This window comes from Paracoccus sp. J39, from assembly GCF_000518925.1.
In the GTDB taxonomy this organism is placed as follows: Bacteria; Pseudomonadota; Alphaproteobacteria; order Rhodobacterales; family Rhodobacteraceae; genus Paracoccus.
Window position 1 is genome coordinate 1 of record NZ_JAEN01000012.1, and the last position, 110586, is coordinate 110586.

Genomic DNA, 110586 nt, shown 5'->3' on the forward strand with positions numbered 1-110586 from the left:
TGGGTCTCGCGGTTCAGGCGGCCGCCTCTCTCCTCCTCCCGGAGGCGCCGCCAAACCGATACGGCGAAGCCCCTCCTCCTCCCTGGGCTTCCCGGCTCAGGCGGCACCCTCCCTCCTCCTCCCTGAGGGTGCCGCCAAGAAATACCGCCGAAGGGCGGGACGAATGCGACGGTCCTCTCCTCCTCCCTGGGATCGTCGGCACGCGGTGATGGCCTCCTCCTCCCTGCCATTGCCGCACCCCATACGCGGCCCCTCCTCCTCCCTGGGCCAGCGTTGCGCGGCGGTGCCCCCTCCTCCTCCCTGGGCGCCGCCGCTTTTCATTTCCGGACCATCGGGTTAATCGCGGGACATGTTGTCCTATCAGCACGCCTATCACGCCGGGAACCTGGCCGACCTGCACAAGCACGCGCTGCTGGCTTGGGTGCTGGCCTATCTGACCGCCAAGCCCAAACCGCTGTCCTATCTGGAAACCCATGCCGGGCGCGGCCTCTACGACCTGGCGGCGCCCGAAGCGGAAAAGACCGGCGAGGCCGAGGCCGGCATCACCCGCGCGCTTTCCGAAAACTGGCTGTCCGAGGATCACCCGCTGCGGCTGGCGCTGGACGCGGTGCGCGCCCGCCATGGCGCGACCGCCTATCCCGGCTCGCCGCTGATCGCGCGGCATTTCCTGCGTCCGGGCGACGTGGCGCATCTGGCCGAGCTGCACCCGGCCGAGCACGAGGCGCTGGCGCAGGTCGCCGGCTTCGCGCATCTGCACCGGCAGGACGGCTTCCAGATGGCGCAGGCCCTCTGCCCGCCCATGCCGCGCCGCGGGTTGCTGCTGATCGACCCCAGCTATGAGGTCAAGGCGGATTACGACGCCATCCCGCGCCATATCGGCAAGCTGGTGCGCAAGTGGAACGTGGGCGTCATCGCGCTGTGGTATCCGATCCTGGCCGACGACCGCCATGCGCCGATGGTCGAGGCGCTGCGCCGGGACCATCCCGGGGCGCTGATCTCGGAGGTGCAGTTCCCGCCGGCGCGGCCCGGCCATGGCATGGTCGGCTCGGGCATGGTCGTGCTGAACCCGCCCTACGGGCTGGCCGAGGAAGCCCGGCGGATCGAGGCGCTTTTCTAGGGCCGCTTGTCTAGGCGTGCTGCGGGGGGACTTCGCGTCCCCCGTCCGCCGCTGGCGCGGCGGCCTCCCCCTGCGGGATATTTGCGCAAGAAAGAAACCGGCCATCGGCAAGGGCGGCGGCGAGGCGGCGGTCGGTAGCGTCTTCGGGACCGCTGGCCCAGGGGCGGAAGCGCAGGCGAAAGGCGGCGAGGCGGTCGGGGTGCTCGGGATAGCCGATGCGGGTCAGGCTTGCGGCCAGCGGCCGGTCCTCGCCCGCGCCGTCCGGCCAGAGCGCCAGCCCCTGCAAGGCCAGCCGCCGCCAGTCGAAACGCGGGCCTGGGTCGATCTTGCGCCCCGGCGCCATGTCGGAATGCGCGATCACGCCCGCGGGGCCGATGGACCAGCGCGTCATGATGTCGTGCAGCAGCGCCTCCAGCGCCGCCATCTGCGGCTCGGGGAAGGGCCGGTCGCCGGGATTGGCCAGCTCGATGCCGATGCTGCGGGAATTGATGTCCTCGCGCCCCTGCCAGGAGCCGGCGCCGGCATGCCAGGCGCGGCGGTCCTCGGGGACCAGCGCCTCGGCCGCGCCGTCCTCATGGATCAGCCAATGGGCGCTGACCTCGGCCGCGGGATCGCAGAGCCGGGCGCGGGCGGAAGGTCCGTCCGCCATGCCTGTGTAATGGATCACCACCAGCGAGGGGAGCTGCCCGCGCCGGTCGCCGTGATTGGGCGAAGGGCTCAAAGCCGGGGCCGGCGGAAGGGGCGCGGATCCCAGCCGCAGACGAATCCGTCGCCGTCGGGGTCCAGCCCGCGCGGGTCGATCACCGGCCCGCCCGCCGCGATGAAGGCGGTCTGCGCCGCATCGGCGCTGGCATAGCCGCGGCAGGCCCGCGCCGCCGCCGATTCGGAACCGCCGCTGCGCTGATACTTCCGCGTGCCCGGCGCCTGCGCTTCCTGATGCGCGTAACGCACCAGCACCGGGGTCGAGCCGGGATAGGGACCGGTGGCGGCGACCTGGGCATTGGCCGGAACCGCTGGGGCGCGCGCCGTCGTCGTCCCCGCCGGTTTCGCCGGCGTGCCGGCGATATCGGCGGCGGTCGGCGCCTGCACCGGCAACTGCACCGGGATCGCTGTCGGCACCGGGCCCCTGCCCTGCAGCGCGACTTCGCGCGCCTGCAGGTATTCGGCATAGCGCGAGCCGTTGTGCATGGCGCTGTAATTCGGGTTCCAGCCGGTATTCTCGCCGCAGCTGGCCAGCGCCAGCAGCGGGGCAAAGCCCAGGATCGCCAGGTTCCGCATCGGTCTCTCCCGTTTGAAGCCGGTCACCACCAGCGCGAGGGTTTCGCCGTGAAGCCTGCCGCAGATTCGAGGGCCTGCGCAAGGTTCATCAGGTTGCCCTCGTCCCAGGGCCGGCCGATCAGCTGCATGCCCAGCGGCAGGCCCTGCCTGTCCAGGCCCACCGGCACCGAGATTCCCGGCAGCCCGGCCAGGTTCACCGTGACGGTAAAGACGTCGTTCAGATACATCTCGACCGGGTCCTTGCCCGCCATCTCGCCCAGGCCGAAGGCGGCGCTGGGGGTGGCCGGGGTCAGGATCGCGTCGATGCCGTCGGCATAGACCTGATCGAAGTCGCGCTTGATGAGCGCGCGCACCTTGCGGGCGCGGTTGTAATAGGCGTCGTAGAAGCCCGCCGACAGCACATAGGTGCCGATCATCACCCGGCGCTGCACCTCGGGGCCGAAGCCCTCGGCGCGGGTCTTCTCATACATCTCGACCACGCCGTCGCCGGCGCCCAGCTTCGCGCGGCGGCCGTAGCGCACCCCGTCATAGCGCGCGAGATTCGAGGACGCCTCGGCCGGGGCGATCACGTAATAGGCCGGCAGCGCGTATTTGGTATGCGGAAGGGTGATGTCCACCACTTCGGCGCCGGCATCGCGCAGCATCTCGGCCGCCTTGTGCCAGAGCGCATCGATCTCGTCCGACATGCCTTCCATGCGGTATTCGCGCGGAATGCCGATCCGCTTGCCGCGGATGTCGCCGGTCAGCGCCGCCTCGTAGTCGGGCACCGCGCGCTCGGCGCTGGTCGAATCCTTGGGATCGACCGAGGCCATGGCGCCCAGCATGATCGCCGCGTCGCGCACCGATTTCGTCATCGGCCCGGCCTGGTCCAGCGAGCTGGCGAAGGCGATCACCCCCCAGCGGCTGACCCGGCCATAGGTCGGCTTCAGCCCGACCGTGCCGGTGAAGGCCGCCGGCTGGCGGATCGAGCCGCCGGTATCGGTGCCGGTCGCGGCCAGGCACAGGTCGGCCGCCACCGCAGCGGCCGAACCGCCCGAGGAGCCGCCCGGCGTCAGCTGCCGGTCGTCCACCTTCCAAGGGTTGACCACCGGGCCATAACAGGCGCTTTCGTTCGAAGAGCCCATGGCGAATTCGTCCATGCTGAGCTTGCCCAGCATGACCGCGCCGGCATCCCACAGGTTCTGCGTCACCGTCGATTCATATTGCGGCAGGAAGCCGTCAAGGATCCGGCTGGCCGCCTGCGAGGGCACGTCCCTGGTGCAGAACAGATCCTTGATGCCCAGCGGGATGCCGCACATGGCGGGCGCGTCGCCCGCGGCGATGCGGCTGTCGGCGGCGGCGGCCATCTGCCGCGCGCGTTCGGGGGTGTTGTGGACAAAGGCGTTCAGCGCGCCGGCACCCGCGATGGCCGAAAGGCAGGCCTCGGTCAGCTCAAGGCTGGTGAAATCGCCCTTGCGCAGCCCGTCCCGGGCCTCGGCGATGGTCAGTCTGTTCAGATCGCTCATTCCACCACCTTCGGCACGGCAAAGAAGCCCTCGCGCGCATCGGGCGCGTTCTTCAGGATCAGCTCCTGCATCTCGCCATCGGTGACGATGTCCTCGCGCCGCTTGAGCCGCATCGGCTCGACGCCGGTCATCGGCTCGACGCCCTCGACATCGACCTCGTTCAGCTGTTCCATGAAATGCAGGATGCCGTTCAGCTCCTGCGCCAGCGCGGGCAGGTCGGCGTCCTTGACCGCAATCCGCGCCAGATGCGCGACCTTGCGGGCTTCGTCCTCGGTGATCGCCATGGGAGGCTCCTTTCGCTTGCGCCGGGTTTTACCGGGGCGGCCGGGGCGGGGCAAGCACCCGCGCAGGCGGAACTTTACGCCCGCCGCCCGGCTTGGCAGGATGCGGCGACGCAAGCAAAGGAGCCTTCCGATGAAACTGACCTGGCTTGGCCATTCCGGCTTCCGGCTGGAGATCGAACAGGCGGTGATCCTGATCGACCCCTGGCTGTCCGGCAATCCGATGTTCCCCGAGGACAGCCGCGACGAGGCGATCCGGGACGCCACCCATGTCCTGCTGACCCATGGCCATGGCGACCATACCGGCGACGCGCTGTCGATCGCCCGCGAGCTGAAGATCCCGGTGGTCGGCATCTACGACCTGATCAACACCTGGCAGACGCATCAGGACATCGAGGGGCTGGGCTTCAACAAGGGCGGCACCATCGATCTGGGCGGCGCCAAGGTGACGATGGTCAATGCCAGCCATTCCTCGTCCTTCGACGGCAACGAGGGGCCGGTCTATGCGGGCCACGAATCCGGCTACATGATCGCCGGCGAAGGCCATGTGATCTATGTCTCGGGCGACACCGACATCATGGCCGACATGGCCTGGATGGGCGAATATCACCGGCCCGACATCGGCATCCTCTGCGCCGGCGGGCATTTCACCATGGACATGGAACGCGCGGCCTGGGCGGCGCGGAAATATTTCGACTTCAGGACCGTGATCCCCTGCCATTACAGGACCTTCCCGCTGCTGGCGCAGGATGCCGAGGCGCTGAAGGCCGGGCTGCCCGGCGTGCAGGTGATCGAGCCCGAGGTGATGCAGCCGATCGCGCTCTGAGGCATTTCCGGCAAAAGCGGGCGCCGGCTTTGCGCTGGCGGAAATGCGCAAGGACAAGGCCCTGGCGCATTTCCGGCAGACCGGCGGACTGGCGGCGGAATGGTTCAGGGCCAACGATAGGCGCTGGGCCCGGGCTGCGCCCGCGCCGCGGGCCGGGCCGGCGCGAAGATCTCGACCAGCAGCGGATGGCAGGCGGCGGCGTCGCTGGAATGCTCGCTGCCGCAATCGCCGCCCGGACAAGCTGACAGGCCGCCGATCAGGTCGATCTCGGCGAAGAATTCTATGTGGTCGCCGGGGCGCACGGGGCTTGCCTTCATGAAATACTGCCCGGTGTCGCGGGTGAAGCCGGTGCACATGAAGACGTTCAGCACGTCATGCACCAGCGGCTCGGCCTCCTCGCGCGCAAGGCCCAGTTCGGCCATCAGGGCGTTGACGAGGTTGGAGTGGCAGCAATGATGATAGTCCTGCCCGTTCAGCAGACGATGGGTATAGGGATCGCAACGCGTGCCGATCACGTCATGGACCGAGCCGCCATATTCGTCGATGCCATACCATTCCAGCGTGTCCTCGGTCACCGTGGCCATCGGGCGCAGGTTGGGAAAATTCGACCACATCCGGTCGCCGCGCGTCAGATGCGTGCCGTGCAGCGCCCGGGTCTTGCCGGAATAGAACCGCTCATGCGGATCGGCCGCGGACCACAGGTTCAGATCGCCGACCTGCGGTCCCTCGATACTGGTGATGCGGAAGAAATGCCCGGCCGGGACGTGAAAGCAGCGCGCCTCGCGCGGCGGGACCAGGCATTCGCCGGATTTGCGCGCCGTCAGGCGGATCTCCTGCAAACCGGGCAGGTCCGGATCGGGAAGCGTGTGGTTCGGATAGCAGATGACCGGGGGGATGGCCCGGCGCTCGGCGGCGTCTTGCGGAATGGTGCGGATCATGCAGGCGATGCTATGCGGGCGTCCGCGATATCGCAAGCGCGTGCTGCCCCATGGGTATTTGGAAAACAGAGAAGCATACGCCGCCCCGACGGCTTCTCTGTTTTCCAAATACCCAAAAACAAGAGCGCGGCCGGTCGGCCGCGCTGGAAGGCCCGCAAGAACGGGCGAGCGGCCGCGCCTCAGGCGGCGCGGCGCATATCCGCTTCGAGCGGCATCGGATCGAAGCTGAAATAGCCGTACATCTGCTCCAGCACCGCCAGGGCGGCGCGGTTCTCGGCCTTGGCCGGTTTCAGCACGGACAGGTTGGCGGTCGGTTTCCGGGTTTCGGCTTGGGATTTCATCTTGGAATCTCCGGGTCGAATGGTGCTCTCCCCGCCGAAAAAGATAACGCCGCACCGCAGAAAAATCCAGCTCTGCGACGCGGCGTCAAACGGTATGGCACGGCATACCGGCCATGCCCCCCATGCAGATCAGACGATCCGGTCCACCATCATGTGCTTGATCGAGGCGATCGCCCGGGCCGGGTTCAACCCCTTGGGGCAGGTGTTGGTGCAGTTCATGATCGTGTGGCAGCGATACAGCTTGAACGGATCCTCAAGCGCGTCCAGACGCTCGCCCGTGGCCTCGTCGCGCGAGTCGATGATCCAGCGATAGGCATGCAGCAGGGCCGCCGGGCCCAGGTAGCGGTCGCCGTTCCACCAATAGCTCGGGCAGGCGGTCGAGCAGCTGGCGCACATCACGCATTCATAGAGGCCGTCCAGCTTCTTGCGGTCCTCGATCGACTGGCGCCATTCCTTGTCGGGGGTCGGCGTCTCGGTGATCAGGTAGGGCTGGACCGAGGCGTGCTGGGCGTAGAAATGCGTCAGGTCCGGCACCAGGTCCTTGACCACAGGCATATGCGGCAGCGGATAGATGTTCACGTCCCCCTTGACCTCGTCCATGCCGAAGATGCAGGCCAGATGGTTGCCGCCGTCGATGTTCATCGCGCAGGAGCCGCAGATCCCCTCGCGGCAGGAACGGCGGAAGGTCAGGGTCGGGTCGATCTCGTTCTTGATCTTGATCAGCGCGTCGAGGACCATCGGACCGCATTTGTCCATGTCCAGGAAATAGCTGTCGATGCGCGGGTTTTCCCCGGTATCGGGATCCCAGCGGTAGATGTTGAAGCGGCGGATGTTGGTGGCGCCCTCGGGTTTCGGCCAGGTCTTGCCGACCCGCATGCGGCTGTTCTTGGGAAGGGTAAGTTGGACCATTGGGTAACTCCTGGTGGTCAGACCGCCGTCATGCGGTGGCTTGGGCGAAAGGCGTCAACTCGCCCTCCAGCCCGGTTGTTCGTAAAGCGGCCGGACAGGCATCTGCCCCGAGCGGCGCAGGACGCATTGGTTGAAGATCTCGGCCGGGTCGCGGCCCATGATATAGTCCGAGGACAGGTCGACGCTGACAAAGCCGCCGCGATAGCCGTGCGAGCCGACGCCGAAGCCGACCTCGGTGCGCGGCCCGCGGGCGTCCAGCGCCTTCACCATGCAGACGCGCTCGGCCTGTTCGACCGGAATCTGCGCCGGCGCGCAGGCCGCCAGCCCCAGCAAGGCCGGGGCAAGCAGGAAAGGCGCGCGGCGCGCGGCCATCAGGCCGCCCGCTTGGCCGCGGCAGCGGCCCCCGCGATGCATTGCGTGGTCGCCGGACGGCCGACGATGGCGGCCACCGCATCCCCGGCCCCCGCCGCGCCGGCATCGGCGATGCTGGCCAGTTCCGCAGTGGTGGCGTTCTGCATCACGCAATCCGTATAGGGCGCGACATTGGCGCCCGGCAGGCGCCGCGCCATCTCGCGGTTCACGATCACGCGCGCCGAGGAGCGGATCGCCGCATCCGGCGCGGGCGCCGCGACCGGCGGCAACGGGCCGGGGGCCGGCGCCATGCCGGGGTTCTGTACCACGCAGCCCGAAAGGGCCAGCGCAGCGGCGGTCAGGATCAGGGGAAGACGCATCAGTAAACCCTCGCTTTGGGTGCGATCTTTTTCAGGTCGATCCCGCCTTCCTCTTGCGTGGTCAGAGGCTCGAGGTGCACGGGCCGATAGGCCAGTTTAACATCGTTGCCTTCGATCCAGGCAAGCGAGTGCTTGCGCCAGTTGGCATCATCCCGCTCGGGCCAGTCTTCATGGGCATGGGCGCCGCGGCTTTCCTTGCGCGCCTCGGCGCCGACGATGGTGGCCAGCGCGTTGGGCATCAGGTTGGTCAGCTCCAGCGTTTCCATCAGGTCGCTGTTCCAGATCAGGCTGCGGTCGGTGACCTTCAGGTCGTTCATCTTGGCGGCGATCACCTTCATCTTCTCGACGCCCTCGGCCAGGGTCTTGTCGGTGCGGAACACCGCGGCATCGGCCTGCATGGTGCGCTGCATCTCCAGCCGCAGCTCGGCGGTCGGCACCGAGCCGTTGGCGTTGCGGATGCGGTCGAAGCGGTCCAGCGCCTTGTCCACCTGTTCCTTGTTGGTCGAGGGAATCGCCGCCTTGCGGTCGATCACCTGGCCGGCGCGGATCGCCGCGGCACGGCCGAAGACCACCAGGTCGATCAGCGAGTTCGAGCCCAGCCGGTTCGCGCCATGGACCGAGGCGCAGCCGGCCTCGCCCACCGCCATCAGGCCGGGGAAGACCGCGTCGGGGCTGTCCTCGGTCGGGTTCAGCACCTCGCCCCAATAGTTGGTGGGGATGCCGCCCATGTTGTAATGCACGGTCGGCAGGATCGGGATCGGCTCGCGCGTGACATCGACGCCGGCGAAGATCTTCGCCGATTCCGAGATGCCCGGCAGCCGCTCGGCTAGGCTTTCCGGCGGCAGGTGCATCAGGTTCAGATACATGTGATCCTTTTGCGGGCCGACGCCGCGGCCCTCGCGGATCTCGATGGTGATGCAGCGGCTGACCACGTCGCGGGACGCCAGGTCCTTGTAGGTCGGGGCATAGCGTTCCATGAACCGCTCGCCTTCCGAGTTGGTCAGATAGCCGCCCTCGCCGCGCGCGCCCTCGGTGATCAGGCAGCCCGAGCCGTAGATGCCGGTCGGGTGGAACTGCACGAATTCCATGTCCTGCAGGGGCAGGCCGGCGCGGGCCACCATGCCGCCGCCGTCACCGGTGCAGGTATGGGCCGAGGTGGCGCTGAAATAGGCGCGGCCATAGCCGCCGGTCGCCAGCACCACCATCTTGGCGTTGAAGACATGAATGGTGCCGTCGTCCAGCTTCCAGCACACCACGCCGGTGCAGGCGCCGTCGGTGATGATCAGGTCCAGCGCGAAATATTCGATGAAGAACTCGGCCTTTTCCTTCAGCGACTGGCCATAGAGCGTGTGCAGGATGGCGTGGCCGGTGCGGTCGGCGGCGGCGCAGGTGCGCTGCACCGGCGGGCCCTCGCCAAATTCGGTCGTGTGGCCGCCGAAGGGGCGCTGGTAGATCTTGCCTTCCTCGGTGCGCGAGAAGGGCACGCCGTAATGCTCCAGCTCGTAGACCGCCTTCGGGGCCTCGCGCGCCAGATATTCCATGGCGTCGGTATCGCCCAGCCAGTCCGAGCCCTTGACGGTGTCATACATGTGCCACTGCCAGTTGTCGGGGCCCATGTTCGACAGGCTGGCGGCGATGCCGCCCTGCGCCGCGACCGTGTGCGAGCGGGTCGGAAAGACCTTGGTCACGCAGGCGGTGCGCAGCCCCTGTTCGGCCATGCCCAGCGTCGCGCGCAGGCCCGCGCCACCGGCACCGACGACCACGACATCATATTCGTGCGTTTCGTATTTGTAAGCAGCCATGGCGGAACCTCAGACGACGACGATCGCGCCCAGACCCATCCGGGCCAGCGCATAGACGGCGGCGGCGATCACCGCCCAGCCGAAGATGACGGAAAAGATGATGGCCGCCTTGCGCGTGCCACCCTGGAAATAGTCGTCGATCATGATCCGCGTGCCCTTGATGAAGTGGACCATGCCCACGATCACGAACAGCGCGGTGATGAGCGCCGGGAAGGGCCGGCCGAAATAGGCCAGGAACTGCTCGTGCGGCAGGCCGATGGCGCGGGCGATCACGATCATGAACAGCGGCGTCAGCACGGTCAGCGCCACGGCGCTGACGGTCATGGCCCAATGGTGCTGGGTGCCTTCATGGGCCGAGCCCAGGCCTTCGGCAGCTTTGCGGGGGGTGATGTAACGCATGATCCCTGCCCTTTCCTCAGAACGCGAAGAACACGATCAGCGTCAGCACGGCCAAGACGACCGAACCGGCGATCAGCGCCTGACTGGATTTCTCGGCCTGCCGGATCTCGAGCCCGTAGCCGGCGTCGTAGGCCAGGTGGCGCAGCCCGGCGAGCAGGTGATACCACAGCGCCCACATCGAGCCGGTCAGGATGATGAAGCCCAGCCAGGACCGCACCACCCAGTCGGCACAGGCGAAGGCGCCGGGCGAGGTCACGGCGGCGACCAGCCACCAGGCGATCAGCACGATCCCGGCGACCAGGGCGTGGCCGGTGATACGGGTCATGATCGAAGTGATTGCGGCAAGTGGCAGGCGATAGACCTGCAGATGCGGTGACAGTGGCCGGTTGCCCCGGTTGACGTCAGCCATGATGCGCTCTCCTGCGTTCAGGCCCCGCACGCTACGGCTGGCGGCGAGGGCTGGCCGAAATTGGGTTTGCTTTTAGCCGTCTTGTCGCATCTGTCACGGGCGGATGCCAGACGTAAGGCGGATAAGGGCAGATTTTCCGTTTTTGTGATCACGCAAATGCCGGCTGTGATCACAGGCGCCCCGTCAAGCGCGAGATGATTGCGGTATCATGCCGGACTCGGCCCATTCGCCCGAATAGCCGAGGGTTTCCGTCATGTTGGCCGGGGCGTCGCTCCGATTCGCCGCTCCTCCTTGCCGGCCGTCATTTCGGCATCAGCGCCCAGTAATCCAGGTCCAGCAGCACCTGCGGGGCGTATTTGCCCTCGCCGGTCTTCAGGGCGTGATCACCGGCGGCACCCTTGTGGGCGACCAGCCGCAGCCGGATCGCGCCGATGCCCGGCGCATGGGTGTCGGCCTTGTCCAGCACCTCGGACCAGGCGCGGATCGTGTCGCCGGAAAAGCAGGGATTGGCATGCGCGCCGCCGTTCAGCGCCACGATCATCTGCGCATTGGCCAGCCCGTTGAAGCTGAGCGCGCGGGCCATGCTGATGACATGGCCGCCATAGATCAGCCGCCTGCCGTCCTCGCGCGCCGTCACGTCGAAATGCACCTTGGCGGTGTTCTGCCACAGCCGGGTGGCCAGCATGTGCTCGGCCTCCTCGACGGTGACGCCGTCGACATGGTCGATCACCTCGCCGATCTGGTAATCGCCCCAGCGATGCGGCTCGCCCGCCAGGTCGAAATCGTATTGGGCGAAATCCATCCCCTCGGGCACCACCAGATCGCCGGGCGCCACCGCCTTCGCCAGCTCCGGCACCACCGGCTCGGGCGCCGGGGCCGAGGCGTCGCGCTTGCGCACCATGACCCAGCGGACATATTCCAGCACCGCCTCGTCCAGCTGGTTCAGCCCGCGCGTGCGCACCCAGACCACGCCGGACTTGCCGTTGGAGTTCTCGCGCAGCCCGATCACCTCGGATTCCGAGCGCAGCGTATCGCCGGGCCAGACCGGCTTCAGCCAGCGCCCCTCGGCATAGCCCAGGTTGGCGATGGCGTTCAGGCTGATATCCGGGACCGTCTTGCCGAAGACGACGTGAAAGGCGATCAGGTCGTCCATCGGGCTGCCTTCCAGCCCCGAGGCCGCCGCGAATTCGTCCGAGGAATAAAGCGCATGCCGCGCCGGATAAAGCGCGTGGTAAAGCGCGCGCTCGCCCTCGGCCACGGTGCGGGGGACGGCGTGGCGGATCACCTGGCCGACGCGGTAATCCTCGAAGAAGCGGCCCGGATTGGTCTTGCTCATCATGGTCCCTTACTGTTGGCCCAGTTTCATCTCGGGGTGGTAATCGGCCTCGATCTCCTTGGTGACGGCCTGGGCGCAGCGCATCACGCCGCGCGCCGCGTCGAAGGCATAGGCCGGGGCGCCATGCAGCTCCCAGCCTTTCGACAGCGCCTCGCTGACCTTGTGGCAGAAGGCCGAGGTGTCGTCCTCGGTCAGCAGGCGATAGATCTTCGGCATGTCAGCCTCCAAACGGATTATAGCCCAGCCAGGCGTGGATCAGCCCCACGACCAGCATGACGACGATGGCACCGACCGCGGCCATCGCCTCCTTGCGGGCCGGGAACGGGCCGGCGGGCGGGGTCCAGCGCGGCTCGGCGCGGTTGATGACCGCCATCTCGACCAGCGCCCAGACCAGCAGCCCGCCGAACAGCACGAAGCTGGGCAGATCGCCGTTCGGCAGCAGATGCGCAAAGGCCCAGAGCGCGAAGCCGGTCAGCTGCGGGTGGCGCATGTGCCGGGTGACGCGCGTTTTCATCCCGGCAGCGGCGAAGAGATAGAAGGCCAGCAGCACCAGCAGGTTGTTGATGCCCTTCAGCGGCGCCGAGGCGCCCCACCAAGAGGGCCCGTCGGCCATGCGATAGCCGACCACCATCAGCACCACCGACAGAAGCAGCAGTCCCGCGACGCCGCCACGGCCCAGCCGGGCGCGGGATTGCGGCGCAAGGCGCTTGAGCAGATGCGCGCCCCACCACAGGGCGAGGCCAAGGATCAGGATCAACATCTGGCTATTCCTTTCCGCTGGATGTTAATGGCCCTTACTTTGCCATCACCCCGCCAGTTCGGCAATCGCCGCTGCCTTGGCCAGCGTGGCCCGCGCGGTCTCGACATGCAGGTTCTCGACGATCCGGCCATCCACGACCGCGACGCCCCTGCCCTGCGCATTGGCCTCATCGAAAGCTTCGATCTGGCGGCGGGCCAGCTCGACCTCCGAGGCCGAGGGCGCGAAAACCTCGTTGGCGATGGCCAGCTGCGCCGGGTGGATCAGGGTCTTGCCGTCGAAGCCCATGTCGCGGCCCTGCTCGCATTCGGCGCGCAGGCCCTCGTCGTCCTTGAAGGCGTTGAAGACGCCGTCGACGATCACCCGGCCATGCGCCCGCGCCGCCAGCAGGCACAGGCCCAGCCCCGGCATCATCGGCAGCCGGTCGGCGCGAAAGCGGCTGTTCAACTCCTTGGCCAGGTCGTTGGTGCCCATGACCATGCCCTGCAGGCGCGGATGCGCGGCGATCTCGGCGGCGTTCAGCATGCCCTCCGCCGTCTCCATCATCGCCCAGAGCGGCGTGTCGGGCACCAGCGCCGCCACGCGGTCCAGATCGGCACCGCGGCTGACCTTGGGCACCAGCACCGCATCGGCGCCGGTGGCAAAGGCGCGGGCATCGCCCTCGCCCCATTCGGTGTCCAGCCCGTTGATGCGCACGATCCGCGCCCGGCCGGCGTAATCGGCCAGCAGCGCCTTGGCCAGAAGCTCGCGCGCGGCAGCCTTCTCGGACGGGGCCACCGCGTCCTCAAGGTCGAAGATGATCGCGTCGGCAGCCAGCGTCCGGGCCTTTTCCATGGCCCGCTGATTGGCGGCCGGAATGTAGAGAACAGAACGATAGGGACGGGTCATCGGGGCCTCGCGTAATAATCTTGCGCGAACCTGCCCGGAAAGGAAGCGAATCGCAAGCACCGATTTGCCGCACTGCGGCGTCAGATCCCGTCCCAGATCAGCTTGGCCGAAACCAGGATCAGCGCCCAGGTGATGAAGCGATAGAAAAACGCCGGCGACATGCGCCGCACCAGCCACAGCCCGGCAAGCACGCCCAGCACGCCCGGCACCATCAGCACGGCGGCCACCGACAGGTTATGCGCGGAAAGCTGGCCCAGCAGGGCATAGGGAATCAGCTTCACCGCATTGCAGATGGCAAAGAAGATCGTCGTGGTGCCGGCATAGGTCATCGGCGTCATGCGCAGCGGCTGGGCATAGACCTGATAGGGCGCCGCCCCGGAATGGGACACGAAGCTGGTATAGCCCGAGACCGTGCCCCAGAAACTGCCCGCGCCCCAGCGCGGCGGCCGGGCGCCGGCGCTGATGCGGCTGCGCAGCAATGCGTTCAGCGCGAAGGCCAGGCCGATCAGCCCGACGATCAGCCCGACCTGCGCGTCGTCGACATGATGCGCGGTCGCCCAGCCCAGGCCGATGCCGGCGATCGCCCCGGGCACCAGCGTCCGCAGCACCCGGCGGTCGAAATCGCGGCGAAAGGCGATCAGCCCGCCGATATCCGAGACGATATAGACCGGCAGCAGGATGCCCGCCGCCTGCACCGGCGACATGACCAGCGCCAGCAGCGGCACCGAGATGGTGCCGACCATCGACAGCCCGCCCTTGGCTAGCCCGATCGAAAAGGCGGCGATCACCGCCAGCACCCAGCCCAGCATCTCCATTCCGGCACGCCCTCCGCTTTGCCGGCCATGGAGTAATCCAGCCGCCCGGCCGCGGCAATGCACGGGCAGGCTTGTCCTGTTAGCGGTTGACAACGGCCGATTTCGCGCCGGTCCGACAGGCAAGGCTTGCGATTCTCATCCCGAGGGACTAGGCCACCGCGCGAACCCATCATGGAAATCGGAGGTTAACATGGCCCGACCCAAGATCGCACTCATCGGTGCGGGACAGATCGGCGGCACGCTGGCGCATCTGGCCGCGATGAAGGAACTGGGCGACGTCGTCCTGTTCGACATCGCCGAGGGCACCCCTCAGGGCAAGGCGCTGGACATCGCGCAATCGGGCCCGTCCGAGGGCTTCGACGCCAGCATGAAGGGCGCCAACGACTATGCCGACATCGCCGGCGCCGACGTCTGCATCGTCACCGCCGGCGTGCCGCGCAAGCCCGGCATGAGCCGCGACGACCTTCTGGGCATCAACCTCAAGGTCATGAAATCGGTGGGCGAGGGCATCAAGCAGCACGCCCCGAACGCCTTCGTGATCTGCATCACCAACCCGCTGGACGCGATGGTCTGGGCGCTGCGCGAATTCAGCGGCCTGCCGCATGAAAAGGTCGTCGGCATGGCCGGCGTGCTTGATTCGGCGCGCTTCCGTCACTTCCTGTCGCTGGAATTCGGCGTCTCGATGCGCGACGTCACCGCCTTCGTGCTGGGCGGCCATGGCGACACCATGGTGCCGCTGACCCGCTATTCGACCGTCGCCGGCATTCCGCTGCCCGACCTGGTCAAGATGGGCTGGACCACGCAGGAGAAGCTGGACGCCATCGTGCAGCGCACCCGCGACGGCGGCGCCGAGATCGTCGGCCTGCTGAAGACCGGCTCGGCCTTCTATGCGCCCGCCACCTCGGCCATCGAGATGGCGGAAGCCTATCTCAAGGACCAGAAGCGCGTGCTGCCCTGCGCCGCCTACGTGAAAGGCGCCTACGGGCTGGACGGGCTTTATGTCGGCGTGCCGACCGTGATCGGCGCCGGCGGCATCGAGAAGGTCGTCGACATCACGCTGAACGCCGAGGAACAGGCGATGTTCGACAAGTCGGTCGATGCGGTGAAGGGCCTTGTCCAGGCCTGCAAGGGCATCGAAAGCGCGCTGGCCTGATCGCCGCATCCGCGCCGTGAACGACCCCGCCGGCGACGGCGGGGTTTTTTCATGGCCGTCTTTCCACGGCCGGGACGCGAGGGGAAAAGGCGCCAGCGACCGGGCTTGCAGCGGCTCGCGCGCCCGGCGAGCCTCCGCGCAACCAGGGACCTTGGGATCTGTCAGGCCCCAAGGCAGAGGCCGCCCGCATCCCCTTGCAGGCGGCGGATTCCCGGGATGCTTGCGCGGCAAGGCGGCATTTGTGATCACAGCCTTGAAAACTGTGATCGCAAAACGCGAATTCCCGCCTGTTTTACGGATTTCGCCGATCATAGTGCTTTGGGGCGTGCGCGGAATGTGCCACAAGCCCGGCCAACCGACAACTGCGGGGAAGCACCATGAATATCCATGAATACCAGGCCAAGGCGTTGCTGCGCCATTATGGCGCGCCGGTCTCCGACGGGCGGGTGGTGATGAAGGCCGACGAGGCCAAGGCGGCGGCGGGGGAACTCGACGGTCCGCTCTGGGTCGTCAAGGCCCAGATCCATGCCGGCGGCCGTGGCAAGGGTCATTTCAAGGAGAAGGAAGCCGGCGAGAAGGGCGGCGTCCGGCTGGCGAAATCGGTCGAGGAGGCCGAGGAACTGACCCGCCAGATGCTGGGCCGCACCCTGGTCACCCACCAGACGGGCGAGATCGGCAAGCAGGTCAACCGCATCTATATCGAGGACGGCTCGGATATCGAGCGCGAGCTGTATCTGGCGCTGCTGGTCGATCGCGGCACCTCGCGCGTCAGCTTCGTCGCCTCGACCGAGGGCGGCATGGACATCGAGGAAGTCGCGGCCTCGACCCCGGAGAAGATCGTCAGCTTCAGCGTCGATCCGGCCTCGGGGCTTTCGGATTTCCACGGCCGCCGCGTGGCCTTCGCCCTGGGCCTCTCGGGCCCGCAGGTCAAGCAATGCGTCCAGCTGGTCAAGAACCTGTATCGCATGTTCATCGAGAAGGACATGGAGATGCTGGAGATCAACCCGCTGATCGTGATGAAGGACGGCAACCTCAAATGCCTCGACGCGAAGATGGGCTTCGACAACAACGCCCTCTATCGCCAGCCCGACGTGCTGGCGCTGCGCGACGAGACCGAGGAGGACCCGAAGGAACTGGCGGCCTCGAAGTTCGACCTGAACTACATCGCGCTGGACGGCGAGATCGGCTGCATGGTGAACGGCGCCGGCCTGGCGATGGCCACCATGGACATCATCAAGCTCTACGGTGCCGAGCCGGCGAACTTCCTTGACGTGGGCGGCGGCGCCTCCAAGGAAAAGGTCACCGAGGCGTTCAAGATCATCACCTCGGACCCGAACGTCAAAGGCATCCTGGTCAACATCTTCGGCGGCATCATGCGCTGCAACATCATCGCCGAGGGCATCATCGCCGCGGTGAAGGAAGTCGGGCTGCAGGTTCCGCTGGTCGTGCGTCTGGAAGGCACCAATGTCGAGCTGGGCAAGCAGATCGTCCGCGACTCGGGCCTGAACGTGATCCCGGCCGACGACCTGTCGGATGCGGCGCAGAAGATCGTGAAAGCGGTGAAAGGATAAGAAGATGGCCGTTCTCGTCAACAAAGACACCAAAGTCATCTGCCAGGGCATCACCGGCTCGCAAGGCACCTTCCACACCGAACAGGCGATCGCCTACGGCACGCAGATGGTCGGCGGCGTGACGCCCGGCAAGGGCGGCAGCGAACACCTGGGCCTGCCCGTGTTCAACAGCGTCCACGAGGCCGTGGCAAAGACCGGCGCCAATGCGACCGCGATCTATGTCCCGCCGCCCTTCGCGGCCGATTCGATCCTGGAAGCCATCGACGCCGAGATCCCGCTGATCGTCGCCATCACCGAGGGCATTCCGGTGCTCGACATGATGAAGGTCAAGCGCGCGCTGCAAGGCTCGAAATCGCTGCTGATCGGGCCGAACTGCCCCGGCATCATGACGCCCGACGAATGCAAGATCGGCATCATGCCGGGCAGCATCTTCAAGCGCGGCTCGGTCGGCGTCGTGTCGCGTTCCGGCACGCTGACCTATGAGGCGGTGAAACAGACCTCGGACGTCGGCCTCGGCCAGTCCTCGGCCGTCGGCATCGGCGGCGACCCGATCAAGGGCATGGAGCATATCGACGTGCTGCGCATGTTCCTGGACGACCCCGAGACCGAGTCGATCATCATGATCGGCGAGATCGGCGGTTCCGCCGAGGAAGAGGCCGCCGAATTCCTGGCCGAGCAGAAGCGCAAGGGCAAGTGGAAGCCGACCGCCGGCTTCATCGCCGGGCGCACCGCGCCGAAGGGCCGCCGCATGGGCCATGCCGGCGCCATCGTCTCGGGCGGCAAGGGCGACGCGGAATCGAAGATCGAGGCCATGAAATCGGCCGGGATCGTCGTTGCCGACAGCCCGGCGGGCCTGGGCGAGGCGGTGCTGAAGGCTCTCGGCCGGTAACGTCTTTGCAAGCTTTTTGACTTAGGCGTGGCCCCTGCCTACCTTCAGGGGGCCGCGCCAGACTTTACCAGCAGGTGCCAGATTGGACGTCCGCCGTCGCCAGATCGTCGCCAGAACCGCCGGGGCAGTGCCCTGCCCGGCCGACGGCCCTGCCCTGACCGTGCGGGGCGCGGCATGACCACGCAGCCCCCTCCGGCCGGCAAGCCCGCCCCCTCGCCCGATCCTTCGCCGGTCGCGGCGCGGAACTGGGCGCTCTGCGTCTCGACCTACAATCGCCGGCGGATGCTCTGCGACTGCGTTCGCGCCGCGCTGGCCTCGGACCAGCGGCCGGCGGAAATCGTCATCGTCGATGCCAGCGCCGACTGGCCGCTGAATCGCCGGAGCGTCGAGGCGGTGGTCGCCGAGGCCGGCGGCTGTCCCCTGACCTATGTGCCCGCCCTGCGCAAGTCGCTGACGGTGCAGCGCAACCAGGCCGTCGCGCTGGCCCGGGCCGACATCCTGTTCATGATCGACGACGACGCGCTGCTGCATCCCGACTGCGCCGGGCGGATCATGGCGCATTACCGCGCCGACAGCCGGGGCCGGATCGTCGCCATCTCGGCCCGCAACGCGCCCCGGACCCGCGACGCGGCCGGCGCGGCCGAGCTGAAGCGGACCAACCCCGCCGGCGGGCTGCTCGCGGACCGGGGGGGACCGGCGCGGCGCGGCATCGACTTCGTCCTGCGGCATCTGCTGATGATCCCCGCCGAGCAGCGTTTCCTGGCCTATGACCGCCCCGAACGGCGCTGGCAGGGCGATGCCACCCTGCCCGAGGGGCTGCTGCGCGTCGATTTCATCGTCGGCTTCGCGCTGACCCTGCGCCGCCACCTGGCGCTGCGCGAACCATTCGACGAGGGGCTGGTCGGCAGCTCGATCGCCGAGGATCTGGACGCCAGCTACCGCTTTGGCCGGCACGGCATCCTGGCCATCGCGCCGGATGCGCTGATCCACCATCTCGAAGCGGCGGCCGGCCGCGACCGGCGGCGGATCAACAGCGCGCTGGCGGTGCTGAACATCGCCTATTTCGTCCGCCGCAATTCCGAGCGGCAGGCCCGCGACCTGGCCCGCTACGCGCTGTGGTATCTGCGCATGGTGCTGGCCGAACTGCCCAAGGACATCGCCGGGGGCCGCTGGGACCTGCCGCAGCTGCGCGGCGCCCTGCTGGCCGGGCGCCACCTGCCCGCGCTGCTGCGCCAGCCGCGCGCCGGGCTGCCGGCATGGTATCAGACCCTTCAGACACGGCTGATGACCGGGGCTTCGCCCGGTCCTGGCCAGAACAATGCGACCGCCCCCGACCCGGGCGCGAACGGATAGGATTTCCCGGAGGCAAGCCAATGAACGATCAATCCCCCAATTCGGCCTTCCACGATTCAAGCTTCCTGCAGGGCCATAACGCGGCCTATGTAGAGCAACTTTACGGCCAGTGGGCCCAGAACCCGGCGGCGGTCGATCAGGCCTGGGACGCCTTCTTCCGCAGCCTGGGCGACGAAGAGGCCGTGGTCACCCGCGAGGCCAAGGGCGCCAGCTGGCGCCGCGCCGACTGGCCGCCGGTGCCCTCGGACGACACCACCGCGGCGCTGACCGGCGAATGGCCGATGCTGCCCAAGGCCGAGGCCAAGGCGGCGCTGGACAAGATCGCCGCCAAGGCCGGGGAAAAGGGCGTCAGCCTGTCGGACGACCAGCTGAAGCGCGCGGTTCTGGACAGCGTCCGCGCCATCATGCTGATCCGCGCCTTCCGCATCCGCGGCCATCTCTATGCCGATCTGGACCCGCTGGGGATGCGCGACATCCCCGACCATGGCGAGCTGAAGCCCGAAACCTACGGCTTCACCGAGGCCGACCTGGACCGGCCGATCTTCATCGACAACGTGCTCGGCCTGCAGATCGCCACGATCCGCCAGATCGTGGATCTGATGAAGCGCACCTATTGCGGCACCTTCGCGCTGCAGTTCATGCATATCTCGAACCCCGAGGAAGCCGCCTGGCTGAAGGAGCGCATCGAGGGCTACGGCAAAGAGATCGCCTTCACCCGCGAAGGCCGCCGCGCCATCCTCAACAAGCTGGTCGAGGCCGAGGGCTTTGAAAAGTTCCTGCATGTCAAATACATGGGCACCAAGCGCTTTGGCCTTGACGGCGGCGAGGCGCTGATCCCGGCCATGGAGCAGATCATCAAGCGCGGCGGCGCGCTTGGGGTCAAGGACGTGGTGATCGGCATGCCGCATCGCGGCCGCCTGTCGGTGCTGGCCAATGTCATGGGCAAGCCCTACCGCGCCATTTTCCACGAATTCCAGGGCGGCAGCTACAAGCCCGACGACGTGGACGGCTCGGGCGACGTGAAATACCACCTCGGCGCCTCTTCGGACCGCACCTTCGACGACAATACCGTGCACCTGTCGCTGACCGCGAACCCCTCGCACCTGGAAGCCGTGAACCCGGTGGTGCTGGGCAAGGTCCGCGCCAAGCAGGACCAGCTTTCCGACCAGACCCACCGCACGGCGGTGCTGCCGATCCTGCTGCATGGCGACGCGGCCTTCGCCGGCCAGGGCATCGTGGCGGAATGCTTCCAGCTGTCCGGCATTCGCGGCCACCGCACCGGCGGCACCATCCATATCGTGGTGAACAACCAGATCGGCTTCACCACGGCGCCGCATTTCAGCCGCACCTCGCCCTATCCGACCGACATCGCGCTGATGGTCGAGGCGCCGATCTTCCACGTCAACGGCGACGACCCCGAGGCGGTGGTGCATGCCGCCCGCGTGGCGACCGAGTTCCGGCAGAAGTTCCACAAGGACGTGGTCATCGACATCTTCTGCTATCGCCGCTTCGGCCATAACGAGGGCGACGAGCCCATGTTCACCAACCCGGCGATGTACAAGGCGATCAAGGGCCACAAGACCACGCTGCAGCTCTATACCGACCGCCTGGTCGCCGACGGCCTGGTGCCCGAGGGCGAGATCGAGGAGATGAAGGCCGCCTTCCAGTCGCATCTGAACGAGGAGTTCGAGATCGGCAAGAACTTCAAGCCGAACAAGGCGGACTGGCTGGACGGCAAATGGTCGGGCATCGAGGCCGAACATGCCGAGGAAAACCTGGGCCAGACCGGCATTTCGGCCGAGACCATGGCCGAGATCGGCGGCGCGCTGACCCGGGTGCCCGAGGGCTTCGACCTGCACAAGACCGTGGGCCGGCTGCTGGAATCCAAGAAGCAGATGTTCGAGACCGGCAAGGGCTTCGACTGGGCCACGGGCGAAGCGCTGGCCTTCGGCTCGCTGCTGGTGGAGGGGCATCCGGTGCGCCTGGCCGGCCAGGACTCGACCCGCGGCACCTTCTCGCAGCGCCATTCCGCCTTCGTGGATCAGGCCACCGAAGAGCGCCACTACCCGCTGAACCATATCCGCGGCGGGCAGGCGCGCTACGAGGTCATCGATTCGATGCTGTCGGAATATGCGGTGCTGGGCTTCGAATACGGCTATTCGCTGGCCGAGCCGAACAGCCTGGTCATGTGGGAGGCCCAGTTCGGCGATTTCGCCAACGGCGCCCAGATCATGTTCGACCAGTTCATCACCTCGGGCGAGAAGAAATGGCTGCGCATGTCCGGCCTGGTGATGCTGATGCCGCACGGCTATGAGGGCCAGGGCCCCGAGCACAGCTCGGCGCGGCTGGAACGCTGGCTGCAGATGTGCGCCGAGGACAACTGGATCGTGGCCAACTGCACGACTCCGGCGAACTATTTCCATATCCTGCGCCGGCAGCTGAAGCGCCCCTTCCGCAAGCCGCTGGTGCTGATGACGCCGAAATCGCTGCTGCGCCACCCGCTGGCGGTCTCGACGGCGGACGAGTTCCAGACCGGCTCGACCTTCAACCGGGTGCTGGCGGACGATGCCGACCGCGGCAAGTCCGAGTTCAGGCTGGTGCCGGACGACAAGATCCGCCGCGTGGTGATCTGCTCGGGCAAGGTCTATTACGACCTCGCGCAGGCCCGCGACGCGGCCGGCGCCGAGGATGTCTATATCCTGCGGCTGGAGCAGTTCTATCCCTTCCCGGCCCAGACCATGTCCAAGGAGCTGGAACGCTTCAAGGACGCCGAGATCGTCTGGTGCCAGGAGGAACCCAAGAACCAGGGCGGCTGGACCTTCGTCGAGCCCAATATCGAATGGGTGCTGTCGCGCATCGGCGCCAAGCATGGCCGTCCGCGCTATGTCGGCCGCCATGCCGCGGCCTCGCCGGCCACCGGGCTTGCCTCGCGCCACAAGGCCGAGCAAGAGGCCCTGGTCCACGAAGCCATCACCATCGGGTCCTGACATGGCAGTGGAACTGCGCGTCCCCACGCTTGGGGAATCGGTATCCGAGGCGACGGTGGCCACCTGGTTCAAGAAACCGGGCGACCGCGTCGCCGTGGATGAAATGCTGTGCGAGCTGGAAACCGACAAGGTGACGGTCGAGGTGCCCTCGCCCGTTGCCGGAAAACTGGCCGAGATCGTCGCCCCCGAGGGCACGGTGGTCGCGCCCAATGCGCTGCTCGCGCAGATCATGGAACAGGGCGATGCCGGCCCGGAAGAAATGTTGCCCAAGGCTGATGCGGGCACGAAGGCTCAGGAAGGACAGAGGAAGATGAGCGGAAAATCCGTCGATGTGATGGTGCCCACCCTGGGCGAAAGCGTGACCGAAGCCACGGTGGCGACCTGGTTCAAGAAGGTCGGCGACAGCGTCGCGCAGGACGAGATGCTGTGCGAGCTCGAGACCGACAAGGTCTCGGTCGAGGTTCCCGCCCCGGCGGCGGGCGTCCTGGCCGAGATCCTGGCCCCCGAGGGCGCGACGGTCGAGGCCAGCGCCCGGCTGGCGATCATCACCGAGGGCGCGGCCGGCGCCGCATCGGCACCCAAGGCCGAAGCGCCTGCCGCGGCCGCGGCCGCCGTGCAGTCGCCGGGCGCCGGTCCGGAAACGCCCGCCGCCCGCAAGGATGTCGAGGACGCGCCCTCGGCCAAGAAGGCCATGGCCGAGGCCGGCGTCAGCCGCGACGCCGTGACCGGCACCGGCCGCGACGGAAGGGTGATGAAAGAGGACGTGGCCCGCGCCGCCGCGGCCCCGGCGCCTGCCGCCTCGCCCGCCCCTGCCCCGGCCCAGGCCCCGCGCGCGCCCAGCTCGGCCGACGACGCGGCGCGCGAGGAGCGGGTCAAGATGACCCGCCTGCGCGCCACCATCGCCCGCCGCCTGAAGGATGCGCAGAACACCGCCGCGATGCTGACCACCTATAACGAGGTGGACATGAAGGGCATCATGGACCTGCGCAACACCTACAAGGACCAGTTCGAGAAGAAGCACAAGGTCAAGCTGGGCTTCATGTCCTTCTTCGTGAAGGCCTGCTGCCACGCGCTGAAGGAGGTGCCCGAGGTCAATGCCGAGATCGACGGCGGCGACATCGTCTACAAGAACTTCGTCCACATGGGCGTGGCGGTCGGCACCCCGACCGGCCTGGTGGTCCCGGTGGTGCGCGACGCCGACCAGAAGAGCTTCGCCCAGATCGAGAAGGAGATCGCCGAGCTGGGGCTGCGCGCCCGCGACGGCAAGCTGACCATGGCCGAGATGCAGGGCGGCACCTTCACCATCTCGAACGGCGGCGTCTACGGCTCGCTGATGTCCTCGCCGATCCTGAACCCGCCGCAATCGGGGATCCTCGGCATGCACAAGATCCAGGAGCGGCCGGTCGTCGTCGATGGCCAGATCACCATCCGCCCGATGATGTATCTGGCGCTGAGCTACGACCACCGCATCGTGGACGGCAAGGGCGCCGTGACCTTCCTCGTGCGCGTCAAGGAGGCGCTGGAGGATCCGCGCCGCCTGCTGATGGATCTTTGATCGCTTTGGGGCGCGGCTTCGGCCGCCCCCTTCCTCATTGCCGGGTTCCATGTCGCCGTCCCCTGCCATCGCCACCCCGATCCGCCGCGTCGCGCCGGTCCCGCCTCCCGCGCGGAGTGCGGCGCATGGCTGAGGACGCGGCGACCCTCCCGGCCGGATCGGTCTTCCTTGGCCCGGCGCTGCCCCCCGGTCCCGCCACCGCGCAGGCCGAGGCCATGCGGCGCACCCATCCGCAGGACTTTCCCACCGCCGATGCGGCGGCGCAGTTCCTGCGCAGCATCCACATGCCCGCCAGCCTGCGCTGGGCCTTCCTGAACAACGGCAAATCCGGCACCAGCTCGGCCCGGCGCCTGTTGTTCCGGCTGGAATTCGGGGCTCCCCTGACCGCGGAATGGGACGTGCCCGGCGACATCAATTCCGACGCGGTCGTGCATCACCTGCAGGGGCCGGCCGGCATCCTGCGCCCGGCCCTCGCCATTCCCGAAGCCGCCGCGCGGCTGGCGGCGGCGCTGCGGATCACCACGGTCCGCCATCCGCTGGACCGCGCGCTTTCGGCCTTCGACCATCTCTGCCGCTCGCATGAGCTGCGCCATGGCTGGTTCGCGGCGGACCGGCTGCGCATGAACGCCCTGGTCGGCTTCGACTGGTCCCGGCATCCCCGCACGGAACAGGGCTTCGCGCGGTTTCTGGACTATGTGGCCTGCATCCGCGCCCAGGCCGGCGCCGCCGCGGTCGACCCGCATTGGCGCCCGCAGATCGAGAACGTCCGGCCCGCGCTGTTCCGCCCCGACCTAGTCGGGCGGGTCGAGGACATGCCGGGCTTTTTCGCCGCACTCGCCGCGCGGCTGGATCGCCCGCTGCCGGGGGATGCCGCCGACACCGCCTCGAACCGGCAGCATCATCGCAGCGACCGCGCCGCCCTGCTGAGCGCCGGGAACCGGGCGGCCATCCGGGCGCTCTATGCCGCCGATTTCGATTGGCTGGGCTATGATCCGGGGGATCGCTGATGCGTCTTTTCCCCCTTCCCGGCCGGCGCGGCGCGGCTCAAGGCAACCCAGGCAGCGGCCGTTCCGTTGAACGGCAGGTCGAAACTTGTCCCCGGCAGGGCGGCAAAAAGCTGAAAGGACTGAAGCCATGCAGATGATCGCGCATTACACCGTCGCGGGTTACGCCGCCTTCAAGACCGCTTTCGACGCCGATGCCGAGGATCGCGGCAATAACGGCCTGTCGCTGCTGCAGCTCTGGCGCGAAAGCGACCAGAGCGCTTGGGCGCTGTTCCAGGTGCAGGACGCCGCGGCCGCCAAGGCCTATCTGGAGGGCGCGGCGGGGGTCTTCAACAGCCAGGCCGGCGTCTCGGCCTCCGCGTTCCATTTCGTCGAGACCGCCTGATGGCGGCCGAGACCACCGCGCTGGCGCTGGCGGCCTTGCTGCAGGCCGTGCAGATCGGCCTGGCCGCCGCCTCGATGAACCGCGACGTCGGCGCGAAATGGAACGCCAGCCCGCGCGACCGGCAGCCGGAATTCTCGGCCCTGACCGGGCGGCTGCGCCGCGCGGTGGACAACCATTTCGAGGGGCTGATCCTGTTCACCATCGCCGTGCTTCTGGTGGTGCTGGGCGATGCCGGCTCGCCCCTGACCGTGCTTTGCGCCTGGACCTATCTGCTGGCCCGGCTGCTCTACATCCCCGCCTATGCCTTTGGCTGGTCGCCCTGGCGCTCGGTCATCTGGGCGGCGGGGTTCGTCGCCACGCTGGCGATGATCCTGACCGCTTTGTTCACCTGACTCGAATGGCGGCGCCGAAGGCGCGCCGCGAACTGCAAGGAGACCCGAATGTCCACCTATGACCTGATCGTGATCGGCGCCGGACCCGGCGGCTATGTCTGCGCGATCCGCGCCGCCCAGCTGGGGCTGAAGGTCGCCTGCGTCGAGGGGCGCGAGACCCTGGGCGGCACCTGCCTGAACGTCGGCTGCATCCCCTCGAAGGCGCTTTTGCATGCCAGCCACATGCTGCACGAGACGCATGAGAATTTCGAGAAGATGGGCCTGGTCGGCGCCGCGCCGAAGGTCGACTGGCAGAAGATGCAGGGCTACAAGGCCGAGACGGTCGGCGGCAACACCAAGGGCATCGAGTTCCTGTTCAAGAAGAACAAGATCGACTGGCTGAAGGGCTGGGCAAGCATCGAGGCGCCCGGCAAGGTCAAGGTCGGCGACACCGTCCACGAGACGAAGAACATCGTCATCGCCACCGGCTCGGAACCGGCCAGCCTGAAGGGGGTCGAGGTCGACAACGCGGCCGGCATCGTCGTCGATTCGACCGGCGCCCTGTCGCTGCCGAAGATCCCCAAGTCGATGGTGGTGATCGGCGCCGGGGTGATCGGGCTGGAGCTGGGCTCGGTCTATGCCCGGCTGGGCGCCGAGGTGACGGTGGTCGAGTTCCTGGACGCCATCACCCCCGGCATGGACGGCGAGGTGCAAAAGCAGTTCCAGCGCATCCTGGCGAAACAGGGGCTGAAATTCGTCCTGGGCGCCGCCGTGTCCGAGGTCGAGGTCGAGAAGGGCAAGGCCGAGGTCAAATACAAGCTGCGCAAGGACGACAGCGAGCATGAGATCAAGGCCGAATGCGTGCTGGTCGCCACCGGCCGCCGCCCCTATCTCGCCGGGCTGGGCCTCGACAAGCTCGGCGTCGCGCTGACCGATCGCGGCTTCGTCCAGATCGATCAGCATTGGCAGACCAGCGTCAAGGGCATCTACGCCATCGGCGACGCGGTGCCCGGCCCGATGCTGGCCCACAAGGCCGAGGACGAGGGCATGGCGGTGGCCGAAGTCATCGCCGGCAAGCATGGCCATGTGAACTATGACGTCATCCCCGGCGTGATCTATACCACGCCGGAGGTCGCCTCGGTCGGCCTGACCGAAGAGGCCGCGAAGGAAAGCGGCCGCAAGGTCAAGGTCGGCAAGTTCCCCTTCATGGGCAATGCCCGCGCCAAGGCCCTGTTCCAGGCCGAGGGCTTCGTCAAGCTGATCGCCGATGCGGAAACCGACCGGGTCCTGGGCTGCCACATCATCGGCCCGAATGCCGGCGAGATGATCCACGAGATCTGCGTGGCGATGGAATTCGGCGCAGCGGCCCAGGACATCGCCCTGACCTGCCATGCGCATCCGACCTGCTCGGAAGCGGTGCGCGAGGCAGCGCTGGCCTGCGGCGACGGCGCAATTCACGCCTGATCGGCGGAACTTCACCGAAACCGCCGCCGCGCTGCGGCAATAATCCGCCGATGGGCCGCCCCGAACCGGGCGGCCCTTTCTTTTGCATTCCCCGACTCCGGCGGCTGTGGCTAATCCTTCGGGCAATGAAAAGCCAAGGGGCAGTCATGAAATCCATTATCGCACTGTTGGCGCTGAGCGGCGTTCTGGCTGTCAGCGCCTGCGGCGACAATCGGGTCGATCCCGACCGCCGCTATCTGGTCGAACCCCGCGCCTCGGCGGCCCAGGTCGCTGCGCTGCACCCGAACGAGACGCCGGAGCTGCGCCGGCTCATCCACAAATATGCCGCGGAATACGATGTGCCCGTCGATCTGGTGCAGCGCGTCATCATCCGCGAATCGACCCATCGGCCCGGCGCCCGCAACGGCCCCTATTACGGTCTGATGCAGATCCTACCCGCCACCGCGCGCGGCATGGGCTATCGCGGCTCGCCCGCCGGGCTGCTGGATGCCGAGACGAACCTGAAATACGGCGTCAAATACCTGCGCGGCGCCTATATGGTCGCCGACGGCAACAAGGATGCCGCGGTGAAATGGTATGCCCGCGGCTATTACTACGAGGCCAAGCGCAAAGGCCTGCTGGAAGCCACCGGCCTGCGCTAAGGCGAGGGACAGCGGATCGCGGGGGCGGCCTTCGGGCCGCCCTTTGCATTACAGCTTGCGGTTGTAGCGGATGAAGGGCGACTTCTGGCCAACCCGGTCGTAGAGCATGCGGCCGGGATAGTTGTCCTCGGCCGTCAGCCAATAGACGGCGGGAACGCCGGCCCGGTCGGCCTCGGCATAGACGGCCTCGATCAGGGCGCGGGCGATGCCGCGGCCGCGCGCCTCGGGTGCGGTGAACAGGTCCTGCAGATAGCAGACCCCTTCGTCGCGCCACAGGTTCGGGTGAAAGACGTAATGCGTCAGCCCCAGCAGCCGCCCGTCCGACTCGGCCACCAGCCCGTGGAAGTCGCGCGGATCGCGCGCCATCAGCCGGGCAAAGGCGCGGTCGTAAAAGGACGGCGGCCGGTCGTCGAAGCCGTAAAAGGCCTGATACCCCTCGTAGAGCCGCTGCCAGCCCTTGCGATCCTCGGGGCGAAGCGCGCGGATCATCGCTGCCGCCCTCAGCGTTGACGGCGGGCCATGAAGGCCAGCCGCTCGAACAGCGCCACGTCCTGTTCGTTTTTCAGAAGCGCGCCGTGCAGCCGGGGCAGCATCTCGCCCGCCGGGCGCTTCAGGTCCTCGGGCGACAGGTCCTCGGCCAGGATCAGCTTGAGCCAGTCCAGAAGCTCGCTGGTCGAGGGCTTCTTCTTCAGCCCCTGCACCTCGCGCAGTTCCAGGAACTGGCTCAGCGCCTCGTCCAGGATGCGGCGCTTGAGGCCGGGATAATGCACCTCGACGATGCGCTTCAGCGTCTCGGCGTCGGGAAAGCGGATATAGTGGAAGAAGCAGCGGCGCAGGAAGGCGTCCGGCAGCTCCTTCTCGTTGTTCGAGGTGATGATGACCACCGGCCGGTGCCGGGCCACCACCGTCTCGCCGGTCTCGTAGACATGGAACTCCATGCGGTCGAGTTCCTGCAGCAGGTCGTTCGGGAACTCGATGTCGGCCTTGTCGATCTCGTCGATCAGCAGCACGACCTTGCCCGGCGCCTCGAAAGCCTGCCACAGCTTGCCCTTGCGAATGTAGTTCGCGATATCGTGAACCCGCGCATCGCCCAGCTGGCTGTCGCGCAGCCGCGACACGGCATCGTATTCGTAAAGCCCCTGCTGCGCGCGGGTGGTCGATTTCACGTTCCATTCGACGATGGGCAGGTCCAGGCTTGCGGCAACCTGCCGCGCCAGCTCGGTCTTGCCGGTGCCCGGCTCGCCCTTGACCAGCAGGGGGCGTTCCAGCGTGATCGCCGCGTTCACGGCCATCGCCAGATCCGCGGGCGCCACATAGGTTTCGGTCGAGGAAAACTGCATCCGCCTGTCCTTTGCGCAATCTGCGCGACCCTAGCCAGCAGCCGCCGGCTTCGCAAGCCGCGGGCGAAACCTGTCGGAATGGCCTAGTGACAATTGGTCTGCCATACTTTAAGGGGGCCGCAAGGATCGGGCATCCAGTCGCCCGGCTCCCGGAGGAACGATGAAAGCCCAGACCTTTCTGCCCGAAGATTATCGCCCCGCCGAAGACGAACCTTTCATGAACGAGCGGCAACTCGAATATTTCCGCCGCAAGCTGATCGCATGGAAGCAGGAGCTGCTCGACCAGTCCGCCGAGACATTGGAAGGTCTGCAGGACAGCGCCCGCAACGTGCCCGACCTGGCCGACCGCGCCTCCGAGGAAACCGACCGCTCGCTGGAGCTGCGCACCCGCGACCGCCAGCGCAAGCTGGTCGCCAAGATCGACGCGGCCCTGCGCCGCATCGAGACCGGCGAATACGGCTATTGCGAAATGACCGGAGAGCCGATCAGCCTCAAGCGGCTGGACGCGCGGCCCATCGCCACCATGACGCTGGAGGCGCAGGAGCGCCACGAGCGGCGCGAGCGCGTGCATCGCGACGACTGAGCCCGCAGCCGCCCCGGCCTCGCAACCCGAGGGAGCAAGCATGCCGGAGACAAGCCTGAAACCCGTGATGATCCTGTTCCTGGACAGGTTCGCGGATTGGGAAACCCCGCTGATCTCCGGTATCGGCGGGGATTTCTACGGTCTGAGGGTCCGCCACGTCACGCCGGGCGGCGGCACGGTCCGCTCGATGGGCGGGCTGACGGTGACCGGGCTCGAGGATGCGGTGCCGCGCGAGGACGAGGTGATCGTGCTTTGCGGCGGCGAAAGCTGGACGGGCGAAGCGCCCCCCGACCTGGCCGAGATGCTGCGCGCGGCACATGGCCGCGGCCAGACCGTCGCCGGGATCTGCGCCGGCACCCTGGCGCTCGGCCGCGCCGGGCTTCTGGACGGGCGCGACCACACCTCGAACGGGCTCGATTTCCTGCGCCACTGGCTGCCCGGCTATGACGCGGCCGACCATTACCGCGACCTGCCGCATGCCGTGGCCGATGGCGGCATCATCACCGCGCCCGGCACCGCGCCCGTGACCTTCGCCGCCGAGGTGCTGCGCGCCGCCGGCCTGCCGCAGGACAGGCTGGACGAATTCCTTGCCATCGCCAGCGCCGAGGTGCGCCGCTGACCCGGCCCCCCGTCACCATCATCGGCGCCGGCATCGCCGGCCTGACCGCCGCCTGCGCGCTGGCGCAGCGCGGCTTTGCCGTGACGGTGCTGGAACGCGCCGGCGCTCTGCGTGAGGTCGGCGCGGGCCTGCAGATCTCGCCCAACGCGGTGCGGGTGATCGAGGCGCTGGGGCTGTGGCCGCGCTTCCGGGCGATCTCGGTGCCCTCGCAACGGGTCGAGCTGCGCGATTCCGCCGGCCGGCCGGTCGCGGTGCTGGACCTGGCCCGATACCGCCCGCAGGACCGTTTCCGCCTTGTCCACCGCGCCCGGCTGGTCGCGCTGCTGGAACAGGCGGCACGCGAGGCCGGCGCCCGGATCGAGCTGGGCCATGACGTGACCGACCTGCCCGAGGTGCCGCTGCTGATCGGCGCCGACGGGGTGAAAAGCCGCCTGCGCCCGGCGCTGAACGGCGCCGAGGCCCCCTTCTTCACCGGCCAGACCGCCTGGCGGGCGCTGATCCCGGCCGAAGCCGATGCCGCGCCGGCGGCGCAGGTCTTCATGGGGCCGGGCCGGCATCTGGTCAGCTATCCGCTGGGCCAGGGCCAGCGCAATATCGTCGCCGTGGTCGAACGTCCCGACTGGCACGAGGAAGGCTGGTCGATCCCCGGCGATCCGGCCGAGCTGCGCGCCGCCTTCGCCCGCTTCGGCGGCCCGGTGCCCGGCTGGCTGGAACGGGTCGAGCGGGTCGGCATCTGGGGCCTCTTCCGCCACCCTGTCGCCGCGCATTGGCAGGACGGCAAACGGGCGCTGATCGGCGACGCCGCGCATCCGACCCTGCCCTTCATGGCCCAGGGCGCGGTCATGGCGATCGAGGATGCCTGGGTGCTGGCCGCCTGCCTCGATGCCGGCACGGATCAGGAAACCGCGCTGGCGCGCTTCCAGTCCCTGCGCCAGCCGCGCTGCCAGCGCATCGTCGAGGCGGCGAATGCCAATGCCCGCAACTACCACCTGCGCGGCCCGACCCGCGCCGTCGCCCATGCCGGGCTGCGCGCCGTCTCGCGCCTCGCCCCGGCCCGGCTGATCGAGCGTTTCGCCTGGCTCTACGATTACGACCCGACGGCGGTCTGACGCCGCGCCTGCACTTCTCTGTTTCCCAAATACCCATGCCAAGGCCGCCACCGGCACGGCCCGCGCAGACGGTCAGGCCGCCCGCTCCACCGCCGCGACGATACCCTCCACGACCTCGCGCAGCACGGTCTCGTCCTCGGCCTCGGCCATGACCCGGATCAGGGGCTCCGTGCCGGACTTGCGGATCAGCACCCGGCCGCAGCCGTCCAGCCGCGCCTCGGCCCGGGCGATCTCGGCCTTGACCGCCTCGACCGACAGCGGATCGGCGCCGGCGGCATAGCGCACGTTCTTCAGCAGCTGCGGCACCGGCTCGAACTGCGCCACCAGCTCCGAGGCCGGCCGGTCGCTATCCGACAGCGCCGCCAGGAATTGCAGGCTGGCGATCAGCCCGTCGCCGGTAGTGGCGTAATCGGTCATCACGATATGGCCCGACTGCTCGCCCCCCAGGTTGAAGCCCGCGCCGCGCATCCGCTCGACCACGTAGCGGTCGCCGACGGCAGTGCGCTCCAGCCGCAGCCCGCGGCCCTGCAGAAAGCGTTCGAGCCCGAGGTTCGACATCACCGTCGCCACCAGCGCCCCGCCGCGCAGCCGGCCCTGCGCCGCCCAGCGGTCGGCCAGCAGCGCCATGATCTGGTCGCCATCCGCCACCTGCCCCTTTTCGTCCACGATCATCACCCGGTCGGCATCGCCGTCCAGGCTGATGCCCATGTCGGCGCCGTGCTCCAGCACCGCGCGGGCGCAGGCTTCGGGATGGGTCGAGCCGAGGCCGTCATTGATGTTGTGGCCGTTCGGGGAAACCCCCAGCGGGATCACCTCGGCGCCCAGTTCCCACAGCACGTCCGGCGCGGCGCGATAGGCGGCGCCGTTGGCGCAGTCCACCACCACCTTCAGCCCGTCCAGCCGGTGCCCGGCCGGGAAGGTGGTCTTGGCATATTCGACATAGCGGCCGCGCCCGTCATCGATGCGCTTGGCGCGGCCGATGTTCTGCGGCTGGGCCGGAATGATCTCGCCCGCCACGATGCTCTCGATCTCGGCCTCGGCCTCGTCCGAAAGCTTGAAGCCGTCGGGACCGAAGAACTTGATGCCGTTGTCCTGCGCCGGGTTGTGGCTGGCCGAGATCATGATGCCCACATCCGCCCGCATCGAGCGGGTGAGATAGCCCACCGCCGGCGTCGGCACCGGACCCAGCAGCAGCACGTTCATGCCTGTCGAGGTCAGCCCGGCGGTCAGCGCGTTCTCCAGCATATAGCCGGACAGGCGGGTGTCCTTGCCGATGACGACGCGGTGGTGATCCTCGCCGTTGCGGCGGAAATAGCGGCCGGCGGCGGCGCCCAGGCGCAGCGCCATCTCGGCCGTCATCGGATGGGTATTGGCGCGGCCCCGGACGCCGTCGGTGCCGAAAAGTTTCCTGCTCATCTTGCCCCGCTCAACTCGTTTCTGTGGTCACGGCCCGCCAGAGGGCGAGGCCCTGCCGTGTTTCCGCCACGTCATGGACGCGGTGGATCTGTATGCCCTGCGCGATCCCCGCCAGCGTCACCGCCAGCGTGCCCGCCACCCGGTCCGCCGGATGCTCGGCCCCGCCGAGGCTGCCGATGAACCGCTTGCGCGAAACCCCCAGCAGCACGGCGCAGCCCAGCCCGTGATAGACCGAGATCCGCCGCAGGATCGCCAGATTATGCGCCTGCGTCTTGCCGAAACCAATGCCCGGATCGATCACGATCCTGTCGCGGGGAATGCCCGCCGCCTCGGCCCGGGCGATGCGCTCGGCCAGCGCGTCATAGACGTCCAGCAGCACGTCGCCATAGGTCGGATTATCCTGCATCGTCTCGGGGATGCCCTGGGCGTGCATCAGGCAGACCGGCACGCCCGCCGCCGCGACCGTCGCCGCCATGGCCGGATCGAAATCGAAGCCCGAAACGTCGTTGACCAGCCCCGCGCCCGCCGCGATGGCGACCCGCGCCACCTCGGCCTTGCGGGTGTCGATCGACACCGCCGCCAGTGCGCGACCCGCGGCGATGGCGGGGGTAACGCGGGCGATCTCTTCGGCCACCGGCACCTCGCGGGCGCCCGGCCGGGTCGATTCGCCGCCGATATCGAGGATCTCGGCCCCCTGCCCGGCCAGCAGCCGCGCCTGCGCCGCCCCATCATAGGCCCCGCCATCCGAGAAGCTGTCGGGCGTGGCGTTGACGATGCCCATGATGCGCGGGCGATCCATGGTCAGGCCCAGCAGCGGCGCGCGCGGCGCGGTCAGCGCGGCCAGCACCGCCTCGGGGGCGGCGTCCACCACGCGCGGCGGCTCGCCGCGCCGCAGAAGCTCGAATTGCGAGAAGCGCAGCCAGCCGCCGGCCAGTCGCCAGCGGCCCGTCTCGCAAGGGATGGGGCGGAAATAATCGGTCATGCTCCGGTCTCTACGCCGGCCGGCTGCCGATTCAAGCGCGAAGATCAGATACGCCCGGTCGGAATGCGAAAACCCGCCGGCACGGCCGGCTCCGCCGCATCCTGGGGTAGAGCCCAGTCCAGCCGGCTCGCCCCCAGCCGCTCGGCCAGCCACAGCGCCAGCGCCTGCGGTTCGGGTGCCAGCCCGGCCACGTCGCGCACCATGCGGGCCGGGGCCCAGACCACGGCGCGGCCCTCGCTCGCCGCCCAGTCCAACTCGGTGCGGCTGTCGGCGACGGTCAGGCCCAGGTGGCCGGCCAGGGCCCAGGCGGCCTGGTCCAGCGCCAGCAGCTCGATCTCGCGCGCATTGCCGCCCTGCGGCAGGGGCAGGCGCGGGGCGTCCGGGACCAGCGCCACCGCGCCTTCGGGCAGCGCCATGTCGCGGCCGTGAAAGACCACCCGGATCGGCGCGGCGACGTCGTCGGCCTCGACCCGCGCCTGGCGGCGCACCAGCGTCACGCCCAGGGCGCCGGGGATGCGGTCCAGCTTCTCGACCGTGACCGAGACCTGTGCGGCGCGCGGATGGGCGAGGATCTGCGCGGCGATTTTCTCGGCCAGCGTTTCCAGCAGGTCGTAGCGGCGATCCGCCAGCCCGGCCGCCACGGCGCCGGTCAGGATGTCATAGCTGAGGATCCGGTCCACCTCGTCGTTCACGCCGACGACATGGGTCGCCAGCTCGACATCGATGTTGAAGCGCAGCCGCTGCGGATGCCCACGCTCGGTCTGGAACGCGCCGATCTCGGCCGAAAGGATGTAATCGCGCAGGTGGATACGGTCAGGCTGGTCCATACCGCCCGTGTTTTCAGGAAAACGGCCCCGCCGCAAGAGACGGGACCGCGGAATCCACAGAAGGAATGCGTCAGCCCGCGGGCTCAGTTCGCGGCCAGCCGGCGATCCGAGCGATAGAAGGTATGGCTGCCGATGCGGGTCGTGCGCTCGAAACGCTTGGCCCAGGAGGGGCTGACGCCCCGGGCATGGAAATAGGTCGCGCCGTTGGTCAGCGTGCGCGGCGCACCGGCCAGCGCCGCCATGGCGACCTTCTGCACCCGGGCATAGGTGCCCTTTTCGCGGATGCGGGCGTTCTTGTTATAGGTGAACTGGCCGCGCTGGTTCACCACGCCGCAGACGGTCTTGGGGAAACGCGGGTGATCGACGCGGTTCAGGATCACCTCGGCCACGGCCTTCTGGCCTTGGACGCCTTCGCCGCGCGCCTCGAAATACAGCGCCTCGGCCAGGCATTGCAGGTCGGTGGGGTTGATCTGCACGGCGGCCTGACGGGCGCGGCCGGTCTTGGTTTCATAGGCGACCTGGTGCTGCCCATCGGCAAGGGCCGGAACGGTTGCGACAGGGGAAAAGGCGACAGCCACACACACGGAAACGCGCGCCAGCCATGACTTGCTAATCGACATGTTGGTCCTGTTTTCGGTCCGGGTCCGGCCCGGTCTGTTTCGTCGGAAGGGCCGCCCCGAGGTTCCCTCGCGGGCGGCGGTCTGGCGTTAAAGGCCCGAAACAGGACGCCCCTATCCAGCCCACATGGGCGTGAGCGGCGCGATTCGCTTGATTTTAAATGATTTTGGCGGAAACCCGCCGACGACAAAAAGGTTAACGGGCAGATTCCGGCCAAAACCGGCCGGGGCTAGGACCCGAACCAGGTCTGGGATTCCGTCTCTTCCCGCGCCATGAGAATCGATTCCTGCGCTGCAGCAAGGCGCGCCACCGGCACCCGGAAGGGCGAGCAGGAGACATAGTTCACCCCGGCCCGCAGGCAGAAGGCGATGGATTCCGGATTGCCGCCATGCTCGCCGCAGACCGAAATAGTGATGTCGGGCTTGTGGCTGCGGGCGCGCTCGGCACCGATGGCCACCAGTTCGCCCACCCCGTCGCGGTCGAGGATATGGAACGGATCCTCGGAATAGACGCCCTGGTTGACATAGATGCCCATGAAGCGGCCGGCATCGTCGCGCGACAGGCCGTAGGTCATCTGCGTCAGGTCGTTGGTGCCGAAGGACAGGAAAGCGGAATGCTCGGCGATGTCGCCGGCGCGCAGCGCGGCGCGCGGCGTCTCCACCATGACGCCCAGCCGATAGGTGAAATCCTTGCGCGTCTCGTTGCGGACGGCGGCGGCCACGGCGTCGATGCGGGTCTTGACCAGCTCGACCTCGCGCCGGGCGCTGACCAGCGGGATCATGATCTCGGGCACCACCGGCGCGCCGTTGTGGCTGGCCTCGATGGTGGCCTCGAAGATGGCGCGGGCCTGCATGTCATAGATCTCGGGGACGGTTATCCCCAGCCGCACGCCGCGCATGCCCAGCATCGGGTTGAATTCCGACAGCGCCTCGACCCGGCGGGTGACGTCCGACAGCGGCAGGTCCAGCGATTCGGCCAGTTCCCGCATCCCCTCGCGGTCATGGGGCAGGAATTCGTGCAGCGGCGGGTCGAAGAGCCGGATGGTGACCGGCAGGCCGGCCATGATCTCGAACAGCTTGGCGAAATCGCTGCGCTGCATCGGCAGCAGGCGTTCCAGCGACAGGCGGCGGTCCTCGGGCTTGCCGGCAAAGATCATCTCGCGCATGGCGGGCAGGCGCTCGTCGTCGAAGAACATGTGCTCGGTGCGGCACAGCCCGATGCCCTGGGCGTTGAACATGCGGGCGGTGCGGGCGTCCTCGGGCGTGTCGGCATTGGCGCGGATGCGGATGCGGCAATGCTGGTCGGCCCATTCCAGCAACTGGGTGAAGCTTTCGTCCAGCGCCGGCTCCAGCATCTCGGCGGCGCCGGCCAGCACCTCGCCCGAGGTGCCGTCGATGGTGATCTCCTCGCCCTCGTGGAAGATGCGCCCGCCGATCAGCATGGTCCGGGCGCGCGAGTCGATCGAGATGCCGCTGGCGCCGACGATGCAGGGCAGGCCGATGCCGCGGGCGATCACCGCGGCATGGCTGGTCATGCCGCCGCGCTCGGTCAGCACGGCGACGGCGGCATGCATGCCGCGGATGTCCTCGGGCACCGTCTCGCGACGCACCAGCACGCAGCGCTCGCCCCGCGCCTCGGCGGCCTGGGCGGCGGCGGCGGTAAAGACGATGCGGCCGGTGGCGGCGCCGGGGCTGGCATTGATGCCGCGGACGATGACGTCGCGGGGCGCGCGCGGATCGACCTGGTGGTGCAGCAGGTCGGAAAGCGCCCGCGGCTCGACCCGCATCACCGCCTCTTCCGCCGGGATGATGCCGTCGCGGGCCAGCGCCACGGCGATGCGCACGCTGGCCCGCGAGCTGCGGATGACCCGCACCGCATCGATGATCGAAAGCCGGCTGTCCGAGACGACGAATTCGATCTGCATCTCCTCGCGCAGCCTTTCGCGGGCGGCGACCCCGAACCGGACCAGGTCGGCAAAGACCTCGGGCGCGGCCTCCTCCAGCGAGGGGCCGCGCGGGTCCCGGGTCAGGTAGAGCGTCTCGGCCCCCTCGGCCTTCGAGCGGCCCTGGGTCTGGCCGCGGAACCGGCCGGTGATGCGCGACGCGCCGGTCACGCTGTCGACGAACTGGATGGTGCCCGAGCCGGTGACGCCCGGCCCGATGGCCAGCGCCATGTCCTGCACCACCAGCCCCAGCGGTGCGATGGCCGGCGCCCCCTTGGCCTGGCGCAGAAGCCGCGCGGTCGGCCCGTCCCAGGCCCGCGCCATGCTACGCAGCACCTCGGCCAGCTGCTGGGTCGGGTCCTGGGGGAATTCCTCGTCCGTCTCGTCCTCATAGGCGCGCAGCGCCGCGTCGAGCCCGCCCTCGCTGTCCGAGAACATGTCGGGGTCGAGCCGGGCAACATGGATGGCATAGGATTGCACGAAGCCCAGATAGATCGCGTCCGCCGCCGCCTTGCCGCGGGTCTGGACCAGCCGGGCGTGGCATTCGTGGTTGATGCCGACGTTCAGCACCGTGCCCGGCCCGCCCCAGGCCGGGTTCATCGCCGAGGGCCGCACGCTGACCAGCCCGTCGGCGCGCTCGATGATGGCGGCGAGGCGGGCGCGGTCGGGCATCTGGCCGGCGGCGATGGCGCGCACCGCCTCGGCCGACAGCGCGAAGCTGGTCGGGACCGGCAGCTCCATGCGGATCAGGCGCTGCAGGCATTTCGCGCGCCAGCCGTGGCGTGCGGCCTGGATCCCCGCCGAGGGGGTGATTTCGACGATGGCTCCGGGATCTGTCAGCGCGGTCATGATGCCGTCACATTAGGCATGGCCGGCGCATTGCTGCAAGTGCGAAGAAAGCCGGAGGCGAGAGCGGAGGCGGGGGCTCTGCCCCCACGCCCCTGCGGCCCCCGACGGGGCCGCAGGGGCGTTCCCCCGGGATATTTGCGCAAGAAAGAAGCCGGGAGTCAGCCCTCGATGCGGCCGAAATCCGCGATCAGCCGGCCGGCCTCGCGGATGCGCGAGAGCAGGTTCAGCCGGTTGCGGCGGGTGATCTGGTTGTCGGTGTTGATCTGCACCGCCTCGAAGAAGGCGTCGATGGGCGCGCGCAGGCTGGCGATGCCCTGGGTCGCGGCCTGGAAATCCTCGAGCCGGACGGCCTCGCGGATCGCGGGCTCGGCCTTGTCGAGGGCGGCGAAAAGGGCGCGTTCCTCCTCGGTCTCGGAGAATTTCGGATCGGCGCCGAAGCTGTATTCGACGCCGTCCTTCTCCTCGGCCTGGGCGAGGATATTGCCGGCGCGTTTCAGCCCTTGCAGCAGGTTGGTGCCGTCCTCGGTCTTGAGCACGTCGTTCAGCGCGGTGGCACGGTTGACCAGCAGCACCAGGTCGTCATTGCCGGGCATCGCCAGCACCGCGTCGATGATGTCGTGGCGGATGCCCTGGTCGCGCAGATGGACCTTCAGGCGGTCGTGGAAGAAGGCGATGAGGTCGGCGGCCGCGGCATCCGGATTGGCTTTGGCGAAGGTTCGGCCCAGATTGGCCCGCACCCCGTTCACCAGCACCAGCCGGATCACCCCCAGCGCGGCGCGGCGGAGTGCGAAGGGGTCTTTCGAGCCGGTGGGCTTCTCGTCGATGGCCCAGAAGCCGGTCAGCGTGTCGAGCTTGTCGGCCAGCGCCACCGCCACCGACACCGGCGCCGAGGGCACCGCATCCGAGGGGCCGAGCGGCGAGTAATGGTCGCGGGCAGCATCGGCCACCGGCTCGGGCAGGCCGGCCTCCAGCGCGTAATAGCGGCCCATGATGCCTTGCAGTTCCGGGAACTCGCCGACCATGGCCGAGCGCAGGTCGAGCTTGGCGATCTTGGCCGCCTGTTCCGCCTGATCGGCATCGGCGCCGACCAGCGGCGCGATCTCGCGCGCCAGCGCCGCGATGCGGGCGATGCGATCCGCCTGCGAGCCCAGCTTGCTCTGGAAAGTGACCGATTTCAGCCCTTCGGCCCAGTCGGCCATGCCCGCCCGCGCCTCGCGCAGGTCGTTGTCCCAGAAGAAGGCCGCGTCCGAGAGGCGGGCGGCCAGCACGCGCTGGTTGCCCTTCAGGATCGTCTCGCCATGGTCGGGGGTCTCGATATTCGCCACGGTGACGAAGCCCTCGATGCGGCCGGTCCTGGGATTGCGGGCCGAGAAGAATTTCTGGTGCTCCTTCATCGAGGTCTGCAGCACCTCGGGAGGCAGCGTCAGGAAGCGGTCCTCGATGGCGCCCATCAGCGGCACCGGCCATTCGACAAGGCCCGCGACCTCGGTCAGCAGGCCCTCGTCCGGCACGATCTCCCAGCCGCGGGCGAAGGCGAGGTTCGCCGCCTCCTGCCGGATCGCGGCCTCGCGTTCGGCGGAGTCCAGCATGACGCGGGCGCGGCGCAGCCTGGCGGCGTAATCCTCGAAGCCCGAGACGGCGATCTCGTCCGGGGCCATGAAGCGGTGGCCGCGGGTGGTGTTGCCGGCGCGGATGCCGTCGATCTCCAGCGGCACCACCGCGGCGCCGGATTCGTCCGAGAGCAGGCAGAGGATGGAATGCAGCGGCCGCACCCAGCGCAGGCTGCCCGAGCCCCAGCGCATCGACTTGGGCCAGGGGAAGTTGCGGATCGTCGCCTCCAGCACCTCGGCGACGATCCCGGCGGCGGGGCGTCCCGGCTTCACGATGGTGGCGAACCAGACCTGGCCCTTCTTGTCGTCGCGCGCTTCCAGCTGGTCGCGGGTCAGACCGGTCGAGCGCAGGAAGCCCTCCAGCGCCGCCTCGGGGGCGTCGGTGCGGGGGCCCTTGCGCTCCTCGCGCGTGGTCGGGCTTTCCGCGGTCAGCCCCTCGATGGCCAGCGCCAGCCGGCGCGGGGTCGAGAAGGCGCCGGCCGAGCGGTAGGTCAGGCCGGCCTCGACCAGCCCGTCGGTGACGAGTTTCTTCAGGTCCTCGCGGGCGCGGGCCTGCATGCGCGCCGGGATTTCCTCTGAGAACAGCTCGATCAGCAGGTCGGGCATCAGTCCATCACTCCGCGTTCGGGGGTCTTGTCGTTGAATTGGTGCCAGGCAAAGGCGCGGCCGTCGGGATAGACGACGATCACCCGGTCCACGTCGGGGCGGATCTCGGCCTGGCCCAGCACGGCGCGCGCCGCGCCGGATTCCAGGTCGGCGGTCAGTGCCCGGGCGGAATAGCACTTGAACCAGCCCGGCCCGTTCAGCGGCGTCGCGGCGGGATAGGGCGCGGCATCGGCCAGCCCGGCAGGGTCCAGCGTGAAGCAGGCGCGATAGCGGATCGGCGAGCTTGCCGCGTCGATGGCCTTGAAATCGCCGACCGCGACCGGATGCGTCGCGCCCTGCGCGTCGGTGACGACGATCTCTTGCGCGCCGCTGATCTCGTCCACCTCGTCATAGAAGCCGTAGACCTGCAGATACCAGACGGCAAGGCCGGCCATGACGGCCACCAGCACCAGCATCGAGGCGACGATCTTGCCCGAGCTCATGCCGCCTCTCCCCCCGCCGCGCCCGCGGCCTCGGTGGTCACGAACAGGTCGGCGCAGCGTTTCGCCAGCGCGCGGACGCGGCCGATATAGGCCTGGCGCTCGGTGACCGAGATCACGCCGCGCGCGTCCAGCAGGTTGAACAGGTGGCTGGCCTTGATCGCCTGGTCATAGGCCGGATGCGCCATCGGGATGCGGCGCCCGGCGCCGTCCGTCTCGGCCGCGGTCAGGATGCGGTCGCATTCCGCCTCGGCATCCTTGAAATGCTGGAACAGCATGCCGGTATCGGCCTGCTCGAAGTTCCAGCGGGAATATTCGCGCTCGGCCTGGCGGAAGACGTCGCCATAGCTCAGCGGGATCGGGCTGCCGGGCGGGTTGAAGGGCATGTCCATCACGTGCTCGACCCCCAGCACATACATGGCCAGCCGCTCCAGCCCGTAGGTCAGCTCGCCCGAGACCGGCTTGCAGTCATGGCCGCCGACCTGCTGGAAATAGGTGAACTGGCTGACCTCCATGCCGTCGCACCAGACCTCCCAGCCCAGGCCCCAGGCGCCCAGCGTCGGGGATTCCCAGTCGTCCTCGACGAAGCGCACGTCGTGGATCATCGGGTCGAGGCCGATGGCCTTGAGGCTGCCCAGATACAGGTCCTGCAGGTTGGCGGGCGAGGGTTTGATGATGACCTGATACTGGTAGTAGTGCTGCAACCGGTTCGGGTTCTCGCCATAGCGGCCATCCGTGGGGCGGCGCGAGGGCTGGACATAGGCCGCAGCCCAGGGCCGGGCGCCCAGGCTGCGCAGTGTCGTGGCCGGGTGGAAGGTGCCGGCGCCGACCTCCATGTCATAGGGTTGCAGCACCGCGCAGCCCTGTCCGGCCCAATAGGATTGCAGGCGCAGGATCACGTCCTGAAAGCAGACGGGTTTCGCCGTCTGATTGTCCTTTGGGCTGGTCATCGGGGCTTCCTTCGGCATAACTGGCAGGAAATGTCTGCCGCCTTCTAGGCAGAGGGCGGCGCAGGGTCAATGAGAGGGACATGCCCATGCGGCGCTTTGCATTCGTCATCGGTGCGGCTCTGCCGCTGGCATTCGGCGCGGCCGCGCAAGCCGAGGATGTGGTGATCCGCATCGAGGCCAAGCGCGGTGCCGAGGCCGCCCGCGCCAGTGCCGAAGGCTGGGCCACCGCCTTCCCCGATGTCGTGACCTTCCCGCTGGCCGATGGCTGGATCGGCATCGCGCTTGGCCCGATGCCGCGCGAAGCGGCGACGGCGCGGCTGGAGCAGCTGAAGCAGGAGCGCAAGGTGCCGGGCGACAGCTTCCTTTCCGCCGCCGAGGGCCGCGACCTGACCCCGGTGGCCAGGGCGGCCCCCGCCGCGCCGGGGGCGCCCGATGGCTCGACCGGCAATGCCTCGACCTTCCGGCAGGGCGCGGGCCAGCCGGCAGAGGAGGACGGCGAGCCTGCGGTGGGCGATCTGGCGGGCGAGGATGCGGCCACGGCCGCCACGCCCGAAAGCGCCGCCGCCGAAACCGCCCCCGAAAACACCACCGAAAACACCACCGCGGCCGCGCCGGAACCCGCTCCCGAACCCGCGCCGGCGCAATTCTTCCTGCGCCTTGAATCCAGCACCGACCGCGCCAGGGCCGAGGAACTGCTGGCGAAATGGCGCGAAACCCTGCCCGAGGCCGGGCTCTGGACCCTGCCCAACGGCCGGTCGGCCATCGCCTTCGGCCCGATGGACGAGGCGACCGGCACCGCCTGGCTGAAAGCCTTCAAGGCCGCCGGCGCGGTGCCGAAGGACGCCTTCCTGTCGCCCGGCGAGGAGATGGGCGAGATCGCGATCATCGGCAAGGTGCCGGAGCTTGGCGCGCCCCCTGCCCCGGATGCCGCGCCGGTGCCCATGCCGCCGCTGGAGGACATCCAGCGCGCCCTGCGTTGGGCCGGCCATTACGACGGCGGCATCGACGGCAAGGACGGCCCCAAGACCCGCGCCGCCATCGCCGAAGAGATCGTGCGCCTGCGCGCCTCGCCCGATACCGCCACCGCCATGGCCGAGCTGATCCGGCGGCGCGAGGCCTGGCGGGCCGAGATGGGCCTGACCGAGCTTCGGGACAGCCATACCGGCCTTGCCCTGCCCGCGCCGATGGACAAGCTGCAATTCGACCGCGCCGAGCGCGCGCTGTCGATCTATGGGCCCAAGGACGGCTCGGGCGCGGCGCTGATCCTGTTCTCGCAGCCCGGCAGCCAGCAGGAGATGCTGGACCTCGCCGGCCTTGTCACCGCGCTCGGCTGGGTGCCGGCGCCCCAGCGCCAGGTGGAACGCGGCAGCGTCACGCTGGACGGAAGCAACCAGACCCATATCGGCCATGCCGAGGCCCGGGTCGTGGAAGGGCGCGTGCAGGGCTTCGTGCTGATCTGGCCGATCTCGGACCCCGAGGACCAGCACCGGCTGGCGGCCGAGATCTCGGACAACCTGACCCGCTTCGCCCCCGGCGCGGGCGAGGCGCAGCCCGAGGCGCCCGCCATCGCCCCGGCGGCAGCGCAGAACTAGGCGCGCCAGAACCGCGGCAGGAACAGCACCAGCACCGAGATCAGTTCGAGCCGGCCCAGATACATGCCGCAGATCATCAGCCATTTCGAGGCGGTGGGGAAATCCGTCACCGCCCCGCTCTCGGTCAGTTCCGGGCCCCAGACCAGGCCGACATTGGCGATGGCGGTCCAGGCCGCGGTCAGCGCGGTGCGCGGATGCAGCCCGGTCAACGCCAGCCCGACGATCAGCAGGCCGAAGGTCAGGATGAACAGGGTGAAGAAGGCCATGACCGAATCGACCACGTCCTCCTCCAGCGGGCGGCCGCCGTAAAGCAGCGGAAACACCCGATGCGGCGACTGCATCCGCCGCAGCTGCGCCTTGACCGCCTGGAGCAGCACCAGATAGCGGAACACCTTGACCGAGCACGAGGTCGAGCCGGTGCAGCCGCCGATCAGCCCGACCACGATCAGGATGACGAAGGGGAAATGCCCCCATTGCGTGACGTCGGTCGAGGCGAAGCCGGTGCCCGAGAAGGCCGAGATCACGTTGAACGTGGTCTCGCGGATCACGGCGAGCGGGTTCTTCGCCTCAAGCCACAACAGCCGGTAAAGCACCACCACGGCGATGGCATAGAAGGTCCAGCGCAGATAGGCCCGCACCTGGATGTCGCGCCAGATCGGCTCGGCCGAGCCGCGGATCAGCTGCACCATGCGGATGAAGGGGATCGAGGCCAGGATCATGAAGAAGGCCGCCGCATATTCCGCCGGCCCAATGAAGGGCGCGAAGCTGGCGTCGTAATTGGAGAACCCGCCGGTCGAGCAGGTGGACAGCGCCAGCACCAGCGCGTCGAAGCCCTTCATGCCCAGCAGGATATAGACCACCATGCAGCTGGCGGTCATGGCGAAATAGACCCCGGCCATCTCGCGCGCGATGTCGAAGGCGCGGGGCAGGATCTTGCCCAGCGTGTCGAACCCTTCCGAGCGAAAGAACTGCATGCCGCCGACCTTCATCACCGGCAGGAAGATCATGGCGACCACGATGATCCCGAGGCCCCCGGACCAGTTCAGGAAGGCCCGCCACAGGTTGGTGCCCTTGGGCAGGCCGTCCAGCCCGGCAAAGGCCGTGGTCCCGGTCGTGGTGACGCCCGACATGGCCTCGAAATAGGCATCGGTGAAGCCAGCATGCGGCGCGCCCAGCATGAAGGGCAGCGCGCCGGCCACCGGCACCACCAGCCACAGCATCGCCGTCAGCAGAAAGACCTGCTGGATGGTCAGGGAACTGTCCCTCTGCCGCGTCGACAGCGCCACCAGCCCGCCGGCCAGCATGGTCAGGATGCCGCATTCCAGAAAGATCAGCCAATGCGCGTCGCCGTGCCACCAGTCCACCAGCATGGGCAGCGCCATCGCCGCCCCGAGCGTGACGACGACCTTGCCGACGATATTGGCCACGGGACGGATATCGATCATGCCGCCCTGCTTGCCCCGCCGCCTTACGACCGTCAAGCGCGCGACGCGGGACGGCTGGCGCAAGTGCTCGACTTTGCCGAATTCGGCATGGAGGCGGTCTGGCGCATCCGGGTCGAGGATTTCCCCGCCTTCGTCGTCACCGACGACAAGGGCAACGACTTCTTTGCCCGCAGGCCCGACTTGACCCCGCCCGGCTGACGCGCGACCAGTTCAACCGGGGCAATGCGGGGATGCGGACTGGACGATCACCCTGCGGCAGATGCAGATCTTCCTGACCGCCGCTGATGGCGAACATGGGGCTCGCCTTCCTCTCCGCCCACACCATCGCGCTGGAACGGCAGGCGGGCAAGCTGAGCGTCCTCAGCGTCGACGGCATGCCGCAGCTGCGCGACTGGTTCGTGGTCTATCCGCGCCGCAAGACGCTGGGCCCGGCCGCGCGCGAGTTCCGCGACTTCGTCACCACAGACGGCCCCGCCTTCATGCGCCAGTTCTTCGGAGAGGATTACGGTGCGGAATAGAGCCGGCAAAGCGGGCAGCCGCGGCCCCGCAGGACCGCGCGCTACGCCCAGGTATCCCCCACCGTGAAACCTTCGGCAAACGGATCGTCATGGTCCAGCACCAGGGTGTTCAACCCACAGATCCAGCTGGTCCCCGAGATTTCCGGCACCACGGCGCGGCGGCCCGCGATCTCGGTCTCCTCGACCAGCCGCCCGGTATAGACGTTGCCGAGAATGCCCTGGTGCCGGAAGCTCTTGTCCAGCGGCAATTCGCCTTTGGCATGCAGCACCGCCATCTTGGCGCAGGTGCCTGTGCCGCAGGGGCAGCGATCCAGCGCGCCGGTCCAGGTCGCGGGATTGTCCCAGGAAAAATCCCCCGAGGCCATGGTGACGGCATTCTTCCAGTCGGCGTTCGGATCGTCCGTCGGCCCGGACAGTTGCGAGATGGTGATGCCCACGCCCGGATAATCGGGATGCTCGACCGGCAGCTGCTCGATCGCCGCCTGCCGGATCATCGCCGAGATGCGGGCGATTTCGCGGCCATGCTCGGGGATCAGTTCCAGGCCGGGGAACTGCCGGATGTCGGCGATGGCATAGAACATGCCGCCCCAGCCGACATCGACCCGGACCTTGCCCAGATGCGGCACCTCGATTTCGGCATCCAGATGCGCGGCGAAGGCCGGCACGTTGCGGAACGTCACGCTGGTCACCTTGCCGCCCCGGCATTCGGCGCGGACCCGGATCAGCCCCGCCGGCGCCTCCAGCACCAGCTCGGTGACGGGCTCCTTCATCGGCAGAAGGCCCATTTCCAGCAGCACCGTGACGACCGAGATGGTATTGCCGCCGGACATGACCGGATATTCGATCTGCTCCATGATGATATAGCCGGCATCGGCCTCGGGATGCGAGGGCGGCACGATGATGTTGCAGCAATGCGCCGCATAGCCGCGCGGCTCGCGCAGCATCAGCTTGCGCAGCTGGTCGTCATTGGCCTCCAGCCATTGCATCTTCTCGTAGGACGAGCGCCCGGGAATATGGGGAACGCCGCCGGTAATCACCCGCATCGGCGTTCCGGCATGCGTATCGACGGCATGGATCATTCGCTTGAACGCCATGTTTGCTGCTCCTGAGGGCGTGTTCTTGAAGCCGGGATGGGAAAGGCGCGCCCGGTGATGACAGCCGGGCGAACCAAAGGGATCAGGGAATACGGATCGCTGCACCATAAGGCCGGTTTATCCGCCATGACGCAGCGGCCATGGTCACAGAGCGGCTTCGACCTTTTCCGCGACCTCGGCAGGAACCCAGCTCGTCCAGATATCCCTGTTCTCTTCCAGGAAATGCACGGCCGCATCCTCGCCCATGGCCTGGTTGTCGCCCTGCCATGCCATCAGCTTGGCCACGGTGTCGTTGCTCCAGCCGCGGGTGTTGAAATAGTCCAGGATCGCCGGGCTGGTCCGGTCGGCAAAATCCCTGGTCAACACCGTCATCACCGTGTCGATGGGCCAGCCGGTGACCTTCGGGTCGGCGCAATCGAGATTGGTGATGCAGCGTTTCCATTCGACCGGATCGTGCTCGGCGTTCGGTTCCAGCTGCACCAGCTGGTATTTGCCCAAGAGCGCGGTCGGCGCCCAGCAATAGGTGATGAAGCCTTCCTGACGCTCATAGGCCCGGGCGATGGCGCCATCCAGGCCCGCGGCCGAGCCCGGCCGCATCAGGTTGAAGCCCTTTTTCTCGGCCTCGTAGGCCTTGAACAATTGCGCGGTCACAACCGTCGCCCCCCAGCCTTCGGCGCCGTTGAAGATCACGCCGCGGCTGGGGTTTTCCGGGTCCGGGAAAAGCTCGGGATGCGCCAGGGCATCCTCGACCGTCTTGATCTCGGGATGCGCATCGGCCAGGTATTTCGGAATCCACCAGCCCTGAATGCCGCCATCGGGCAGGGCCGGCGCGCCGTAGACGATCTTGCCGTCCTCGAGCCCCTGCGGAACGATCTCGGGCAGCAGGTCCACCCAGGTTTCCGAGGAAACGTCGGGCGAGCCTTTCTCGATCATGGATGTGGTCGAGGGAACCGTATCCCCCGGAATGGTCTCGACGCTGCAGCCGTAACCGTTTTCGAGGATGAACTTGTCGACATAGGTCAGCAGTTCGGCGCTCTGGACGTTATGCAGTGCAAGGGTCACGTTGCCGCAATCCTGCGCGGCAGCCGACCATGCGCCGCCGGAAAGGCCAGCGGCAAGGACCGTCGAAGCGAGTAGTCTTTGCATTTCCATCTCCCTGTCTGCGGCGTTGTTTCAGGGCGGCGCGCCGCGTCTTTACCTGCCCTGTTCTCGGGACGGCTTGGCTACGGGGGGCCCTTTGGCCGCTTCATCCTCGTCGCCCGCTTCTGATCGCCATATTCGTATACGATATTTGTTCTACGAAATCTCTTGCCTTCGGGCGATTCTGTCAAGAAGTTCTTCGGTTCCGGCAATCCGCGTGCATCCATGGTGGCGCATGAAGCACCGGGCTGCTTTGGGCTCCCGCGCCTTGGGCGTCCTTTGGTGGGACGCGACAGGGGGCTCTGCCCCCGGAGTATTTGGGAAACGGTGAAAGCCTTCAGAGCTTCCCGGTCAGTTCCGGGACGACGGAGAACAGATCCCGACGAAGCCGTAATCGGTGACGATCACATTGCTGTCCTTCATCCCCGCAAGGTGCTGGATGGCGCCGGAGATGCCGGTGCTGATGGCGATGACCTCCTCGGCCTTGCCCGCCTCCTTCAGGGGAATCGCCTCTTCCACCGCGATCTGGTCGAGCGGGTCATCGACATCTTCACATTCGCCAAATCGACACCAGAGCCACGTTGTAGTCGATCACGCGCTTCACGGGCACGAGTATCTTCATGGGATTGACCTTCCTGCTGTTGTCGATCCATCAGGCCCGGAGCGCCCAGAGCGCGAACAGCGGTTCATCGCTGGATCGCATGGCATGAACCGCGTTTGGCGGCACGAAGAAGCTGCCGCCGATGCCGGGCTCGAACCAGTCGCGCCCCGGCTTGCGGAATTGGCCCGGCGACAGGACCAGATAGGTTTCCTCGGGCGCGTGCTGGTGGTCGGGATATCGGGTCTGCGGTGCCAGAAGGCTGAGGCCGATCCACAGGTCGCGGCGCTCCTCGATGCCACCGGGGCCGAGCAGCATGGCATTGGCATGGCTTTCTGAGAAATTCGCGCTGGCGGTCGCGTCGCCGGTCCGGCGGCGCCAGCACAGCAGCGGCGTCAGCCGCTGTATCGCCTGCAAAAGATCGGAAAGATCCTGGTATTCCATGGGACGGGCCAGAGCCGTGTCGAGCCAAGCCTCGACCACGGGCAGGCGGGCCGGTCCCGCCCCTTGGTCCCCAACCGAAAGGATTGCCTCGGAAATGCCCTGAAGCGAGGCCGGCGAATTGCCGTCATGGGCGCGCGCCCGCATGGCGGGCAAGGCGATATCAAGGAAATCCTGCAGGGGTTGCAGTCGCGGCATTTCGGTTTACCTCCCGGGATCCGGCCGGCGCGCGGATCATCGCCGCGCGCCGGGGTGCGTTACAAGTCCTTGACCAACCGCAGCGCGTCGTAGATCGCGGCATGGGTGTTGCGGGCGGCGACGGCATCGCCGATGCGGTAGAGGCGGAAGCGGCCTTCGGGGTTTTTGCGGACCTCCTGCAACCCGCCGGTGGTCAGGGCCTCGTAATCGACCTCGCCCAGGTTCGAAGACAGCGGCTTGAGATCGAAATAGAGCTCGTCCAGCGGCCGCGTGCCGTGGTTGACCACCACCTGGTCGACGATGCGCTCGCGGGTGAAATCGCCGTAATCGCTGCCGAGCGTGGCGCGCAGCTGGTTGCCCTCGCGCGTCACCGAGCGGAGGCGCCAGGTGACGGTGAAGGTGGTGTCGCGCTTTTGCAGGTTGCGCATGTAGGGCACCAGGTTCATCGCCATCACCTCGGGCGAGAAGCTGCGATCCGGCGTCACGATCTCGACCGCCGCACCCGTGGCCGAGATCAGGTCGGCCGCCTGCAGCGCCGCATGGTCGCCCGCATCGTCGAAGATCAGCACGTTGCGGCCCGGCCTCACGTCGCCCGCAAGGATGTCCCAGGCCGAGCAGACGAGATCGTTGCCCGTCTCCAGCACCTCGACATGGGGCAACCCGCCGGTGGCGACGATCACCTCGTCGGGCTCGGTGGCCAGCACGTCACCCGCGTCGGCGAAAGTGTTGAAGTTGAACTTCACACCATGCTTCTCGCATTGCGCCATGCGCCAGGCGATGATCGAGATCATCTCGCGGCGCCGCTCGTCCAGCGCGGTCAGGCGGATCTGGCCGCCGGGCTGGTCGGCGGCCTCGAAGACGGTGACGGCATGGCCGCGCTCGGCGGCGACGCGGGCGGCCTCCATGCCGGCCGGACCGGCGCCGACCACGGTGATGCGCTTTTTCGCCGGGGCGGGCGGGATGGTGTGCGGCATGGTCTCCTCGCGCCCGGTGGCGGCATTGTGCAGGCAGAAGGCCATGCCGCCCTGATAGATGCGGTCGAGGCAATAGTTCGCGCCGACGCAGGGGCGGATGTCGTCCTCGCGCCCCTCGACGACCTTGCGGACCAGATGCGGGTCGGCCATGTGCGCCCGCGTCATGCCGACCATGTCCAGCAACCCCGAGGCGATGGCATGGCGGGCGGTCGGCACGTCCGGGATCTTGGCGGCGTGGAAGGTCGGAAAGCCCGTGGCCTTCCTGATCTGCCCGGCGAATTCCAGGTGCGGGGCGTTCCTCATCCCCTGCACCGGGATCACGTCGGTCAGCCCGGCATCGGTGTCGATATGGCCCTTGACCACGTTCAGGAAATCGACCAGCCCGCTGTCCTTCAGCTTGCGCGAGATCGCCAGCCCGTCCTCGGCCGTCAGCCCGCCCGGCAGGTCCTCGTCGCCGGTATAGCGCACGCCCAGGATGAAATCCTCGCCGCAGCGTTCGCGGATGCCGCGCAGCACGTCGAAGGTGAAGCGCAGCCGGTTGTCGAGGCTGCCGCCATAGGGCCCGTCCAGGTCGTTGGTCAGCGGCGACCAGAACTGGTCCATCAGATGGCCGTAGGCCTGGATCTCAAGCCCGTCCAGCCCCGCCGCCTTCATGCGCTCGGCCGCATCGACATAGTCGTCGATGATCCGGTCGATGTCCCAGTCCTCCATCTTCTTCGGGAACGAGCGATGCGCCGCCTCGCGCTCATGGCTGGGCGAGACGACGGGCAGCCAGTCGGCCTTGTCCCAGCGCGTGCGCCGGCCCAGATGGGTCAGCTGGATCATCACCGCACAGCCATGGTCGTGGCATTCGTCGGTCAGCTTCTTCATCCAGCCGACCACCTCGTCCTTCCAGGCCAGGATGTTGTTGAAAACCGGCGGGCTGTCGCGCGAGACCGAGGCCGAGCCGGCGGTCATGGTCAGCGCCACCCCGGCCTTCGCCCGCTCGACGTGATAGGCGCGGTAGCGGTCCTTGGGCATGCCGTCCTCGGGATAGGCCGGCTCGTGGCTGGTGATCATGATGCGGTTGCGCAGCGTCAGGTGCTTCAGCTGATAGGGCTGCAGAAGGGGATCGTTCGACATGGCTCTGCCTGTGAAGGGTGGGAGTCGTTGCCCCAAGAAGGCAAGAAATGTTCACATGTGTCAATATAAAAATCATATGTGATCCTTTAGTATGCATCTCTGGACAATTCGCTTGAGGCGAATCGGCGCGCGGGCTATGCAGGGGCATGGAAACCCATATTGCCCCCGAAACCGGCTGGCGCGGGTCGCGCGAGGGCTGGCTGGAAGCCGGCTACCAGGCGCTGATCGACAGCGGCATCGACGCGGTGAAGATCTTGCCGCTGGCCCGGCAGCTGAACCTGTCGCGCACCAGCTTCTATTGGTTCTTCGAGGATCGCGAGGCGCTGCTGACCGCGCTGATCGACGGCTGGGAGGCGCGGACCACCCGGCCCTTCGTCGCCGCCACGCGGGAATATGCCGACAGCCAGGCCGAGGCGATGCTGAACGTGCTGGCCTGTTTCCTGTCCGGGGCCTTCGATGCGCGGCTGGAATTCGCGGTGCGCAGCTGGGCCCTGCAGGACGGCAAGGTGGCGGCGCGAATCGAGGCGGCGGACGAGACGCGGCTGGGGGCGCTGCGCGACATGCTGGTGCGCTGGGGACATGGAGAGCAGGAGGCCGATGTCCGCGCCCGCACCATCTACCTGACGCAGATCGGCTATATCTCGATGCGCGCCCGGGAGGAGCTGGAGACGCGGCTGGCCCGCATTCCCACCTATGTCGAGATCTATACCGGCCAGCGCCCCGAGCCGCGCGAGCTGGCGCGCTTCAATGCGCGTTTCATGTCCCAGCCCGGGCCCCGTCCCGGCTCCGCGCCATGAGGGTCGGCCGCATCGACAGCCCGGGCCGGAATCTGCCGGATTTCCCCCCGCCCGATTCCCGGCTGCGTCCGGCGCCGGGCCGCGGCGGGGCCGGTCCGGCCGGCGATGCTGACGATATCGTCGCACGACATGCCGCTATTGTTGCATCCGGGCCGCGGCCGGACGGGGAAGATACCGCATCGGCGGCCGCCGGCCGCCTGCTGGTTCCCCTCATGACAGGCATCCCCTTGCCCGAAACCGTTCCCACCGGCCTCCGATGCGCCCGCGCCCTGCCGAACGCGGCCGGGCCCAGCCCCGCCAGGGGCCCGGCAGAGGGTGCCGCCGGTGGTCCGGCCGGTCCGGCGGGCGCGATCCGAATTGCCCCGGCAGAGGCGGCGGTGAACCGTCGCGGACCGGGGCGCAAGCCGGCAGGAACCCCATCCTGACCCAAATCAGCCCCCGGCCTTCCGCGACGGGCCGGGCAGGCATGACCAATGTCGCGACAGGGAAGCGAAAACCATGAAACGATCCTATCTCTTTGGCACCGTCCTCGCCCTGCCGTTCGCTGCGCTGGCCGGGGCCGCCTCGGCCGATTGCGGCAGCCTGACCATCGCCAGCATGAACTGGCAAAGCGCCGAGGTGCTGGCAAGCCTTGACCAATTCATCCTGAACGAAGGCTATGGCTGCAGCGCCGAGATCGTCGCCGGCGACACCGTGCCCTCGATCACCTCGCTGGTGGAAAAGGGCAAGCCCGAGATCGTCCCCGAGGCCTGGGTCGACCTGATGCCCGAGATCGTCGAGGCCGGGCTGCGGGACGAAAAGATCGTCTCGCTCAGCCGCTCGCTGTCGGATGGCGGCAAGCAGGGCTGGTTCATCCCGCGCTACATGCTGGACGAGCATCCGAACCTGAACAAGATCGAGGAGATCCTGGCCCATCCCGAACTGTTCCCGGCCCCCGAGGATGCCTCGAAGGGCGCGGTCTACAATGGCCCGGCGGGCTGGGGCGGCACCGTGGTCACCACGCAGCTCGCCAAGGCCTTCGACATCGAGGGCAAGGGCTTCGCCCTGGTCGATACCGGCTCGGCCGCCGGGCTCGACGGCTCGATCGCCCGCGCCTACGAGCAGCAGGCGCCCTGGCTGGGCTTCTACTGGGAACCGACCTCGCTTCTGGGCAAATACGACATGGTCGCGGTCGATTTCGGCATGGAGCACGATGTCGAGGAATGGCGGCGCTGCACCTCGGTCGCGGATTGCCCCGATCCCAAGCCGAACGCCTTCCCGATCGACAATGTCTTCACCCTGGTGTCGAAATCCTTCGCCGAGGCGGCCGATCCCGGCGTCGTCGACTATCTGTCCAAGCGCAGCTGGAGCAACGAGACCGTCAACAAGCTGATGGCCTGGATGACCGACAACCAGGCCACGGGCGAGGACGGGGCGCGGGAATTCCTGCGCGAGAACGAAGAGCTCTGGACCCAATGGGTGACGCCCGAGGCGGCGGAACGCATCAAGGCCGCGCTCTAGGCGCGGCCCGTCCGGCGGGGGGCGGCGCGACGCCGCCCTCTCTCCCTTCCCCTCCGAACCAGCGCGGACGAAATCACCATGGCATGGTTAACTTCCTTCCCCCAGCTAGACGACGGCTATCTTCGCGACCTCAAGCGGGTCATCGACGAGGGTTTCCGCCAGTTCACCCGCAACTACGGTGACAGCATCGAGGGCTTTTTCAGCCCGCTGCAAAGTTTCCTCATCTGGTCCGAGCGGCTGCTGACCAATGCGCCCTGGCCGCTTGTCCTGCTGGTGGTCGGGGCGCTGGCCTGGGGCGCCAGCCGCAGCCTGCGCGTGGTGATCGGCAGCCTGCTGACCCTGGTGCTGATCGGGCTGTTCGGCATGTGGGACGACACGATGAAGACCGTGTCGATGATCTTCGCCGCGACGCTGCTGTCGATCGCCATCGGCCTGCCGCTGGGCATCCTGATGTCGCGCTCGCAGCGGGTGCAGGCGGTGCTGAACCCGGTGCTGGACGTGATGCAGACCATGCCCAGCTTCGTCTACCTGATCCCGGTGGTGATGCTTCTGGGCATCGGCCGGGTGCCGGGGCTGATCGCCGTGGTGATCTATGCCCTGCCGCCGATGATCCGGCTGACCAACCTGGGCATCCGCCAGGTCGACCGCGAGGTGCTGGAGGCGGCCGACGCCTTCGGCTCCTCGGCCTGGCAGAAGCTCATCAAGGCCGAGCTGCCGCTGGCGCTGCCCACCATCATGGCCGGCATCAACCAGACCATCATGATGGCGCTGGCCATGGTGGTGATCGCCTCGATGATCGGGGTGCAGGGGCTGGGCCAGCCGGTGCTGCGCGCCATCAACAACCAGTATTTCACCCTGGGCCTGTTCAACGGCTTCGCCATCGTCGGCATCGCCATCCTGTTCGACCGCATCAGCCAGGCCTGGGGCAAGCGGCTGCAGAAACATCGCGAGGTGGGTCATGGCTGATCCGATCGGCATCGAGATCCGCAATCTCTACAAGATCTTCGGCCCCGCGCCCGAGGCGCATGTCGAGGCGGTGCGCGCCGGCATGACCAAGGCCGAGCTGCAGGCCCGCCACGGCCATGTGCTGGGCCTGCGCGACATCAACATCTCCATCGCGCCGGGCAGCATCCAGGTGATCATGGGCCTGTCGGGTTCCGGCAAGTCGACGCTGATCCGCCACATCAACCGGCTGATCGAGCCCACGGCGGGCGAGATCGTCATCGAGGGGCAGAACGTCGTCGCCATGCCGCCCGAGGCGCTGCGCGCCTTCCGCCGCCACAAGACCGCGATGGTGTTCCAGAAATTCGCGCTGCTGCCGCATCGCACCGTGCTGGACAACGCCGCCTACGGGCTGGAGGTGCAGGGCGTGCCCGAGGCCGAACGCTATCGCACCGCCATGCGCTGGATCGAGCGCGTCGGGCTTTCCGGCTTCGAGAAGAGCTATCCCAGCCAGCTTTCGGGCGGCATGCAGCAGCGGGTGGGCCTGGCGCGCGCCCTGGTCAACGACGCGCCGATCCTGCTGATGGACGAGGCCTATTCGGCGCTGGATCCGCTGATCCGCTACGACATGCAGACGGTCCTGCTGGACCTGCAGCAGGAGGTCAGGAAGACCATCGTCTTCATCACCCACGACCTCGACGAGGCGCTGCGCATCGGCGACCGTATCGCGCTTTTGCGCGACGGCTGCGTCATCCAGCAGGGCACGGCGCAGGACATCGTGCTGCGTCCTGCCGACGATTACGTGGCGAATTTCGTGCAGCATGTCGACCGCGGCCGGGTGCTCAAGGTCGGCGCGGTCATGGTGGCCGAGCACGGCTTCGACAGCCTGCCCGAGGCCGCCATCGCCCCCGAGGCCACGGTCGCCGAGGCGCTCCAGCACATGGCGGCAAACCGCCTCCAGGCGCTGAGCGTCAAGAACCCGGAAGGCCAGACCCTCGGCGTCATCCCGTTCCAGAACGCCATCAACGCCTATACGGGCAACGTCGCGGCGAGCGCATGAGGATCGGCATCATCGGCGCCACCGGCTGGCTGGGCTCGGCGCTTGGCGCGGGGCTCTTGTCGCGCGGCATCGTCCAGCCGGGCGATCTGGTGCTCTTGAACCGCAGCGGGCCGCGTCCCGATTATCACGGCCATGCCGATGTGGTCTGGGCCCGGGACGTGGCCGATCTGGCGGCGCAAAGCGACGTGGTCGTGGTCTCGGTGCGGCCCGAGGACTGGCCGGGGCTGGACCTGCGGGCCGAGGGGCGGCTGGTCCTGTCCTTCATGGCCGGGGTGGATGCCCGCGAACTGGCCCGCTGCGGCGGCCGGATCGTGCGGGTCATGCCGAATGCCGCGGCCGAGATCGGCGCCTCCTATTCGCCCTTCTGGGCCGCCGAGGGCGTGACGGATTCCGACCGCGACACGGTGCGGCGCCTGCTTTCCGCCATCGGCACCACCGACGAACTGGCAAGCGAGGCCGAGATCGACCTGATGACCGCCCTGCCCGGCTCGGGCGCGGCCTATCCGGCGCTGATGGCCGTGGCGATGGCCGGGTTCCTGCGGGCGCAGGGCATCTCGGAGGCCATCGCCTGGCGCGCCGCCGAGGCCGCCGTCATCGGCGGCGCGCGGCTGCTGGAAGGCCGGATCACCGAGGCGCCCGCCATGCTCGCCGCCTATCGCGACTATCGCGGCACCACCGCCGCCGGCATCGAGGCCGCCGAGGCGGCAGGTTTCAGCCGCGCCGTCGTGGCGGCGCTGGAGGCGGCGACCGACAAGGCGCGGCGCATGGCGAAGGATCCGGCGTGACGCGGCCTGCCCTTACCAGCCTCGACGGGACGGATTGCGACGTCATCGTCATCGGCGCCGGAGCGGTCGGCTGCGCCAGCGCCCGGCAACTGGCCGGGCGCGGCTTTCGCACCCTGCTGGTCGACCGTGGCGATATCGGCGCCGGCACCTCGTCGCGCTCCAGCCGCATGCTCTATTCCGGTCTCGGCTATCTCGCCGCGCGCTATCCGCTGTGGCAGATGCCCTTTCGGCCCGCCGACATGATCCGGCGGCTGCTCTACACCCGCGACGTCATGCGCTGCCGGGCCGAACTGGTGCACGACATGCCTGGGCATCTGACGAAACACCGCTTCCACTATCCGTTCCGCAAGGGCGACCGCTATCCGCCCTGGCTGGTCGATCTGGGCTTCCGGCTGGTCGAGGCGCTGGACGGCTGGCGGGTGCCCTTGTCCTATCGCCGGCTTGCGCCCGCGCAGGCGGCGCGCGAAAGCGCCATGGCCGCGGCCCTGGGTGGCCCGCTGCGCGGCGTGGGCGTGTTCGAGGAATACATGTATGCCTGGCCCGAGCGCATCTGCGTCGATACTGCGCTGGATGCCGAGCGGCGCGGCGCCACCCTCCGCACCTATGCCGAGGTGACGGCCATCGCGCGCGAGGGCGAGGGCTGGCTGGTCACGCTGGACGAACGCGCGCCCGACATGCAGGGCCGGGCGCAGGTCCGCGCTCGCATGGTGGTGAACGCCGCCGGCCCCTGGATCGACCGCGTGCCGGGCGGCGGTGCGGGCCGGCGCCGGGTGATCGGCATCAAGGGCGTCAACGTCATGGTGCGCCTGCCCGAGGCGTTCCGCGGCCAGGGGCTGGAGGCCTTTTCCCGCAAGGGTGAGCCCTATTACGTCTTTCCCTGGCGCGATTTCCATTTCATCGGCCCGACCGAGACCGAGGTCACCGCCAATCCCGACGACATCCGCGTCGAGGACGCCGAGATCGACTATATCCTGGCCGAGGCCAACCACCTGTTCCCCGACCTGCGGCTGACGCGGGCGGATGTGCTGCATTGCTGGTGCGGCGTGCGGCCGACCTCGTCGCGCGACGGCCGGACGACCAGCCTGCCGGTCGAGGTGGCCGAGGATCCCGCGATGCCCGGCCTGCTGGCCGTCACCGGCTCGACCATCATGCTGCACCGCCACGCGGCGCGGAAGGTGGCGCGGGCGGTCGAAAAGCGGCTGGGAAGGCGCCGTCCGGAACCCACCGGCGCCATTCCGGCGCCTGAAACCCATGACGACGGCATCGGCCAGATGGCAGCCCGCGAACATGTCGTGCGCCTCTCCGACCTCATCCGCCGCCGCCTGCCGGACGGGCTGGAGCCCGATCTGGGCCGGGGTCGGGCCGAGGCGCTGTCGCGCATCGCCGCCGCCAGCCTCGGCTGGTCCGAGGCCCGCCGGCAGGACGAACTGCAGCATTTCGAGGCCGACACCGCACGGGTCTATCGCCAGCTGTAAGGATCTATCCCCAGACCAGCCAATCCGCGAACAGCCACCCCAAGGGGAAACCCCGACCCGGCTGGCGGGCGTCACCGGGCGGGTCGCAAGCTTATCCGAGCCGGAGGGCGCGCCACGCGGGATGAGGCAGGACCCGCCGGACCGAAGTGCTACAGCCCGATGGCCTTGTAGGCCTGGGCGACCTCGTCGATGGCCAGCACATAGGCGGCGGTGCGCAGGTCCGGGTAGCTGCCGTCGGGGCGGTTCCACAGCGCGCTCATCCGGCGATAGGCGGCGCGCATGATGTCGTCGAGGCCCGAGCGGACCAGCGCGATCTCGCTGCGCGCCTCCAGGAAGCGGGCATGCTCGCTGGGAAAGTCCCGGCCGGTCATCTGCTCCAGCGAACGCGCCAGCAGCCGGTGCTCGTCCTCCTCCAGCCGCCGCTCCATCAGGCCGAAGGGGATGTGGCTGAGGTTCTTCACCCATTCGAAATAGGACACCACCACGCCGCCGGCATTGGCGAACAGGTCGGGCAGGATGATCTTGCCGGCCTGGCGCAGGATGGCGTCGGCCGCGTTGGTCGTGGGGCCGTTCGCGGCCTCGACGATCAGCGCCGCCTTGATCGAGGCGGCATTCTCGGCGGTGATCGCGCCCTCGGCGGCGGCGGGGATCAGGATGTCGCATTCGTCGGCCAGCGCGCCCATGTCGGGCCGGCTCACCGCGCCGCCGGCAAAGCCCTCGACCGAGCCGGTCTGCACCAGATGCGCCTTCAACGCGTCGATGTCGATGCCGTCGGGATTGCGCACCACGCCCGTGCGTTCGATCACCGTGACGATGCACACGCCGTCCTCCTGCGACAGGAACTTGGCGGCGTGGAAGCCGACATTGCCAAGACCCTGCACCACGCAGGTCAGGCCGGACAGGCTCTCGGACAGGAACCCGGCGCGGGCGCGGTCGGCGGGATGGCGAAAGAATTCGCGGATCGCATATTGCACGCCGCGTCCGGTGGCCTCGGTGCGGCCCTCGATGCCGCCGCCGCCGACCGGCTTGCCGGTGACGCAACCCAGCGCGTTGATGTCCTGCGGCCGGGCGCGGCGGTATTCGTCGGCGATCCACATCATGTTCAGCTCGCCCGTGCCCATGTCCGGCGCCGGCACATTGGCGGCCGAGCTGAGGAATTCATGCGCCATCAGCTCCTGCGCGAAGCGGCGGGTGATCTTTTCCAGCTCGGTCTCGGTCCAGTCGGCGGGATCGATCCGCAGCGCCCCCTTGGATCCGCCGAAGGGCAGCCGCACCAGCGCGCATTTATAGGTCATCAGCGCCGCCAGCGCCTCGACCTCGTCCTGGTCGGCATTGGGGGCGAAGCGGATGCCGCCCTTGGCCGGGCGGCTATGCGTCGAATGCACCGCCCGCCAGCCGGTAAAGGTATGCATGCGCCCGCGCAGCCGCACGCCGAAGCGGGTCACATAGGTCGCGTTGCAGACCTTGATCTTCTCGGCCAGCCCCTCGGGCAGGTCGCAGCGCGAGGCCGCGACGTCGAACATCTCGTTCACATCGGCCAGGAATGACTGATTGCTCATGAACCCCTCCTCCGGGCTCTTTCTGGAAAACAGGGGGCCGCGGCCCCCTGCGGAATGTCAGCCGGCCAGCAGCGCGGCGGTGCCCCCGCGGCGGTGGGGCAGATACGCATCATGCCGATCTCCTCATTCGATGCGAGAGGGATACCAGAGGATCGCCAGGCGGTGCGCCTGAATATTGCCCATCAGCCAGCCAGATGGAACAAATTCGAGGCCATTTTCAGACCTCGCCCGGATCTGGACAGGCGAATCGCGATGCCGAGCCCGCGCGGCGGGGTCGCAACATCTCCCTGAAGCCGGAGGTCGGGCAGAACGTCCGCCCGGCCCATCGCTCAGTCCGCCATGACGCGGGCGATCCAGGACGCGATCATCAGGTCCAGATGCGCACCCCCGCCATTCTTGAACAGGGTGATCTCGTCATCCGATTGCCGCCGGCGGGCATCCGGCCGCACGAGGTCGTAAAGATCGCCCAGCACGCTCTCGGCGGTGATCGCGCCCGAGGCGATGGGCAGCATCAGCTCGCCGATATGGCCGAGCGTGGTCGCCCGGCTGTCCACGAACAGCGCCGCCTTGGCCATCAGGGCATCGTCGGCCTCGCGCATGTCGGCCTTGAAGGCGCCGATCAGGTCGACATGGGTGCCGGCCCGGACCCAATCGCCCAGGATGACCGGCTGGCGCGCCATGGTGGCCGAAGAGACGATGTCGGCCTCTCCGACCGCGTCTTGCAGGTCGGGCACCGCCACCAGTTCGGCCTCGATTCCGTCCAGGCCGGCGACCAGTTCCCGCGCCTGTTCCGGGCGGCGCGACCAGACCGAGACGCGCTCGATCCCCGGCAGCACCGCGGTATAGGCCTTGACCAGACTGGTCGCGACCGTCCCGGCGCCGACAATCAGCAGGTGCCGGCTGTCCGGGCGCGCCAGCAGGCTGGCAGCCAGCACGGAATCGGCGGCGGTCTTGATCTCGGTGACCAGCGGGCTGTCCACGATGGCCTGCAGCGTGCCGGTTTCGCCGTCAAAGACCAGCATCGCCCCCTGGACCGTGGGCAACCCCCGCGCCGCATTGCCGTCGAAGACGGTGAAGGTCTTGGCGCCGTAGCCCAGCCCCTCGATCCAAGCCGAGCGGCTCATCATCGTGCCGGTGGGCGGGCCCAGGAACACATCCCTGATCTCGGCCGGGGGCAGCCCGTGGCCCTGCCGCAACGCCTCGACGGCATCGGGCCAGTTCAGCCGGCCGATCGCATCCTCATAGGACAGGAATTGCGGGGCGTTTTTGCTTGTCATGGAAATGCGTTCCCTTCTTCTGCACGGGTCGGCGCCCGCCGGGCCGGCCTGAAATGCCGCTACAGAGCCAGAGACGAGCTGGCCTGGCAAGAGCCGGGGCCTCCGGTGTTTCCTGCCGGCCGGCCATGCCCGTCCCCCGTCGGGTGGTGCGGCGCATCCAGCCCGCCGGCAAGCGGGATGGCGATGCCCCCTATCGATCCATCGGCCAGGTATCCGACAGGCGATAGCCCCCCGGGAACGGATCCGCCGGATCGACCATCAGCTGCTTGGTGCCGATGATCCAGGCCCGGCCCGAGATGATCGGACGGATCGCCGGCTTGCCGTTCAGGTCGATCTCGCTGTCGATCCGGCAATGGAACTCGGTCTCCAGAAGCGAGGTGCCGACGAAGCGATCTCCGGCCTTCATCTGCCCCTTGGCATGCAACACCGCCATCCGCGCCGAGCAGCCCGTGCCGCAAGGCGAACGGTCCAGCTTGCCGGGACGGATCGCCACGGCGTTCTTGCCCCACAGCACCCCGTCCTTCATCTGCACAGGGTCGGTGATCTGGCAGAACGAGATATGGTCCCAATCATTGGCGGGATGCTTGAAGCCCAGCTGTTCATTGGCGGCCTCGGTCACCTTCACGCCCATCTGCGCGATGTCGCGGGCCTGGTCGGGACGCAGTTCCAGCCCCAGCGCAGCCGCATCGACCAGCACGAAACTGTCGCCGCCATAGGCGGTGTCCACGGTGATCGTGCCCAGGCCCTCGACCTCGATCCGCACGTCCAGCTTGTCGGCGAAAGAGGGCACGTTGCGGACCCGGATGCGCTCGGCCTTGCCGTTCCGGCATTCGGCCTCGACCTCAATCAGCCCGCCCGGCGGTTCGAGGATCATGCGGGTGACGGGCTCCTGCATGGGAATGATCCCGGTATCGAGCAGCACCGTCGCCACACACATCGAGTTCGAGCCCGACATGGGCGGCGTATCGGCCGGCTCCATGATGATCCAGCCCATCTGGGCGCGCGGGTCCTTGGGCGGCACCAGCAGGTTGACATGGCGGAACACGCCGCCGCGCGGCTCGTTCAGCACGAAGCTGCGCAGGGTCTCGTCCTCGGCGATCCAGCGCGACTGGTCCCAGACCGTCTCGCCCGGCGGCGGGGCCACGCCGCCGACGATGACATCGCCGACCTCGCCTTCGGCATGGCAGGACACGACATGCACGACCCTGGATGTGCGCATTGGTTTTCCTCGATCATTGCGGACAGGCAGGGCTGGCCGCAGGTTGGTATTTCGTATACGATATTTTCATCACCACATTGCCGGTTTCGCCCTGCCCCGTCAAGCGCGCTTCGCGAGTCCTCACAGCCCGCACCTTCTCCGGGCGCGGCATCCTCTTGCGGCGGAATATCGGCTACCATATCTTCCTGCCCGTGCAGCCGCGCAGTTGGGGGAAGCAGAATGCCATTCAAGGATGCAGAGGTCCCCAATCTCGGGAAAGCCCCCACCGCCTCGGACATCATCCTGAAATTCATCCGCGATTCCATCGCCGACGGCACACTGGACGAGGGCGAGCCGATCCGCCAGGACGATGTCGCAAGGATGTTCAACGTCAGCAAGATCCCGGTCCGCGAGGCGCTGAAGCGGCTGGAGGCCGAGGGTCTGGTCGAGTTCCAGCGCAACAAGGGCGCCATCGTCACCGCGGTTTCCGAGCCCGAGATCGCCCAGATCTTCGAAACCCGGGCCATCCTGGAATCGGCCGCCATCAAGCTTTCGGTGCCACATATGACGCCGGAGACCTTCACCGATGCCGAGGCGTTCTGCGACGCCTTCGCGCGGGAAACCGATGTCGCGCAATGGTCGGCGCTGAACTGGCAGTTCCACAGCCGGTTGTATCTGGATGCGCAGCGGCCGTTCCTGGTCAGCACCATCCGCTCGGTGAACGACCGGCTGGAACGCTACCTGCGCATCCAGCTGGCCCTGTCGCACGGCCAGGGCACGGCCGATCGCGAGCATCGCGAGATCCTGGCCGCTTGCCGGGCGGGCGATGCGGAAAAGGCCGGCGCGCTGGTCTATGCCCATATCATGGGCGCCTGTTCGTCCCTGCTGCACCACCTGCCGGCAAGCAAGGGCGCAAGCTGAGGCCCGGCCGTTTCCAAGGGCGGCAACCCGCTTGAGCCATGGCCGGCCGGCCCGCCAGCCGCAACCGCCACGGACGGCCTCGCGACCCGATGCCCGGCTGGCTGCCGCCAGGATCATGCACCCTCGGCACGGTCCCCAGCCGGGGCGTGATCGCGTCCAGGGCATCGATACGGCGCCCGCCCCCTTGGACGTGGCGACGCTTCGCCCCGCCGATCTCCATCCGCCCGCAACAGGCTGCGACCGACCGCACCCCGAAGGCCGGAAGCGCGGGGATCGATCATTCGAAGCAATGGAGCGGATGCGGCGCGGGGCTTCCGGGCGAATCCCTGCAAACGACCTGCCACGGGGCCGATCCGCAGCCAGACAAGGTGCGGTCGGCGCCGTTCCATCTCTGCAACGCTCCGCCGCGCCCGGGACAGGCGGGACGCGATGCTACCGCCCCCGGGCACGCCACCGCGAAGGTCGTGGGCGGACGCTGCCTTTACCGCTACCCATCGCCTCCCGCTGGTCGCGGAAAGCGGGCCCCCCGCTGGCCCAAGATCACGGCCCAGCCGAACGGATCGGACCGCAGCTCCACAAGCCGGCCCGCCCCGCCGACCAAAGAGAAGCCATCAGGACCAGAGCCCCCGCCGTTGGCTTGCGAAGCATCTCGGGACAGGATACAAGCCAAGGCGATGCGGGTGTAGCTCAATGGTAGAGCAGCAGCCTTCCAAGCTGAATACGTGGGTTCGATTCCCATCACCCGCTCCACTTTCCCCTTCCGCTCACCCTCCCGCCCGGCACCCGGCTTCTTTCTTGCCCAAATATCCCGGGGGGAGCGCCTCCTGCGCCCCACAGGGCGCGGGAGGCGTGGGGGGCAGAGCCCCCAGCCCTTCCGTTCCCGCCGGATGCGCCCTATATCCTGCGGGCAATCCGCAAGACGCGGGCATCTCGCCCGACCATCCCGCGGGCGACTCGCCCGACGCGCCGAAAGGAAGCCCATGTCCCGGAAAGCCATGCAGCGCCTGTCCTTCTTCCTGCTGATGGGCCTGACGCTCTACGCCTCCTTCGTGGGCGCGGGCTGAGGGAGGCGGCGATGGCAAAGCGTTTCGGCGGCCGCTTCTCGCCGCAGCCCCGGCTGGACGGAACCGATCCGCGCCCGCCCGCGCGCCCGGCGCCCGGCGAGGTCCGGCATCCGCTGGAATCGCGCACGCGCTGGGTCACGATCATGGCCGTCCCCTTCCTGATCAGCGCCTTCTGGCAGGACCCGGCCGGGCTTGCCCTGCATCTGATCGCCTTCGGCAGCCTCGCCTCGGGCATGTGGATGACGCGCGAGGGGCTGCAGGCCGAGGCCGCCTATGACGCCCGCCGCGTCGCGCGCCGGCCGGCGATTCCGCGCAAGCTCTTCGGCGGCATCCTGACCGGGCTCGGCCTCGCCCTCGGCTCGTATGTCCCGGGCGCCGAGGCCGGTGCGGGGGTGATCGGCATCGCCGGCGCCATGCTGCACTGGCTGGCCTTCGGCACCGACCCGATGCGCGACAAGGGCATGGAGGGCATCGACGGCGTCCGGCAGGACCGCGCCCAGCGCATCGTCGCCGAGGGCGAGGCGCATCTGCAGGCCATGCAGCAGGCCATCCTGCGCACCGGCGACCGCCGGCTGGAGGCCCGCGTCGGCATGTTCGCCGCCGCGGCGCGCACGCTTTTCGGCCATGTCGAGGACAATCCCGACACGATCTCGGCCCTGCGCCGCTATCTCAGCGTCTATCTGCAGGGCGCGCGGGACGCGACGGTGAAATTCGCCGACCTCTACGCCCAGACCCGCGACCCCCGCGCGCGCCAGGATTACGAGACGCTCCTGAACGATCTGGAAACCGAATTCGCAGCCCGCAGCGCCCGGGTGCTGGAAGGCGGCCGCGCCGACCTGGACATCGAGATCAGCGTGCTGCGCGACCGGCTGGCGCGCGAAGGGGTGCGGCCCCCCGCCATCCCCGCCCAGCCGGACGAGCCGGCGGACCTGTCGCGGCCGATGACGCTGGACGACCTGCTGATCCCGCGCGATTCCGAAAAGCCGCGCCGCTAGCCATGCCGCGTTTCGCCCTGCTGATCGAATATGACGGCGGCCCCTTCGCGGGCTGGCAGGCCCAGGCTGACCGGCCCAGCGTGCAGGGCGCCATCGAGGCCGCGCTCGGCCGGCTCGACCCCGGCTTCGCGGCCGGCGCGCGCATCGCCGCGGCGGGCCGCACCGACGCCGGGGTGCATGCCACCGGGCAGGTCGCCCATGCCGATCTGGACCGCGACTGGGACCCGTTTCGCCTGTCCGAGGCGCTGAACTGGCACCTGAAGCCCGCCCCGGTGGCCGTCCTGGCCGCCGCACGGGTGGCGGATGACTTCCACGCCCGGTTTTCGGCGCATGAGCGGCGCTATATGTTCCGGCTGATCGCGCGCCGCGCGCCGCTGACCCATGATCGCGGCCGGGCCTGGCAGGTGCAGAACCGGCTGGACCTTGCCGCGATGCGCGCAGGCGCGGCGCATCTCCTGGGCCGGCACGATTTCACCACCTTCCGCTCGACCATGTGCCAGTCGAACAGCCCGGTCAAGACGCTGGACGAGCTGAGCATCGACGAGGTCGAGGTCCCGCAGGGCCGCGAATACCGCTTTGTCCTGCGCGCCCGGTCCTTCCTGCACAACCAGGTGCGCTCGATCGTCGGCACGCTGGAGCGGGTCGGCGCAGGGGCCTGGCCGCCGGGGCGCGTGGCCGAGGCGCTCGCCGCCCGCGACCGCGCCGCCTGCGGCCCGGTCTGCCCGCCGCAGGGGCTTTACCTGACCGGGGTGGGCTATCCGCAGGACCCCTTTGCCCCTGTCGCGCGCTGACGCGGCGGCCCCGGCACATGCCGGGACGCGGCCCGCCCTTTTGGCGACGACCGGGTGCAGGGCAGGCGTGGGCAGCTAGGACCCGGCGGCACCCCGCGGGCAACAGGCTGCACCCGCGGCCCGGCCCGCGCCAAAGCGGCGGGCTTGAAGATGTCGAGAGGAGGACAGCGACGACAAGGCTGGCAGACCACAGGACGCGGCGCCGGCAGGCTGCGGCGACTCCCGGCGGCTTACTCGGCGGGAACGCTTGGCTGCGGGTGCACCGCCGGCAACACGGGCTGGGGCCTGACCGGAGCAGCCGCCTGCGGCATGCTGGGCACCCGGCGAGCGCGGCGGCCCTGCCAATGCGGAATCACCACGGTCATCACCGTATGCCAGATGATCCACAGGTCCAGCCGCAGGCTGCGCCGGCGCTGATAGATCAGGTCCAGCCGCAGCTTGGTCGGCAGGCAGCGGCGGTAATAGGCGGCCTCGGTCGCCGCGGCGGTCTTGCAGCGCGCCATGATCCGGTCCTCATGCGCGTGATAGATCATCGTGGCCAGCCCGGTGACGCCGGGGCGGTTCTTCAGCACCTGGGCGTAAAGCGCCGGAAAACGCTCGACATATTCGCGCAGCGGCGGGCGGGGGCCGACGAAGCTCATGTCGCCGCGCAGGATGTTGAACAGTTGCGGCAATTCGTCGATGCGGGTGCGGCGCAGGATGCGGCCGACGCGGGTGATGCGCCAATGCTTGTGCGCGCCGGTGGCGCCGAAATCCCCGTCTTCCAGCAGCATGGTGCGGAACTTGAGCAGGTTGAACGGCTCGCCCGGGGCGCGCATGCGCGGCGCGACGTAGAACAGCGGCCGGCCCTGGGTCAGCAGCAGGATCATCGCGACCCCGGCCATGACCACGGAAAGCGGGATCAGCAGCACCAGGGCCAGCACGATGTCGAAACACCGCTTGCCCGGCGTCATGCCGATCCGGCCCTGCACCTGCTCGCGCGCGATCCAGGTCAGATCGACGCTGCCCAGCGAATGCAGGTTGCGGCAGTCGGCTTTGTCCCAATCGTGGTGAATCGTCACAATTCCGTCCTGCGTTCGGCGCTTTGGCTAACTTTTCCCGCCTAACATAGCACCTCTTAATTTAAAACTACCGCAAGAGGGAAACTGCACGAGACTTGCGCAAGCGTGTCCTTTCGGCCAGTCTTTGCTCATTCTGGGACAACCGGGGCGGGATAAATGCGGAAATTTCTGGTGGTTCTGGACGATTCACGCGAGTGCCTGAACGCCATCCGCTACGCCGCCCTGCGCGCGGCCAAGACCGGCGGCGGCGTGCAGGTGCTGGCGGTGATTCCGGCCACCGCCATCCAGCACGGCATGGGCGTCGCCGACGTCATGCGCGCCGAGGCCTATGAGCGGATCGAGGCGCATTACGAGGTCTTTGCCAAATGGATGCGCGACCGCCCCGGCATCGAGCCGGAACTGGTGGTGCGCGAGGGCGAGCCGGGCGCCGAGCTTCTGGCCCAGATCCATGACGACCCCGAGATCGGCGTGGTGGTGCTGGCCGCCTCGACCGAAAGCGCGGGGCCGGGACCGCTGGTCACCCGGCTGACGCGCGAAGTGGCCAACCTGCCCTGCCCGGTCACCATCGTGCCCGGCGACATCTCGCGCGAGCGGCTGGAGCAGATCACCTGATGCACCGCCCGCTGGCGCTGGCCGCGTTGCTGGCCATCCCGGTCCTGGCGGCGCTGTTCCACGGGTTTCGGGCAAGCCCGCTGCGGCCGCTGAGCGGCCATCTGGCGGGGCTGGCGCTTTACTGGACGCTGCTGGCGCTGGCGGTGGCCCGCTGCGGCGGATGGTCGCTGCGGCTGCGGCCGCCCTCGGCGGCGGTGCTGCTGGCGCTGGCCGCGCTGGTGCTGGCCTGCGCGCTCTGGGCCGGAACCGCGCCGGCCCGGCTGTCCTGGCCGGTGCTCGCCGCCGTGGCGCTGGCGGCGCTGATCAACGGCACGCTCGAGGAGGCGTTCTGGCGCGGCGCGCTGATCCCCCGTCCCGGACCGGGCGCGCAAGCCCTTGCCGCGGCGCTGTTCGTGCTGTGGCACCTGGCGCCGGCGGTCGGCGCGGCGGGGCTGGACATGCCGGGCGGCGCGGGCGGAATCCTGGCCGGCGCGGCGCTGATCGCGCCCCTGATGATGGCGGCGCGGCTGTCCTCGGGCACGGCGGGGGCGGGGGCGCTGGCGCATGTGCTGGCGAATTTCCTCGTCTTCGCCCGCATCGCCGCCGATAACGGCATGCCGGTCTGACTTGACTTGCCCGCCCTTCGATCCCCATATCCCGGGACAAAGGAGCCCGCCGCCATGTTCATCCAGACCGAGACCACTCCCAACCCCGCGACGCTGAAATTCCTGCCGGGCGAAACCGTGCTGGGCAGCGGCACCGCCGACTTCCCCGCGCCCGAGGCCGCCGCGACCAGCCCGCTGGCCCGACGCATCTTTGCCGTGCCGGGCGTGACCGGGGTGTTCCTCGGTTCGGATTTCGTGACCGTGACCAAGGCCGACGAGGCGGTCTGGGACCATCTGAAGCCCTCGGTCCTGGGCGCGATCATGGAACATTACCAGTCCGGCGCCCCGGCGATCGAGGGCGCGGCCGCCAGCGGCCATAACGACCAGGACGGGCCAGACGCAGAAATCGTGAACCAGATCAAGGAATTGCTGGACACCCGCGTGCGCCCGGCCGTGGCGCAGGACGGCGGCGACATCACCTTCCACGGCTTCGACCGCGGCGTGGTCTATCTGCACATGCAGGGTGCCTGCGCCGGCTGCCCCTCCTCCACGCTGACGCTGAAGATGGGCATCGAGAACCTGCTGCGCCATTACATCCCCGAAGTCACCGAGGTGCGGCCCGTTGGCTGAGGCGCTTTCGCTGGGCTTCGACACATCGGCCGCGCATTGCGCGGCCGCTTTGCTGCAGGGCGACCGGGTGCTGGTCCAGCGCCACGAAGACATGGCCCGCGGCCAGGCCGAACGGCTGTTCCCGCTGCTTGGCGAAGTGCTGGCCGAGGCGGGCGCGGGCTGGCGCGACCTTTCCGTCATCGGCTGCGGCATCGGGCCGGGCAATTTCACCGGCATCCGCATCTCAGTCGCGGCGGCGCGGGGGCTGGCGCTGTCGCTGGGCATTCCCGCCGTCGGCGTCGGCGCGACCGAGGCCGCCGCGCATGGCCTGCCCCGCCCCTGCCGCGTCGCCATCCCCGCCCGCCATGGCGAGGTGATCTGGCAGGATTTCGGCACCGGGCATCCCAGCCTGCCGCAGCAGGCCGCGCCGCAGGACCTGCCGCCGGGCCCGCCCCTTCTGCCGCGCGCCATACCGCTGGCCGAGGCCATCGCCCGCATCGCCGCCGCGCGCCGCGACCAACCGGACCTGCCGCGCCCGGCGCCGATCTATCTGCGCCCGGCCGATGCCGCGCCGGCGCGCGACCGCGGCCCGCTGATCCTGTCATGACGCCCGAGGAACTGGCGGCGCTGCACGGCCGCTGCTTTGCCACCCATCCCCGGCCATGGGCGGCGGCGGAATTCGCCGACCTGCTGGCCAACCCGCTGAATTTCCTTCTGGTCGGGCCGCAATGCTTCCTGCTGGGCCGCAGCGTCGCGGACGAGGCCGAGCTGCTGACGCTGGCCGTCGCCCCCGAGGCGCGGCGCCGGGGGCTGGCCTCGGCGCTGCTGGCCGAATTCGCCGCCACGTCACGGATGCGGGGCGCGCACGAGGCCTTTCTGGAGGTCGCCTCGGACAACGCGGCAGCCACGGCGCTTTATGCCGGCGCGGGCTGGGAAATCGCCGGAAACCGGCGGAATTACTACGCGCCCGGCGTGGACGCGCTGCTGATGCGGCGCACGCTCTGACCGCGGACAAGGCTGTTGACGGATTCCGGCCCATGCGCCCTAATCCGGAAATCTCGGGCTGACTCGCCCGCAAACCGTCTTGAGGTCCGACATGTCCCTGATGAAATCCCTGCTCGCCGGCGCCTGCCTGTCCCTGCTGCCGGTCGCGGCGCTGGCCGATCCGGCGCTGATCTTCGACCTGGGCGGGAAATTCGACAAATCCTTCAACGAGGCCGCCTATAACGGCGCCGAACGCTGGAAGGCCGAGACCGGGGGCACCTACAAGGAGCTGGAGATGCAGTCCGAGGCCATGCGCGAGCAGGCGCTGCGCCGGCTGGCGCAATCGGGCGCCAATCCCATCGTGATGACCGGCTTCGCCTTCGGCGAGGTGCTGGGCAAGATCGCGCCGGACTATCCCGACACGAAATTCGTCATCATCGACATGGTGGTCGAGCAGCCGAACGTGCAGTCCATCGTCTTCACCGAAGAGCAGGGCTCGTATCTGGCCGGGGTGGCCGCCGCCAAGGCCTCGAAATCCGGCACGGTGGGCTTCATCGGCGGCATGGACATCCCGCTGATCCACAAGTTCGAATGCGGCTATGCCCAGGGCTTCAAGGCGACCAATCCGGACGGCAGGCTGATCATCAACTATACCGGCACCACGCCCGCCGCCTGGAACGACCCGGTAAAGGGGGGCGAGCTGCTCAAGGCGCAGGTCTCGCAGGGCGCGGATGTGGTCTATGCCGCGGCGGGCGGAACCGGCATCGGGGTGCTGCAGGCGGCCGCGGATGCCGGCGTGCTGTCGATCGGCGTGGACAGCAACCAGAACCACCTGCATCCGGGCAAGGTGCTGACCTCGATGGTCAAGGGCGTGGACAATTCGGTCTACGAAGCCTTCAAGGCCGGGACCGAGGTCGAGCCGGGCGTGAAGGTCATGGATCTGGCCTCGGGCGGGGTGTCGCTGGCCATGGACGAGAACAACCAGCCGCTGATCACCGACGAGATCGCCGCCGCCATCGACGCCGCCGCCACGGGCATCGAATCGGGCGAGATCAAGGTGCACGACTACATGACCGACAACAGCTGCCCGGTGCAGTAATGGCCGCGGCCGGCGCGCTGCCCGAGGCCCCGGCGATCGAACTGCGCGGGATCTCCAAGGCCTTCGGGCCGGTGCAGGCCAACAAGGACATCGACCTGGTGGTGCCGCGCGGCACCATCCACGGCATCATCGGCGAGAACGGCGCCGGGAAATCGACGCTGATGTCGATCCTTTACGGCTTCTATCGCCCCGATGCCGGCGAGATCCTGGTCGGCGGCAAGCCCGTCGCCATCGCCGACAGCCAGGCCGCGATCCGCGCCGGCATCGGCATGGTGTTCCAGCATTTCAAGCTGGTGCAGAACTTCACCGTGCTGGAAAACGTGATCCTGGGCGCCGAGGACGGCCGCCTGCTGCGCCCCTCGCTGGCACGGGCGCGCGGCGAGCTGAAGCGGCTGGCGGCGGAATACGAGCTGCAGGTCGATCCCGACGCGCTGGTCGAGGAACTGTCGGTCGGCCACCAGCAGCGGGTCGAGATCCTGAAGGCGCTGTATCGCCAGGCCGACATCCTGATCCTGGACGAGCCGACGGGCGTGCTGACGCCGGCCGAGGCCGACCACCTGTTCCGCATCCTGCGCGGCCTTCGGGACGAGGGCAAGACCGTCATCCTGATCACCCACAAGCTGCGCGAGATCATGGAGATCACCGACAATGTCTCGGTCATGCGCCGGGGCGAGATGGTGGCCTCGGTCCGCACGGCCGAGACCAGCCCGCCGCAGCTGGCCGAGCTGATGGTGGGGCGCAAGGTGCTGCTGCGGGTGGACAAGGTCCCGGCCCGGCCCGGCCCGCCGGTGCTGGAACTGCGCGGGCTGCGCATGGTCGATGCCGAGGGCGTCGAGCGGCTGCGCGGCATCGACCTGACCATCCGCGCCGGCGAGATCCTGGGCATCGCCGGCGTCGCCGGCAACGGCCAGACCCAGCTTCTGGAGATCCTGGGCGGCTATCCCGAGGCGGGCGCCCGGCTCTCGGGCGAGATCCTGCTCGGGGGCCGGCCGCTGCCGCTCTCCGGATCGGATGGCCGCGCCCGGCGCGGGGCCGGCATCGGCCATGTCCCCGAGGACCGCCAGGCCGAAGGGCTGATCATGGATTTCGCCGCCTGGGAGAATGTCGCCTTCGGCTATCAGGACGCGCCCGAGTTCCGGAGCGGCTGGCTGATGGACCATGCCGCCATGCGCGCCGAGGCGGCCGGCAAGATCGAGCGTTTCGACATCCGCCCGCCCGATGCGGACCTGCCGGCGAAGAGCTTCTCGGGCGGCAACCAGCAGAAGATCGTGGTGGCGCGCGAGGTCGAGCGCAATCCCGACCTGCTGCTGATCGGCCAGCCGACGCGCGGGGTGGATATCGGCGCCATCGAATTCATCCACAAGCGCATCGTCGCGCTGCGCGATGCCGGCAAGGCGGTGCTGCTGGTCTCGGTCGAGCTGGACGAGATCATGGCGCTGTCGGACCGGATCGCGGTGATGTTCGACGGCCGCATCATGGGCGAGCGGCTGCCCGAGGAGGCGACGACCGGCGATCTGGGCTGCCTGATGGCCGGGGTCGATCCCGCCGTGACCCCGCCCGAAGCGGCGATTCCGCCGGCAGCGGCGCCGGGGGCGGATGCCGAGGGGGGCGCGGGATGAGGCGCCGCATGCCTCCGGCGGGGGTATTTGGACAACAGAGAAAGCCGGGGGAGGCGGACTGATGGAGCGAATGCCGAAATGGGCGGATGTGATCCTGACGCCGCTGATTTCGCTGGCGCTGGCCTTTGCCATCTCGGCGCTGGTGATCCTGGCGATCGGGGAAAGCCCGGCCGAGGCGCTGAAGGTCATGGTCGAAGGCGCGCTGGGGTCCAGCTATGGCTGGGGCTTCACCCTGTATTACACCACGAATTTCATCTTCACCGGGCTGGCGGTCATGGTCGCCTATCACGCCGGGCTGTTCAATATCGGCGGCGAGGGGCAGGCCGCCCTGGGGGGCTTGGGCGTCGCGCTGGTGGTGCTGGCCCTGCCCTGGCCGCATTGGGCGCTGGCGCTGCCGGCGGCGGCGGTCGGGGCGGCGCTGTTCGGGGCGCTTTGGGCGCTGATCCCGGCCTGGCTGCAGGCCCGGCGCGGCAGCCATATCGTCATCACCACCATCATGTTCAATTTCATCGCCGCGGCGCTGCTGAACTATGTCCTGGTCAACCTGCTGCGGCCCGTGGGCAGCATGGATCCGGCCTCGGCCCGGTTTCCCGCGGCAGCGCATCTGCCGAAGCTTTCCGACATGGCGCTGGGGCTCGGCTTCGAATGGGGCCGGAACACGCCCGCCAATGTCACCTTCTTCGTCGCCATCGCCGCCTGCCTGCTGGTCTGGCTGCTGATCTGGCATACGCGGCCGGGCTATGAGATCCGCGCCTTCGGCAAGTCCGAGCCGGCGGCGCTTTACGCCGGCATCTCGCCGGTGCGGATCACGGTCCTGGCCATGCTGGTCTCGGGGGCGCTGGCCGGGCTGATGGCGATCAACAACGTCATGGGCGAGGCCGAGCGGCTGATGCTGAACGCGGTCGAGGGCGCCGGCTTCATCGGCATCGCCGTGGCGCTGATGGGCCGCAACCACCCGTTCGGGGTATTCCTGGCGGCGCTGCTCTTCGGCTTCCTCTACCAGGGCGGGGGCGAGCTGGCGCTGTGGACCTCGATCCCGCGCGAGCTGATCGTGGTCATCCAGGCGCTGGTGATCCTGTTCACCGGGGCGCTGGACAACATGGTGCGCATGCCGCTGGAACGGCTGTTCACGGCGCTGCGCCGGAAGGGGGCGTGATGGATTTCGCGACCGTGATCCAGATCCTCGATTCGGCGGTGCGGCTGATGACGCCCCTGCTGCTGGCCTGCCTGGCCGGGCTTTATTCGGAACGCGCCGGGGTCTTCGACATCGGGCTGGAAGGCAAGATGCTGATGGCGGCCTTCACCTCGGCCTCGGTCGCCTATGCCACCGGCAGCGCCTGGCTGGGGCTGCTGGCCGGGATCGCGGGCGCCGCGGCCATGGCCGGGCTGCATGGCCTCGCCTCGATCAGCTTCCGCGGCAACCAGCTGATCTCGGGCGTGGCGATCAACTTCCTCGCCTCGGGGCTGACGGTGCTTCTGGGGCAGAAGATCTTCGGGCTGGGCGGCCGCACGCCCTCGCTCTCCGGCGCGGCGCGGTTCGGCGAGATCGCCCTGCCCTTCGCCGACACGCTGCGCCCGGTGCCGGTGATCGGGCCGGTCTATGCCGAGCTGATCTCGGGCCACACCATCCTGGTCTATGTCGCCTTCGCCATGGTGCCGCTGACCTGGTGGGTGCTCTATCGCACCCGCTTCGGCCTGCGGCTGCGCGCGGTGGGCGAGAATCCGGCCTCGGTCGATACCGCCGGCGTCTCGGTCACCCGGCTGCGCTATGCCGCGGTGATGATCTGCGGGGTGCTGTGCGGCATCGCCGGGGCTTACCTCGCCACCGGCATCTCGGCCGGCTTCGTCAAGGAGATGACCGCCGGGCGCGGCTTCATCGCGCTGGCGGCGCTGATCTTCGCCAAATGGCGGCCGTGGAGCGCGCTGTTCGCCACCTTCCTGTTCGGGCTGATGGAGGCGGTGGCGAACCGCTTCCCGAATCTCGACCTGGGGGTGGTCACCGTGCCCTCGATGTTCATGAACGCCCTGCCCTATATCCTGACCGTCATCATCCTGGCCGGCTTCGTCGGCCGCGCCATCCCGCCCCGCGCCGGAGGAGAGCCCTATGTCAAGGAACGCTGAGCTTGCCCGCCTGATCCGCGACCGCACCGGGGACGCGCCGCCGGAATACGGGCTGATCCTCGGCTCGGGGCTCGGGCATCTGGCGGCGGCGGTCGAGGGCGTGGCGATCCCCTATTCCGACCTGCCGGGCTTTCCCCATGCCGGGGTGTCGGGCCATGTGCCGCAGCTGGTGATCGGACAGCTGGAGGGGCGGCGGGTCGCGGTCCTGGGCGGGCGGGCGCATTACTACGAATCCGGCCGCGCCGATATCATGCGACTGCCGCTGGAGGTGCTGAAGGCGCTCGGCACCCGGCAGCTGATCCTGACCAATGCGGCGGGCAGCCTGCGCGCCGAGATGCCGCCGGGATCCCTGATGCTGCTGTCGGACCACATCGCCTTCGCCGGCACCAACCCGCTGATCGGTGAACCTTCCGAGGCGCGCTTCGTGCCGATGACCGACGCCCATGACCCAACCCTCCGCGCCGGGCTCAGGGCCGCCGCCGAGGCCGAGGGGATCGCACTGCCCGAGGGGGTCTATTGCTGGTTCTCGGGGCCTTCCTTCGAGACCCCGGCCGAAATCCGCGCCGCCCGCATCCTCGGCGCCGATGCGGTCGGCATGTCCACCGTGCCCGAGGTGATCCTGGCGCGCTTCCTGGGCCTGAACTGCGCCGCCGTCTCGGTCATCACCAATATGGGCGCCGGCCTCTCGGACGAAGCGATCAGCCACGAACATACCAAGGCCATGGCACCCCTGGGCGCGGCCAAGCTGGAGCGCATCCTGCGCCGCTTCCTCGGCGGGGGTGCCTGACCCCCGGCTTCTCTGTTTTTCAAATACCCCCGCCGGAGGCCACCGGCCTCGCCACCGGCGCTAGCCCGGCAAGCGCAGGCCCGGCAGCGCCGCCTCGACCCGGGCCGCAGCGTCGTCCAGATCGTCAAGACCGTCCAGCGCCACCACCGGGCCGCGCCCGTCGGCATGGCGCGCCCGGTGCCTTTCATAGCGCGGGTCGTAATGGTCGCGCATCAGCGCCGCCGCCAAGCCGGCCCAATCGGCCGCGTCGATCATGCGCAGCCAGTCCTCGATCCGCTCGGCCGGATGCAGCGGGCGCAGGCTGTTCACGATCCGCGCCAAGGCCTCGGGATCGGCGCAGGTCTCGGCATAGCTTCGCGCGGTATAGGCGGCGCGGGCCTCGACCGGAACGGCAAGGCGGATGCGCGGCGCGGCGATGATGGCCTGCCAGATGCCGCGCGGCAGGTTCAGATCGCCGATGCGCGAGCTTTCCGCCTCGACCAGCAGCGGGCGCGCGGGGTCCAGCGCCTCCAGCGCCAGGGCGAGGCGGCTTTCGAACAGCTTCTGCGACGGCTGGCCGCCCGGCATCGCCCCGAACAGGCTGCCGCGATGGTTCGCCAGCCCCTCCAGGTCGATGACCTGATGGCCGCGCGCCGCAAGCCGCGCCAGGATTTCGGTCTTGGCGCTGCCGGTATTGCCGTCCAGCACCGCCACCGGCGCGGTCACGGGTGCCGTGACCCGCGCCACCACCAGCGCCCGCCAGGCCTTGTAGCCGCCCTCGATGCGGCCGACACGCCAGCCGATCTGCGACAGGATGGTGGCGAAGGCGCCCGAGCGCTGGCCGCCGCGCCAGCAATAGACCAGTGGCCGCCAGCCGCCGCCGAAGCCGGACAGCGGCCCGGCGATATGGCGCGCGGCATTGGCGGCGACCATGGCGCCACCCAGCTTGCGGGCATCGAAGGGGGAAACCTGCTTGTAGATCGTGCCGACCTGCGCGCGCTCCTCGTCGGACAGCACCGGCAGGTTGATCGCGCCCGGCAGGTGATCCTCGGCATATTCCGAAGGCGAGCGCGTATCGATGACGGTGTCGAACCCGGACAGCGCCGGATCCGACAGCGATGTCAGGCGGATGTCCACTTAGTAGACGTAGACCGGGGTTCCGATCGGCACCTGCTCGAACAGGTCCATCACCGCCTCGTTGCGCATGCGGATGCAGCCGTTCGAAACGGCCCGGCCGATCGAGTTCGGCTCGGTCGTGCCGTGGATGCGGATCGAGGTATCGTTGCCCCGCGCATCATAAAGATACAGCGCCCGCGCGCCCAGCGGGTTGGTCGGGCCGCCCGGCATGCCGTCGGCCCATCTGGCATATTGCCCGGGATTGCGCTTGATCATCGCCGGCGTGGGCGTCCAGCTGGGCCATTCGGTCTTGCGCCCGACGGTGGCGCGGCCCTTCCAGACCAGCTCGTCCTTGCCCACGGCGACGCCATAGCGGACCGCCCGGCCCGGCGCGATGACGTGATAGAGGAAGAAGTCCTTCGAGACCACGACGATGCTGCCGACCTCGAAATCGTTGCGGATCGAGACCTCGGTCGGGGCATAGGGGTCGCGCCGGGGCTCGGCCTGGGTGGCCAGCGCCGCGGGCTGCGCCTGTGCCAGGGCCAGCGAGGGCACGGCCACCAGCGGCAAGGCGGCCATCAGCATCTGTCTGCGGTTCATCTGTCCGTCCTGAATCCTTGCGTTTCTTGACCATGCGCCTAACCGCTTGGGCGCCCGGGATCAACTCAAAGCGCCGTGACGCGGTTGAAACGCGCGGCAAACGTGCCTAGCTTGCATCGGGAAAGGACCGTCCGCCATGACCTGCGCGACTTGTGCCCCCGCTTTCCGCCCGCCGCGCCGCGCGTCCGCGCGCGCCCCGCATCTGTGCCGGGGCCGGGGCGGGCGCGGCTGCCGCTGCCATGTCGCGGCCCGTCCGCAACTGGCCCGCCCGGTTCTGGCCGGAAACGGCCACGCCTTGCGCTGGCGGCCCGATGCCGGCGAAGGTCCGCCGCGCCATCAGGTCCTGCACCACCTGCCCCAGCATCCGCAGGCTCCGCCGCATCCTGTCTGAATCGCGCCCTTCCCGCCATTCCGACAGGACAATCCGATGAAACATCTCCAGAACGATGCCGAGCTGACCGTCACCGGCATGAGCTGCGCCTCTTGCGTGGGGCGCGTCGAAAAGGCCCTGGCCGCCGTGCCGGGCGTCGAAAACCCGCAGGTCAACCTGGCCACCGGCCGGGCGCATTTCCGCCTGACCGCGCCCGAGGCCCTGCCCCGCGCCGTCGAGGCGCTGGCACATGCCGGCTACCCCGCCGAGTCCCGGCTGACCCGGCTGGGCATCGAGGGCATGAGCTGCGCCTCCTGCGTGGGCCGGGTCGAAAAGGCGCTGGCCGCCATGCCGGGCGTGAGTTCGGCTCAGGTGAACCTCGCCACCGGCAGCGCCGCCATCCGGCATTCGCACGCCGTCGCGCCGCAGGCGCTGGCCGATGCGGTGACCGCCAAGGGTTACCCCGCGCAGGTGCAGGCCGAGGCCGGCCACCACATGCACGACCACGGCGACGATGCGGCCGCACTGAAGCGCAATTTCCTGATCGCCCTGGCCCTGACCCTGCCGGTCTTCGTGGCCGAGATGGGCGGCCATGCCTTCCCGGCCTTCCATCACTGGCTGCACATGGCGCTTGGCCAGCAGACGCTCTGGGTGCTGGAATTCCTGCTGACCAGCGCCGTTCTGGCCGGGCCGGGGCGGATGTTCTTCCGCATCGGCATCCCCGCGCTGATGCGCCGGGCGCCCGAGATGAACAGCCTGGTGGCGCTGGGGGCCTCGGCGGCCTGGGCCTACTCGACCGTGGCGACCTTCGCGCCGGGCCTGTTGCCGGCGGATTCGGTGCATGTCTATTTCGAGGCCGCCGCCGTCATCGTCACGCTGATCCTGCTGGGCCGCTGGCTGGAAGCCCGCGCCAAGGGCCGGGCCGGCGACGCCATCCGCCGGCTGATCGAACTGGCCCCCGACAGCGCCCATGTCGAGCGCGACGGCCGCATCGTCGAAATCCCGGTGGCCGAGCTGCGCCCCGGCGACATCGTGCATCTGAAACCGGGCGAGCGGGTGGCCGTGGACGGCGTGCTGACCGAGGGCAGCGGCGCTATCGACGAATCCATGCTGACGGGCGAGCCGGTGCCGGTCGCCAAGAACCCCGGCGATGCAGTGACGGGCGGCACGGTGAACGGCAATGCGGCGCTGGCCTATCGCGTCACCGCGACCGGCGGCGACACGGTGCTGGCCCGCATCATCCGCATGGTCGAGGACGCGCAGGCCACCAAGCTGCCGGTGCAGGCGCTGGTGGACCGGATCACCGCGGTCTTCGTGCCGGTGGTGATCGGGCTGGCGGCCCTGAGCTTCGCGCTGTGGATGATCTTCACCGGCTCGCCGGGCCAGGCGCTGGTGGCGGCGATCTCGGTCCTGATCATCGCCTGCCCCTGCGCCATGGGGCTGGCGGTGCCGGTCTCGATCATGGTCGGCACCGGGCGCGGGGCCGAGCTGGGCGTGCTGTTCCGGCGCGGCGACGCGCTGCAAAGGCTGGCCGATGCCCGCATCGTCGGCTTCGACAAGACCGGCACGCTGACGCAAGGCGCGCCCGCCCTGACCGCGCTGGAGGCCGAGGACATCGCGCCCCTTGAGGCGCTGCGCCTTGCCGCCGCGGCCGAGGCGCGCTCGGAACATCCGCTGGCCGCCGCCATCCTCGCCGCCGCCCGCGACAAGGGGCTGGAGCTGCCCGCGGCCGAGGCCGTGCAAGCCGCCGCCGGGCGCGGGCTTTCGGCGCGGGTCGAGGGGCGCGCGCTGCTGATCGGCAATGCCGCCGCGCTGGCCGAGGCCGGCGTTACCCCTTCGCCCGCGCTGATCGCCGCGGCCGAGGGCTGGGCGGCGCAAGGCGCGACCCCGGTGCATCTGGCGGTGGAGGGCCGCCACGCCGCCGCCATGGCGCTGGCCGATCCCATCCGCCCCGAGGCGGCCGAGGCCATCGCCGCGCTGCACGGGCTGGGCCTGCAGACCGCGATGATCTCGGGCGACGTGCAGGCCACGGCCGAGGCGGTGGGCCGCAAGCTGGGCATCGACCGCGTGACCGCCGGCGTGCTGCCCGAGGGCAAGCTGGCCGCCATCCGAGAGATGGGGCCGGGCACGGTCTTCGTCGGCGACGGCATCAACGACGCCCCGGCCCTGGCCGCGGCCGAGACCGGCATCGCCATCGGCACCGGCACCGACGTCGCCATCGAATCGGCCGAGGTGGTGCTGATCGGCGGCGATCCGGCGGGCGTGGCGCGGGCCATCCGCCTGTCACGCAGCGTCATGCGCAATATCCGGCAGAATCTGTTCTGGGCCTTCGGCTATAATGTTGCCCTGATTCCCGTGGCCATGGGGGCGCTGGTGCCCTTCGGCGGGCCGCAATTGTCACCCATGCTGGGGGCCGGGGCGATGGCACTCTCCTCGGTCTTCGTGGTCAGTAACGCGTTGCGATTGAGGCGTGCCGGATGATGCTGCGAACCCTTGTCCTGATCCTGGCGCTCGCCGCCGCACCGGCGGCCGCGGCGCCGTTGCGCATCCTCGCCTTCGGCGACAGCCTGACCGAGGGCTACGGCCTGCCCTCGCGCGACGGGCTGGTGCCGCAATTGCAGGCCTGGCTGAAGGCGCGGGGCCATGACGTGGTGGTGCTGAACGGCGGGCTGTCCGGCGACACCACCGCCGGCGGGCGGGTGCGGATCGGCTATTCGCTGGCCCGCCACAAGCCCGACGCGGTGATCGTCGAGCTGGGCGGCAACGACCTGCTGATGGGCTTTTCCCCGCAGACGGTCGAGGACAACCTGCACTCGATCCTGAAACAGGCCGGCAAGGGCGACAAGCCGCTGCTGCTGGTCGGCATCGCCCTGCCCGACGAGGACGCGCCGCAACGCGAGGAATGGGCGGGGATCTGGCCGCGCCTCGGCGCCCGGCACGGCGCGCTGGTGCTGGAGAACCTGTATCAGCCGCTCTACGACGGGCCGGGCGAGGCCTATATGTCGCTGCTGCAAAGCGACGGGCTGCATGCCTCGGCCCAGGGGGTCAGGCTGATCGTCGAGGCGCTGGGGCCCAAGGTCGAGGAACTGATCGCCCAGGCCGCAACCCGGCGCTAATGCGCCATCGCGCCGTGCCCGGGCATGCGGCCGTTGTCCACCGGCAAGCGTGCATCGATTGTGCCGCACCCGCCGAAATCCAGCATGAGCACCAGCGTGTCGCCGTCTTGCAGGGGCCGCTTCAGCCCCATCAGCATGACATGATCGCCGCCCCGCGCCAGCGGGTGGCTGCCGCCGGCGGGAATCTCGATCGGCCCGGCCTCGGCCATCCGCATCACCCCGCTCTCCTCGCGATGCGTGTGCAGCGCCACCCGCTCGGCCGCGTCCGAGGCGACCGCCGAAAGCGTGCAGGGCGCCGCGCCGCGATTCTGGATCACCATGAAGGCGGCGGCCGAGCGGGGATTGGCGGCGCGGGCATAGCCGTCGCGCAGCACCAGATCCTGCGCCATGGCGGCAGGCGGCAGGAGCGCGAGGCAAAGGGCGGGCAGCAGGGGCTTCATGGCGGCTCCGTTCCGGTTCCGGGCAAGGCTAGCGCAGGCGCCGCCCGGCCGCCATCCCGGCCGGAAGCGCCCGCCGATCCGCCGCAGCGGCCCGGGTTTGCATATCTCTCTTGTGGAAATATCCACGGGGGTGCGGGGGCAGTCGGCCCCCGCGTCGCAAGGACGCAACCGGCACGCGCTCATGCAAAAGCCCCGCCGGTGAAGGCAGGGCGCATCGCATCCGCGACGGGCTCTCGATAAGGGGCCTCGAATCGACCGGCCCCTTCCCGAAAGCGGCGGATCAGGCTTTCGCCAGCTCGCGCTTGATCTTCAGGGCGCGATCCGACAGCTCGGCATCCTTGGCTTTCGCCAGGAAGGCGTCGAGGCCGCCGCGGTGGTCGACCGAACGCAGCGCCGCGGCCGAGATGCGCAGCTGGTAGCTGCGGCCCAGCTTTTCCGACAGCAGCGAGACTTCGTTCAGGTTCGGCAGAAACCGGCGACGAGTCTTGTTGTTGGCGTGGGAGACGTTGTTGCCGCTCATCGGGCCCTTGCCGGTCAGTTCGCAAACGCGCGACATGATCTTGTTCCTTCGATTCGATCCTGCACGGGCTTGGGCCCGCAATATGAAAGGGCGCCGCGTGGCAGCGCCCGGAAATCCGTTTGCGGGGGATAAAGCCAGACGGCGGGCGCGTCAAGCCTTTTCGCCCGGGTTTTCCGACCCCGCCCGGCCCTTCGCGACGCGAAACCCCTCGGCCTCGTGGCGGATCAGCGCCTGCTTGCGCCACAGCCCGCCGCCATAGCCGGTCAGCCCGCCATCCGAACCGATCACCCGATGGCAGGGAATCACCACCGCGATCTGGTTCGCGCCATTGGCCCGCGCCACGGCGCGAACCGCCGAAGGCCGGCCGATGCGCCGCGCCAGTTCGGCATAGCTGGTGGTCGTGCCCGCGGGCAGGCGCTGCAATTCCCGCCAGACCTGCTGCTGGAAACCGGTGCCGTGCAGGACCAGCGGCAGGTCGAAAGCCGCCCGTTCGCCGGCGAAATAGCCGGCGATCTGCGCCTCGGTCCGGTCGGTGACGGCGGAGCGGCCCGGACCGATGCGGCCCCTGGCGGCAAGGCGGCGCAACTCGGCCGGCAGCGCCGCGCGTTCGAGGAATTCCAGCAGGTGCAGCCGCTCCTGGTCGGCGACCGCGATCATGCCGCCCAGGGGCGTGTCGAACCATGCGGCCAGCAGCTCGGCCGGCCCCTGCGGCGGGCCCGGCAGCGCGGCCAGCAGGGCGCCGGGATCGGCCTGCGGATCAGGCCCGACGCTCATGCGCCTGTCGCCCGGCGATCAGCGAGTCGCATTCGGCGGCGCCCAGCCAGTCGAGCATCCGGGCCGCCGCCGAATCGGGATCGCTGTCGCCGCGCGCCACGGCATCGCCCATCTCGCGCAGCCGGGCGCGCACCTCGGGGCGGTCGAGCCGCGCCAGCAGCCCGGCGCGCAGTTCCGACAGGAACCAGTGCCGCGCCTGCTCGGCCCGGCGGGTTTCGAAATGCCCGTGCTCGCGCCGCCAGTCGGCCAGCCAGGTCATGTTGGTCCAGGCCTTGTCCAGCCCCTCGCCGGTATAGGCCGAGACCGGCAGCGCCTTGGGGTAGCCCTCGGGGTCGTAGGGGCGCTTGCGCAAGAGCCGCAGCGCGCCGGCATAATCGGCGACGGTGCGCATGGCGGTGTCGCGCAGATCGCCGTCGGCCTTGTTGACCAGGATGATGTCGGCGATCTCCATGATGCCGCGCTTGACGCCCTGCAGCTCGTCGCCGCCGGCCGGGGCGAGCAGCAGGATGAACAGGTCGGACATCTCGGCCACCAGGGTTTCGCTTTGCCCGACGCCCACCGTCTCGATCAGCACCACGTCGAAGCCCGCCGCCTCGCAGAGCCGCACGGTTTCGCGGGTGCGGCGCGCCACGCCGCCGAGTTCGGCGCGCGAGGGCGAGGGGCGGATGAAGGCGTTGGGATCGCGCGACAGCGTCTCCATCCGGGTCTTGTCGCCCAGGATCGAGCCGCCCGAGCGTGCCGAGCTGGGATCGACGGCCAGCACCGCGACCTTGAGGCCCTGCGCGGTCAGGAGCTTGCCGAAGGCCTCGATGAAGGTCGACTTGCCGACCCCCGGCGTGCCCGACAGGCCGATGCGCAGCGCCTGCCGCTCGGGCAGTTCCGCGAGCAGCGCCACGGCGCGGGCGCGGTGGTCGGGGCGGGTGCTTTCGATCAGCGTGATCGCGCGGGACAGCGCGCGGCGATTGCCCTGCGTCAGGGGTTCGGTCAGTTCGTCCATGCCCATCCCGGCTGCATCCTTGCGACGCGGGGGCCGACTGCCCCCGCACCCCCGTGGATATTTCCACAAGAAAGACATGTAAACGCCGGGGAGTTGTGGCGGATCGGCGCGGGGGCTAAATCTGCCGGGAAAGGGAGCGGAGAAATGCTGACGCGGCGGACGATTCTGGCCGGGATGGCGGCGATGGCGGCGGCGGGGCCGGTCCTGGCGGCCCCGGGGCTGCAGCTGCTGATGGTGCGGCGCAAGGGCTGCGTCTATTGCGCGCAATGGGATCGCGAGATCGCCCCGGTCTATGGCCGGCATCCCGAGGGGCGCGCGGCGCCGCTGCTGATGGTCGATCTGGACGGCCCTTATCCCGACGGGCTGGCGCTGGCGCGGCGGCCATGGCTGACCCCGAGCTTCATCCTGCTGCAGGGCGGCGTCGAACTGGCGCGATTCGAGGGCTATCCGGGGCGCGAGCGGTTCTTCGGCGTCTTGCGCGACATGCTGGCCCAGGCGGCGGGCTGAGATGGCGGGCTGAGGCTTTCGCCTTGCACCGCTTTGGGTTATCCGGACTACAGTAAATACTTACTTAACCTGGGACAGCCATGCACGACATCCGCGCCATCCGCGAGAATCCCGCCGCTTTCGACGCTGCGCTTGCATTGCGCAACCTGCCGCCGGTTTCGCCCGAGATCCTGTCGCTGGATGCCGACCGCCGTTCCCGCATCGCGGCCGCCGAGGCCGCGCAGGCCGAGCAGAACAAGGCCAGCAAGGAGGCCGGCGCCGCCAAGGGCCGCGGCGACGAGGCCGAGTTCCAGCGCCTGCGCGCCCTGGTCACCGCCAAGAAGGACGAGACCGCCCGGCTGCAGGCCGAGGCAACGGCCTTGGACGCCAAGCTGCGCGAGCTGCTGCTGACCGTTCCGAACCTGCCGCTGGACAGCGTGCCGCCGGGCAAGGACGAGGATGACAATGTCGAGATCCGGCGCTGGGGCGCGCCGCGCGCATTCGACTTCGCCCCGCGCGAGCATTTCGAGATCGAGGGCGTGAAGCCCGGCATGGATTTCGAGACCGCCGCGAAGCTCTCCGGCTCGCGTTTCGTGGTGCTGAAGGGCGGCGTCGCCCGCATCCACCGCGCGCTGGCGCAGTTCATGCTGGACCTGCATAGCGGCGAGCATGGGCTGGAAGAGACCTGGGCTCCGGTCCTCGTGCTTTCGGAGATGATGGAGGGCACCGGGCAGCTGCCGAAATTCGGCGAGGACAGCTATCAGACCCGAGAGGGCTGGTGGCTGATCCCGACCTCGGAGGTCACGCTGACCAACACCGTGCACGGCGATCTGATCGATCATGCCAGCCTGCCGCGGCGCATGGTGGCGCATAGCCAGTGCTTCCGATCGGAAGCCGGCAGCGCCGGGCGCGACACGGCGGGGATGCTGCGCCAGCACCAGTTCGAGAAGGTCGAGATGGTCTCGATCACCGATGCGGAATCGGGGGTCGCGGAACATGCCCGCATGACCCGCTGCGCCGAGACGGTGCTGGAGCGGCTGGGCCTGCCCTATCGCACCATCGTGCTGTGCGGCGGCGACATGGGCTTCGGCGCCCGCATCACCCACGACCTGGAAGTCTGGCTGCCCGGGCAGGGCAAGTATCGCGAGATCTCCTCGGTCAGCTATTGCGGCGATTTCCAGGCGCGGCGGATGAACGCCCGCTATCGTCCGGCGGGTGGCGGCAAGCCGGAATTCCTCCATACGCTGAACGGCTCGGGGCTGGCGGTGGGGCGCACGCTGATCGCGGTGCTGGAGAACGGCCAGCAGGCGGACGGCTCGGTCCTGCTGCCCGAGGCGCTGCACCCCTATCTGGGCGGCAGGACGCGGCTGGGCACGGACGGCGTGCTGGCCTGACCTGACTTAACAAAAGCGGGACGGGGCGAAACCCGCCGCGAGCGCGGGGCGTTTTCTGCCCATGTCTCGCGCGGGCGCATTCTTCCTGATCCTGGCGGTGCTGGCCTTCATTGCCAGCACGCTGCTTTACGCGCTGCTGCCCAGCCAAGGCATGACCGCCCCTATCGCCGAGCCGGCCCCGGCGCTGTCGCCATGGCAGGGTCTCCCCGGCGCCCGGCCGCAGCCGGTCGATCTGTCCGGCCTGTTCCTGCGGCCCCAGGGGCTGGGCATGGCCGGGCTGCTGGGCATGACCTGGGCGGCGCTCGCCTATCACGCTTTCCGGCGAGGGATCGAGCGGCGGCGGATGCGGCTGGCGCGCGCGGCCGCCCGGGACGCGGAACGGGCGCTGCCGCCGCAAAGCGCCGGGCCGCCGACGCCCGGCCACCTGCTGCGGCTGCACGAGCGGGACGACACCTTGGGCGAACATGCGCCGCTGATCGTCGGGCTGCTGGCCGGGGCGGTCTGGCCCTGGCTTCTGGACAGCCACCCGCTCGGCGCCTTTCTGCTGTCTGCGGCGATGCTGGCGGGGTTTTTGGCGGCGGCCTTGCGCGGCATCCGCATCGGCGGGCTGGTGCAGCACAGCTCCTCGCTGGGCTTCGTCGCCGGCTGGGGGCTGCTGGTCAGCTTTGCCGTCTTCACCGGGCTGCTGAGCGACCGGCTTGACGTGCCGCAGGAGGTGGCGGCGGTGATCGCCCTGCTGATCGGCTCGGTCGCCGCGGTCAGCGTGCAGCTGCGGCTGGGACGGCGGATCGGATTCAGCATCGCGGTGATCTGGGGGCTGATCGGCCTGGCCGCCGGCACCGTCACCACCGACGCGGCCATCGCCACCATGACGGTCATCGCCATCGCCATCATCGCCGTGGCGCTGGTGCAGGTGACGACCTAAGCCTCCGCCGCCTAGCTGCCCTTCGGCTTCTGCCGGTGCTTGTGCTTGGACAGCGCGCCGGACTGGCTGATCTTGCCGGCCTTGTCCCTGTAGGGGTTCTTGGTGCCCTGGTCGCGGAAAGTCAGTCGGATCGGCGTGCCGGGCATGTCGAAATCCTGCCGCAGCCCGTTGACCAGATAGCGCTGGTAGCTGTCGGGCAGCTTGTCGGTATGGGTCGCCATGACCACGAAGGCCGGCGGGCGGGTCTTGACCTGGGTGATATAGCGCAGCCGGATGCGGCGGCCGCCCGGCGCCGGGGGCGGATGCGCCTCGGTCATCGCGCCCAGCCACTGGTTCAGCCGCGCGGTCGGGATGCGGCGGTTCCAGACCTCATGCGCCTTGAGGATCGCGTTGTGCAGCCGGTCCAGCCCCTTGCCGGTTCGGGCCGAGACCGTGACCAGCGGCGCGCCCTTCAGCTGCGGCAAGAGCCGCTCGAAAGCCTCGCGCAGTTCCTTGAGCTTCTCGGGCTTGTCCTCTTCCAGATCCCATTTGTTCGCGGCGACGACCACGGCGCGGCCCTCGGTCTCGGCGAAATCGGCGATGCGCAGGTCCTGCTGCTCGAAGGGGATGCCCACGTCCAGAAGCACCACCACCACCTCGGCGAAGCGCACGGCGCGCAACCCGTCGGCGACGGAAAGCTTTTCCACCTTGTCGGTGACGCGCGCCTTCTTGCGCATCCCGGCGGTGTCGAAGATGCGCACCGGCGTGCCCATGAAATCGGTGCTGACGCTGATCGAATCGCGGGTGATGCCGGCCTCGGGCCCGGTCAGCAGCCGGTCCTCGCCCAGGATCTTGTTGATGAGCGTCGACTTGCCGGCATTCGGCCGGCCGATCACCGCGATCTGCAGGGGCTTCGCGGCCGAGGGGCGCCAATCCTCTGCTTCCTCGTCGCCATCCTCGACGGCGACGTCGGTTTCCGGTGCCTGCTGGACGTTCTGCGCCTCGAAGGCTTCGGCCAGCGGCACGAGGGCGCGGTAGAGGTCGTCCATGCCCTCGCCATGCTCGGCCGAGATGCGCAGGGGCTCGCCCAGGCCAAGCGCATAGGCCTCCATCGCCCCCGCCTCGCCGGCGCGGCCCTCGGCCTTGTTGGCGGCCAGGATCACGTGTCTGGCTCGCTTGCGCAGGATGTCGGCGAAATATTCGTCGGCCGCCGTCACGCCCACGCGGGCGTCGATCACGAACAGGCAGACATCGGCCTCGTCCACCGCGCGCTCGGTCAGGCGGCGCATGCGGCCTTGCAGGCTGTCGTCCTCGGCGATCTCGAGCCCGGCCGAATCGACGACGATGAAGCGCAGGTCGCCCAGCCGCCCCGCCCCCTCGCGCAGGTCGCGGGTCACGCCGGGCTGGTCGTCGACCAGCGCCAGCCGCTTGCCGACAAGACGGTTGAACAGCGTCGACTTGCCGACATTGGGGCGCCCGACAATGGCGAGGGTGAAGCTCATCTGTATGCGATCAACTGGCCGTCATGGGTGACGACGTAAAGGGTCTGCCCCGCCACGGCCGGCGCCGCCGCGGCGCCGCCCGGGATCTGGGCGGTGCCGATCAGCGCGCCCGAGGCGGGATCGAAGACGCGCAGATAGCCGTCCGAGCCGGCAAGGTAAAGCTTCGATCCCGCCAGCACCGGACCGTAATGGTTCCAGACCTTGTCCTGCTTGCGGATGACGGTTTCGGTGAAATAGGGCAGTTTCTGCGCCCAGACCCGGGCGCCGTTCGCGGCATCCAGCCGGATCAGCTGCGCCTGGTCGTTGACCAGAAAGACCGAATTGCCGGCCGCCAGCACCGGGCTGGACGCGCCTTCGCGCGCCTGCCACTTGACCATGCCGCTGGCCAGGTCATAGGCGCCGACGCCGCCCGAGCTGGTGCCGGCATAGACCGTGCCGCCGGAAATGACCGGATCGCCGGTCATCTCGCGGAAATAGGCGACCGAACGGCCCAGCCGCGTGCCGCCGACATTGGCGCTCCAGAGCTGGGCGCCGTTCGAGGCGTCGACGCCGGTCAGCGCGCCGGTATTCGAGGGGAACACCACCGTGCTGCCCGACACCGCCGGCGCCGGCGCGCCCATCACCCCGGCCATGTCCTTGTTGCCGAAGCTGCGCCACAGCACCTTGCCGTCGCTGGCGCGCACCGCCCAGCCGGTCTGGTCGCGGCCCAGCACATAGACCACGCCGTTCGCCACCGTGGGCGCGCCGCCGATCGGCGCCTCGACCCTTTGCCGCCAGGCGATGCCGCCGGTGCGGGCGTCCAGCGCCACCAGCTCGCCATAGCCGGTGGAAGCGAAAAGCCGGTTGCCCTCGAAGGCCAGCCCGCCGCCCGAGACGCTGCGGTCGGATTCGCCGGCCGGGCGCAGGTCGCGGCTCCAGGCCCGGCCGCCGCCCGTGGTGGTGGCGGTGACGGTGGACTGGCTGTCCAGCGCAAAGACCAGCCCCGCCGCGACGACGGGATCGGCGGTGACGCGGTGGCGCTTGTTCGACCCCGCACCGATGGGCGCCGCCCAGATCCGGCTGGTTCCCGCGCCCAAGGCCAGGTTGCCCGGCGCATGCGCGGCATTGCCGGCGCGCTGCGCCCAGTCGGCATTGGCGCGCTGCGGCGGCAGCGACAGGGCGGCGGTGGTCGGCGCCCGGGCGCCCTCGGCGGCGGGGCCCTCGGGCGACAGCACGGCGCGCGGGTCCAGCCGTTCTCCGGGCAGGATCGTGTCGCGCTGCTGGCAGGCCGAAAGGGCGGTCAGGGCGGCCAGGGCGGCGATCAGGGGCAGCCTCGTCATCGCTTTCTCCTCTATCCGGGCCGGGCCTGAGGACGGGCACGGCCGCGGGCGCAGTGGTTCGGTTCGCCGGCGGGGCCGGGTTCAGTTCGCGGCGGGGGCCGGCATGGCCTGAGGGACGGCCTGCGGCCCGGGTCCCTCGCTCTGCTCGGGCTCGACGCCCAGCGTGATCATCATCTCGGACAGGCGGCGGCGCAAGGGCTCGGACAGGCCATCCTTTTGCTGGATCTGGCGGATCAGCATGACCGCGTCCTCCTGCCGGCCGGCGCCGATCAGGGCCACGGCCTTCTGCTCCAGCGCCAGCAGCTCGAAGGGGGCGCCGGGCTTGGACAGCTCGGCCAGCAGCCGGTCGCGCTCGGCCGCGTCCATGGCGGGACCGGCGACCATCACCGCCTTGAGCAACGCCAGGTCGCGCAGCAGCGGGTCGCCCTCCAGCGTGGCCGCCGCGGCCTTGAGCCGCTCGGCCGCCTTCTGCGCCAGGCCGGCCTCGGCCTCGGCGCCGGCGGCCAGCATCTCGGACAGCGCCTTGCGGCCGGCGGACCCGGCCGGATCGACGGCGGAAAGCGCGGCGATCGGGTCCTGGCCCTCTTGCGCCGCGAGCACCGCGTCGCCCCAGGCCCGGGCCCGGGTCTCGGCCTGGTTGCGGGAATATTCGCGCCAGGCCGCACCGCCCACGATGCCCAGGACGACCAGAAGCGCAACCCAGCCATAGCGGCGGAACAGGCCGAACAGCCGGTCGCGGCGCAGATCCTCGGTGACCTCGTCGATGAAGCTGTCGTTCTGATTGGCCATGTCGCCCCCGGAAGTTCTTTGGCGCTGTTCTATACGGGGTTTCACCCGTTTGCCAATGGCGGGCCGCGCCGGGACTGCCGGAAGGCCGAGGCGCTGTAGACTGCCAGCGCCGCCCAGATCATCGCGAAGGCGATCATGTGCCAGCGCGTGAACGCCTCGCCGAAGAGCAGCACCGCGCAAAGGAATTGCAGCGTCGGGTTCAGGTAGAACATCAGCCCCAGCGTCGCCATCCCGACCCGGCGCGCGGCATAGCTGAACAGGATCAGCGGCACCGCCGTGATGACCCCCGAGGCAGCCAGCAGCAGCGAGACGGGCAGATTCCCGCCGAAGCCCAGGGGCTGGGCCAGGGGCGCGGGCATCAGCCCGAGCCCCTGCAGCAGCAGCCAGCCAAGCGCCAGCGGCGCCAGCAGCGCCACTTCGGCGGCGACGGACAGGACGGGGCCAAGCGGCAGCGATTTCTTGAGCGCGCCGTAGAGCACGAAGGTCAGGGCGAGCCCCAGGCTGATCCAGGGCGCCACCCCCAAGCCCCAGGTCAGCAGCGTCACCGCCAGCGCGGCCAGCAGCACGGCCATGCCCTGCGCCCGGCTCAGGCTTTCGCCGAAGACCAGCACCCCCGCCACCACCGCGGTCAGCGGGAAGATGTAATAGCCCAGCGAGCTCTGCACGACATGCCCGGCCTGCACCGCCCAGATGAACAGCCCCCAGTTGAGCGAGATGGTCAGCGCCGCCAGCACGATCCGCCCCACATGCCGGCCGGCCAGCGCCCCGCGCAGCTCGGCCAGCCGGCCCTGCGCGCCCAGCACGACCAGAAACAGCACCAGCGACCACAGGGTGCGATGCGCCAGCACCTCGACCACCGGGACGTCGGAGAGTGCGCGGTAGAAGATCGGCGACAGGCCCCAGGTCACGCAGACCCCGATCATCGCCCAGAAACCCTTGGTCCATTCGCTCATGCGCATTCCCTTTCCGTCCGCCCCAGCCATGCGGTCGATTCGCGACGGAGGCAAGGGGCCGGGGGCTCTGCCCCCACGTCCGCCCGGCCCCGGGGCGGGGCCAGGCGGACGTTCCCCCGGGATATTTCGGCAAGAAAGAAAAGGCCCGCCGGTCGGCGGGCCTTGATGCGAAGCCGGGGATGCGAAGCCGGGCCGAGGATCAGAGGCGCGAGGCCACGTTTTCCCAGTTCACCAGGTTGTTCAGGAAGTTTTCCAGGTATTTCGGCCGGGCGTTGCGGAAGTCGATATAGTAGCTGTGCTCCCACACGTCGCAGCCCAGAAGCGCGGTCTGGCCGAAGCAGAGCGGGTTCACGCCGTTCTCGGTCTTGGTGACCTTGAGGCTGCCGTCCTTGTCCTTGACCAGCCAGGCCCAGCCCGAGCCGAACTGGCCGACGCCGGCCTCGGCGAATTTCTTCTTGAACTCGTCCACCGAACCGAAGGCTTCGGTCAGGGCCTTTTCCAGCTCGCCCGGGATGGCGCCGGGGTTCGGGCCCATCATTTCCCAGAACTGCGCATGGTTCCAGTGCTGACTGGCATTGTTGAAGATGCCGTTCTGCGCCACGGCCCCCGACTGGTAGGTGCCCTTGACGATGTCCTCGAGGCTCTTGCCTTCCCATTCGGTGCCGGCCACCAGCTCGTTCAGCTTGTCGACATAGGCCTTGTGGTGCTTGTCGTGGTGGTATTCCAGCGTCTCCTTGGACATGCCGCCAGCGGCCAGCGCGTCGTGAGCATAGGGAAGATCGGGAAGCGTGAAGGCCATTTTCGATTTCCTTTCCAACGGTTTCGGATTGTGTTCTGGCACAGGAGCCAGTCGGGGAAAAGCCCTGTCGGCCGCTAAACGCCTTCAACGCGGCGCGGGTTCCGGCCCTAGCCGCCGCCGGGCGAGCCGCAGACGCCCGTCCCGGTCATGACGTTGTCATAGCCCTGCGCGACGGCAGTGACCGAGGCCGCGCCGTCGGATTTCCGCACGGTCAGCCGGTAGTCCAGCCGCTCGGTCCGCTGGCCGGAGGCGTTGCGCACCCCGGCCAAGGCCCAGCCGTAGCTGCGGCTGCTGCGGTCGTCGGCGGTGATCCGGGCCTCGATCGGGCGGCCGAGCAGGTTTTGCAGGATCGGGTCGAAGACCTCGATCCGGCCCTGGCGCGGGCCGGAGGTCTGGCGGGTCAGCATGATGAATTCCGGCACCCAGCCGGTGCCGCTTTCGTCAAGGATCTGGCACATCATCACCACCGGCGGCTCCTGCGCGAGATCCTGGGCCCGCAGGGCCGGGGCCGGCGACAGCAGGCCGGCAAGGGAAAGGGCGGGCAGGATCAGGGCGGGACGCATGGAATCAACCGGATGGCTTTCGCCTTCCATCCATACGCCGCCCTGCCGCCGCCACAAGCCCCGTCCGGACCCCGCAGCGCGGAACTAGCGCGGGTCGAGCTGCGTGCCCGGCGCCGCGGCGCCGGTCAGGATGCCGCGCAGGTAGTCGGTGACCGAGCGGAAGCCGATCAGCACATAGCCGCCCGGTTCGCGCCAGATGCCGCAGGCGACCTGGGCGGCGCGGGTGCGGCGCAGCCCGTCCTCGGGCATGGCCGCCAGGTCGGCGGGACAGAGCTTCATCAGCACGTCCAGCGCCTTGGCGCCCTGGATGCGGAAGGCGGCCCGCATGTCGCTGACATCCAGCACCAGCGCGTGTTCGGTGGACAGCGCGTCCTGCAGGGCGGCCAGCGCCTCGGCCGCCTCGGCGCGCGGCAGGACCAGCAGCAGCTCGTCCGGCGACATCCAGCCGAGAGAGCGGCTGCCGTCGGTGGTGATGCGACCCTGTCCGGGCAGCGCCACCCCGGCCGCCGCGGCGATGGCCTCGCCCGCGCGCGCCAGATCGGCGCGGATCTGGATCATGCCCCAGTCCTGCACCTGAGAGATCTTCGCCAGTGCCTCAGCCATTCGCCCGGCTCCCTTCCTTGTCATAGAAGACCGGATCGCAGATCCGCGCCTTGTAGCTTTCCTGACCCGCGACCGGGAATTCCAGAACCTCGCCCATGCGCTCGGGGCCGTTCAGCACCAGACCCATGGCGATGGGCTTGTTGAGCGTCGGCGACATGTAGGTCGAGGTCACCCGGCCCTGGGTGTTGCGCTGGCCGTTCGGGTTCACGCCATCGGCCACCGCATAGACGCCGTCGGGCAGCACCCGGCCGTCGACGCTTTCCAGCCCCACCAGCTTCCAGCGCCGGGGATCGGTCATGTGGCTGCGCTCCTGCGCCCGCTTGCCGATATAGTCGGCCTTCTTCTTGCTGATCGCCCAGCCCAGGCCCAGGTCCTGCGGGATCACCGTGCCGTCGGATTCGTCGCCGATCATGATGAAGCCCTTTTCGGCGCGCATGACGTGCATGGCCTCGGTGCCGTAGGGGGTGACGTTCAGGTCGCGCCCGGCCTCATGCAGCTTTTCCCACAGCTCCAGGCCGCGGTTCGCCGGCACCGCCACCTCGAAGCTGAGCTCGCCCGAGAAGCTGATGCGATAGACGCGGGCGGGGATGCCGGCGATCTCACCCTCGGCCCAGCCCATGAAGGGCAGCGCCTCGGCCGACAGGTCCATGCCGCCCAGCCGCTCCAGCAGCACGCGGGCCTTGGGACCGACCACGGCGACCTGCGCCCATTGCTCGGTGACGTTGGCGGTATAGACCTTCCAGTCCCACCATTCGCATTGCAGCCAGTCTTCCATATGGCCATGCATCCGGTCGGCGCCGCCGGTGGTGGTGTGCACCAGCCAGGTATCCTCGCCGAGGCGCGCGGCCACGCCGTCATCCACGAGGAAGCCGTTCTCGTTGCAGATCAGGCCATAGCGGCACTTGCCGATGGGCAGGCTGGACATCATGCCGGTATACATCATGTCGAGGAACTTGCCCGCATCCGGGCCCTTGACGATGATCTTGCCCAGCGTCGAGGCGTCGAGCGTGCCGACCGAGGCCCGCACCGCCCGGATCTCGCGCGCCACCGCGTCGCCATGGCTTTCGCCCGCCTTCGGGTAGCAATAGGGGCGGCGCCAATGGCCGACCGGCTCGAAGAAGGCGCCGTGGCTTTCGTGCCAGCCATGCATGGGCGTCTTGCGCAGCGGCTGGAAGATCTCGCCCCGCGCCTCGCCGGCGATGGTGCCCAGCGTCAGCGGCGTATAGGGCGGGCGGAAGGTCGTCGTGCCGGTGGCCGGGATCGGCTGGTTCAGCGCATTGGACAGCACGGCGAGGCCGTTGATGTTGCTGACCTTGCCCTGATCGGTCGCCATGCCGAGGGTCGTGTAACGCTTGGTATGCTCGACGCTGTGATAGCCTTCCTGCGCGGCCAGTTCGACATCCGAGACCTTCACGTCGTTCTGGAAGTCGAGCCACATCTTGAACTTCATCTTGCGCGTGGCGTGGGCCGGCATGACCCAGACCGGCATGGTCGCGGATTCCGCCTGCGCGCCGGTCAGGTCCGGGACCAGCAGGTCGCCCGCCGCCGCGCCGACGCAGCTGGCCATCGCCTTGCCGTCCGCGCCGGTCGGCGGGCGGTTCGGGTCGGGGGCGAACATCGACTGCGCGTCGGACCAGGTCAGCTTGCCGCCGCAATGGCTCCACAGGTGCACCACCGGAGACCAGCCGCCGGACATGGCGACGCAATCGGCATCCACGGTCTCGGTCACCTCGCCCGAGCCGGAATGCGCGCAGATCTTGACCGCCTCGACGCCATGGCCGCCCTTGATGCCGGCGATGGCGCTGCCGGTCAGGATGCGCACGCCGCGGGCGCGCACCGCCGCGGGCAGCGCGCCGCCGGCCGAGCTGCGGGCGTCGATCACCACCGGCACCTCCAGCCCCGCATCCAGCGCCACCAGCGCGGTGCGATAGGCGTCGTCGTTGCTGGTCACCACGACGATCTTGCGGCCCGGCGCCACGCCGTAATTGTCGATATAATCCCGCACGGCCGAGGCCAGGATCACGCCCGGCACGTCATTGCCGGCAAAGCTCAGCGGCCGCTCCAGCGCGCCGGTGGCGACGATCACATGGCCCGCGCGGATGCGCCACAGGCGCTGGCGCGGGATGCCCGCGTTCGGGTCGTGATCGGCCAGCGATTCCCGCACCAGCAGATAGCCATGGTCGTAAAGCCCGGTCGCCTGGGTCGAGCGGCGCAGGGTGACGCCGGCCATGCCGCGCAGTTCCGCCAGCAGCGCATCGACGCGGGACTGGCCGTCTGCGTGGTCGGTGGGGGTGCGGCCGCCGAAATGCGGCGTCTGCTCGACCAGCCAGACCGACTTGCCGTCGCGGGCCGCGTCGCGGGCCGCGGTCAGGCCGGCGATGCCGCCTCCGACCACCACCACGTCCACATGGGCATAGGCCTGTTCATACTTGTCCGGATCGGCCTCGGTCGGGGCCTTGCCCAGCCCGGCCGAGCGGCGGATGATCGGCTCGAACACATGCTTCCAGAACGGGCGCGGATGGATGAAGGTCTTGTAATAGAAGCCCGCCGGGAAAAAGCGATACATCCAGTTGTTGATCGCGCCGATATCGGCGTTCAGGCTGGGCCAGCAGTTCTGGCTGGCGGTAACCATGCCGCCGACCAGCGGCGTGGTGGTGGCGCGCTGGTTCGGCTCGAACCGGCCGCCCTGACCCAGGCCCAGCAGCGCGTTCGGTTCCTCGGCACCCGAGGCGATGGGGCCGCGCGGCCGGTGATACTTGAAGCTGCGGCCCATCATCAGCTGGCCGTTCGCCAGCAGGGCCGAAGCCAGCGTGTCGCCCGCGACCCCGCGCATCTGGCGGCCGTCGAAGCGGAAGGGCAGTTGATAGGCGCGGTCGATCAGGCGGCCGCCGCGCGGCAGGCGGAAGGGTCCGGTCTCGGTCATGCGTTCAGGCTTTCGGCGGGGGTGTCGGCGGAAGTGTCGGCAGGGGTTTCGCTCCAGTCGGGCTGCCAGTCCGGACGCTGCGCCCGGATGGCGGCGACGATCTCGGGCGTCGGATGCGGGGTCTGGGCGCTGTAGGTGCCAAAGACCTGCAGCGTGGCGGTGTCGCGCGCCGCCAGGAACCACTTGCCGCAGCCATAGGCATGGCGCCAGCGTTCGAAATGCACGCCCTTGGGGTTCTTGCGGGCGAACAGATAGGCCTCGAACTCCTCGTCGGTCGAACCGGGGCCGAAACGCTTCAGATGCGCCTCGCCGCCGGGTTGCAGCTCGGTTTCCTCGGCCGCGATGCCGCAATAGGGACAGGTCAGGGTCAGCATGGATCACTCCTTCGGCGGCAGGGCGCGCGCAGGGGGAACCGGCCCGTGGGCAGGCCGGATGCGCAGGACAGCAGTGGAAATCGGGGAACGGGCCGGAAAGCCCCGGCCGGGGGCGGAAACGCAGGCGACCGCATCCCGCCCTTGGCGGGGCCGGATCACGGGCGTTTCAAAGCGAAGGCAAAGACGGCGCGGCAGGCCGCAGGGCCCGCGCAACGCCGCGCTCATGCCAGCGTGGACAGGGACAGGCCCGCCGCGCTGCGCATGAAGATCAGCCGAGGAGCGCAATGCCCCCCGGCCCGCGGAAGGGCCGGCACCCGAAGGCGCCGGGACAGGCGCCTTAGTTGGTGGAAGGCGCCGCAGGTTCGGCCGGAGCCGGAGTCGCAGGCTCGGCCGGGACCGGAGCAGCGGGATCGGCAGGAGCAGCAGGCTCGGCCGGCGGTTCGACGGAGATGGCGCCGTCATCGACGGGCGCGGGTTCGGACGAAACGGCCGGATCGGTCGGCGGCTCGGTCGCGGTCGGCTCGGTGCCCGAGGACACGAACCAATAGATGACCACCAGCACGACGACGACGACGCCAACGATGAGCCAGAGGTTGCTCTTGTTCTGTTCGGCCATGAAGAAAACTCCTTGGTCATGGGGACGTAACTTAACAATTCATTAGATGAATAAGAGTTTCCCATGACTTGCACGATTTTTTCCGCAACGGTGCGGAGATGGGCGAAATTCGGCCCAAAATCCGCCCCGCAGGCCGGCAGGAACCCGCCCGCGCCGCGCATCAATGCGCCACCCCCGCGGCGACGCTCTCGTCGATGAAGCGGCCCTCGACGAAACGGTTCAGGCCGAAATCCTTGGCCAGCGGGCCGGGCTGGCCCTTGGCCAGCAGCTCGGCCATCGCCCAGCCCGAGCCGGGGATGGCCTTGAAGCCGCCGGTGCCCCAGCCGCAGTTGACGAAGATGTTGCCGACCGGCGTGGTGGACAGGATCGGCGAGCGGTCGCCGGTCATGTCGACGATGCCGCCCCATTGCCGCAACATCTTCAGCCGCGACAGCATCGGGAAGGTCTCGATCAGCGCGCGCACCGTCTCCTCGACATGGTGCCAGGAGCCGCGCTGGGTGTAGTTGTTGAAGCCGTCGGTGCCGCCGCCGATCACCATCTCGCCCTTGTCGGATTGCGACAGGTAGCCGTGGACGGTGTTGGCCATGATGACGATGTCGCAGCAGGGCTTGATCGGCTCGCTGACCAGCGCCTGCAGCGCCAGCGATTCGATGGGCAGGCGGAAGCCGGCCATCTCGGCCAGGACCGAGCTGTGGCCGGCGGCGATCAGCGCCAGCTTGTCGCATTCGATGCGGCCCTTGCCGGTGTTCACCGCCCTGACCTGCCCGTTCGCGGTCTCGATGCCGGTGACTTCGCAGTTCTGGATGATGTGCATGCCCATGGCCGAGCAGGCGCGGGCATAGCCCCAGGCCACGGCGTCGTGGCGGGCGGTGCCGCCGCGCTCCTGGTAGAGCCCGCCGAGGACCGGATAGCGCGGCCCGTCGATGTTGATGATCGGCAGCATGTCCTTGATGCGCTTGGGGCTGACCCATTCGGTCGCCACGCCCTGCAGCTGGTTGGCATAGACGGTGCGCTTGTAGCCGCGCACCTCGTGTTCGGTCTGCGCCAGCATCAGAAGGCCGCGCGGGCTGAACATGATGTTGTAGTTCAGGTCCTGCGACAGGTTCTCGTAAAGCTTCAGCGCCTTGTCGTAGATCGCCGCCGAAGGGTCCTGCAGGTAGTTCGAGCGGATGATGGTGGTGTTGCGGCCGGTATTGCCGCCGCCCAGCCAGCCCTTCTCGATGATGGCGACATCGGTGATGCCGAAATTCTTGCCCAGGTAATAGGCGGTGGCAAGGCCATGGCCGCCGGCGCCCACGATGACGACCTGGTATTTCTTCTTGGGCTCGGGACTGGCCCAGGCGCGTTTCCAGCCGGTATGCAGCCGCATCGCCTCTTTAGCGATGGCAAAGACCGAATAGCGGCCGGTGCTGGAACTTGCAGATGCGGGCATGGCGGAACCTCTTGCGACTCGACCCGTGCAGAGTGAAGCGAGGGCGGTGTTCGGGCAAGCCGCGTTGCGACGGGGCGATTGTCGAATTGCGTCAGGGGACGGCGCAGATGTCCCGAAGGAGATTTGCGCATTTGTCGCAGGGCTTTGACTTTCTCGCCGCGGCGAAAGCCGCTATCACCGGCAGCAGCCAAAAGGGGAAGCCGATGTTCTGGATCATCTGCGCCGCGCTGGCGGGGGTGGTGGCGGTGGCCATCGCCGCGCCGCTTCTGCGCCGGCAGGGCGAGGGCGCCGAGCCCACCGCCGCCTATGACCTGCGGGTCTATCGCGACCAGCTGCGCGAGGTCGGGCGGGATCTGGACCGCGGCCTGATCGACGAGGCCGATGCCGAACGGCTGCGGGTCGAGATCGGCCGCAAGGTGCTGGCCGCGGACCGCGCGCTGGAACGCGCCGGCAGTGCCCGCCGCGCGCCGGGCGGCTGGGCGGCGCTGGCGGTTCTGGCGCTGCTGCTGGCCGGGGCCTTCCTGCTTTACCAGCGCATCGGCCAGCCCGAGCGTCCCGACGCCCCCATCGCGCAGCGCATCGCCGAGGCACAGGCGCTTTACGACGGCCGCCCCAGCCAGGCCGAGGCAGAGGCCAAGACCCCCCGGCCCCAGCGCCCCGAGCCCGATGCGGACTATGCGGCGCTGATCGAACGGCTGCGCGAGGCGGTGCTGAAGAACCCGAACGACCCGCGCGGGCTGGAACTGCTGGCCGAGCACGAGGAAAGGCTGGGCAACCTGATCGCCGCCAAGGACGCGCAGCGCCGGCTGGTGGCGCTGCGCGGCGAGGCTGCCAGCGCCGAGGAGCTGGCGCGGCTGGCCGGGCTGACCATCGAGGCGGCGGGCGGCATCATCACCGCCGAAGGCGAGGATGCGGTGGCCCGGGCGCTGGCCCGCGATCCGCACAATCCGCAGGCGCGCTTCATGGTCGGGCTGCTGCATCTGCAGAACGGCCGCCCCGACCGCGCCTTTCCGATCTGGGCCGGGCTGCTGGCCGAGGGGCCGGAAAGCGCGCCCTGGATCCAGCCGATCCGCGCCGCGATCGGCGATCTGGCCTGGTTCGCCGGCCGCCCGGACTATACCCCGCCCGAGCCCCGGACCGATTCCGCGCCCGCTTCCGCACCCGGCTCGCCGGCCCTGCCCGGCCCGGATGCGGAGGCCGTGGCAGCGGCGGGGGACATGAGCCCCGAGGAACGCCAGCAGATGGTCGAGGGCATGGTCAAGGGGCTGGAGACCCGGCTTGCCACCCAGGGCGGCACGCCCGAGGAATGGGCGCGGCTGATCTCGTCCCTGCCGGTGATCGGGCAAAAGGACCACGCCGCCGCCATCCTGGGCGAGGCCCGGCAGCGTTTCGCGGGCAACCGGCCGGCGCTGGACCTGATCGAGGCGGCGGCGGAACAGGCGGGGCTGGAATGATCTGCGAGAGCATCGAGGCATTCGCCGCCGCCCTGCCCCGCACCGGCGCGGTGGCCGGGCTGGACCTGGGCACCAAGACCATCGGCGTCGCGGTCAGCGACGGGCTGCGCAGCGTCGCCTCGCCCCTGACGGTGATCCGGCGCGAGAAGTTCACCTTGGACGCCCAGGCGCTGCTGAAGATCGCCGCCGACCGGGCGCTGGTCGGGCTGGTGCTGGGCCTGCCGCGCAACATGGACGGCAGCGAGGGGCCGCGCGCACAATCCACCCGCGCCTTCGCCCGCAACCTGGAACGGCTGACGCCGCTGCCCATCGGCTTCTGGGACGAGCGGCTCTCGACCGTCGCGGCCGAGCGGGCGCTGCTTGAGGGGGACACCTCGCGCAAGCGCCGGGCCGAGGTGATCGACCAGGTCGCGGCCGGCTATATCCTGCAGGGCGCGCTGGACCGGCTGCGCTTCCTGGGCGCGGCGGGATGAAGCCCTCGACCCCCTGCATCGACATCTGCAAGATCGACCCGGCAAGCCGGCTTTGCACCGGCTGCCTGCGCAGCATCGACGAGATCACCCGCTGGGGCCGCATGACCGAGGCCGAGCGGCTGGCCGTCATGGCCGAACTGCCCCGCCGGCGGCCGGCGGATTAGCGCGTCACCACCCGCACCTCGCGGATCGCGGCCTTCAGCCGCACCCGGGTTTCCACCGGCTCGCGCGCCACGGCGTCCAGGATCGCCCGCATGTCGCCGCGCAGCCCGTGCAGCTGGTCGACCAGCGACAGCACCAGGCCCAGCGCCTCCTCGTCGAGGTGATAGCCCTCGGCCAGGTCGACCACCAGGCTCAGCCGCGCCAGGTCCAGCTCGCGGAACAGCGGCCCCTGTTCGGATTGCACCGGCATGACGACGCCGGCGCGGATATAGCGGTCCAGCTGTTCGGGCGTCAGGTCGCTGACGGCCGCCAGCGTCTCGGTCAGGGTATAATGGCGCTGGGTCATTTTCCCCTCCTCGGGTCATAGGCGTGGGTCTGCCGCCATTGCTCCATGAAGCGCGCCAGCTCGTCATCGACCTTGGGCGGCATGACGATCTTCAGGATGACATGCTGGTCGCCGCGCCGTCCGCCCTCGCCCTTGATGCCGCGCCCCTTCAGCCGCAGCTTCTGGCCCGAGCTGGCGCCGCGCGGGATGGTCAGCATGACCGGCCCCTCGATGGTCTGCGCCTCGACCTTGCCGCCCAGCACGGCCTCGTCGATGGTGATGGGCAGCGTGGTCTCGACATCGTTGCCGTCGCGCTTCCAGTCGGGATCCTCGGCCACGATCAGGGTCAGGAGCGCGTCGCCCGGCCCGCCCTCGCCGATGCCGGGCCCGCCCTTGCCGCGCAGCCGGATCACCTGGCCGTCATGGGCGCCCTCGGGGATCTTCACCTCCAGCACGCTGCCGTCGGGCATGGTGATCCGGGTCGAGCCGCCGCGCGCCGCGGTCATGAAATCGATCTCCAGCGTGAATCGCTGGTCGGGGCCGCGCATGTCGAAGCTGCGCGCCCCGCCGCCGCGCCGTCCGCCGGCGCCGCGCCCGAACAGGTCGGAAAACACGTCCGACAGATCGTCGAAACCGTGATGCTGGCGATAGGGATTGTCGCCCGATTCGGCATATTCGCGGTAATAGTGCCGCTGCGGCCGCTCCTGTCCCTGGGCATCGATCTCGCCGCGGTCGAAGCGGGCGCGCTGCTCGGGATCCTTGAGCAGATCATAGGCGGTCGAGGCGGCCTTGAAGCGTTCATGCGCCGCCGGGTCCGGGTTCAGGTCCGGGTGGTCGGTCTTGGCGATCCGGCGATAGGCCTTCTTGATCTCGTCCTGCGTGGCATTCTTGTCCAGTCCCAGCGCCTTGTATGGATCGTCGGCCATGGCCGCGGCTTCCTTTCCTCACCTGTCCTCCCCGGAACGCATCGGCGCGTCCTGGGTTTCCTGCCCGTTCCGTCCCGGCCGCGGGGCGGTGAAACTGCCGCCCGGCATGAAGCCCGCGCTGAGCGGCAGCGCCGCCGCCCCCAGCGTGCGCGCCTGTCGCCCCAGGGTTCCGGCGCGCACCTCGGGCAAGGTGACGCCGTGATGGCGCATCGCGGCCAGGCCGTCGGCGGTCGCCCGCACCAGCGCCTCGCGCAGCGCGGCCGGCATGGCCCCGTCGATCACCACCAGCGGCAGGTCCAGCACCGCGACCGCCCCCAGCGCCGCATGGGACAGCACCCGCGCCGATTCGTCCAGCCATTGCCGGGCGATGGCCGGCGGCAGCTGCCAGTCGGCATCGTCCAGCGGCAGGTCGCGCCCCAGCGCCGTCTCCAGCACGGAAACCGAAGCCACGTCCAGCACCTGTCGCCCGCCCGGCACCGGGCAGGAGCCCATCGCCCCCGCATTGCGCGACGGTCCCAGCCGCAGCCGCCCGTCCAGCACCACGCCGCCGCCGCCGAAATGCGCAAGGTAGAAATACAGGAAATCCTCGGGCAGATCCTCGGTGCCGAACATCATCTCGGCCCCGCAGGCGCAGGAGCCGTCGTTCTCCAGCCAGACCGGCAGGTCCAGCGCCGCGGCCAGCTCGGCGCGCAGGTCGCGGCCGCGCCAGGGCTGCATCTCCTCGGCCCAGTCCCACAGGTAGAAGGGGCTGGCGATGCCCATGCCCGACAGCCGCGCACGCTGCGCCTCGGTCAGGTCCGCCAGGATCGCCGCGGTGCCGGCGACGGCGAAATCGCGGATCGCGTCGGGATGCGGATAGGCATGCGGCAGCACCCGGATCTGCCGGATCCGGCCGGCGAAATCGACCAGCACCAGCTCGGCCACCCGGCGCCCGACCTTGAGCCCCAGGAACAGCGCCCCCTCGGGCGCCAGGGCCAGCGGCAGCAGCGGCTGGCCGACCTTGCCGCGCCGACGCTCGCCCCCGGCATCCAGCAGGCCGGCGGCGATCAGCTCGCGCGTGATGTTGGTGACGGCCTGCGCCGACAGGCCCGTCGCCTGCGCCAGCGCGGCGCGCGGCATCGGCCCGTTGCGGCGAATCAGCCACAGGATCAGGCGCTCGTTCTGGCTGCGGACCCCCTGCGGCGTCGCCGCCGCCGGCATGGTGTTCGGCATGGTTCCATCCTCCCCCCTATATAAATCAACGAAATTGATTTATTGACAAGCCCCTCTTTCTTCGGCAGCCTTTTGGAGGAGGCGGCGGTCAGACCCGCCCAGAGGAGGAAGGACATCATGACCAAGACGACACTGCTGCGCGCGGCGCTGGCGGGCACGGCCCTGACCCTGATCGCCGGCATGGCGCAGGCCGACAGCGCCTGTCTGATCACCAAGACCGACACCAACCCCTTCTTCGTGAAGATGAAGGAAGGCGCCCAGACCAAGGCGGCCGAGCTGGGGATCGAGCTGAAATCCTATGCCGGCCGCATCGACGGCGACCACGAAAGCCAGGTCGCGGCGGTCGAGGCCTGCATCGCGGACGGCGCCAAGGGCATCCTGATCACCGCCTCGGACACCAAGGCCATCGTCGATTCCGTGCAGGCGGCGCGGGATGCCGGGCTGCTGGTCATCGCGCTGGACACGCCGCTGGACCCGATCGACGCGGCGGACGCGACCTTCGCCACCGACAATTTCAAGGCCGGCGAGCTGATCGGCCAATGGGCCAGGGCCACCATGGGCGACGCGGCGGCCGAGGCCAAGATCGCGCTTCTGGACCTGGCGATCTCGCAGCCCTCGGTCGACGTGCTGCGCGACCAGGGCTTCCTGCAGGGCTTCAGCATCGAGCTGGGCGACCCCGAGAAATGGGGCGACGAGACCGATCCGCGCATCGTCGGCCACGAGGTCACCTCGGGCAATGAGGAAGGCGGGCTGAAGGCCATGGAGAGCCTGCTGGCCAAGGACCCCGACATCAACCTGGTCTATACCATCAACGAACCCGCCGCCGCCGGCGCCTATGAGGCGCTGAAGGCCGTCGGGCGCGAGAACGACGTTCTGATCGTTTCGGTCGATGGCGGCTGCCCGGGCGTGCAGAACGTCGCGGAGGGCGTGATCGGCGCCACCTCGCAGCAATATCCGCTGGACATGGCGTCGCAAGGCATCGAGGCCATCGCCGCCTTCGCCAAGGACGGCACCAAGCCCGCGCCGACCGAGGGCAAGGACTTCGTCGATACCGGCGTGCAGCTGGTCACCGACAAGCCGGCCGAGGGCGTCGAATCCATCGACAGCACCAAGGGGACCGAGCTCTGCTGGGGCTGAGCCTCGATTGAACCGCAGGGCGGGGGATGCCTCGCCCTGACCACAGGCAGCGGCGTCCGGAGCGGCGCCTTGCAAAGGGGGAGACCGTCCATGTCATCCGACACCAAGACGGCCGCCGGCTACGAGGAGGGCCTGCAAGGCGCCTCGGACAAGGTTGCCGAGTTCCAGGAACAGAAAACCGCCCTGAAGCGCCTGCAGCACTGGCTGCACATGACGCCCTCGGCAGTGCCGATGATCGTGCTGGTCGCGGCGATCATCGTCTTCGGCCTGCTGTCGCCGAACTTCTTCAAGGCGGTCACGCTGTCCACCATCCTGCAGCAGATCGCCATCGTCGGCATCCTGGGCTGCGCGCAGTCGCTGGTGGTGCTGACCGCCGGGATCGACCTGTCGGTCGGCGCCATCGCGGTGTTCTCCTCGGTGCTGATGGGGCAGTTCACCTTCCGCTACGGCATCCCGGCGCCGCTGGCCATCGCGCTGGGGCTGGCGGCGGGCACGGCCATGGGCTTTGCCAATGGCTGGCTGGTCGCCCGCATCAAGCTGCCGCCCTTCATCGTGACGCTGGGCACCTGGCAGATCATCCTGGCGGCGAACTACATCTATTCCGCGAACGAGACGATCCGCTCCTCGGCCATCGCCGCCGAGGCGCCGGCGCTGCAATTCTGGGGCTATTCCATCCAGCCCGGCGGGGTGAAGATCCTCTATGCCGTGTTCCTGATGGTGGCGCTGGTCGCGATCCTGGCCTACGTCCTGCGCCATACCGCCTGGGGCCGGCATGTCTATGCCGTCGGCGACGACCCGGAGGCGGCAGAGCTGGCCGGGGTGCGCACCAGGCGGGTGCTGATCCAGGTCTATGCGCTGGCGGGCCTGTTCTGCGCCATCGCGGGCTGGGTGATGATCGGCCGCTTCGGCTCGGTCTCGCCCTCGGCCTCGACCGGGCAGCTGGGCAACATCCAGTCCATCACCGCGGTGGTGATCGGGGGCATCAGCCTGTTCGGCGGCCGGGGCTCGATCGTCGGCATGTTCTTCGGCGCGCTGATCGTCGGCGTGTTCGAGATGGGGCTGAAGATGGTCGGCACAGACCCGCAATGGACCTTCTTCCTCATCGGCCTGCTCATCATCCTCGCCGTGGCGGTGGATCAATGGATCAGAAAGGCATCGGCATGAACGCGAACACTTCCGCAGAACCGCTTCTGAAGGCCCGCGGCCTGGTCAAGCGCTATGGCAAGGTCACGGCGCTGGACCATTGCGACTTCGACCTGATGCCGGGCGAGATCCTGGCGGTCATCGGCGACAACGGCGCCGGCAAGTCCTCCCTGATCAAGGCGCTGTCGGGCGCGGTCCAGCCCGACGAGGGCGAGATCACGCTGGAGGGCCAGCCGGTGAAATTCGCCAGCCCGCTGGATGCGCGCGGATACGGGATCGAATGCGTCTATCAGACGCTGGCCATGTCCCCTGCCCTGTCCATCGCCGACAACATGTTCATGGGCCGCGAATTGCGCAAGCCGGGGATCATGGGCCGGTGGTTCCGCCAGCTCGACCGCCCGGCGATGGAGAAATTCGCCCGCGAGAAGCTGACCGAGCTGGGGCTGATGACCATCCAGAACATCAACCAGGCGGTCGAGACGCTGTCGGGCGGCCAGCGCCAGGGTGTGGCGGTGGCCCGGGCCGCCGCCTTCGGCTCGAAGGTGGTGATCCTGGACGAGCCGACGGCGGCGCTGGGGGTCAAGGAAAGCCGCCGCGTGCTGGAGCTGATCCGCGATGTCCGCTCGCGCGGCATTCCGATCATCCTGATTTCCCACAACATGCCGCATGTCTTCGAGGTGGCGGACCGCATCCATATCCACCGGCTGGGGCGGCGGCTCTGCGTGATCCGGCCGCAGGATTATTCGATGTCGGACGCGGTGGCCTTCATGACCGGGGCCAAGGTTCCGGACGAGGTGGCGACGGCGGCCTGAACGGCACGGCTGCGGGGGGCTCTGCCCCCCGTCCTTCGGACTCCCCCCGGGATATTTGCGCATGAGAGAAATACTGGACCGGATTGCGGGGCTGGGACCCGGACGGCGGATCGTCGCCATCGTCGGGGCGCCAGGATCGGGGAAATCGACCCTGGCCGCCCGGCTGGCGGCCGGGCTTGCGGATGCGGCGCTGGTGCCGATGGACGGGTTCCATCTGGACAACCGGCTGCTGGAAGCGGAGGGGCTGCGCGGCTGCAAGGGCGCGCCCCAGACCTTCGACGCGGCGGGCTTCGTCGCGCTGGTGCAGCGGCTGAAGGCCGGGGGCGAGGTGGTCCACCCGGTCTTCGACCGCGGGCTGGACCTCTCCATCGCCGGGGCCGGCCGGGTCGAGGCGGGCCATCGGCTGGTGCTGGTCGAGGGCAATTACCTGCTGCTGGACCGAGCGCCCTGGCGCAAGCTGGCGGGCCTTTGGGACCTGTCGGTCATGCTGGACGTGCCGATGGAGGAGCTGCGCCGCCGCCTGACCGCGCGCTGGCAGGGTCTTGGCCGTTCGCCGGCCGAGGTGATGGCGCATCTGGAGAACGATCTCGGCAATGCCGAGCTGGTGCTGCGCGAATCGTTGCCGGCCGATCTGCGGGTCCGGCCGGCGGCTATGTCTTCGGCCGGAACGCCTTGATGCGGGCGGGGTCGGTTTCCACATAGGCCGCCCCGATCAGGTCGAGGCAATAGGGCACCGCCGCGAAGACCGCATCGAGGCAGGTGGCGATGGCCGAGGGCTTGCCGGGGATGGTGATCATCAGAGTCGCGCCGCGGATGCCCGCGCTCTGCCGCGACAGGATGGCGGTCGGCACCTCGCGCAGGCTGGCGCGGCGCATTTCCTCGCCGAAGCCGGGCAGTTCCTTTTCGATCACCTCGGCCATGGCCTCGGGCGTCTGGTCGCGCGGGGCCGGGCCGGTGCCGCCGGTGATCAGGATCAGGTCGGCGCCCTGTTCGTCGGCCAGGTCGCGCAGGCAATCGGCGACGATCTCGCGCCCGTCCGGAATGATGCGGCGCGTGATGTCCATGGGCGAGGTGACGGTGGCGCGCAGCCAGTCCTCGGCCCCCGGCCCGCCCTTGTCCTGATATTCGCCGCGGGCGGCGCGGTCCGAGACGGTGACGATGGCGATATGGGCGGGGCGGTCGGGGTTCTGGGTCATGCCCGCATCCTGCCGCAGGCGGCGCGCGAAGGGAAGCGCGGCTCAGCCGCGCCGCGCCGCCTCGATGGCCGCGACGTCGATCCGGGTCATCTCCATAATCGCCTCGAAGGCGCGTTTCGCCTCGTCGCCGCCGGCGGCCAGCGCATCGGTCAGCACGCGCGGCGTGATCTGCCAGGAAATGCCCCATCTGTCCCTGCACCAGCCGCAGGCGCTTTCCTGGCCGCCATTGCCGACGATCGCATCCCAGTAGCGGTCGGTCTCCTCCTGGTCGTCGGTGGCGATCTGGAACGAGAACGCTTCGCTGTGCCGGAAGGTCGGGCCGCCGTTCAGGCCGACGCAGGGGATGCCTGCGACGGTGAACTCGACCAGCAGCACATCGCCCGCCTTGCCTGACGGAAAATCGCTGGGCGCGTGGCGCACCGCGGTGACGGCGCTGTCGGGAAAGGTCTCGGCATAGAAGCGGGCAGCCGCCTCGGCATCCTTGTCATACCAGAGGCAGACGGTGTTCTTGGCCATGGTCATTTCCGGTTCCTCCCTGGGCCTTGCCTGCGGGCGAACGCGCCATGGCGGTCGCGGTTCCCCAGGCGGGGGAGCCGGAGAGCAGTGAACGAGAGGCGGGCGCCTCCGGCGGGGGTATTTTGGGGAACGAAGAAGCCGGCCAGGACGATGGGTCATCGGACGAATCGGCCAGCAAAAAGGCCGCGGAACCTGCCCGCGGCCTTTTGCATGCAATGCGGGTGCGGTTACTTGAACCGGGCGTTGCGGTTCGCCACCAGCTTCAGACGCAGCGCGTTCAGACGGATGAAGCCCGCCGCGTCCTTCTGGTCATAGGCGCCGGCGTCGTCCTCGAAGGTGACGTGCTTTTCGCTGTAGAGCGAATGATCCGACCAGCGGCCGACGGTATGGACGCCGCCCTTGTAGAGTTTCAGCCGCACGGTGCCGGTGACGTGCTCCTGGCTCTTGTCGATCAGGGCCTGCAGCATCTCGCGCTCGGGCGAATACCAGAAGCCGTTATAGATCAGCTCGGCATAGCGCGGCATGATCGAATCCTTGAGATGGCCGGCGCCGCTGTCCAGCGTGATCTGCTCGATGCCGCGATGCGCTTCCAGCAGGATGGTGCCGCCGGGGGTCTCGTAGATGCCGCGCGACTTCATGCCGACGAAGCGGTTTTCCACGAAGTCCAGCCGACCGATGCCATGCTTGCGCCCGTATTCGTTCAGCGCCGTCAGGATGGTGGCGGGCGACAGCGCCTCGCCGTTGATCGACACCGCGTCGCCGCGCTCGAAGCCGATCTCGACATATTCGGGCTGGTCCGGGGCGTCCTCGGGGCTGACGGTGCGCTGGTAGACGTATTCGGGCGCTTCCTCGGCCGGGTTCTCCAGCGCCTTGCCCTCGCTGCTGGTGTGCAGCAGGTTGGCGTCGACGCTGAACGGCGCCTCGCCGCGCTTGTCCTTGGCGATCGGGATCTGGTTCTGTTCGGCGAACTCGATCAGCCTGGTGCGCGAGGTCAGGTCCCATTCCCGCCACGGCGCGATCACCTTGATCGACGGGTCGAGCGCATAGGCCGACAACTCGAAGCGCACCTGGTCGTTGCCCTTGCCGGTCGCGCCATGGGCGACGGCATCGGCGCCGTGCTGATGCGCGATCTCGACCAGGTGCTTGGAGATCAGCGGCCGGGCGATCGAGGTGCCGAGCAGATAGAGCCCCTCGTAGACCGCATTGGCGCGGAACATCGGGAAGACGAAATCGCGCACGAATTCCTCGCGCACGTCGACGATATGGATGTTTTCCGGCTTGATGCCCAGCAGCTCGGCCTTCTGGCGCGCCGGTTCCAGTTCCTCGCCCTGGCCCAGGTCGGCGGTGAAGGTGATGACCTCGCAGCCGTATTCGGTCTGCAGCCATTTCAGGATGATCGAGGTGTCGAGCCCGCCCGAATAGGCAAGGACGACTTTCTTCGGCGCGTCGGACATGCGGATGACCCCCAGTGAAATTTCGGCAGGGAATAGGCGCATTCGCCGGGCGTCACAAGGGGAGCCTTGCCGGGAGCGAGGTTGCGGCGGCCGCTTCATCGTGTTGCCCTGCCCCCGCGACAGATCTTTCCGCTGAGCCACCTTGCCAAATCGCCCGTTTCGCGCCATTCGCGGATATATGGAAAACTTTGCCGCCTCTGTCCGCCAGGCAGAGATCGCGTTGCGCGACCTCTTCGAGCCGACGCCCCTGCAGAAGAACGACCACCTCTCGGCGAAATACGGCGCCGAGATCTGGCTGAAACGCGAGGACCTGACGCCGGTGCGCAGCTACAAGCTGCGCGGCGCCTTCAACGCCATGCGCAAGATCGGGGCCGGGTCGCAAGGGCATTTCGTCTGCGCCAGCGCCGGCAACCATGCCCAGGGCATGGCCTTTGCCTGCCGGCATTTCGGCGCCCGCGGCACGATCTTCATGCCCGTCACCACGCCCAGGCAGAAGATCGACAAGACCCGCATCTTCGGCAACGGCGCCATCGAGATCGTGCTGACCGGCGATTATTTCGACCAGACCCTGGCGGCGGCCCAGGACTTCGCCCGGGCGCAGGGCGCGACCTTCCTGTCGCCCTTCGACGATGCCGACATCATCGAGGGACAGGCCACGGTCGGGCTGGAGCTGCTCGACCAGTTGGGCGGGGCGCCGGATGTCGTGGTGCTGCCGGTCGGCGGCGGCGGGCTGGCCGCCGGCGTCACCCGACTGCTGGCCGTGCTGGCCCCCGGCACGCGCGCCGAATTCGCCGAGCCCGAGGGCGGCGCCAGCCTGCGTGAGGCGCTGCTGGCCGGGACGCCGGTGACATTGCCGGCGGTGGACAATTTCGTCGACGGCGCCGCGGTGGCGCGGATCGGCGACCTGCCGTTTCGCGCGCTCGCCGGCTTCGGCGCCGACCGGGTCCATACCGCGCCCGAGGACCGCATCTGCGCCACCATGCTGGAGATGCTGAACATCGAGGGCATCGTGCTGGAACCCGCCGGGGCGCTGGCGGTGGACGTGTTGCGCGACATGCCCGGGCTGGCCGGCAAGCGCGTGGTCTGCATCTGCTCGGGCGGCAATTTCGATTTCGAGCGCCTGCCCGAGGTCAAGGAGCGCGCCCAGCGTTTCTCGGGCCTCAAGCGCTATTTCATCCTGCGCATGCCGCAGCGGCCCGGCGCGCTGCGCGACTTCCTGCAGCTGCTCGGCCCCGAGGACGATATCGCCCGCTTCGAATACCTGAAGAAATCGGCGCGCAATTTCGGCTCGGTCCTGATCGGCATCGAGACCACCGCCCCCGCCAATCTCGAACGGATCTGCGAAAGGCTGGACGCGGCGGGGATCGGCTATCGCGACATCACCCGCGACCCGGTCCTGGCCGAGTTCCTGATCTGATCCCGGCACGGCGCTAGGCATGGCGGGCCCGCTTGCCGGGATGCAACGCCGCGTCCAGCTGACGCATCAGCGCCTGTTTCGAGGCGGAATAGCTGGCCAGCAGCGATTCGACATCGACCTCGCCGTGCCGGCCGGCGGCGGCCTTGCGCTCGCCCGCGTCGCAGAGATTGCCGAATTCCGAGAAGCCCAGATTCCAGGCGCAGCCCTTCAGGAAATGCAGGTCGGTTTCCAGCCGCAGCGCGTCGCGGCGCGACAGGCGCATGATGACGCCTTCGACCTCGTCCAGAAACAGCTCCAGGATCAGCTGGAATTCGTCATCGCCGACTTCGCCGCGCAGCTCGTTGATACGGTTCCAATCCAGCATGGACAACCCTTGGAAGAATCACCCCTTATTCATAACAGGGAAATCATCCAGAACGTGTTAATCGCGAAAATTGTCCGGATTAACGGAACCTTCAGCGGCCCGGGCTTACACCGTCCGCATGATGATCCTGGACGGCCATGCAATAAGCTCCATCCCGCATAACTGGCGGCTGGTGCTGCTTGTCGATGACAGCCGGGCGCAAAGGCGCACCCTGGCGGTCCAGCTGACCCGCGCCGGCTATCACGTGGTGGAGGCCGCCAGCGGCGACGAGGCGATGCGCATCTGCCTGGAACGGCGCCCCGACATCGTGATCTCGGACTGGATGATGCCGGGGCAGAGCGGGCTGGATTTCTGCCGCCGCTTCCGCGAGATGCAGTCGGACCGCTACGGCTATTTCATCCTGCTGACCTCGCGCAACGACAAGAAGGACATTGCCGACGGGCTGCGCGCCGGCGCCGACGAATTCCTGACCAAGCCGGTCTCGGGGGCCGAGCTGCTGGCCCGGCTGTCCGCCAGCGAACGCATCCTGCGCATGGAGGAAAGGCTGCGCAACGCCAATGCCCAGCTCAGCGCCACGCTGACCGAATTGCGCGCCACCCAGGCCGCGATCGAGCGCGACCTGCGCGAGGCGCAGCGCCTGCAGCAGGGGCTGGTGCGGGAACGTCATGGCCGCTACGGCGATTTCGACCTGTCCCTGCTGATGCGCCCGGCCGGCCATATCGGCGGCGACCTGGTCGGGTTCTTCCCGATCAATGCCCGCCGGGTCGGGCTGTTCGCGCTGGACGTGGCGGGGCATGGCGTGGCGGCCGCCCTGCTCAGCGCCCGGCTG

112 protein-coding genes, 1 tRNA gene and 1 pseudogene (1 of these 114 only partly in view) are annotated in these 110586 nt (G+C 68.9%); 53 read left to right on the top strand and 61 right to left on the bottom strand.

Annotated features, from left to right (window positions below):
- The first annotated feature begins 349 nt into the window (after nt 1-349).
- Nucleotides 350-1117: a 23S rRNA (adenine(2030)-N(6))-methyltransferase RlmJ gene (locus L632_RS0112825; RefSeq protein WP_028711877.1), complete on the top strand. Its 768-nt coding sequence runs from the start codon at nt 350-352 to the stop codon at nt 1115-1117.
- 10 nt (nt 1118-1127) lie between these two features.
- Here L632_RS0112825 and L632_RS22660 read toward each other — a convergent pair whose 3' ends face one another.
- From L632_RS22660 to gatC, 4 genes are read right to left on the bottom strand one after another with little or no spacing between them, the layout of a single operon-like run.
- A complete protein-coding gene (locus tag L632_RS22660) occupies nt 1128-1838 on the bottom strand; it encodes an N-acetylmuramoyl-L-alanine amidase (protein ID WP_084637776.1) in 711 nt (236 codons plus the stop codon).
- On the bottom strand, nt 1835-2395 hold the full coding sequence (locus tag L632_RS0112835) for a hypothetical protein (protein ID WP_028716929.1): 561 nt from the start codon (nt 2393-2395) through the stop codon (nt 1835-1837). Before L632_RS0112835 ends, L632_RS22660 begins: the two co-directional genes overlap by 4 nt.
- Nucleotides 2396-2418: 23 nt before the next feature.
- A complete protein-coding gene (gene gatA, locus L632_RS0112840) occupies nt 2419-3900 on the bottom strand; it encodes an Asp-tRNA(Asn)/Glu-tRNA(Gln) amidotransferase subunit GatA (protein WP_028711875.1) in 1482 nt (493 codons plus the stop codon).
- On the bottom strand, nt 3897-4184 hold the full coding sequence (gatC, locus tag L632_RS0112845) for an Asp-tRNA(Asn)/Glu-tRNA(Gln) amidotransferase subunit GatC (RefSeq protein ID WP_028711874.1): 288 nt from the start codon (nt 4182-4184) through the stop codon (nt 3897-3899). Before gatC ends, gatA begins: the two co-directional genes overlap by 4 nt.
- Nucleotides 4185-4314: 130 nt before the next feature.
- On the opposite strand from gatC, the gene L632_RS0112850 reads away from it, so the two are divergent.
- Nucleotides 4315-5007: a metal-dependent hydrolase gene (locus L632_RS0112850; protein WP_028711873.1), complete on the top strand. Its 693-nt coding sequence runs from the start codon at nt 4315-4317 to the stop codon at nt 5005-5007.
- A 104-nt stretch (nt 5008-5111) separates the two neighbouring features.
- On the opposite strand, the gene L632_RS0112855 is transcribed toward L632_RS0112850, so the two are convergent.
- The 13 genes from L632_RS0112855 to L632_RS0112915 form a co-directional block, all read right to left on the bottom strand.
- Nucleotides 5112-5945, bottom strand: coding sequence for an urea carboxylase-associated family protein (locus L632_RS0112855; RefSeq protein WP_028711872.1), 834 nt, complete (start codon nt 5943-5945; stop codon nt 5112-5114).
- A gap of 179 nt (nt 5946-6124) precedes the next feature.
- Nucleotides 6125-6286 carry a hypothetical protein gene (locus L632_RS24375; RefSeq protein ID WP_156929423.1) on the bottom strand — a complete coding sequence of 54 codons (162 nt, stop codon included), beginning with the start codon at nt 6284-6286 and terminating at the stop codon, nt 6125-6127.
- Nucleotides 6287-6415: 129 nt separating this feature from the next.
- Nucleotides 6416-7195: a succinate dehydrogenase iron-sulfur subunit gene (locus L632_RS0112865; protein WP_028711871.1), complete on the bottom strand. Its 780-nt coding sequence runs from the start codon at nt 7193-7195 to the stop codon at nt 6416-6418.
- 54 nt (nt 7196-7249) lie between these two features.
- Nucleotides 7250-7567, bottom strand: coding sequence for a hypothetical protein (locus L632_RS0112870; protein ID WP_036698261.1), 318 nt, complete (start codon nt 7565-7567; stop codon nt 7250-7252).
- Nucleotides 7567-7926: a hypothetical protein gene (locus L632_RS0112875; RefSeq protein WP_028711869.1), complete on the bottom strand. Its 360-nt coding sequence runs from the start codon at nt 7924-7926 to the stop codon at nt 7567-7569. Before L632_RS0112875 ends, L632_RS0112870 begins: the two co-directional genes overlap by 1 nt.
- A complete protein-coding gene (gene sdhA, locus L632_RS0112880) occupies nt 7926-9728 on the bottom strand; it encodes a succinate dehydrogenase flavoprotein subunit (RefSeq protein WP_028711868.1) in 1803 nt (600 codons plus the stop codon). The genes L632_RS0112875 and sdhA overlap by 1 nt, the downstream gene beginning before the upstream one ends.
- 9 nt (nt 9729-9737) lie before the next feature.
- Nucleotides 9738-10127 (bottom strand): succinate dehydrogenase, hydrophobic membrane anchor protein, encoded by a 390-nt coding sequence (gene sdhD, locus L632_RS0112885; protein ID WP_028711867.1) that lies wholly within the window; start codon nt 10125-10127, stop codon nt 9738-9740.
- A gap of 16 nt (nt 10128-10143) precedes the next feature.
- Entirely contained in the window at nt 10144-10536 is a 393-nt protein-coding gene (sdhC, locus tag L632_RS0112890) for a succinate dehydrogenase, cytochrome b556 subunit (protein WP_028711866.1), read from the bottom strand.
- 301 nt (nt 10537-10837) lie between these two features.
- Nucleotides 10838-11872, bottom strand: coding sequence for a MaoC family dehydratase (locus tag L632_RS0112895; protein ID WP_028711865.1), 1035 nt, complete (start codon nt 11870-11872; stop codon nt 10838-10840).
- Between the two features lie 9 nt (nt 11873-11881).
- Nucleotides 11882-12088, bottom strand: coding sequence for a DUF1737 domain-containing protein (locus tag L632_RS0112900; protein ID WP_028711864.1), 207 nt, complete (start codon nt 12086-12088; stop codon nt 11882-11884).
- Between the two features lies 1 nt (nt 12089).
- A complete protein-coding gene (locus L632_RS0112905) occupies nt 12090-12632 on the bottom strand; it encodes an NnrU family protein (protein WP_028711863.1) in 543 nt (180 codons plus the stop codon).
- A gap of 45 nt (nt 12633-12677) precedes the next feature.
- The gene (locus L632_RS0112910) at nt 12678-13517 is read right to left on the bottom strand and encodes a CoA ester lyase (RefSeq protein WP_028711862.1); all 840 of its coding nucleotides are present in this window, start codon (nt 13515-13517) and stop codon (nt 12678-12680) included.
- Between the two features lie 80 nt (nt 13518-13597).
- A complete protein-coding gene (locus L632_RS0112915; protein WP_028711861.1) occupies nt 13598-14332 on the bottom strand; it encodes a sulfite exporter TauE/SafE family protein in 735 nt (244 codons plus the stop codon).
- A gap of 190 nt (nt 14333-14522) precedes the next feature.
- On the opposite strand from L632_RS0112915, the gene mdh reads away from it, so the two are divergent.
- The 11 genes from mdh to L632_RS0112970 all read left to right on the top strand — a co-directional run bounded on the left by mdh (nt 14523) and on the right by L632_RS0112970 (nt 27705).
- Nucleotides 14523-15485: a malate dehydrogenase gene (gene mdh / locus L632_RS0112920; protein WP_028711860.1), complete on the top strand. Its 963-nt coding sequence runs from the start codon at nt 14523-14525 to the stop codon at nt 15483-15485.
- 377 nt (nt 15486-15862) lie between these two features.
- The gene (sucC, locus tag L632_RS0112925) at nt 15863-17056 is read left to right on the top strand and encodes an ADP-forming succinate--CoA ligase subunit beta (RefSeq protein WP_028716930.1); all 1194 of its coding nucleotides are present in this window, start codon (nt 15863-15865) and stop codon (nt 17054-17056) included.
- Nucleotides 17057-17060: 4 nt separating this feature from the next.
- Nucleotides 17061-17945, top strand: coding sequence for a succinate--CoA ligase subunit alpha (gene sucD / locus L632_RS0112930; RefSeq protein WP_028711858.1), 885 nt, complete (start codon nt 17061-17063; stop codon nt 17943-17945).
- A gap of 174 nt (nt 17946-18119) precedes the next feature.
- Nucleotides 18120-19298: a glycosyltransferase family 2 protein gene (locus tag L632_RS0112935; protein WP_028711857.1), complete on the top strand. Its 1179-nt coding sequence runs from the start codon at nt 18120-18122 to the stop codon at nt 19296-19298.
- 20 nt (nt 19299-19318) lie between these two features.
- Nucleotides 19319-22285 (top strand): 2-oxoglutarate dehydrogenase E1 component, encoded by a 2967-nt coding sequence (locus tag L632_RS0112940; RefSeq protein ID WP_028711856.1) that lies wholly within the window; start codon nt 19319-19321, stop codon nt 22283-22285.
- Between the two features lies 1 nt (nt 22286).
- Nucleotides 22287-23840 (top strand): 2-oxoglutarate dehydrogenase complex dihydrolipoyllysine-residue succinyltransferase, encoded by a 1554-nt coding sequence (gene odhB, locus L632_RS0112945; protein ID WP_028711855.1) that lies wholly within the window; start codon nt 22287-22289, stop codon nt 23838-23840.
- Between the two features lie 125 nt (nt 23841-23965).
- The gene (locus tag L632_RS0112950) at nt 23966-24847 is read left to right on the top strand and encodes a sulfotransferase family 2 domain-containing protein (protein WP_028711854.1); all 882 of its coding nucleotides are present in this window, start codon (nt 23966-23968) and stop codon (nt 24845-24847) included.
- A 127-nt stretch (nt 24848-24974) separates the two neighbouring features.
- On the top strand, nt 24975-25229 hold the full coding sequence (locus L632_RS0112955; RefSeq protein ID WP_028716932.1) for a hypothetical protein: 255 nt from the start codon (nt 24975-24977) through the stop codon (nt 25227-25229).
- Nucleotides 25229-25621 (top strand): MAPEG family protein, encoded by a 393-nt coding sequence (locus tag L632_RS0112960; protein WP_028711852.1) that lies wholly within the window; start codon nt 25229-25231, stop codon nt 25619-25621. The genes L632_RS0112955 and L632_RS0112960 overlap by 1 nt, the downstream gene beginning before the upstream one ends.
- Before the next feature lie 48 nt (nt 25622-25669).
- Nucleotides 25670-27064 carry a dihydrolipoyl dehydrogenase gene (gene lpdA, locus L632_RS0112965; RefSeq protein WP_028711851.1) on the top strand — a complete coding sequence of 465 codons (1395 nt, stop codon included), beginning with the start codon at nt 25670-25672 and terminating at the stop codon, nt 27062-27064.
- Between the two features lie 146 nt (nt 27065-27210).
- Nucleotides 27211-27705, top strand: a complete 495-nt coding sequence (locus L632_RS0112970) for a lytic transglycosylase domain-containing protein (protein ID WP_028711850.1) — start codon at nt 27211-27213, stop codon at nt 27703-27705.
- Between the two features lie 48 nt (nt 27706-27753).
- Here the strand turns inward: L632_RS0112970 and L632_RS0112975 are convergent, their stop codons facing one another.
- A complete protein-coding gene (locus L632_RS0112975) occupies nt 27754-28194 on the bottom strand; it encodes a GNAT family N-acetyltransferase (protein ID WP_028711849.1) in 441 nt (146 codons plus the stop codon).
- 11 nt (nt 28195-28205) lie between these two features.
- Nucleotides 28206-29045 carry a MoxR family ATPase gene (locus L632_RS0112980; protein ID WP_028711848.1) on the bottom strand — a complete coding sequence of 280 codons (840 nt, stop codon included), beginning with the start codon at nt 29043-29045 and terminating at the stop codon, nt 28206-28208.
- A gap of 160 nt (nt 29046-29205) precedes the next feature.
- On the opposite strand from L632_RS0112980, the gene dksA reads away from it, so the two are divergent.
- The 3 genes from dksA to L632_RS0112995 are packed head-to-tail and all read left to right on the top strand — an operon-like array spanning nt 29206 to nt 31356.
- Entirely contained in the window at nt 29206-29628 is a 423-nt protein-coding gene (dksA, locus tag L632_RS0112985; RefSeq protein ID WP_024842929.1) for an RNA polymerase-binding protein DksA, read from the top strand.
- 40 nt (nt 29629-29668) lie between these two features.
- Nucleotides 29669-30247 (top strand): DJ-1/PfpI family protein, encoded by a 579-nt coding sequence (locus L632_RS0112990; protein WP_051476448.1) that lies wholly within the window; start codon nt 29669-29671, stop codon nt 30245-30247.
- Nucleotides 30244-31356 (top strand): FAD-dependent oxidoreductase, encoded by a 1113-nt coding sequence (locus L632_RS0112995; RefSeq protein WP_028716934.1) that lies wholly within the window; start codon nt 30244-30246, stop codon nt 31354-31356. Before L632_RS0112990 ends, L632_RS0112995 begins: the two co-directional genes overlap by 4 nt.
- Before the next feature lie 72 nt (nt 31357-31428).
- Here the strand turns inward: L632_RS0112995 and glmM are convergent, their stop codons facing one another.
- The 8 genes from glmM to L632_RS0113035 form a co-directional block, all read right to left on the bottom strand.
- A complete protein-coding gene (glmM, locus tag L632_RS0113000; protein WP_028711845.1) occupies nt 31429-32772 on the bottom strand; it encodes a phosphoglucosamine mutase in 1344 nt (447 codons plus the stop codon).
- 10 nt (nt 32773-32782) lie between these two features.
- Nucleotides 32783-33754 carry a dihydropteroate synthase gene (gene folP / locus L632_RS0113005; RefSeq protein WP_028711844.1) on the bottom strand — a complete coding sequence of 324 codons (972 nt, stop codon included), beginning with the start codon at nt 33752-33754 and terminating at the stop codon, nt 32783-32785.
- 44 nt (nt 33755-33798) lie between these two features.
- Nucleotides 33799-34581, bottom strand: coding sequence for a dihydroneopterin aldolase (locus tag L632_RS0113010; protein ID WP_036698208.1), 783 nt, complete (start codon nt 34579-34581; stop codon nt 33799-33801).
- 83 nt (nt 34582-34664) lie between these two features.
- Nucleotides 34665-35201 carry a cell wall hydrolase gene (locus L632_RS0113015; RefSeq protein ID WP_028711842.1) on the bottom strand — a complete coding sequence of 179 codons (537 nt, stop codon included), beginning with the start codon at nt 35199-35201 and terminating at the stop codon, nt 34665-34667.
- A 227-nt stretch (nt 35202-35428) separates the two neighbouring features.
- A complete protein-coding gene (locus L632_RS0113020) occupies nt 35429-37990 on the bottom strand; it encodes a putative PEP-binding protein (RefSeq protein WP_051416147.1) in 2562 nt (853 codons plus the stop codon).
- A gap of 158 nt (nt 37991-38148) precedes the next feature.
- A complete protein-coding gene (gene glyS / locus L632_RS0113025) occupies nt 38149-40206 on the bottom strand; it encodes a glycine--tRNA ligase subunit beta (protein WP_028716936.1) in 2058 nt (685 codons plus the stop codon).
- Complete coding sequence (locus L632_RS0113030) at nt 40206-40688, bottom strand: DUF6446 family protein (protein WP_028711839.1); 483 nt, start codon at nt 40686-40688, stop codon at nt 40206-40208. The genes glyS and L632_RS0113030 overlap by 1 nt, the downstream gene beginning before the upstream one ends.
- Nucleotides 40685-41635, bottom strand: coding sequence for a glycine--tRNA ligase subunit alpha (locus L632_RS0113035; RefSeq protein ID WP_028711838.1), 951 nt, complete (start codon nt 41633-41635; stop codon nt 40685-40687). Before L632_RS0113035 ends, L632_RS0113030 begins: the two co-directional genes overlap by 4 nt.
- A gap of 86 nt (nt 41636-41721) precedes the next feature.
- Here L632_RS0113035 and L632_RS0113040 point away from each other — a divergent pair, with 86 nt between their 5' ends.
- Nucleotides 41722-43227, top strand: coding sequence for a peptidoglycan-binding protein (locus tag L632_RS0113040; protein ID WP_028716937.1), 1506 nt, complete (start codon nt 41722-41724; stop codon nt 43225-43227).
- Here the strand turns inward: L632_RS0113040 and L632_RS24665 are convergent.
- The gene (locus L632_RS24665; RefSeq protein WP_028711836.1) at nt 43224-44672 is read right to left on the bottom strand and encodes a TrkH family potassium uptake protein; all 1449 of its coding nucleotides are present in this window, start codon (nt 44670-44672) and stop codon (nt 43224-43226) included. The genes L632_RS0113040 and L632_RS24665 overlap by 4 nt on opposite strands.
- A 63-nt stretch (nt 44673-44735) precedes the next feature.
- Here L632_RS24665 and L632_RS24910 point away from each other — a divergent pair, with 63 nt between their 5' ends.
- Together L632_RS24910 and L632_RS0113055 are read left to right on the top strand one after the other, a co-directional pair.
- On the top strand, nt 44736-44870 hold the full coding sequence (locus L632_RS24910; protein WP_232215661.1) for a fumarate hydratase C-terminal domain-containing protein: 135 nt from the start codon (nt 44736-44738) through the stop codon (nt 44868-44870).
- An 86-nt stretch (nt 44871-44956) separates the two neighbouring features.
- The gene (locus tag L632_RS0113055) at nt 44957-45190 is read left to right on the top strand and encodes a LysR substrate-binding domain-containing protein (protein WP_028711835.1); all 234 of its coding nucleotides are present in this window, start codon (nt 44957-44959) and stop codon (nt 45188-45190) included.
- Nucleotides 45191-45231: 41 nt separating this feature from the next.
- On the opposite strand, the gene L632_RS23550 is transcribed toward L632_RS0113055, so the two are convergent.
- The 5 genes and pseudogenes from L632_RS23550 to hpbA form a co-directional block, all read right to left on the bottom strand.
- Nucleotides 45232-46284: a proline racemase family protein gene (locus tag L632_RS23550; protein WP_028711834.1), complete on the bottom strand. Its 1053-nt coding sequence runs from the start codon at nt 46282-46284 to the stop codon at nt 45232-45234.
- Between the two features lie 144 nt (nt 46285-46428).
- Nucleotides 46429-47346 (bottom strand): glycine betaine ABC transporter substrate-binding protein, encoded by a 918-nt coding sequence (locus L632_RS0113065; RefSeq protein ID WP_232220978.1) that lies wholly within the window; start codon nt 47344-47346, stop codon nt 46429-46431.
- 507 nt (nt 47347-47853) lie between these two features.
- Nucleotides 47854-48046: pseudogene (locus L632_RS24675) on the bottom strand (electron transfer flavoprotein subunit beta/FixA family protein); the annotation flags it as partial.
- 30 nt (nt 48047-48076) lie between these two features.
- Complete coding sequence (locus L632_RS0113075) at nt 48077-48661, bottom strand: dimethylsulfonioproprionate lyase family protein (protein WP_028711832.1); 585 nt, start codon at nt 48659-48661, stop codon at nt 48077-48079.
- Nucleotides 48662-48720: 59 nt separating this feature from the next.
- On the bottom strand, nt 48721-50757 hold the full coding sequence (gene hpbA, locus L632_RS0113080; protein WP_028711831.1) for an N-methyl-L-proline N-demethylase HpbA: 2037 nt from the start codon (nt 50755-50757) through the stop codon (nt 48721-48723).
- 146 nt (nt 50758-50903) lie between these two features.
- Between hpbA and L632_RS0113085 the strand changes: the two genes are divergently transcribed.
- The 6 genes from L632_RS0113085 to L632_RS0113115 all read left to right on the top strand — a co-directional run bounded on the left by L632_RS0113085 (nt 50904) and on the right by L632_RS0113115 (nt 57316).
- Entirely contained in the window at nt 50904-51554 is a 651-nt protein-coding gene (locus L632_RS0113085) for a TetR/AcrR family transcriptional regulator (protein ID WP_028716939.1), read from the top strand.
- Between the two features lie 498 nt (nt 51555-52052).
- Nucleotides 52053-53054 carry an ABC transporter substrate-binding protein gene (locus tag L632_RS0113090; protein ID WP_028711829.1) on the top strand — a complete coding sequence of 334 codons (1002 nt, stop codon included), beginning with the start codon at nt 52053-52055 and terminating at the stop codon, nt 53052-53054.
- Nucleotides 53055-53132: 78 nt separating this feature from the next.
- Nucleotides 53133-54020 carry a proline/glycine betaine ABC transporter permease gene (locus L632_RS0113100; protein WP_028711828.1) on the top strand — a complete coding sequence of 296 codons (888 nt, stop codon included), beginning with the start codon at nt 53133-53135 and terminating at the stop codon, nt 54018-54020.
- The gene (locus L632_RS22670; RefSeq protein ID WP_036698211.1) at nt 54013-55056 is read left to right on the top strand and encodes a glycine betaine/L-proline ABC transporter ATP-binding protein; all 1044 of its coding nucleotides are present in this window, start codon (nt 54013-54015) and stop codon (nt 55054-55056) included. Before L632_RS0113100 ends, L632_RS22670 begins: the two co-directional genes overlap by 8 nt.
- Nucleotides 55053-55841: a pyrroline-5-carboxylate reductase gene (locus tag L632_RS0113110; protein ID WP_028716940.1), complete on the top strand. Its 789-nt coding sequence runs from the start codon at nt 55053-55055 to the stop codon at nt 55839-55841. The genes L632_RS22670 and L632_RS0113110 overlap by 4 nt, the downstream gene beginning before the upstream one ends.
- Nucleotides 55838-57316 (top strand): FAD-dependent oxidoreductase, encoded by a 1479-nt coding sequence (locus L632_RS0113115; RefSeq protein ID WP_028716941.1) that lies wholly within the window; start codon nt 55838-55840, stop codon nt 57314-57316. The genes L632_RS0113110 and L632_RS0113115 overlap by 4 nt, the downstream gene beginning before the upstream one ends.
- A gap of 149 nt (nt 57317-57465) precedes the next feature.
- Here L632_RS0113115 and L632_RS0113120 read toward each other — a convergent pair whose 3' ends face one another.
- The 3 genes from L632_RS0113120 to L632_RS0113130 all read right to left on the bottom strand — a co-directional run bounded on the left by L632_RS0113120 (nt 57466) and on the right by L632_RS0113130 (nt 61371).
- Nucleotides 57466-58875: a Glu/Leu/Phe/Val dehydrogenase gene (locus L632_RS0113120; protein WP_028716942.1), complete on the bottom strand. Its 1410-nt coding sequence runs from the start codon at nt 58873-58875 to the stop codon at nt 57466-57468.
- Nucleotides 58876-59204: 329 nt separating this feature from the next.
- Nucleotides 59205-60152, bottom strand: a complete 948-nt coding sequence (locus L632_RS0113125; protein WP_028711823.1) for an ornithine cyclodeaminase family protein — start codon at nt 60150-60152, stop codon at nt 59205-59207.
- 190 nt (nt 60153-60342) lie between these two features.
- Nucleotides 60343-61371, bottom strand: coding sequence for a proline racemase family protein (locus L632_RS0113130; RefSeq protein ID WP_028711822.1), 1029 nt, complete (start codon nt 61369-61371; stop codon nt 60343-60345).
- Between the two features lie 219 nt (nt 61372-61590).
- Here L632_RS0113130 and L632_RS0113135 point away from each other — a divergent pair, with 219 nt between their 5' ends.
- The 4 genes from L632_RS0113135 to truA all read left to right on the top strand — a co-directional run bounded on the left by L632_RS0113135 (nt 61591) and on the right by truA (nt 65121).
- Nucleotides 61591-62271: a GntR family transcriptional regulator gene (locus tag L632_RS0113135; protein WP_028711821.1), complete on the top strand. Its 681-nt coding sequence runs from the start codon at nt 61591-61593 to the stop codon at nt 62269-62271.
- Nucleotides 62272-62947: 676 nt separating this feature from the next.
- Nucleotides 62948-63021: transfer RNA gene (locus L632_RS0113140), tRNA-Gly, on the top strand.
- Nucleotides 63022-63346: 325 nt separating this feature from the next.
- A complete protein-coding gene (locus tag L632_RS0113150) occupies nt 63347-64330 on the top strand; it encodes a 5-bromo-4-chloroindolyl phosphate hydrolysis family protein (RefSeq protein WP_028711820.1) in 984 nt (327 codons plus the stop codon).
- Nucleotides 64331-64332: 2 nt separating this feature from the next.
- Complete coding sequence (gene truA / locus L632_RS0113155; RefSeq protein ID WP_028711819.1) at nt 64333-65121, top strand: tRNA pseudouridine(38-40) synthase TruA; 789 nt, start codon at nt 64333-64335, stop codon at nt 65119-65121.
- A gap of 230 nt (nt 65122-65351) precedes the next feature.
- On the opposite strand, the gene L632_RS22675 is transcribed toward truA, so the two are convergent.
- Nucleotides 65352-66182 carry a sugar transferase gene (locus tag L632_RS22675; RefSeq protein ID WP_156929420.1) on the bottom strand — a complete coding sequence of 277 codons (831 nt, stop codon included), beginning with the start codon at nt 66180-66182 and terminating at the stop codon, nt 65352-65354.
- Nucleotides 66183-66338: 156 nt separating this feature from the next.
- Here L632_RS22675 and L632_RS0113165 point away from each other — a divergent pair, with 156 nt between their 5' ends.
- The 10 genes from L632_RS0113165 (at nt 66339) to L632_RS0113215 (ending at nt 74597) form a co-directional block, all read left to right on the top strand.
- Nucleotides 66339-66794, top strand: a complete 456-nt coding sequence (locus tag L632_RS0113165) for a universal stress protein (protein WP_028713089.1) — start codon at nt 66339-66341, stop codon at nt 66792-66794.
- Nucleotides 66794-67399 (top strand): type II CAAX prenyl endopeptidase Rce1 family protein, encoded by a 606-nt coding sequence (locus tag L632_RS0113170; protein WP_028716943.1) that lies wholly within the window; start codon nt 66794-66796, stop codon nt 67397-67399. The genes L632_RS0113165 and L632_RS0113170 overlap by 1 nt, the downstream gene beginning before the upstream one ends.
- Nucleotides 67400-67453: 54 nt before the next feature.
- The gene (locus L632_RS0113175) at nt 67454-68008 is read left to right on the top strand and encodes a NifU family protein (RefSeq protein WP_028713091.1); all 555 of its coding nucleotides are present in this window, start codon (nt 67454-67456) and stop codon (nt 68006-68008) included.
- Nucleotides 68001-68594 (top strand): tRNA (adenosine(37)-N6)-threonylcarbamoyltransferase complex dimerization subunit type 1 TsaB, encoded by a 594-nt coding sequence (gene tsaB / locus L632_RS0113180; protein ID WP_028716944.1) that lies wholly within the window; start codon nt 68001-68003, stop codon nt 68592-68594. Before L632_RS0113175 ends, tsaB begins: the two co-directional genes overlap by 8 nt.
- On the top strand, nt 68591-68992 hold the full coding sequence (locus L632_RS0113185) for a GNAT family N-acetyltransferase (protein ID WP_028713093.1): 402 nt from the start codon (nt 68591-68593) through the stop codon (nt 68990-68992). Before tsaB ends, L632_RS0113185 begins: the two co-directional genes overlap by 4 nt.
- A gap of 91 nt (nt 68993-69083) precedes the next feature.
- Nucleotides 69084-70070 (top strand): BMP family protein, encoded by a 987-nt coding sequence (locus L632_RS0113190; protein ID WP_028713094.1) that lies wholly within the window; start codon nt 69084-69086, stop codon nt 70068-70070.
- Complete coding sequence (locus L632_RS22680; RefSeq protein WP_036698215.1) at nt 70070-71689, top strand: ABC transporter ATP-binding protein; 1620 nt, start codon at nt 70070-70072, stop codon at nt 71687-71689. Before L632_RS0113190 ends, L632_RS22680 begins: the two co-directional genes overlap by 1 nt.
- A 61-nt stretch (nt 71690-71750) precedes the next feature.
- Nucleotides 71751-72845 (top strand): ABC transporter permease, encoded by a 1095-nt coding sequence (locus tag L632_RS0113205; RefSeq protein WP_028713095.1) that lies wholly within the window; start codon nt 71751-71753, stop codon nt 72843-72845.
- On the top strand, nt 72845-73810 hold the full coding sequence (locus L632_RS0113210; protein WP_028716945.1) for an ABC transporter permease: 966 nt from the start codon (nt 72845-72847) through the stop codon (nt 73808-73810). The genes L632_RS0113205 and L632_RS0113210 overlap by 1 nt, the downstream gene beginning before the upstream one ends.
- Nucleotides 73794-74597: a purine-nucleoside phosphorylase gene (locus L632_RS0113215; RefSeq protein ID WP_028713097.1), complete on the top strand. Its 804-nt coding sequence runs from the start codon at nt 73794-73796 to the stop codon at nt 74595-74597. Before L632_RS0113210 ends, L632_RS0113215 begins: the two co-directional genes overlap by 17 nt.
- Nucleotides 74598-74657: 60 nt before the next feature.
- Here the strand turns inward: L632_RS0113215 and mnmH are convergent, their stop codons facing one another.
- Entirely contained in the window at nt 74658-75713 is a 1056-nt protein-coding gene (gene mnmH, locus L632_RS0113220) for a tRNA 2-selenouridine(34) synthase MnmH (protein WP_051476449.1), read from the bottom strand.
- Complete coding sequence (locus L632_RS0113225) at nt 75714-76292, bottom strand: L,D-transpeptidase (protein WP_028713099.1); 579 nt, start codon at nt 76290-76292, stop codon at nt 75714-75716.
- Between the two features lie 427 nt (nt 76293-76719).
- Between L632_RS0113225 and L632_RS0113230 the strand changes: the two genes are divergently transcribed.
- Together L632_RS0113230 and L632_RS0113235 are read left to right on the top strand one after the other, a co-directional pair.
- Complete coding sequence (locus L632_RS0113230) at nt 76720-79143, top strand: heavy metal translocating P-type ATPase (protein WP_028716947.1); 2424 nt, start codon at nt 76720-76722, stop codon at nt 79141-79143.
- Nucleotides 79140-79778, top strand: coding sequence for an arylesterase (locus L632_RS0113235; RefSeq protein WP_051416241.1), 639 nt, complete (start codon nt 79140-79142; stop codon nt 79776-79778). The genes L632_RS0113230 and L632_RS0113235 overlap by 4 nt, the downstream gene beginning before the upstream one ends.
- Here L632_RS0113235 and L632_RS22685 read toward each other — a convergent pair.
- The 4 genes from L632_RS22685 to meaB form a co-directional block, all read right to left on the bottom strand.
- The gene (locus L632_RS22685) at nt 79775-80218 is read right to left on the bottom strand and encodes a copper chaperone PCu(A)C (RefSeq protein WP_036698218.1); all 444 of its coding nucleotides are present in this window, start codon (nt 80216-80218) and stop codon (nt 79775-79777) included. The two genes, L632_RS0113235 and L632_RS22685, sit on opposite strands and share 4 nt — an antisense overlap.
- 280 nt (nt 80219-80498) lie before the next feature.
- On the bottom strand, nt 80499-80774 hold the full coding sequence (gene rpmB / locus L632_RS0113245; protein ID WP_011748713.1) for a 50S ribosomal protein L28: 276 nt from the start codon (nt 80772-80774) through the stop codon (nt 80499-80501).
- Between the two features lie 114 nt (nt 80775-80888).
- Nucleotides 80889-81512, bottom strand: a complete 624-nt coding sequence (locus L632_RS22690) for a methylated-DNA--[protein]-cysteine S-methyltransferase (protein WP_051476450.1) — start codon at nt 81510-81512, stop codon at nt 80889-80891.
- Entirely contained in the window at nt 81496-82509 is a 1014-nt protein-coding gene (gene meaB / locus L632_RS0113255) for a methylmalonyl Co-A mutase-associated GTPase MeaB (RefSeq protein ID WP_028713102.1), read from the bottom strand. Before meaB ends, L632_RS22690 begins: the two co-directional genes overlap by 17 nt.
- Nucleotides 82510-82653: 144 nt before the next feature.
- Here meaB and L632_RS0113260 point away from each other — a divergent pair, with 144 nt between their 5' ends.
- From L632_RS0113260 to L632_RS0113270, 3 genes are all read left to right on the top strand, one after another.
- A complete protein-coding gene (locus tag L632_RS0113260; protein WP_028713103.1) occupies nt 82654-83016 on the top strand; it encodes a SoxS protein in 363 nt (120 codons plus the stop codon).
- Nucleotides 83017-83096: 80 nt separating this feature from the next.
- On the top strand, nt 83097-84389 hold the full coding sequence (gene serS / locus L632_RS0113265) for a serine--tRNA ligase (RefSeq protein ID WP_028713104.1): 1293 nt from the start codon (nt 83097-83099) through the stop codon (nt 84387-84389).
- 61 nt (nt 84390-84450) lie between these two features.
- The gene (locus L632_RS0113270) at nt 84451-85314 is read left to right on the top strand and encodes a hypothetical protein (protein ID WP_028716948.1); all 864 of its coding nucleotides are present in this window, start codon (nt 84451-84453) and stop codon (nt 85312-85314) included.
- A gap of 11 nt (nt 85315-85325) precedes the next feature.
- On the opposite strand, the gene der is transcribed toward L632_RS0113270, so the two are convergent.
- From der to L632_RS0113325, 11 genes are all read right to left on the bottom strand, one after another.
- A complete protein-coding gene (gene der, locus L632_RS0113275; protein ID WP_028713106.1) occupies nt 85326-86795 on the bottom strand; it encodes a ribosome biogenesis GTPase Der in 1470 nt (489 codons plus the stop codon).
- Nucleotides 86792-88114, bottom strand: a complete 1323-nt coding sequence (locus L632_RS0113280; RefSeq protein ID WP_028713107.1) for a PQQ-binding-like beta-propeller repeat protein — start codon at nt 88112-88114, stop codon at nt 86792-86794. The genes der and L632_RS0113280 overlap by 4 nt, the downstream gene beginning before the upstream one ends.
- 81 nt (nt 88115-88195) lie before the next feature.
- Nucleotides 88196-88903: a tetratricopeptide repeat protein gene (locus L632_RS0113285; RefSeq protein ID WP_036698221.1), complete on the bottom strand. Its 708-nt coding sequence runs from the start codon at nt 88901-88903 to the stop codon at nt 88196-88198.
- 41 nt (nt 88904-88944) lie between these two features.
- Nucleotides 88945-89856, bottom strand: a complete 912-nt coding sequence (gene rarD / locus L632_RS0113290; protein WP_028713109.1) for an EamA family transporter RarD — start codon at nt 89854-89856, stop codon at nt 88945-88947.
- A 199-nt stretch (nt 89857-90055) separates the two neighbouring features.
- The gene (locus L632_RS0113295; RefSeq protein ID WP_011746863.1) at nt 90056-90655 is read right to left on the bottom strand and encodes a superoxide dismutase; all 600 of its coding nucleotides are present in this window, start codon (nt 90653-90655) and stop codon (nt 90056-90058) included.
- A 107-nt stretch (nt 90656-90762) separates the two neighbouring features.
- Entirely contained in the window at nt 90763-91218 is a 456-nt protein-coding gene (locus L632_RS0113300; RefSeq protein ID WP_028713110.1) for a hypothetical protein, read from the bottom strand.
- Between the two features lie 84 nt (nt 91219-91302).
- A complete protein-coding gene (locus L632_RS0113305; protein ID WP_028716949.1) occupies nt 91303-91821 on the bottom strand; it encodes a sarcosine oxidase subunit gamma in 519 nt (172 codons plus the stop codon).
- Nucleotides 91814-94744, bottom strand: coding sequence for a sarcosine oxidase subunit alpha family protein (locus L632_RS0113310; protein ID WP_028716950.1), 2931 nt, complete (start codon nt 94742-94744; stop codon nt 91814-91816). The genes L632_RS0113305 and L632_RS0113310 overlap by 8 nt, the downstream gene beginning before the upstream one ends.
- A complete protein-coding gene (locus L632_RS0113315; RefSeq protein WP_028713113.1) occupies nt 94741-95118 on the bottom strand; it encodes a sarcosine oxidase subunit delta in 378 nt (125 codons plus the stop codon). Before L632_RS0113315 ends, L632_RS0113310 begins: the two co-directional genes overlap by 4 nt.
- A gap of 337 nt (nt 95119-95455) precedes the next feature.
- Nucleotides 95456-95734: a hypothetical protein gene (locus L632_RS0113320; RefSeq protein ID WP_028713114.1), complete on the bottom strand. Its 279-nt coding sequence runs from the start codon at nt 95732-95734 to the stop codon at nt 95456-95458.
- A 160-nt stretch (nt 95735-95894) separates the two neighbouring features.
- On the bottom strand, nt 95895-97166 hold the full coding sequence (locus L632_RS0113325) for a sarcosine oxidase subunit beta family protein (RefSeq protein WP_028713115.1): 1272 nt from the start codon (nt 97164-97166) through the stop codon (nt 95895-95897).
- Between the two features lie 203 nt (nt 97167-97369).
- Here L632_RS0113325 and ccmI point away from each other — a divergent pair, with 203 nt between their 5' ends.
- From ccmI to L632_RS0113340, 3 genes are read left to right on the top strand one after another with little or no spacing between them, the layout of a single operon-like run.
- The gene (gene ccmI, locus L632_RS0113330) at nt 97370-98620 is read left to right on the top strand and encodes a c-type cytochrome biogenesis protein CcmI (protein ID WP_036698277.1); all 1251 of its coding nucleotides are present in this window, start codon (nt 97370-97372) and stop codon (nt 98618-98620) included.
- Entirely contained in the window at nt 98617-99093 is a 477-nt protein-coding gene (gene ruvX / locus L632_RS0113335) for a Holliday junction resolvase RuvX (protein ID WP_028713117.1), read from the top strand. The genes ccmI and ruvX overlap by 4 nt, the downstream gene beginning before the upstream one ends.
- Complete coding sequence (locus L632_RS0113340) at nt 99090-99257, top strand: DUF1289 domain-containing protein (RefSeq protein WP_028713118.1); 168 nt, start codon at nt 99090-99092, stop codon at nt 99255-99257. The genes ruvX and L632_RS0113340 overlap by 4 nt, the downstream gene beginning before the upstream one ends.
- Here L632_RS0113340 and L632_RS0113345 read toward each other — a convergent pair.
- Genes L632_RS0113345 through L632_RS25115 form a run of 3 tightly spaced genes read right to left on the bottom strand, consistent with a single transcriptional unit; the run spans nt 99254 to nt 101718 of the window.
- The gene (locus tag L632_RS0113345; protein WP_028713119.1) at nt 99254-99601 is read right to left on the bottom strand and encodes a hypothetical protein; all 348 of its coding nucleotides are present in this window, start codon (nt 99599-99601) and stop codon (nt 99254-99256) included. The two genes, L632_RS0113340 and L632_RS0113345, sit on opposite strands and share 4 nt — an antisense overlap.
- On the bottom strand, nt 99598-100506 hold the full coding sequence (locus L632_RS0113350; protein WP_028713120.1) for a DnaJ C-terminal domain-containing protein: 909 nt from the start codon (nt 100504-100506) through the stop codon (nt 99598-99600). The genes L632_RS0113345 and L632_RS0113350 overlap by 4 nt, the downstream gene beginning before the upstream one ends.
- 18 nt (nt 100507-100524) lie before the next feature.
- Complete coding sequence (locus L632_RS25115) at nt 100525-101718, bottom strand: ROK family transcriptional regulator (protein ID WP_028713121.1); 1194 nt, start codon at nt 101716-101718, stop codon at nt 100525-100527.
- A gap of 117 nt (nt 101719-101835) precedes the next feature.
- Here L632_RS25115 and L632_RS0113360 point away from each other — a divergent pair, with 117 nt between their 5' ends.
- The 4 genes from L632_RS0113360 to L632_RS0113375 all read left to right on the top strand — a co-directional run bounded on the left by L632_RS0113360 (nt 101836) and on the right by L632_RS0113375 (nt 105486).
- Nucleotides 101836-102855: a sugar ABC transporter substrate-binding protein gene (locus L632_RS0113360; RefSeq protein ID WP_028713122.1), complete on the top strand. Its 1020-nt coding sequence runs from the start codon at nt 101836-101838 to the stop codon at nt 102853-102855.
- 90 nt (nt 102856-102945) lie between these two features.
- On the top strand, nt 102946-104019 hold the full coding sequence (locus L632_RS0113365) for an ABC transporter permease (RefSeq protein WP_028713123.1): 1074 nt from the start codon (nt 102946-102948) through the stop codon (nt 104017-104019).
- Nucleotides 104016-104810 (top strand): ATP-binding cassette domain-containing protein, encoded by a 795-nt coding sequence (locus L632_RS0113370; protein ID WP_028713124.1) that lies wholly within the window; start codon nt 104016-104018, stop codon nt 104808-104810. The genes L632_RS0113365 and L632_RS0113370 overlap by 4 nt, the downstream gene beginning before the upstream one ends.
- 61 nt (nt 104811-104871) lie before the next feature.
- On the top strand, nt 104872-105486 hold the full coding sequence (locus tag L632_RS0113375; RefSeq protein ID WP_028713125.1) for an AAA family ATPase: 615 nt from the start codon (nt 104872-104874) through the stop codon (nt 105484-105486).
- Here L632_RS0113375 and mog read toward each other — a convergent pair.
- The 3 genes from mog to L632_RS0113390 form a co-directional block, all read right to left on the bottom strand.
- Nucleotides 105461-106006: a molybdopterin adenylyltransferase gene (gene mog / locus L632_RS0113380; protein WP_028713126.1), complete on the bottom strand. Its 546-nt coding sequence runs from the start codon at nt 106004-106006 to the stop codon at nt 105461-105463. The genes L632_RS0113375 and mog overlap by 26 nt on opposite strands.
- A 42-nt stretch (nt 106007-106048) precedes the next feature.
- Nucleotides 106049-106528 (bottom strand): VOC family protein, encoded by a 480-nt coding sequence (locus tag L632_RS0113385; protein WP_036698226.1) that lies wholly within the window; start codon nt 106526-106528, stop codon nt 106049-106051.
- A gap of 221 nt (nt 106529-106749) precedes the next feature.
- On the bottom strand, nt 106750-107976 hold the full coding sequence (locus L632_RS0113390) for an argininosuccinate synthase (RefSeq protein ID WP_028716953.1): 1227 nt from the start codon (nt 107974-107976) through the stop codon (nt 106750-106752).
- A 178-nt stretch (nt 107977-108154) separates the two neighbouring features.
- Here L632_RS0113390 and ilvA point away from each other — a divergent pair, with 178 nt between their 5' ends.
- Nucleotides 108155-109393: a threonine ammonia-lyase IlvA gene (ilvA, locus tag L632_RS0113395; RefSeq protein ID WP_028713129.1), complete on the top strand. Its 1239-nt coding sequence runs from the start codon at nt 108155-108157 to the stop codon at nt 109391-109393.
- 13 nt (nt 109394-109406) lie between these two features.
- On the opposite strand, the gene L632_RS0113400 is transcribed toward ilvA, so the two are convergent.
- The gene (locus tag L632_RS0113400; protein ID WP_028713130.1) at nt 109407-109757 is read right to left on the bottom strand and encodes an Hpt domain-containing protein; all 351 of its coding nucleotides are present in this window, start codon (nt 109755-109757) and stop codon (nt 109407-109409) included.
- Nucleotides 109758-109875: 118 nt separating this feature from the next.
- On the opposite strand from L632_RS0113400, the gene L632_RS0113405 reads away from it, so the two are divergent.
- On the top strand, nt 109876-110586 hold the 5' portion of the coding sequence (locus L632_RS0113405; protein ID WP_028713131.1) for a PP2C family protein-serine/threonine phosphatase. 561 nt of this gene lie beyond the right edge of the window; 711 of the gene's 1272 nt are visible here — the first part of the coding sequence; its start codon is at nt 109876-109878; its stop codon lies off the right edge, out of view.

Coding starts and splice junctions, on each gene's coding strand:
- L632_RS0112825 (WP_028711877.1), top strand. CDS start 350: ATGTTGTCCTATCAGCACGCCTATCACGCCGGGAACCTGGCCGACCTG.
- L632_RS0112835 (WP_028716929.1), bottom strand. CDS start 2,395: ATGCGGAACCTGGCGATCCTGGGCTTTGCCCCGCTGCTGGCGCTGGCC.
- gatA (WP_028711875.1), bottom strand. CDS start 3,900: ATGAGCGATCTGAACAGACTGACCATCGCCGAGGCCCGGGACGGGCTG.
- gatC (WP_028711874.1), bottom strand. CDS start 4,184: ATGGCGATCACCGAGGACGAAGCCCGCAAGGTCGCGCATCTGGCGCGG.
- L632_RS0112850 (WP_028711873.1), top strand. CDS start 4,315: ATGAAACTGACCTGGCTTGGCCATTCCGGCTTCCGGCTGGAGATCGAA.
- L632_RS0112855 (WP_028711872.1), bottom strand. CDS start 5,945: ATGATCCGCACCATTCCGCAAGACGCCGCCGAGCGCCGGGCCATCCCC.
- L632_RS24375 (WP_156929423.1), bottom strand. CDS start 6,286: ATGAAATCCCAAGCCGAAACCCGGAAACCGACCGCCAACCTGTCCGTG.
- L632_RS0112865 (WP_028711871.1), bottom strand. CDS start 7,195: ATGGTCCAACTTACCCTTCCCAAGAACAGCCGCATGCGGGTCGGCAAG.
- L632_RS0112870 (WP_036698261.1), bottom strand. CDS start 7,567: ATGGCCGCGCGCCGCGCGCCTTTCCTGCTTGCCCCGGCCTTGCTGGGG.
- L632_RS0112875 (WP_028711869.1), bottom strand. CDS start 7,926: ATGCGTCTTCCCCTGATCCTGACCGCCGCTGCGCTGGCCCTTTCGGGC.
- sdhA (WP_028711868.1), bottom strand. CDS start 9,728: ATGGCTGCTTACAAATACGAAACGCACGAATATGATGTCGTGGTCGTC.
- sdhD (WP_028711867.1), bottom strand. CDS start 10,127: ATGCGTTACATCACCCCCCGCAAAGCTGCCGAAGGCCTGGGCTCGGCC.
- sdhC (WP_028711866.1), bottom strand. CDS start 10,536: ATGGCTGACGTCAACCGGGGCAACCGGCCACTGTCACCGCATCTGCAG.
- L632_RS0112895 (WP_028711865.1), bottom strand. CDS start 11,872: ATGAGCAAGACCAATCCGGGCCGCTTCTTCGAGGATTACCGCGTCGGC.
- L632_RS0112900 (WP_028711864.1), bottom strand. CDS start 12,088: ATGCCGAAGATCTATCGCCTGCTGACCGAGGACGACACCTCGGCCTTC.
- L632_RS0112905 (WP_028711863.1), bottom strand. CDS start 12,632: ATGTTGATCCTGATCCTTGGCCTCGCCCTGTGGTGGGGCGCGCATCTG.
- L632_RS0112910 (WP_028711862.1), bottom strand. CDS start 13,517: ATGACCCGTCCCTATCGTTCTGTTCTCTACATTCCGGCCGCCAATCAG.
- L632_RS0112915 (WP_028711861.1), bottom strand. CDS start 14,332: ATGGAGATGCTGGGCTGGGTGCTGGCGGTGATCGCCGCCTTTTCGATC.
- mdh (WP_028711860.1), top strand. CDS start 14,523: ATGGCCCGACCCAAGATCGCACTCATCGGTGCGGGACAGATCGGCGGC.
- sucC (WP_028716930.1), top strand. CDS start 15,863: ATGAATATCCATGAATACCAGGCCAAGGCGTTGCTGCGCCATTATGGC.
- sucD (WP_028711858.1), top strand. CDS start 17,061: ATGGCCGTTCTCGTCAACAAAGACACCAAAGTCATCTGCCAGGGCATC.
- L632_RS0112935 (WP_028711857.1), top strand. CDS start 18,120: ATGACCACGCAGCCCCCTCCGGCCGGCAAGCCCGCCCCCTCGCCCGAT.
- L632_RS0112940 (WP_028711856.1), top strand. CDS start 19,319: ATGAACGATCAATCCCCCAATTCGGCCTTCCACGATTCAAGCTTCCTG.
- odhB (WP_028711855.1), top strand. CDS start 22,287: ATGGCAGTGGAACTGCGCGTCCCCACGCTTGGGGAATCGGTATCCGAG.
- L632_RS0112950 (WP_028711854.1), top strand. CDS start 23,966: ATGGCTGAGGACGCGGCGACCCTCCCGGCCGGATCGGTCTTCCTTGGC.
- L632_RS0112955 (WP_028716932.1), top strand. CDS start 24,975: ATGCAGATGATCGCGCATTACACCGTCGCGGGTTACGCCGCCTTCAAG.
- L632_RS0112960 (WP_028711852.1), top strand. CDS start 25,229: ATGGCGGCCGAGACCACCGCGCTGGCGCTGGCGGCCTTGCTGCAGGCC.
- lpdA (WP_028711851.1), top strand. CDS start 25,670: ATGTCCACCTATGACCTGATCGTGATCGGCGCCGGACCCGGCGGCTAT.
- L632_RS0112970 (WP_028711850.1), top strand. CDS start 27,211: ATGAAATCCATTATCGCACTGTTGGCGCTGAGCGGCGTTCTGGCTGTC.
- L632_RS0112975 (WP_028711849.1), bottom strand. CDS start 28,194: ATGATCCGCGCGCTTCGCCCCGAGGATCGCAAGGGCTGGCAGCGGCTC.
- L632_RS0112980 (WP_028711848.1), bottom strand. CDS start 29,045: ATGCAGTTTTCCTCGACCGAAACCTATGTGGCGCCCGCGGATCTGGCG.
- dksA (WP_024842929.1), top strand. CDS start 29,206: ATGAAAGCCCAGACCTTTCTGCCCGAAGATTATCGCCCCGCCGAAGAC.
- L632_RS0112990 (WP_051476448.1), top strand. CDS start 29,669: ATGCCGGAGACAAGCCTGAAACCCGTGATGATCCTGTTCCTGGACAGG.
- glmM (WP_028711845.1), bottom strand. CDS start 32,772: ATGAGCAGGAAACTTTTCGGCACCGACGGCGTCCGGGGCCGCGCCAAT.
- folP (WP_028711844.1), bottom strand. CDS start 33,754: ATGACCGATTATTTCCGCCCCATCCCTTGCGAGACGGGCCGCTGGCGA.
- L632_RS0113010 (WP_036698208.1), bottom strand. CDS start 34,581: ATGGACCAGCCTGACCGTATCCACCTGCGCGATTACATCCTTTCGGCC.
- L632_RS0113015 (WP_028711842.1), bottom strand. CDS start 35,201: ATGTCGATTAGCAAGTCATGGCTGGCGCGCGTTTCCGTGTGTGTGGCT.
- L632_RS0113020 (WP_051416147.1), bottom strand. CDS start 37,990: ATGACCGCGCTGACAGATCCCGGAGCCATCGTCGAAATCACCCCCTCG.
- glyS (WP_028716936.1), bottom strand. CDS start 40,206: ATGCCCGACCTGCTGATCGAGCTGTTCTCAGAGGAAATCCCGGCGCGC.
- L632_RS0113030 (WP_028711839.1), bottom strand. CDS start 40,688: ATGAGCTCGGGCAAGATCGTCGCCTCGATGCTGGTGCTGGTGGCCGTC.
- L632_RS0113035 (WP_028711838.1), bottom strand. CDS start 41,635: ATGACCAGCCCAAAGGACAATCAGACGGCGAAACCCGTCTGCTTTCAG.
- L632_RS0113040 (WP_028716937.1), top strand. CDS start 41,722: ATGCGGCGCTTTGCATTCGTCATCGGTGCGGCTCTGCCGCTGGCATTC.
- L632_RS24665 (WP_028711836.1), bottom strand. CDS start 44,672: ATGATCGATATCCGTCCCGTGGCCAATATCGTCGGCAAGGTCGTCGTC.
- L632_RS0113055 (WP_028711835.1), top strand. CDS start 44,957: ATGGCGAACATGGGGCTCGCCTTCCTCTCCGCCCACACCATCGCGCTG.
- L632_RS23550 (WP_028711834.1), bottom strand. CDS start 46,284: ATGGCGTTCAAGCGAATGATCCATGCCGTCGATACGCATGCCGGAACG.
- L632_RS0113075 (WP_028711832.1), bottom strand. CDS start 48,661: ATGCCGCGACTGCAACCCCTGCAGGATTTCCTTGATATCGCCTTGCCC.
- hpbA (WP_028711831.1), bottom strand. CDS start 50,757: ATGTCGAACGATCCCCTTCTGCAGCCCTATCAGCTGAAGCACCTGACG.
- L632_RS0113085 (WP_028716939.1), top strand. CDS start 50,904: ATGGAAACCCATATTGCCCCCGAAACCGGCTGGCGCGGGTCGCGCGAG.
- L632_RS0113090 (WP_028711829.1), top strand. CDS start 52,053: ATGAAACGATCCTATCTCTTTGGCACCGTCCTCGCCCTGCCGTTCGCT.
- L632_RS0113100 (WP_028711828.1), top strand. CDS start 53,133: ATGGCATGGTTAACTTCCTTCCCCCAGCTAGACGACGGCTATCTTCGC.
- L632_RS22670 (WP_036698211.1), top strand. CDS start 54,013: ATGGCTGATCCGATCGGCATCGAGATCCGCAATCTCTACAAGATCTTC.
- L632_RS0113110 (WP_028716940.1), top strand. CDS start 55,053: ATGAGGATCGGCATCATCGGCGCCACCGGCTGGCTGGGCTCGGCGCTT.
- L632_RS0113120 (WP_028716942.1), bottom strand. CDS start 58,875: ATGAGCAATCAGTCATTCCTGGCCGATGTGAACGAGATGTTCGACGTC.
- L632_RS0113125 (WP_028711823.1), bottom strand. CDS start 60,152: ATGACAAGCAAAAACGCCCCGCAATTCCTGTCCTATGAGGATGCGATC.
- L632_RS0113130 (WP_028711822.1), bottom strand. CDS start 61,371: ATGCGCACATCCAGGGTCGTGCATGTCGTGTCCTGCCATGCCGAAGGC.
- L632_RS0113135 (WP_028711821.1), top strand. CDS start 61,591: ATGCCATTCAAGGATGCAGAGGTCCCCAATCTCGGGAAAGCCCCCACC.
- L632_RS0113150 (WP_028711820.1), top strand. CDS start 63,347: ATGGCAAAGCGTTTCGGCGGCCGCTTCTCGCCGCAGCCCCGGCTGGAC.
- truA (WP_028711819.1), top strand. CDS start 64,333: ATGCCGCGTTTCGCCCTGCTGATCGAATATGACGGCGGCCCCTTCGCG.
- L632_RS0113165 (WP_028713089.1), top strand. CDS start 66,339: ATGCGGAAATTTCTGGTGGTTCTGGACGATTCACGCGAGTGCCTGAAC.
- L632_RS0113170 (WP_028716943.1), top strand. CDS start 66,794: ATGCACCGCCCGCTGGCGCTGGCCGCGTTGCTGGCCATCCCGGTCCTG.
- L632_RS0113175 (WP_028713091.1), top strand. CDS start 67,454: ATGTTCATCCAGACCGAGACCACTCCCAACCCCGCGACGCTGAAATTC.
- L632_RS0113185 (WP_028713093.1), top strand. CDS start 68,591: ATGACGCCCGAGGAACTGGCGGCGCTGCACGGCCGCTGCTTTGCCACC.
- L632_RS0113190 (WP_028713094.1), top strand. CDS start 69,084: ATGTCCCTGATGAAATCCCTGCTCGCCGGCGCCTGCCTGTCCCTGCTG.
- L632_RS22680 (WP_036698215.1), top strand. CDS start 70,070: ATGGCCGCGGCCGGCGCGCTGCCCGAGGCCCCGGCGATCGAACTGCGC.
- L632_RS0113205 (WP_028713095.1), top strand. CDS start 71,751: ATGGAGCGAATGCCGAAATGGGCGGATGTGATCCTGACGCCGCTGATT.
- L632_RS0113210 (WP_028716945.1), top strand. CDS start 72,845: ATGGATTTCGCGACCGTGATCCAGATCCTCGATTCGGCGGTGCGGCTG.
- L632_RS0113215 (WP_028713097.1), top strand. CDS start 73,794: ATGTCAAGGAACGCTGAGCTTGCCCGCCTGATCCGCGACCGCACCGGG.
- L632_RS0113225 (WP_028713099.1), bottom strand. CDS start 76,292: ATGAACCGCAGACAGATGCTGATGGCCGCCTTGCCGCTGGTGGCCGTG.
- L632_RS0113230 (WP_028716947.1), top strand. CDS start 76,720: ATGAAACATCTCCAGAACGATGCCGAGCTGACCGTCACCGGCATGAGC.
- L632_RS0113235 (WP_051416241.1), top strand. CDS start 79,140: ATGATGCTGCGAACCCTTGTCCTGATCCTGGCGCTCGCCGCCGCACCG.
- L632_RS22685 (WP_036698218.1), bottom strand. CDS start 80,218: ATGAAGCCCCTGCTGCCCGCCCTTTGCCTCGCGCTCCTGCCGCCTGCC.
- rpmB (WP_011748713.1), bottom strand. CDS start 80,774: ATGTCGCGCGTTTGCGAACTGACCGGCAAGGGCCCGATGAGCGGCAAC.
- L632_RS22690 (WP_051476450.1), bottom strand. CDS start 81,512: ATGAGCGTCGGGCCTGATCCGCAGGCCGATCCCGGCGCCCTGCTGGCC.
- meaB (WP_028713102.1), bottom strand. CDS start 82,509: ATGGACGAACTGACCGAACCCCTGACGCAGGGCAATCGCCGCGCGCTG.
- L632_RS0113260 (WP_028713103.1), top strand. CDS start 82,654: ATGCTGACGCGGCGGACGATTCTGGCCGGGATGGCGGCGATGGCGGCG.
- serS (WP_028713104.1), top strand. CDS start 83,097: ATGCACGACATCCGCGCCATCCGCGAGAATCCCGCCGCTTTCGACGCT.
- L632_RS0113270 (WP_028716948.1), top strand. CDS start 84,451: ATGTCTCGCGCGGGCGCATTCTTCCTGATCCTGGCGGTGCTGGCCTTC.
- der (WP_028713106.1), bottom strand. CDS start 86,795: ATGAGCTTCACCCTCGCCATTGTCGGGCGCCCCAATGTCGGCAAGTCG.
- L632_RS0113280 (WP_028713107.1), bottom strand. CDS start 88,114: ATGACGAGGCTGCCCCTGATCGCCGCCCTGGCCGCCCTGACCGCCCTT.
- L632_RS0113285 (WP_036698221.1), bottom strand. CDS start 88,903: ATGGCCAATCAGAACGACAGCTTCATCGACGAGGTCACCGAGGATCTG.
- rarD (WP_028713109.1), bottom strand. CDS start 89,856: ATGAGCGAATGGACCAAGGGTTTCTGGGCGATGATCGGGGTCTGCGTG.
- L632_RS0113295 (WP_011746863.1), bottom strand. CDS start 90,655: ATGGCCTTCACGCTTCCCGATCTTCCCTATGCTCACGACGCGCTGGCC.
- L632_RS0113300 (WP_028713110.1), bottom strand. CDS start 91,218: ATGCGTCCCGCCCTGATCCTGCCCGCCCTTTCCCTTGCCGGCCTGCTG.
- L632_RS0113305 (WP_028716949.1), bottom strand. CDS start 91,821: ATGGCTGAGGCACTGGCGAAGATCTCTCAGGTGCAGGACTGGGGCATG.
- L632_RS0113310 (WP_028716950.1), bottom strand. CDS start 94,744: ATGACCGAGACCGGACCCTTCCGCCTGCCGCGCGGCGGCCGCCTGATC.
- L632_RS0113315 (WP_028713113.1), bottom strand. CDS start 95,118: ATGCTGACCCTGACCTGTCCCTATTGCGGCATCGCGGCCGAGGAAACC.
- L632_RS0113320 (WP_028713114.1), bottom strand. CDS start 95,734: ATGGCCGAACAGAACAAGAGCAACCTCTGGCTCATCGTTGGCGTCGTC.
- L632_RS0113325 (WP_028713115.1), bottom strand. CDS start 97,166: ATGCCCGCATCTGCAAGTTCCAGCACCGGCCGCTATTCGGTCTTTGCC.
- ccmI (WP_036698277.1), top strand. CDS start 97,370: ATGTTCTGGATCATCTGCGCCGCGCTGGCGGGGGTGGTGGCGGTGGCC.
- ruvX (WP_028713117.1), top strand. CDS start 98,617: ATGATCTGCGAGAGCATCGAGGCATTCGCCGCCGCCCTGCCCCGCACC.
- L632_RS0113340 (WP_028713118.1), top strand. CDS start 99,090: ATGAAGCCCTCGACCCCCTGCATCGACATCTGCAAGATCGACCCGGCA.
- L632_RS0113345 (WP_028713119.1), bottom strand. CDS start 99,601: ATGACCCAGCGCCATTATACCCTGACCGAGACGCTGGCGGCCGTCAGC.
- L632_RS0113350 (WP_028713120.1), bottom strand. CDS start 100,506: ATGGCCGACGATCCATACAAGGCGCTGGGACTGGACAAGAATGCCACG.
- L632_RS25115 (WP_028713121.1), bottom strand. CDS start 101,718: ATGCCGAACACCATGCCGGCGGCGGCGACGCCGCAGGGGGTCCGCAGC.
- L632_RS0113360 (WP_028713122.1), top strand. CDS start 101,836: ATGACCAAGACGACACTGCTGCGCGCGGCGCTGGCGGGCACGGCCCTG.
- L632_RS0113365 (WP_028713123.1), top strand. CDS start 102,946: ATGTCATCCGACACCAAGACGGCCGCCGGCTACGAGGAGGGCCTGCAA.
- L632_RS0113370 (WP_028713124.1), top strand. CDS start 104,016: ATGAACGCGAACACTTCCGCAGAACCGCTTCTGAAGGCCCGCGGCCTG.
- L632_RS0113375 (WP_028713125.1), top strand. CDS start 104,872: ATGAGAGAAATACTGGACCGGATTGCGGGGCTGGGACCCGGACGGCGG.
- mog (WP_028713126.1), bottom strand. CDS start 106,006: ATGACCCAGAACCCCGACCGCCCCGCCCATATCGCCATCGTCACCGTC.
- L632_RS0113385 (WP_036698226.1), bottom strand. CDS start 106,528: ATGACCATGGCCAAGAACACCGTCTGCCTCTGGTATGACAAGGATGCC.
- L632_RS0113390 (WP_028716953.1), bottom strand. CDS start 107,976: ATGTCCGACGCGCCGAAGAAAGTCGTCCTTGCCTATTCGGGCGGGCTC.
- ilvA (WP_028713129.1), top strand. CDS start 108,155: ATGGAAAACTTTGCCGCCTCTGTCCGCCAGGCAGAGATCGCGTTGCGC.
- L632_RS0113400 (WP_028713130.1), bottom strand. CDS start 109,757: ATGCTGGATTGGAACCGTATCAACGAGCTGCGCGGCGAAGTCGGCGAT.